Origin of the sequence: Ectopseudomonas composti, from assembly GCF_001567565.1 — a bacterium.
Lineage (GTDB): Bacteria > Pseudomonadota > Gammaproteobacteria > Pseudomonadales > Pseudomonadaceae > Aquipseudomonas > Aquipseudomonas composti_A.
On the sequence record NZ_LSSW01000028.1, the window covers coordinates 226,736 to 340,239 of the forward strand.

The window sequence follows — 113,504 nt, forward strand, 5'->3', positions numbered from 1 at the left end:
AATCCGGTGCAGGGCGGCACCATGCTCAACAAGGTGGTGAGCACCTTGCAGCGTACCGCACGTGACAGTGGCTACCACACCTTGCGTTTCAATTATCGCGGCGTTGGAGCCAGTGCCGGCAGCCATGACATGGGCACCGGCGAAGTCGACGATGCCGAGGCCGTCGCTGCCTGGCTCAAGCAACAGTATCCGAGCCTGCCGGTCACGCTGCTGGGTTTTTCCTTCGGCGGCTTCGTCGCCGCGGCGCTGGGTGCGCGCCTGGAAGCGCAGGGGCAGGTGCCGAGCAAGCTGTTCATGGTCGCTCCGGCGGTGCATCGCCTGACGGCCGATACCCCGCCTGCCAGCGAGTGCCCGCTGGTGGTGATCCAGCCCGATGCCGACGAAGTGGTCGAGCCGCAGGCGGTGTACGACTGGTCGGCCAACCTTGGGCGTGCCCACGAGCTGCTGAAAGTGGCAGAATGCGGTCACTTTTTTCACGGCAAGCTGACGGATCTCAAGGATCTGCTGTTGCCTCGCCTGTAAGTTTTTCAGCCATTTCTAAGCGAACGTCATGACCACCCGTATCCTTACCGGTATCACCACCACCGGCACGCCGCACCTGGGCAACTATGCCGGCGCCATCCGTCCGGCCATCGCGGCCAGCCGCGACCCGCAGATGGACTCCTTCTATTTCCTCGCCGACTATCACGCGCTGATCAAGTGCGACGATCCGGCGCGCATCCAGCGTTCGCGCCTGGAAATCGCCGCTACCTGGCTGGCGCTGGGTCTGGATACCGACAAGGCGACCTTCTACCGTCAGTCCGATATCCCCGAGATTCCCGAGCTGTGCTGGCTGCTGACTTGCGTCGCTGGCAAGGGCCTGCTCAACCGCGCCCACGCCTACAAGGCCTCGGTAGACAAGAACGTCGAGGCCGGTGAGGACCCGGATGCCGGCGTGAGCATGGGCCTGTTCAGCTACCCGGTGCTGATGGCTGCGGACATCCTCATGTTCAACGCGCAGAAGGTGCCGGTCGGCCGTGACCAGATCCAGCACGTGGAAATGGCCCGCGACATCGGCCAGCGCTTCAACCACCTGTTCGGCAAGGGCAAGGACCTGTTCCTTCTGCCTGAGGTGGTGATCGAGGAAGAAGTGGCGACGCTGCCCGGCCTCGACGGGCGCAAGATGAGCAAGAGCTACGACAACACCATCCCGCTGTTCGGCACGGCCAAGCAGCTCAAGGACGCCGTGGCGCGCATCGTCACCGACTCCAGGTTGCCGGGTGAAGCCAAGGATGTCGAAGGTTCACACCTGTTCACCCTGTACCAGGCCTTTGCCAGCCACGCGCAGCAGGCCGAGTTCCGTGCTGAGCTCGAAGGCGGCCTGGCCTGGGGCGAGGCGAAGAATCGTCTTTACCAACTGCTCGAAGAGACCCTGGGCGAGGCGCGTGAGCGCTACAACGCGCTGATCGCCAAGCCGGCCGATCTGGAGGACATCCTCCTTGCCGGTGCCACCAAGGCGCGCAAGATCGCTACGCCGTTCCTCGGTGAGCTGCGTGAGGCCGTGGGCCTGCGCTCGTTCCGCGAGCAGGTGCAGGTCGCCGCTGGCGAGAAGAAAAAAGCTGCCAAGAGCGCGCGTTTCGTCAGCTTCCGCGATGACGACGGCAGCTTCCGCTTCCGCCTGCTGGATGCCGACGGCGAGCAACTGCTGCTGTCGAAGTCCTTCGCCGATGGCAAGTCGGCCGGCATGATCAACAAGCGCCTGCAGTCTGGCGAACCGCTGGATGTGCGCGCCGAAGGTCTGGCATTCGCGGTCTGGATCGACGGTGAAAACGTGGCGAGCAGCCCCGAGTTCGCTGACGGCCAGGCGCTGGAAGCGGCCATTGCCCGTCTGCGTGAGGCCCTGGCGCCGCAGGAGTGAAGTAGCCCGGATGCAATCCGGGACGAGCATCGCCAGCATTCCCCGATTACATCCGGGCTACGGGCAGATTGCCAATCAACGGGGGCGTCGCTAAAGTGACGCCCCCGTTTTTACTTGCCCGGCTAACGAATCATGACCCCCTTAGAGCGTTATCAGGCCGACCTCAAGCGGCCCGACTTCTTCCATGATGCGGCCCAGGAAAATGCCGTCCGCCATTTGCAGCGTCTATATGACGATCTGATCGCGCGCGATCAGGGCAAATCCGGGCTGATGGGCAAGCTGTTCGGCAAGAAGCCGCAGGCGCCGGTCAAGGGGCTGTATTTCTGGGGCGGCGTCGGGCGCGGCAAGACCTATCTGGTCGACACCTTCTTCGATGCGCTGCCGTTCGAGCAGAAAGTGCGTACTCACTTTCACCGCTTCATGAAGCGCGTGCACGAGGAGATGAAGACCCTCAAGGGTGAGAAGAACCCGCTGACCATCATAGGCAAGCGTTTCGCCGACGAGGCTCGGGTGATCTGCTTCGATGAATTCTTCGTCAGCGACATCACCGACGCGATGATTCTCGCCACCCTGCTCGAAGAGCTGTTCAAGAACGGCGTGTCGCTGGTGGCCACCTCCAACATCGTGCCGGACGGTCTGTACAAGGACGGCCTGCAGCGTGCGCGCTTCCTGCCAGCCATCGCCCTGCTCAAGCAGCACACCGATATCGTCAACGTCGACAGCGGCGTCGACTATCGTCTGCGTGCGCTGGAGCAGGCCGAACTGTTCCACTTCCCGCTCGGCCCGGCTGCGGAAGACAGCCTGCGCAAGAGTTTCCAGAGCCTGCTGCCGGACTGCACCCACATGGTGGAGAACGAGGCGCTGATGATCGAAAATCGTGCCATCAACGCCGTGCGGGTGTGCGAGGACGTGGCCTGGTTCGAGTTTCGCGAACTGTGCGACGGCCCGCGCAGTCAGAACGACTACATCGAGCTGGGCAAGGTCTTCCACGCGGTGATTCTGGCCAACGTCGAGCAGATGAGCGTGGCCAAGGACGATATGGCGCGGCGCTTCATCAACCTGGTGGACGAGTTCTATGATCGCAACGTCAAGCTGATCATCTCCGCCGAGGTGGAGCTCAAGGATCTCTACACCGGCGGCCGTCTGAGCTTCGAGTTCCAGCGTACTTTGAGTCGTCTGCTGGAAATGCAATCGCACGAATTCCTCTCGCGCCCACACCGGCCCTGACGGAAAGCGATATGAAAAAGGCGACCCACAAGGTCGCCTTTTTCATTGGTGCGCGGGCATGCGCTCGGCCTTCAGTGCTGCGCCAGCTTCTGCTGATACTGGCTCAGCAGTTTTCGCGCATGGGCCACTTCCAGTGCCTCCATGGCGCTGATGGGTGTGATCGCAGCGGCGCGCTCGAGGTGGTCGATCACCTTGTTTTCTTCGTCGTCACCGTATACGTAGGTCAGCGCGTTGGCGTATTCGTAATGGCCGATGGGCAGGTCGTCGCGGGCCCGGAAGCTGCGCTGAAAGTAGGTCTCCATCTTGTCGGCGCTGACGCCGTAGGTCATCCGGCCCACCAGTTTGCCGACCTTGCGAATCACCCCCGCTTCGTAGCCGCCGTAGAGCGCCAGAGCGAACGGCTGCTTCGGCTGTTTGGCCAGTAGTTCGTCCAGCTCCTGGGGGATTTGCGAGGTGTAGCCACGCTTGAGCACCACCGGCACCGACAGTTCCTCGCCGAGGCGCGCCTTGGCATAGACGCGGCCGAACTGCGCAACGGTGTCCGCTTGCACCAGTTCACCGGCCTCGTCGGTGTAGGCAATCACTTCCTCGAGCAGGCGATGTTTTTCTGATTGGTCCGGCACCAGAAACATGGCGTAGATCACCTGGGCGAACATCGCCGGGATCTGTCCGCCGACGCCTAGCGCGAGCCCCTGTTCCTTGGCCTGGGCGAAGTCGCCCCGGAACATCAGGCGCCAGACGTCCTGCAGCTTCTGTGCGTAAAGTTCGGCTTCTTCCGGTTTGCCGGTAAAGCCGGTGCCGGCGGCGACGGTCTTCTCCAGGGCCTGTGGATGGCTGCTGGCCATGCTCACCACCCAGTCGGCATCGGGGAAGGGGTAGTCGCCGAAGCCGCGCGTCAGTTGCGGCCAGGCCTGGCGCAGCTTGTCGCCGCTGTAGTCATAGGCGCTCTGGTCGAGGGGGAAAGGTTTCCAGTTATCGGCGGCGGCAGCACCGAGGCTGCAGGTGGCAAGCAGGACAAGCAAGAGACGGCGCATGGCGGTGAACCTGTTGTTGTTATCTTCGTTCACCGATCATAGGGCGCTGCCGTTAGGCGCCAACCTAACCAAGGGTGGGCTGGCCATTTGCCTGAGGTTCGCCGCGACCCGCCCTGGTCGCCCGGCGTGCCCGTTCAGGCGTGCGCGTCTTTCTGCTGGAACTGGCGGCGGTACTGGTTCGGCGACAGCTCGGTGTGCTGGCGAAACAGTCGGGCGAAGAAGCTGGCGTCGTCGTAGCCCACTTCGTAGCTGATGGTCTTGATGCTCTTGCGGGTGGAGGAGAGCAGGCTCTTGGCGGTCTCGATGCGCAAGCGTTGCAGGTAGTGCAGGGGCTTGTCGCCGGTAGCGCCCTGAAAGCGGCGCATGAAGTTGCGGATGCTCATGCCGTGCTCACGCGCCACGTCCTCGAAGCGAAACTTGTCGGCGTAGTGCTCCTCGAGCCAGTGCTGGATCTGCAGCACGGTGACGTCCTGATGCAGCTTCTGCCCGCCGAAGCCGATGCGGCCCGGTGTGTAGCTGCGCTGCACCTCGTAGAGGATGTCACGTGCTACGCCCTGGGCCACGCCGGCGCCGCAGTAGCGCTCGATCAGATAGATGTAGAGGTCGCAGGCCGAGGTGGTGCCGCCTGCGCAGTAAAGGTTGTCGGCATCGGACAGGTGCTTGTCCTGGTTCAGTTGCACCTTGGGGAAGCGCTCGGCGAATTCGCGGAAGAAGCGCCAGTAGGTGGTTGCCTCCTTGCCGTCGAGCAGGCCGGCTTCCGCCATCCAGAACACGCCGCTGGCCTCGCCGCAGATCGCCGCGCCGTTGGCATGCTGGCGTTTGAGCCAGTCCAGAACCTGTGGATAGCGGCGACTGAGCGCATCAAAGTCGTCCCAGAAGGCCGGCAGGATGATCACGTCGCAAGCGTCCAGGCCGCTGTCTACTGGCACCCTGACCTTGCTGAAGCTGTTCACCGGCAGCCCGTCTGGGCTGACCAGGTGGATTTCGAACGGCGGTTCGAGACCAAGCCCCTGTTGCTTGGCATAGCGAATGCCGGCCATGTGGAAGAAGTCCTTGGCCTGCAGCAGGGTAGAGGCGAAGACGCCATCGGTGGCGAGGATGCTGACACGGCGCAAGGCTGCGCGCGGCTCTGGGATAACCATGGGTATTTATTCTTGTTCAAGGCTAAGTGGTCATACAGCGGCTGGATCGTCTTATTTTTTGGCGGTTGTGTCCAGTGTAACCAAGCGTTTGCTTGGCTAAAGTCGAGGCCACGCTTTTTCCCGTCTCGGATACAGGTAACGCCATGATCCCTAGAACGATATTCAGCTCCGACCATGAATTGTTCCGCGACAGCGTGCGCAAGTTTCTCGAGCAGGAGGCGGTGCCTTTCCATCATCAGTGGGAGAAGGATGGGCATATCGACCGGGCCCTGTGGAACAAGGCGGGCGAGGCGGGGATGCTGTGTTCGCATCTCCCTGAAGAATACGGCGGCATGGCGGCCGACTTCCTCTACAGCACCGTGGTGATCGAGGAAATTGGGCGTCTGGGGCTGACCGGCATTGGTTTCTCCCTGCACTCCGATATCGTCGCGCCTTATATCCTGCATTACGGCAGCGAAGCGCAGAAGCAGCATTACCTGCCCAAGCTGGTCAGCGGCGAGATGGTCACTGCCATCGCCATGACCGAGCCGGGCGCTGGCTCTGACCTGCAAGGCGTGAAGACCACCGCGGTGCTCGATGGCGACGAGTACGTGATCAACGGCTCGAAGACCTTCATCACTAACGGTTGGCTGGCCGATCTGGTCGTCGTGGTGGCCAAGACCGATCCAAAGGCCGGCGCCAAGGGCACCAGTCTGTTGCTGGTCGAGGCCAATACGCCCGGTTTCTCCAAGGGCAAGCGCCTGGAGAAGGTCGGCATGAAGGCGCAGGACACCTCCGAGCTGTTCTTCCAGGACGTGCGTGTGCCCAAGCAGAACCTGCTGGGGCAGCCGGGTATGGGCTTCGCCTACCTCATGCAGGAGCTGCCGCAGGAGCGCCTGACGGTGGGCGTCGGCGCCCTGGCTTCGGCCGAGGCGGCGCTGCAGTGGACGCTGGACTACACCCGTGAACGCAAGGCCTTTGGCAAGGCAGTCGCCGACTTCCAGAACACCCGCTTCAAGCTCGCCGAGATGGCGACGGAGATTCAGGTCGGCCGGGTATTCATCGACCGCTGCCTGGAGTTGCACCTCGAGGGCAAGCTGGATGTGCCAACCGCGGCGATGCTCAAGTACTGGGGCACCGACCTGCAGTGCAAGGTGCTCGACGAGTGTGTGCAGTTGCACGGCGGCTACGGTTACATGTGGGAATACCCGGTGGCCCGGGCGTGGGCCGATGCACGGGTGCAGCGCATCTACGCCGGCACCAACGAGATCATGAAGGAGATCATCGCTCGCTCGTTGACCTGACAGCCGCGCGGCCAGAAAAAAGCCCGGCATTGCCGGGCTTTTGCGTTTTGCGCCGGATCAGGGCGCCGGGTTGGGTTGCGCCTTGTGGATTGCCTCGATGCCCGCAAGCACTTCTTCGGAGAGCTTCAGCTCGGCGCTGGCCAGGTTGCTGTCCAGCTGCTCCAGGTTGGTGGCGCCGATGATGTTGCTGGTCACGAAAGGCTGCGCCGTAACGAAGGCCAGGGCCATCTGCGCGGGATCCAGGCCGTGTTCGCGGGCCAGGGCAACGTAGCGCGAGCAGGCTGCTTCCGACTGCGGGTTGCTGTAGCGGGCGAAGCGGCTGAACAGGCTGATGCGCGCGCCTGCTGGGCGTGCGCCGCCTTCGTACTTGCCGCTGAGCATGCCGAACGCCAGGGGCGAGTAAGCCAGCAGACCGCACTGTTCGCGAATCGCCACTTCCGCCAGGCCCACTTCGAAGCTGCGGTTGAGCAGGTTGTAGGGGTTCTGGATCGATACGGCACGCGGCCAGCCACGGCTTTCCGCTAACTGCAGGAACTTCATGGTGCCCCACGGGGTTTCGTTAGACAGGCCGATATGGCGGATCTTGCCAGCCTTGACCTGCTCGTCGAGCACTTCGAGGGTTTCTTCCAGTGGTGTGAACTCATTGTCCTTGTGCTTGTAATCGAGTTGGCCGAAGAAGTTGGTCGGCCGCTCCGGCCAGTGCAGTTGATACAGGTCGATCCAGTCGGTTTGCAGGCGCGTCAGGCTGGCATCCAGGGCTGCGACGATATGCTGGCGGTTGAATTTCAGCTGGCCGTCACGGATATGGCTGATGCCGTTGCCAGGGCCGGCGATCTTGCTGGCCAGGATCCAGTCGGCGCGATCGCCGTGCTGCTTGAAGTAGCTGCCGATGATCTGCTCGGTCTTGCTGTAGGTTTCGGCGCGCGGCGGTACCGGGTACATCTCCGCGGTATCGATGAAATTGATGCCGCTGGCCTTGGCCCGCTCGATCTGGGCATGGCCTTCGCTCTCGCTGTTCTGCTCGCCCCAGGTCATGGTGCCCAGGCACAGAGCGCTGACGTCGAGATCGGTTCGGCCTAGCTTGCGGTATTCCATGAGGTACTCCTTCGGCAAAAGAGTCATACAAGCAGGTTGAAATTTTTTTCGCAATCAGGATAATTCGGCACCTCTTTCTGCGGTGGAAGTGATGCGCCGCCTGCCGAAGAATCTTGCCGTATTGTGGACGCGCTGACCCGAGCCCCCGATAGCGTCCGTATGCGGCTGCCTTTGACTTGTCAAAGTACGCACTATCCAGTAAGATCCGCCGTCTATTTTTGCTGGGCGGCCCCTGAGGCTATAAAGAATGAAAACTTTTACTGCTAAACCAGAAACAGTAAAACGCGACTGGTTCGTCGTTGATGCTGCTGGTCAGACCCTGGGTCGTCTGGCCACCGAAATCGCGAGCCGTCTGCGTGGCAAGCACAAGCCTGAGTACACCCCGCACGTTGACACCGGCGACTACATCGTCGTTATCAACGCTGAGCAGGTGCGTGTAACTGGTGCCAAAGCCAGCGACAAGAAGTACTACTCCCACTCCGGTTTCCCGGGCGGCATCAAAGAGATCAACTTCGAGAAGCTGATCGCTCGTGCTCCTGAGCGCGTGATCGAGACCGCGGTCAAAGGCATGCTGCCGAAGAACCCGCTGGGTCGCGACATGTACCGTAAGCTGAAGGTGTACAAGGGTGCCGCTCACCCGCACACCGCTCAGCAGCCCCAAGAACTGAAGATTTAACGGAATAGTTCATTATGTCGGCGACTCAAAATTACGGCACTGGCCGTCGCAAGACCGCAACCGCGCGCGTTTTCCTGCGTCCGGGTACTGGTAACATCTCGATCAACAATCGCACCCTGGACACCTTCTTCGGTCGCGAAACCGCTCGCATGGTCGTGCGTCAGCCGCTGGAGCTGACCGAGACCGTCGAGAAGTTCGACATCTTCGTCACCGTTGCCGGTGGTGGTGTCAGTGGTCAGGCTGGTGCCATCCGTCACGGTATCACCCGCGCTCTGATCGAGTATGACGAGACCCTGCGCAGCCCGCTGCGTAAAGCTGGTTACGTTACTCGCGACGCCCGTGAAGTCGAGCGTAAGAAAGTCGGTCTGCGCAAAGCGCGTAAGCGTCCGCAGTACTCGAAGCGCTAATCGCGACTACGCTTCCAAAAGCGCCCAGTTTCCTTACGGAGCTGGGCGTTTTTTATGGGCATGGCAAAATGCTGCGACAACGTGCCGCATACCCGTAAGCCGCAGCCGCCAAGGCTTTCGCCCTTCTCTTCGGGGGTAATTACCTTGTCAGAAAAGGGGCTTTTCTTTACCATTTGGCGAATTTTTTGCGCGGCCCGATTTTTACTTAGTAGAGGCCTGAACAACAGGCCACAAAGCTGATGGGAGACGACTGAATGAGCAATGACGGCGTGAATGCAGGCCGGCGTCGCTTCCTGGTTGCAGCCACCTCCGTGGTGGGTGCTGCAGGGGCGGTAGGTGCTGCGACTCCGTTCGTGGGGTCATGGTTCCCCAGTGCAAGGGCCAAGGCGGCCGGTGCACCGGTGAAGGTGAACGTCAGCAAGATCGAGGCGGGTCAGCAGATGGTTGCTGAGTGGCGCGGCCAGCCGGTGTTCATCGTGCACCGCACTGAGGAGATCCTGGCCAACCTGACCAAGATCGCGGATCGCATGGCCGATCCCGACTCCGCTGCCTCCGTGCAGCCGGAGTACGTGAACAAGGAGAACCGCTCGATCAAGCCCGAGTTGCTGGTGCTGGTTGGTCTGTGCACCCACCTGGGTTGTTCGCCGACCTTCCGTCCGGAAGTGGCGCCGGCCGATCTGGGGCCTGACTGGGTGGGCGGCTACTTCTGCCCTTGCCACGGTTCCCGCTATGACCTCGCTGGGCGTGTCTACAAGGCGCAGCCGGCGCCGTTGAACCTGCCGGTGCCGCCGTACAGCTACGAGACGGATGAGATCATCGTCATCGGTGTGGACCAGGAGAAGGCCTGATGAGTAAATTCATGGAATGGGTGGATGCGCGCTTCCCCGCCACCAAGATGTGGGAAGATCATCTCTCCAAGTACTACGCACCGAAGAACTTCAACTTCTTCTACTTCTTTGGCTCTCTGGCGCTGCTGGTGCTGGTCAATCAGATCGTGACCGGTATCTGGCTGACCATGAGCTTCGAACCTTCGGCCGAGGGCGCTTTCGCCTCCGTCGAATACATAATGCGTGACGTCGAGTACGGCTGGATTCTGCGCTACCTGCACTCCACCGGCGCTTCCGCGTTCTTCGTGGTGGTCTACCTGCACATGTTCCGCGGTCTGCTCTACGGCTCCTATCAGAAGCCGCGCGAGCTGGTGTGGATCTTCGGCATGCTGATCTACCTGTGCCTGATGGCAGAGGCCTTCATGGGCTACCTGCTGCCGTGGGGCCAGATGTCCTACTGGGGCGCCCAGGTGATCATCTCGCTGTTCGGTGCCATCCCGGTAATCGGCGATGACCTGACTCAGTGGATTCGCGGTGACTACCTGATTTCCGGTATCACCCTGAACCGCTTCTTCGCTCTGCACGTGATCGCGCTGCCGATCGTGCTGCTCGGCCTGGTCGTGCTGCACATCCTGGCGCTGCACGAAGTCGGTTCGAACAACCCGGACGGCGTGGACATCAAGAAGAAGAAGGACGAGAACGGTGTGCCGCTCGACGGTATCGCGTTCCACCCTTACTACACCGTGAAAGACATCGTCGGCGTAGTGGTCTTCCTGTTCGTGTTCTGCTTCGTGGTGTTCTTCTTCCCGGAAATGGGCGGTTACTTCCTCGAGAAGCCGAACTTCGAAGCGGCCAACCCGTTCAAGACGCCTGATCACATCGCTCCGGTTTGGTACTTCACCCCGTTCTACGCAATTCTGCGTGCGGTACCGGACAAGCTGATGGGCGTAATCGCCATGGGCGCTGCCATCGCTGTGCTGTTCGTCCTGCCGTGGCTGGACCGTAGCCCGGTCAAGTCGATGCGCTACAAGGGTTGGTTGAGCAAGATCTGGCTGGTGATCTTCTGCATCTCCTTCGTCATCCTGGGTGTGCTGGGTGTGCTGGCGCCGACTCCGGGTCGTACCCTGCTGTCGCAGGTGTGCACCATCCTGTACTTCGCGTACTTCATCCTGATGCCGTTCTACACCAGGATGGAGAAGACCAAACCGGTTCCGGAAAGGGTGACTGGCTGATGAAAAAGCTCTTTGCTGCATTTGTTTTCGCTGCGCTACCGGCCCTCAGCTTTGCCGCCGGTGGTCATGATGTGCAACTGGACAAGGTCGACATCGACCTGACCGACAAGGCCGCCATGCAGGACGGCGCGCGTACCTTCGCCAACTACTGCATGGGCTGCCACTCGGCCCAGTACCAGCGTTACGAGCGTGTTGCCGATGACCTCGGTATCCCGCACGAAATCATGCTGGAGAACCTGGTGTTCAACGATGCCAAGATCGGCGACCACATGAAGATCGGCATGAAGCCGGAGGATGCCAAGGCCTGGTTCGGTGCTGCACCGCCTGATCTGACCCTGGTTGCTCGTGTGCGTGGCAACGACTGGCTGTACACCTACCTGCGTACCTTCTACGCCGACCCGACCCGTCCGCTGGGCGCCAACAACAAGGTGTTCCCGAACGTCGGCATGCCGAACGTGCTGGTCGGCCTGCAGGGTAACCAGGTCATCGGTTGCAAGCAGGTTCAGGTGGTCACCGATGGCAAGAAGCAATTCGACCCGCTGACCGGTGCGCCTATCACTCACGAAGCCTGCGACCAGCTCACCATCGAGCCGAACACCGGCAAGCTGAGCGAGGCCGAGTTCGACGAGAAGATCAAGAACCTGGTGACCTTCCTGGCCTATTCGGCCAACCCGGTCAAGCTGAAGTCCCAGCGTATCGGCACCTACGTGCTGCTCTACCTGGCGTTCTTCTTCGTGTTCGCCTACCTGCTCAAGCGTGAGTACTGGAAGGACGTGCATTAAGTCGTTGTCGTTCTCTGCATGCACCTGCGCGCCCTTATGGGCGCGCAGGTTTTTGTGCCCTGCCATTTCAGGTGGCCACCTAGTGGTGCCGTCGCCTGCACATTCAAGAATTGCTCCTGGCAATTTTTCGTGTTTCTGGAAAATCAAAACAAGCGAGGAGGATCGCCATGGCGGTAACCAATAGGTTGACCTGCTACTCCGACCCCGCCGACCACTATTCCCATCGCGTGCGTCTGGTGCTCGCCGAGAAAGGTGTCAGCGTCGAGATCATCGATGTCGAGCAGGGCCGGTGTCCGGCCAGGCTTGCCGAGGTCAATCCCTATGGCAGTGTGCCGACGCTGGTCGATCGCGATCTGGCGTTGTATGAAGCGTCCGTGGTGATGGAGTATCTGGACGAGCGCTACCCGCATCCGCCGTTGTTGCCGGTGTATCCGGTGGCTCGGGCCAATAGTCGTCTGCTGATGCATCGTATTCAGCGTGACTGGTGCGTGCTGGTCGATCGTATTCTCGACAAACGCAGCAAGGAGGCCGAGCGTCAATTGGCGCGCAAGGAGTTGCGCGAAAGCCTGACCGGCGTATCACCGCTGTTCGCTGACAAGGCATTCTTTCTCAGTGAGGAGCTGAGTCTGGTGGATTGCTGTTTGCTGCCCATTCTCTGGCGTTTGCCGGTTCTGGGTATCGAGTTGCCACGTCCGGCCAAGCCGCTGCTCGACTACATGGAGCGCCAGTTCGCTCGTGAGGCCTTTCAGGCCAGTCTTTCCGCTGCCGAACGCATGATGCGTTAAGAAGGAGGAAATCATGAATTCCAGTCGTCCCTATCTGGTTCGCGCCCTCTATGAGTGGATCGTCGACAACGATTGCACGCCGCATCTGCTGGTCAATGCCGAGTTCCCTGGCGTGCAGGTGCCGCCAGGCTTCGCCAGTGACGGTCAGATCGTGCTCAACGCCTCGCCCAGTGCGGTGCGTCATCTGCACATGGACAACCAGGCCGTGAGCTTCGAAGGGCGCTTCGGCGGCGTTGCGCACAGTCTGCACATTCCGGCGGCAGCGATCCTGGCGATCTATGCGCGGGAAAACGGCCAGGGCATGGTCTTCGACATGGAGCCGCCGGTTGCAGGCAGCCCTGAAGAGCCGGGGCCGGACGATGATGGTCCGTCTGATGACGAACCGCCGCGTCCGAGCGGCCGACCAAGTCTGAAAGTGGTCAAGTAAGCAATGAAAAGGGCGCCCATGGGCGCCCTTGTCGTTTCTGCGTTCGCAATCAGTTGGTGTATTCGAACAGGCGCACGACCCGCTGTACGCCCGATACGCTCTGTACCACGCGAGTGGCGGCGTTGGCTTCTTCGCGAGTGACCAGGCCAAGCATGTAGACGATGCCGTTCTCGGTGACGACCTTGACGCGTGCGCTGGGGACGCTGCTATCAGCCAGCATCTGCGCCTTGATCTTGGTGGTCAGCAACGAGTCGTTGCTGCGCGCCAGCAGGGATGCAGGCTGTTGCACCTGCAGTTCGTTGTAGACCTTCTTCACGCCCTGCACGCCACGGGCGGTCTGGGCGGCGCGATCCTTGAGCTCGCTGCGCGGGGTCTGGCCGGCCAGCAGAATCACGCCGTTATAGCTGGTGACCACGATGCGCGAGGTCGGGCTGGACAGGTCGGCGTGCGCATTGCTGATGCGCGAGGCGACTTCCGGGCCGAGGAACTGGTCATCGATCTTGTTGCCGATGCTGCGACTGCCGCAGCCTGCCAGGGTCAGGGTAACGGCCAGGGCGGCCAGAATCAGGGCGGAACGCTTCATTCTTCACTCCCAAACAATTGACTATCGATCAGGTCGCACAGGCAGTGGATCGTCAGCAGGTGGACTTCCTGAATGCGTGCGGTGACTTTGGCTGGAACGCGGATCTCGACGTCTTCCGGCAGCAGCAGCGAGGCCATGCCGCCGCCATCGCGACCGGTGAGGGCGACTACGGTCATCTCGCGATCATGTGCAGCCTGAATGGCCTGGATGACATTCGCTGAGTTGCCGCTGGTGGAAATTGCCAGCAGCACGTCGCCAGGCTGGCCGAGTGCGCGGATCTGCTTGGAGAATATTTCGTTGTAGCTGTAGTCGTTGGCGATCGAGGTGATGGTCGAGCTGTCGGTGGTCAGGGCGATGGCCGGCAGGCTCGGACGTTCACGTTCGAAGCGATTGAGCAGCTCGGAGGAGAAATGCTGGGCGTCGCCGGCGGAGCCGCCGTTGCCGCAGGTGAGAATCTTGCCCTCGTTGAGCAGGGACTGGACCATCACCAGGCTGGCGTGCTCGATGTAGGGTGTCAGGACGTCCATGGCCTGCTGCTTGGTGTCGATGCTGGCTTGGAAGAGCTGGCGGATTCGGGATTGCATGTCCATCGGTTAAACCTTGAATGTACGGCCGTCAGGCATCGAAGGCGTTTTTGATCCAGTCGAGGCGAGTGGTGCCGCCAGTACTGATGGCGACCACGTCGAAGCGGCAGGGGTAGCGGGTCCAGCGTGAGTGTTGCTGGAGGAAGAGTTCGGCGGCGATGACCAGCTTGCCACGCTTGCGCGCATCGATGCTCTCCAGGGCGCCGCCCCAGGCGCTGTGGCGGCGGGCGCGGACTTCGACGAATACTACTGTATCGCCGTCGAGCATGACCAGATCAAGCTCGCCACGCCGACAGCTCCAGTTCTGTTCGATCAGCTGCAGGCCGTTACGTTCCAGATGCTGCCGAGCTGCCTGTTCGGCAGCCCGACCCAGATCGTTGTGTGCGCTCAATTGATGCTGTCAGGGAGGCGTTGAACCTGGCCGTCACGGAACTCGGCCCAGGGCAGCTGACGCTCGATGCGCTGGCTGGCGTTCAGGCTGAGGCTGCCCGACAGGCCGTCGATGCGCGACTCCGGCAGTGCCTTGAGCTGACCTAGGCGTGGTGCCAGGCGGTAGGCGTCGACGCCCATGGCGTACAGGCGGCCGAGACTGCCACCGGCCTGCGGCCACTGATTGGCGACTTCCTGGCGCAGTGGTGCGTGAGCATCGAGCAGCCAGGGCGTTTCGCAGAAACGGATGCCTTCGAGATCCTGATACTGGGCCTGGCTGTGGGCGCCGGTGAACAGGTGCGAGGTGGCGTAGACCGGCACGTCGCCGGCGTACTGGAAGGCCAGGGTCGGTTTGATCTGCTGGGCCTGTTGCGGTGTGGCCGCGAGGAAGATGAAGTCGATGTCCTGACGGCGCGCCGGCTGCGCATCCAGATTGGTGCCCAGCGTGTTCTGCAGGCGGCGGGCGCGGGTTTCGCTCTCGCGCAGCTGGAACAGGTCGGCGATCTGACGAGCCAGCTCTACCGGCTGGTCGACATGCTCGGCGGCGATCAAGGTGCCGCCCTGGGCTTGCCAGCTCTGGCGGAAGGCGTCCAGTACACGGTCGCCCCAGTCCCCGCGCGGCACCAGTGCCACGGCGCGGCGCATGCCGTCGTTCCAGGCGCGGCGCGCCACTTCACGAGCTTCGTCCTCGGCGGCCAGGCCAAACTGGAACATCTGAGCCGGGCCTTCTTGGCCTGCATCGCTGTAATTCAGGGCGAGGGTGGTGATGGGCAGTTGCTCGCGATCACTCAGTTGCTTGACCAGTGGTTTTTCCAGGGGGCCGACTACCAGTTGTACGCCGTCGGCCTGGGCTTGCTGGTAGAAGGCGTCCAGCGAGCCGATGCGCGAGCTGTCGTAGAGTTTGATGTCCGGCGGGTTCTGCCCGGCTTGCTGTGCTTCGTAATGTGCGGCGAGGAAGCCATCGCGCAATGCGCGGGCGACATTGGCCAGTTGGCCTTCCTGCGGCAGCAGCAGTGCGACGCGAGTCAGTGGCTGGCTGGCCAGCTCACGCAGCTTTTCCAGCGCTTCGGGCAGCTGTGCGGCGGCCGGGTGCTGCGGGTTCTGGGCGACCCACTGGTCGATGGCGGCCTGCTGCTGCTCCAGCGTGGCGCTGCTTTTGGTCACCTGCGCCAGCGCCAGCCAGCCGGCTAGATCGCTGTCGGCGCCGGCGGAGGTTTGCGCCGGCAGGGTGGAAACCAGTGCCCAGATGTTCTCGTGGTTGTCGTGGGCGGCCTGGCCGCTTAGCAGCGGCGCGATGAACACGCGCTCCCGGGCTGCAGCCAGGGTTTGGCCGTCGGCCTCCAGGGCGCGGGCGCGAACCAGCTGGGTGCGGATCTGTTGCTCGACCGGCAGTTCGCCCAGGCGTTCGAGGCTCGGGTGCTGCAGGGCTTTCAGGGCGCTCTTGGGCTGCTTGCGGGCCATCGCCAGCTCAGCCTTGAGGGTGCTGGCGAAAATCTGCTGGGCGGGCTTCAGGCTGGCGATGTCGACCTGCTCGAGAATTCGGGTGGCGCGGGCCACGTCGTTCTGCTGGTAGCTCTGGTCGGCTGCCGACAGGCGCAGCAGGGCGGCCTGCTCCGGTTTGCTCTCGGTAGCTTGCTGCAGCATCTGCTCGATGCTGGCTTGTGGTGTGCGCGGCAACTGGCCCAGGTTGTTGGAGGGCGAGCTGGCGCAGGCGGCAAGCAGGCCGGCCAGGAAAAGAGCGGAAAGAGGGCGCAGGCTAGCGATCATCGGGTCATCCTGATACTTGAGCAAATCAAGCGGCGATTGTACCCAAGCCCCGAGATCGGTGCGATGCCGCTGGGGCGGAACCGGCTAGAATGAGCGCTCATTCATTTAATGAGGTGTTTCCAGTGAGTCAGCCCGCCGTCGCAAGCGTCCAGCCAGGCACCCTTTATGTGGTCGCCACGCCCATTGGCAATCTGGACGACATCAGTGCGCGGGCGCTGCGGATTTTGCGCGAGGTGGCGCTGATCGCTGCAGAAGACACCCGTCATTCGGCGCGGCTGCTGCAGCACTTCGGCATCCAGACGCCGCTGGCGGCTTGCCATGAGCACAACGAGCGCGATCAGGGCGGGCGTTTTCTCGCCAGGTTGCAGGCGGGTGAGGATGTCGCGCTGATTTCCGATGCGGGCACGCCGTTGATCTCCGATCCCGGTTATCACCTGGTGCGCCAGGCGCGGGCCGCAGGTTTTGCAGTGGTGCCGGTGCCTGGCGCCTGCGCTTTGATCGCCGCGCTGTCGGCGGCCGGGCTGCCGTCGGATCGCTTTATCTTCGAGGGCTTTCTGCCGGCCAAGGCGGCGGGCCGCTGCGCGCGTCTGGAGCAGGTGCGCGAAGAGCCGCGCACGCTGATCTTCTATGAAGCGCCGCACCGTATCCTCGAATGCCTGCAGGACATGCGCGAAGTGTTTGGTGCTGATCGCCCCGCATTGCTGGCGCGTGAGCTGACCAAGACCTTCGAGACTCTGCAGGGGCTGCCGCTGGCCGAGCTGTGTGAGTGGGTGGCCGCAGACAATAATCAGCAGCGCGGCGAATGTGTGGTGCTGGTGGCGGGCTGGCAGGCGCCGGAAGGTGAGGAGGCTGTCAGTGCCGAAGCCTTGCGCGTGCTCGATCTGTTGTTGGCGGAGATGCCGCTCAAGCGGGCGGCGGCGCTGGCGGCGGAGATCACCGGGGTGCGCAAGAACCTGCTGTACCAGGTCGCGTTGGAGCGCAAGGGCTAACCGGCTGTGGCGATGTGCCTGCGCTGGCATGCTTCTTTCTATGCGTGCACTCGTTCGATGCCGGTGCTGCGGAGAGGCTGTTTTGGCTGGGCCTCCAGAGGTCTGCTGGTCGCCGTGATAGCGCTCTAGCTTGCAGCTTGCCATCACGCCCGGTACCCTTGCAGGCGGAGAGTCGATCGGACAGTCGCTGCCTTCGCAAGAAGGGGGAGGAAAGTCCGGGCTCCATAGGGCGGAGTGCCAGGTAATGCCTGGGAGGCGTGAGCCTACGGAAAGTGCCACAGAAAATAACCGCCTAAGCGTTTCGGCGCCGGTAAGGGTGAAAAGGTGCGGTAAGAGCGCACCGCGCGGCTGGCAACAGTCCGTGGCTAGGTAAACCCCACTCGGAGCAAGACCAAATAGGGTTCCATTGGCGTGGCCCGCGCTGGAACCGGGTAGGTTGCTAAAGGCGTGCAGTGATGTACGCCGTAGAGGAATGACTGTCCTCGACAGAACCCGGCTTACAGATCGACTCTCCTCCCTCCTTTCTCGTTTTTACGCTTCTATTCCCCGCTCGTCTGATACCGAAAAAATCTTACTCTTAACAAATTACTTTAAGTTCGAATTTCAGTTGCCTGGAATGGCTGAAATTTCTCCTCCAAAAGCCGGCTCCGGCATCCCTTTTCCCCTCGCTTTTGTGCGCTAAATCTCCGTCCTGTAAGGATTTTTCCTTTCTGGCGCGCCTTGACGGTGGGGCGTACGCGTTCCTATAGTGTGCGCGAGTGGTGAAAAGTGGCATGAAGTGGGTTTTTATGGGCATGGAAAGCTAATTACAGGGGAAGCGCAGCCGTGTTTCGCGGAGCTAACGCCATCAGTCTCGACGCCAAAGGGCGCCTCGCGATGCCGAGTCGGTATCGTGACGAGCTCGTTGCGCGTTGCAGTGGCCAGCTCATCGTGACCATCGACGCCGTCGACCCCTGTCTTTGCGTTTATCCCCTGGCCGAGTGGGAGCTGATCGAAAACAAGTTGCGCGAGCTGGCTTCCTTTCGTGAAGAGAACCGCCGCCTGCAGCGCCTGTTGATCGGTAATGCCGTCGATCTCGAGCTGGATGCCAGTGGCCGCTTCCTGGTGCCGCCGCGCTTGCGCGAATACGCCAAGCTGGACAAGCGAGCGATGCTCGTCGGTCAGCTGAACAAGTTTCAACTCTGGGATGAAGATTCCTGGAATGCCGTAGCCGAAGCCGACCTCGCTGCCATCAAGCAGCCTGGAGCCCTTTCCGATGACCTGCGTGACCTGATCCTGTGACCATGACCGATAGCACCTTCCGCCATATCACCGTGCTGCTCGACGAGGCTGTCGAGGGGCTGGCTGTGCGCGGCGATGGTCGCTACATGGATGGCACCTTCGGACGCGGTGGGCATAGTCGACTCATCTTGCAGCAGCTCGGGCCAGACGGGCGGCTGCTGGGGTTCGACAAAGATCCCCTGGCGATAGCCACCGGGGAAGCATTGGCGGCCGAAGACGGCCGCTTTGTCGTTGTGCAGCGCAGTTTTGCGGAACTTGGCGAGGAAGCTGTTGTCCGCGGCATTTCTGGCCAGGTTTCCGGCATCCTGCTGGACCTTGGCGTGTCCTCGCCGCAGCTGGACGACCCGCAGCGCGGCTTCAGTTTCCTCAATGATGGCCCGCTGGACATGCGCATGAATCCGGATGTCGGCGTCAGTGCTGCTGACTGGATCGCCACGGCGGACGAGGATGAAATCGCGCGCGTGCTCAAGGATTACGGCGAGGAACGTTTCGCCAAGCGCATGGCGCGAGCCGTGGTGCAGCGCCGCGCGGAACAGCCGTTCACGCGCACTGCCGACCTGGCGAAAGTGCTGACCGATGCCAATCCAGCCTGGGAAAAGGGCAAGAACCCGGCGACCCGTGCCTTCCAGGGCATCCGTATTTACGTCAACAACGAGCTCGGCGATCTCGAGTGCGGCCTCGAAGCGGCGCTGGAGACCCTCGAGGTTGGCGGTCGTCTGGTGGTGATCAGCTTCCACTCGCTGGAAGACCGGATCGTCAAACAGTTCATGAAGCGTCAGGCCAAGGGCGAGGCGGACAAGCTGCCGCGGGACCTGCCGATCATTCCAAAGGCCTTCGAGCCGCGTCTCAAGCTGATCGGCAAGCCGGTCTATGCTGGCGATGCCGAGCTCAAGGTCAACCCGCGCTCGCGCAGCGCGGTGATGCGCATCGCGGAGAAGTTGCGATGAGCCGCCGGCTGATCAAATCCATGCCCGGCGGCAGCTTCCTGATGCTGCTGCTGTTTGTCGCCATTCTGGTCTCGGCCGTGGCGGTGTCCTACAGCGCGCATTGGAATCGTCAGTTGCTCAACGAGCTGTATGGCGAACTGAGCGTGCGTGACAAGGCGCAGGCCGAGTGGGGCCGACTGATTCTCGAGCAGAGTACCTGGACTGCGCACAATCGCATCGAAGCGCTAGCCAGCGAACAGCTGAAAATGCATATCCCCGACCCTGCCGCCGTGCGCATGGTGCGTCCATGATCGGTCTCGAAGGTGCACTCTACCCCTGGCGTTTCCGCCTGGTGCTGGCGCTGCTGGCACTGATGGTCGGCGCCATCGCCTGGCGCATGCTCGACCTGCAGGTGCTCGACCATGATTTCCTCAAGGCGCATGGCGACGCCCGTAGCGTGCGGCATATCCCGATCCCGGCGCACCGTGGCCTGATCACTGATCGTAACGGCGAGCCACTGGCGGTCAGTACGCCGGTGACCACCTTGTGGGCCAACGGCAAGGAACTGCAGGCCGGTCGCGAGCAGTGGCCGGCACTGGCGGCGGCTCTGGGGCAGGAGCCGAAGAGCTTCGCCGAGCGCCTGGAGCAGAACAAGGAACGCGAGTTCATGTATCTGGTGCGCGGCCTGACCCCGGAGAACGGTCAGCGTGTGCTGGATCTGAAAGTGCCGGGCGTCTACGCCATCGAAGAATTCCGTCGTTTCTACCCGGCGGGCGAAGTGGCTGCTCATGTCGTTGGCTTCACCGATATCGACGACCGTGGTCGCGAGGGCATGGAGCTGGCCTACGAAGACTGGCTGGCCGGTGTGCCGGGCAAGCGTCAGGTACTCAAGGATCGCCGCGGCAAGCTGATCAAGGATGTGCAGGTTGCGCAGAACGCCAAGGCCGGCAAGTCCTTGGCGTTGTCGATTGACCTGCGCCTGCAGTACCTGGCTCATCGTGAACTGCGCAATGCGCTGCTGGAAAACGATGCCAAGGCCGGTAGCCTGGTGATGGTCGACGTGAAAACCGGCGAAGTGCTGGCGATGGTCAACCATCCCACCTACAACCCCAACAACCGCCGCAACCTGACGCCGGCGGCCATGCGTAACCGCGCCATGATCGATGTGTTCGAGCCCGGCTCGACCATCAAGCCGCTGTCGATGGCTGCTGCCCTGGAAACCGGTCGCTGGAAGCCCAGCGATGTGGTGCAGGTCGGTAATGGCACGCTGCAGATCGGTCGCTATACCATTCGTGACGTGTCCCATACGCAGGGGTCAGCGCTGGATCTGACCGGTATTCTGATCAACTCCAGTAACGTCGGCATGAGCAAGGTCGCCTTCGATGTCGGCGGCGAGCAGTTGCATCAGGTATTCAGCAGTCTGGGCTTTGGCCGTGATACCGGGCTGGGCTTCCCGGGCGAGCGGGTCGGCAACCTGCCCAATCATCGCAAGTGGCGCGAGGCCGAAACGGCCACGCTGTCCTACGGCTACGGTCTCTCGGTAACCGCCGTGCAGCTGGCGCACGCCTATGCGGCGCTGGCCAATGGCGGCAGCATGACGCCGCTGTCGATGATTCGCGTGGATGAGAAGCCTGGTGCGATGCAGGTGGTTCCAGCCAACGTGGCCAAGACCGTGCAAGGCATGCTGCAGCAGGTTATCGAGGCGCCGCGTGGCGTGTTCCGCGCCCAGGTGCCGGGTTACCACGTCGCGGGCAAGAGCGGCACTGCGCGCAAGATCAATGCCGGGGCCAAAGGCTACCGGACCAACGCCTATCGTTCCCTGTTCGCTGGCTTCGCTCCGGCCCAGGACCCGCGCATTGCGCTGGTGGTGGTCATCGACGAGCCAGGCAAGGGCGCCTATTACGGCGGCCTGATTTCCGCGCCGGTGTTCAGCCGTGTGATGGCCGGCTCGTTGCGCTTGATGAATATCGCGCCAGACAATCTGCCGCCGCCCGAGCAGAAGATGGCTGCCGTCAGTCAGGGAGGGCGTAACTGATGCCCATGTCGCTCAATCAATTGCTGCCCGCTGCCGAAGGCGGTGTGCTGATTCGTGAGTTGACCCTCGACAGCCGCAAGGTGCGTCCGGGGGATCTGTTCCTGGCCGTGCCTGGCACTCTGCAGGACGGCCGCGTGCATATCGCCGACGCCATCGCCCGCGGTGCGGCGGCGGTCGCCTTCGAGGCCCAGGACGCTCCGCCCATGCACGCAGAGAGTGCCGTGCTGGTTCCGGTAAAAGGTCTGGCCAAGCAGCTTTCCGCCATTGCCGGGCGTTTCTATGGTGAGCCGAGCCGCGCTCTGCATCTGGTCGGGATCACTGGCACCAATGGCAAGACCAGCGTCAGCCAGCTACTGGCGCAGGCGCTGGATCTGCTCGGCCAGCCTTGCGGCATCGTTGGCACGCTGGGCAACGGTTTCCACGGCGCGCTGGAACAGGGCAAGCACACCACGCCCGATCCGGTTGGCGTGCAGGCGACCCTGGCCTCGCTCAAGCAGGCCGGTGCCCGTGCGGTGGCCATGGAGGTTTCTTCCCATGGTCTGGACCAGGGCCGTGTCGCGGCGCTGGAATTCGATATTGCGGTGTTCACCAACCTGTCGCGTGATCACCTCGACTACCACGGCAGCATGGAAGCCTATGGTGCGGCCAAGGCCAAGCTGTTCGCCTGGCCGAATCTGCGCGGCCGGGTGATCAACCTCGATGACGCCTTCGGTCGTGAGCTGGCCGCGCAGAGGCATGAGTCGCGCCTGATCGGTTACAGCCTGAACGACGCCAGCGCCTTCCTTTATTGCAGCGAAGCGCACTTCGACGATCACGGCGTGCGTGCACGCCTGGTCACGCCGCGTGGCGAAGGCATGCTGCGCAGCAATCTGCTCGGCCGCTTCAACCTCAGCAACCTGCTGGCGGTGGTCGGTGCGCTGCTGGGGCTGGACTACGGCCTCGACGAGATTCTCAAGGTGCTGCCACAACTGCAGGGGCCGGCTGGCCGCATGCAGCGCCTCGGTGGCGGCGACAAGCCGCTGTTGGTGGTCGATTACGCACACACCCCAGATGCGCTGGAGAAGGTTCTCGAGGCCATGCGCCCGCACGTCGAAGGACGCCTGCTTTGCCTGTTCGGTTGCGGCGGCGACCGTGATCGCGGCAAGCGCCCGCTGATGGCGGCGGTAGCCGAGCGCCTGGCCGATGCGGTGTGGGTCACCGATGACAACCCTCGCAGCGAGGCGCCGGAGCAGATCGTTGCCGATATCCGCGCTGGCTTCGTAGCGCCGGAGCAGGTGCAGTTCATTCATGGCCGTGGCGATGCCATCGCGCGGCTGGTCGCCCAGGCCGAGGCCGCCGACGTGCTGGTGCTGGCTGGCAAGGGGCATGAGGATTACCAGGAAATCATGGGTGTGCGTCAGCCGTTCTCCGACCTGATCGAAGCGAACAAGGCCCTGGCGGCCTGGGAGGCGGCTCATGCTTAAGCCCTGGTTGCTCAGCGACGTAGCCGCTGACCTGAACGCCCGCGTGATTGGCGCCGATGTGGCGTTCTCCGCCGTGGGCAGCGACAGCCGCACTATCGCCGCGGGCCAGTTGTTCGTGGCGCTGACCGGGCCGCGTTTCGACGGTCATGACTACCTGGCCGAGGTCGCCGCCAAGGGCGCCGTAGCGGCGCTGGTCGAGCGCGAAGTGGCGAATGCGCCGCTGCCGCAGTTGCTGGTGGCCGACACCCGCATGGCGCTTGGTCAGCTGGGCGCACTGAATCGCCAGGCCTTCAGCGGCCCGCTGGCTGCCGTGACCGGCTCCAGTGGCAAGACCAGCGTCAAGGAAATGCTTGCCGCGATCCTGCGCGCTGGTTTGAACGGCGCGGTACTGGCCACCCGTGGCAACCTCAACAACGATCTCGGTGCGCCACTGACCCTGCTGGAACTGGCGCCGGAGCATCGCGCCGGGGTGATCGAGCTGGGGGCCAACCATGTTGGCGAGATCGCCTACACCGTCAGCCTGACCCGGCCGCAGGTGGCGATCATCACCAATGCCGGTAACGCCCACGTCGGTGAATTCGGTGGTCCGGAAAAGATTGTCGAGGCCAAGGGCGAGATTCTCGAGGGGCTGCCGCATGAGGGTGTGGCCGTGCTCAACCTGGATGACAAGGCCTTCGTCACCTGGCAGCGCCGTGTTGATGGGCGCAAGGTGAGCAGCTTCGCCCTGCGCGATACCCGCGCTGACTTCCATGGCAGCGATCTGGCTCGCGACGAGCGCGGCTGTCAGGGCTTCACCCTGCGCAGCCCGATGGGTAGCGCGCGCATTCAGCTCAATCTGCTGGGCGAGCACAACGTGGCCAATGCACTGGCTGCCTGCGCGGCGGCTCATGCCCTGGGCATGCCGTTGGTCGCCATGGTGCAGGGGCTGGAAAACCTGCAGCCGGTCAAGGGCCGCGCCGTAGCGCAGCTGACGGGCAATGGCGTGCGGGTCATCGATGACAGTTACAACGCCAACCCCGTGTCCATGTGTGCGGCGGTGGATATACTCGCCGGCTTCTCCGGTCGCACCGTTCTGGTGCTGGGGGACATGGGCGAGCTGGGCGAATGGGCCGAACAGGGCCACCGTGATGTCGGCCGCCACGCGGCAGGCAAGGTGGACGCGCTGTATGCCGTTGGCCCGCTTATGCAGCATGCGGTCGAGGAGTTCGGCTCAAAAGGCCGTCACTTTGCCGACCAGGCCGAGCTGATCGAAGCGCTTCGCGCCGAGCAGGCCGGCAGCACACTACTAATCAAGGGTTCACGCAGCGCTGCCATGGACAAGGTCGTGGCGGCGCTGTGCGGCGTATCTGGGGAGAAACACTAAAATGCTGCTGCTGCTGGCGGAGTACCTGCAACAGTTCCACAAGGGCTTCGCGGTCTTTCAGTACCTGACCCTGCGCGGCATCCTCGGCGTGCTCACCGCCCTGGCGCTGTCGCTGTGGCTCGGGCCGTGGATGATCCGCACCCTGCAGATACGTCAGATCGGCCAGTCCGTGCGCAACGATGGTCCGCAGTCGCACCTGTCGAAGAAAGGCACGCCGACCATGGGCGGTGCGCTGATTCTCACCGCCATCGCCGTCAGCACCCTGCTCTGGGCCGACCTGTCCAATCGTTACGTCTGGGTGGTGCTGGCCGTGACCCTGGCATTCGGCGCCATCGGCTGGGTCGATGACTACCGCAAGGTGATCGAGAAGAACTCGCGTGGTCTGCCGAGCCGCTGGAAGTACTTCTGGCAGTCGGTATTCGGTCTGGGCGCCGCCTTCTTCCTTTATATGACTGCGCAAAGCCCGGTGGAGACCACCCTGATCCTGCCGTTGCTCAAGGACGTGAGCATCCCGCTGGGCATCGGCTTCGTGGTGCTGACCTACTTCGTCATCGTCGGCTCGAGCAACGCGGTCAACCTCACCGACGGCCTCGACGGTCTGGCCATTCTGCCGACCGTGATGGTCGGGGGCGCGCTGGGCATCTTCTGCTACCTGTCGGGCAACGTGAATTTCGCCGAGTACCTGCTGATCCCCTACGTGCCGGGCGCCGGTGAGCTGATCGTGTTCTGCGCCGCGCTGGTCGGTGCCGGTCTGGGCTTTCTCTGGTTCAACACCTATCCGGCGCAGGTATTCATGGGGGATGTCGGCGCGCTGGCGCTGGGCGCCGCGCTGGGCACCATCGCCGTGATCGTCCGTCAGGAAATCGTGCTGTTCATCATGGGTGGCGTGTTCGTCATGGAAACCCTGTCGGTGATCATCCAGGTCGCCAGCTTCAAGCTGACCGGCAAGCGCGTGTTCCGCATGGCGCCGATCCACCACCACTTCGAACTCAAGGGCTGGCCCGAGCCGCGCGTGATCGTCCGTTTCTGGATCATCACCGTGATTCTCGTGTTGATCGGCCTTGCCACCCTGAAACTGAGGTAATTGCGCGTGTCGTTGATCGCTTCCGACCAGTTCCGCATCGTTGTCGGCCTCGGCAAGAGCGGCATGTCCCTGGTGCGCTTTCTGGCGCGCCAGGGCGTGCGCTTTGCCGTGGCCGATACGCGCGCGAACCCGCCGGAGCTGGAAACGCTGGCGCGCGAGTACCCGCAGGTGGAAGTACGCTGCGGCGAGCTGGACGTGGATTTCCTCTGTCGCGCCTCGGAGCTGCACGTGAGCCCTGGCCTGGCCGTGGCCACGCCGGCGCTGGCTGAAGCCGCTGCGCGCGGGGTGAAGCTGTCCGGTGATATCGACCTGTTCGCGCGCCATGCCAAGGCGCCGATCATTGCCATTACCGGCTCCAACGCCAAGAGCACCGTCACCACCCTGGTGGGCGAGATGGCTGCTGCGGCCGGCAAGCGCGTCGCCGTCGGTGGCAACCTCGGTACCCCGGCGCTGGATCTGTTGGCCGACGATGTCGAGCTGTACGTGTTGGAACTGTCCAGCTTCCAGCTGGAAACCACTGACCAGCTCAACGCTGAAGTGGCCACCTGCCTGAACATCAGCGAAGACCACATGGACCGCTACAGCGGCCTGCCGGCCTATCATCTGGCCAAGCACCGGATCTTCCGCGGTGCCCGTCAGGTGGTGATCAACCGTGATGACGCACTGTCGCGTCCGCTGATCGCCGACCAGGTGACCAGCTGGGAGTTCGGCCTGGGCAAACCTGATTTCAAGCGCTTCGGCCTGCTCGACGAGAACGCTGAGAAGTCCCTGGCGTTTCGCTTCGAGGCATTGCTGCCGGTGAGCGAGCTGAAGATTCGCGGTGCGCACAATCAGTCCAACGCTCTGGCGGCGCTGGCGCTCGGTCACGCCGTCGGCCTGCCGATGGAGGCCATGCTCGCCACCCTGCGTCAGTTCACCGGTTTGCCGCATCGCTGCCAGTGGGTCGGCGAGCGCGCCGGCGTGAACTATTACGATGATTCCAAGGCCACCAACGTCGGTGCCGCGCTGGCCGCCATCGAAGGCCTCGGCGCGGATATCGCCGGCAAGCTGGTGCTGATCGCCGGCGGCGATGGCAAGGGTGCCGACTTCTCTGCACTTAAGGCTCCGGTCGCACGATTCTGCCGCGCCGTGGTGCTGCTCGGTCGAGATGCCGAGCGCCTGGCCGAGGCTCTGGGCGATGCCACGCCGCTGGTGCGGGTGGCAACGCTCGATGAAGCCGTGCAGCGTTGCAGCGAACTGGCCGAGAGCGGTGATGCCGTCCTGTTGTCGCCAGCGTGCGCCAGTCTCGACATGTTCAAGAACTTCGAAGAACGCGGGCGCCTGTTCGCCCAGGCTGTGGGAGGGCTGAACTGATGCTGGCCTTCTTGCGCGTTCGCCCCTCGCCGTTGTTCGGTCGCGGCCTGGATCTCGACTTCCCGATGCTCGCTGGCTGCCTGGGCCTGCTCGGTCTGGGGCTGGTGATGATCACCTCGGCGTCGTCGGAAGTGGCTGCGGCGCTGTCCGGCAATCCGCTGTATCACATGATCCGCCATCTGATTTACCTAGTCATCGGTCTGGGCGCAGCCGGCGTGGTGCTGATGATTCCGATGAGCTTCTGGCAGCGCTACGGCTGGATCCTGTTGCTGGCGGCCATCGGTTTGCTGGTGCTGGTGCTGATTCCCGGTATTGGCCGCGAGGTCAACGGTGCGCGGCGCTGGATCGGCTTCGGCGCCTTCAACGTACAGCCATCGGAGATCGCCAAGGTCTTCGTGGTGGTTTATCTGGCTGGCTACCTGGTGCGTCGCCAGGAAGAAGTGCGCGAGAGCTGGATGGGATTCTTCAAGCCGTTCGTGGTGTTGCTGCCAATGGCCGGCCTGCTGCTGCTGGAGCCGGACTTCGGTGCCACCGTGGTGATGATGGGCTCGGCCATGGCCATGCTGTTCCTCGGTGGCGTTGGCATGCTGCGTTTCGGCCTGATGGTGGCGCTGGCAGTCGGTGCGGTGTTCGTGCTGGTGCAGACCCAGGAGTATCGCCTGCAGCGTCTGATCACCTTCACCGACCCCTGGGCCGACCAGTACGGTTCCGGCTACCAGTTGACCCAGGCGTTGATCGCCTTCGGCCGTGGCGAATGGTTCGGTGTTGGCCTGGGCAACAGCATCCAGAAGCAGTTCTACCTGCCCGAGGCGCACACCGACTTCGTCTTCTCGGTATTGGCCGAGGAGCTGGGGCTGGTCGGCTCGCTGGCGACCCTGGCGCTGTTCGTGTTCGTCTGCGTGCGCGGCCTGTACATCGGTTTGTGGGCCGAGAAGGCCAAGCAGTACTTCTCCGCCTACGTGGCGTACGGGCTGTCGTTCCTGTGGATTGGCCAGTTCTTGATCAATATCGGCGTGAACACCGGCCTGCTGCCGACCAAGGGCCTGACCTTGCCGTTCCTCAGCTATGGCGGTTCGTCGCTGGTGATCTGCTGCGTCAGTCTGGCAGTGCTGCTGCGTATCGAGTGGGAGCAGCGCAACGTCTTGGGCAACGAGGACATCGAGTTCAGCGAAGACGACTTCGTCGAGCCGAGCCAGGAGGTCGCCCATGCGCGGTAACGTCCTGATCATGGCGGGCGGCACTGGCGGGCACGTGTTCCCGGCGCTGGCCTGCGCGCGCGAATTCCAGGCGCGCGGTTACAGCGTGCACTGGCTGGGGACGCCGCGTGGTATCGAGAACGAGCTGGTGCCGCAAGCCGGCTTGCCTCTGCACCTGATCAACGTCAGCGGTCTGCGCGGCAAGAGCAAGCTGTCGCTGCTCAAGGCGCCGTTCCAGCTGCTGCGTTCGCTGCTGCAGGCACGGCGCATCGTGCGTGAGCTGCAGCCGGTCTGTGTGCTCGGCATGGGCGGTTACGTCACTGGTCCGGGCGGGCTGGCTGCTCACCTGGCGGGTGTGCCGCTGGTGATCCATGAGCAGAACGCCGTCGCCGGCACCGCCAATCGCCTGTTGTCGCGTATCGCCGCGCGCATCTGCGAGGCCTTCCCGAACACCTTCGCCGCGTCCGACAAGCGGCGCACTACCGGTAACCCGGTGCGTGAGGAGTTGTTCCTGGAAACGCCGCGCGAACCGCTGGTTGGCCGCAAGCCGAAATTGCTGGTGCTGGGCGGCAGCCTGGGAGCCGAGCCGCTGAACAAATTGCTTCCGGCCGCGCTGGGGAAAATTCCCGCTGACATACGTCCGCAAGTGTTTCATCAGGCCGGTAAGCAGCATGCCGAAATCACTGCGGAGCGTTATCGCGATGTCGCGGTCGAAGCCGAGGTCGCGCCCTTCATCAAGGACATGGCGCGTGCTTATGGCTGGGCCGATCTGGTGGTTTGCCGCGCTGGCGCGCTGACTGTCAGCGAACTGGCCGCAGCGGGGCTGCCATCGTTTCTCGTGCCGTTGCCGCACGCGATCGACGACCACCAGAGCCGCAATGCCGAATATCTGGCGAAGGAGGGCGCAGCTGTCCTTCTTGCGCAACATGCCACTGACGCGGACACGCTTGCCGCGCAGCTCACCGAGGTTCTGATGCACCTGGAAAAACTCAATGTCATGGGCGCCACCGCGCGTCGCCTGGCCAAGCCCGATGCAACCCGCACGGTGGTCGACATCTGCCAGGAGGTGGTGCGTGGCTAAGTCTCCTGCTGCAGTCAAGGCTGAAGTGCGGCGCATGCGCCGTATCCGCCGCATCCACTTCGTCGGTATCGGCGGTGTGGGCATGTGCGGTATCGCCGAGGTACTGCTGAACCTGGGTTACGAAGTCTCCGGCTCCGACCTCAAGGCCTCGGCCGTGACCGAGCGCCTGAAGAGCTTCGGCGCGCAGATCTTCATCGGCCACGCGGCCGAGAATGCCGAGAATGCCGACGTGCTGGTGGTCTCCAGTGCGGTCAACACCAGCAACCCGGAAGTCGCCACCGCACTGGAACGCCGTATTCCGGTGGTGCCGCGCGCCGAGATGCTCGCCGAGCTGATGCGCTACCGCCACGGCATCGCCGTGGCCGGCACTCACGGCAAGACCACCACCACCAGCCTGCTGGCCTCGGTATTCGCCGCTGGCGGTCTCGATCCGACCTTCGTCATCGGCGGTCGCCTGAATGCCGCCGGCACCAATGCCCAGCTTGGCTCCAGCCGCTTCCTGATTGCCGAAGCCGACGAGAGTGACGCCAGCTTCCTGCATCTGCAGCCGATGGTTTCGGTGGTCACCAATATCGACGCCGACCATATGAGCACCTACGGCGGCGACTTCAACAAGCTGAAGAAGACCTTCGTCGAATTCCTGCACAACCTGCCTTTCTACGGCCTGGCCGTGCTCTGCGTGGACGACCCGGTGGTGCGCGAGCTGCTGCCGCAGGTGGGCCGGCCGACCATGACCTACGGTTTTGCCGAAGACGCCGACGTGCGTGCGATCAACGTTCGTCAGGAAGGCATGCGTACCCATTTCACCGTGCTGCGCCCTGACTGCGAGCCGCTGGATGTGTCGGTGAACATGCCGGGCAATCACAACGTACTCAACGCGCTGGCGACCATCGCCATCGCCACCGACGAAGGCATCGATGACACTGCCATCGTCGCCGGCCTGTCGGGCTTCCAGGGCGTTGGCCGGCGCTTCCAGGTGTATGGCGAGCTGCCGGTGGACGGTGGCAGCGTGATGCTGGTCGACGACTACGGTCATCACCCGCGCGAAGTCGCCGCTGTGGTCAAGGCCGTGCGCGGTGGCTGGCCGGAGCGTCGTCTGGTGATGGTCTACCAGCCGCACCGCTACAGCCGCACCCGTGATCTGTACGACGACTTCGTGCAGGTGCTCGGTGAGGCCAATGTGCTGCTGCTGGTGGAGGTCTATCCGGCCGGTGAAGAACCGATTCCGGGTGCCGACAGCCGTCAGCTGTGCCACAGCATCCGTCAACGCGGCCAGCTCGATCCGATCTATGTCGAACGGGGTGTCGACCTGGCGCCGCTGCTGCGACCGCTGCTGCGTGCCGGCGACATTCTGCTGTGCCAGGGCGCGGGCGATATCGGCTCGGTGGCGCCGCAACTGATCAAGCACCCGCTGTTCGTGGGGGAGTCGAAATGAGTTTGCACAGTACCCTCGATCCCAAGACCTTCGGTCGCGTCGCCGTGCTGTTCGGCGGCAAGAGTGCCGAGCGCGAAGTGTCGCTGAAGTCCGGCAACGCCGTGCTCGGCGCCCTGCAGGCTGCGGGTGTTGACGCCTTCGGCATCGACGTCGGCGACGATTTCCTGGCCCGTTTGAACAGCGAGAAGATCGACCGCGCCTTTATCGTGCTGCACGGCCGCGGTGGCGAGGATGGCTCCATGCAGGGCCTGCTCGAATGCGCCGGCATTCCCTACACCGGCAGCGGCATCCTCGCCTCTGCACTGGCCATGGACAAGCTGCGCACCAAGCAGGTCTGGCACAGCCTCGGCCTGCCGACGCCGCGTCACGCCGTGCTGACTTCGCAGGCCGACTGCGAGACTGCAGCCACCGAGCTGGGCTTCCCGCTGATCGTCAAACCGGCCCATGAAGGCTCCAGCATCGGCATGGCCAAGGTGGAAAACGTCGAGGCGCTGATCGCTGCCTGGCAGGACGCCGCACGCTACGACAGCCAGGTGCTGGTCGAGCAGTGGATCGCCGGCCCCGAATACACCATCGCCGTGCTGCGTGGTGAAGTGCTGCCGCCCATTGGGCTCGGCACCCCGCACACCTTTTACGACTACGACGCCAAGTACCTGGCCGATGACACCCAGTACCGCATTCCCTGCGGCCTGTCTGCTGACAAGGAAGCCGAGCTGAAGACCCTGACTGCACGCGCCTGCGAAGCCGTGGGCACCCAGGGTTGGGCGCGCGCCGATGTAATGCAGGATGCCAGCGGCCAGTTCTGGTTGCTGGAAGTGAACACCGTACCGGGCATGACCGATCACAGCCTGGTACCGATGGCCGCGCGTGCTGCCGGTCTGGATTTCCAGCAACTGGTGCTGGCGATCCTGGCTGACAGCGTCGAGGCGAGGGGTTAAGCGATGAGCATCGCGCTTCGTCATCAGGACTCGCTGAGGGCTCCGCAACGCGGCAAGCCCGCGCCGCGTGGCGCCAGCCGTCTGGTGGCCAAGGAGCCGATGCGCCTGCGCCTGCCCAAGGCGGATTTCTCCTGGGTCGGTCGCTTGCTCTGGCCGCTGCTGCTGGTCGGTCTGGGCTTTGCCGCCTACGAAGGCGCGCAGCGTCTGTTGCCTTACGCCGATCGCCCGATTGCGCGCATCAGCGTGCAGGGGGATCTGGCTTACGTCAGTCAGCAGGCGGTGCAGCGGCGGATCGCCCCATTCATCGAGGCGAGCTTCTTCAGCGTCGATCTGCGCGGCATGCGCGAAGAGCTGGAGCGCATGCCCTGGATCGCTCACGCCGAAGTGCGTCGCGTCTGGCCGGACCAGATCGACGTGAGCCTGGAAGAACAACTGCCCATCGCCCGTTGGGGTGACGAGGCTCTGCTCAACAACCAGGGTCAGGCCTTTGCACCGCAGGAAGTCGACAACTACCAGCATCTGCCGCAGCTGTCCGGTCCCAAGCGTGCGCAGCCCAAGGTAATGCAGCAATACCAGATGCTCAGCCAGTTGCTGCGGCCGATGGGGTTTACCGTGGTCGGCCTGGAGTTGCGTGAGCGCGGCAGCTGGTTCCTCTCGGCGACCGAGAATGCCAGCGGCCAGCGCATCGACATCCTGCTGGGACGTGATCACGTGGTGGAAAAAATGCGTCGCTTCGCCGCGATCTACGAGCGGGAACTGAAAGAACAGAGCGCGAATATCGCGCGCATCGACCTGCGTTATGCCAACGGCCTGGCCGTGGGCTGGCGTGAGCCGGTGGAGCCGGCTGCGGCCGAGCAGAAAGTGAATTGAGAAGAGGCAGGATGAAATGAGTAGCGCGCAGAGCGGCAAGATGATCGTTGGCCTGGACATCGGCACCTCCAAGGTGGTGGCGCTGGTGGGCGAGGTGACGGCCGACGGCCAGCTGGAAATCGTCGGCATCGGCACCCATCCGTCGCGCGGGCTGAAGAAGGGCGTGGTGGTCAATATCGAGTCGACCGTGGCGTCGATTCAGCGCGCCGTGGAAGAGGCGCAGCTGATGGCCGGTTGCCGTATCCACTCGGCGTTTGTCGGCGTGGCCGGCAATCACATCCGCAGCCTGAACAGCCATGGCATCGTCGCCATCCGTGACCGCGAAGTGAGCCCGGCCGATATCGAGCGCGTGCTTGATGCCGCGCAGGCCGTGGCCATTCCGGCGGATCAACGGGTGCTGCACACCCTGGCGCAGGATTACGTGATCGACAACCAGGAAGGTGTGCGCGAGCCGCTGGGCATGTCTGGCGTGCGCCTGGAGGCCAAGGTGCACGTGGTCACCTGCGCGGTGAACGCCGCGCAGAACATCGAAAAATGCGTGCGCCGCTGCGGTCTGGAAGTCGACGACATCATCCTCGAGCAGCTTGCATCCGCGTACTCGGTGCTGACCGAAGACGAGAAGGAATTGGGTGTGTGTCTGGTGGACATCGGCGGTGGCACCACCGATATCGCCATCTTCACCGAGGGTGCGATTCGTCACACCGCGGTGATCCCGATTGCCGGTGACCAGGTTACCAACGACATCGCCATGGCCCTGCGCACGCCGACTCAGTACGCCGAGGAAATCAAGATCCGCTACGCCTGTGCCCTGGCCAAGCTGGCCGGTGCCGGCGAAACCATCAAGGTACCGAGCGTCGGTGATCGCCCGCCGCGCGACCTGTCGCGCCAGTCGCTGGCCGAAGTGGTCGAGCCGCGTTACGACGAGTTGTTCACTCTGGTGCAGGCCGAACTGCGCCGCAGTGGCTACGAAGACCTGATTCCTGCCGGCATCGTCATGACCGGCGGTACGGCGAAGATGGAAGGTGCGGTCGAGCTGGCCGAGGAAATCTTCCATATGCCGGTACGTCTCGGCGTGCCGCATAGCGTCAAGGGCATGGCTGACGTCGTGCGCAACCCGATTTATTCCACCGGTGTGGGCTTGCTGTTGTACGGGCTGCAGAAGCAGAACGACGGCATTTCCATGTCGGTGGGCAGTCCTTACCAGGACGAGAGCAAAACCCCGGTACTCGAACGCATCAAGCGTTGGGTGCAAGGCAATTTCTAAATTTGCAGTAGGCGTTACAACTAGAAAGGAAGGAGAGGGATCATGTTCGAACTAGTAGATAACATTCCGCAAAGCGCGGTCATCAAGGTAATCGGTGTCGGTGGTGGCGGCGGCAACGCAGTCAATCACATGGCGGTCAGCAACATCGAGGGCGTCGAGTTCATCTGCGCCAACACCGATGCGCAGGCGCTGAAGAACATCGGCGCACGTACCGTGCTGCAGCTCGGCCCAGGCGTGACCAAGGGCCTGGGCGCTGGCGCCAATCCGGAAGTCGGTCGTCAGGCCGCGCTGGAAGATCGCGAGCGCATCGCTGAAGTGCTGGCTGGCACCGACATGGTGTTCATCACCACCGGCATGGGCGGTGGTACCGGTACCGGTGCCGCACCGGTCATCGCCGAAGTGGCCAAGGAGCTGGGCATTCTGACCGTGGCCGTGGTCACTCGCCCGTTCCCGTTCGAAGGCAAGAAGCGCATGGTCATCGCCGATGAGGGCATCCGCGCGCTGTCCGAGAGCGTCGACTCGCTGATCACCATTCCCAACGAAAAACTGCTGACCATCCTCGGCAAGGATGCCAGCCTGCTGTCCGCCTTCGCCAAGGCTGACGACGTGCTGGCCGGTGCCGTGCGCGGTATCTCCGACATCATCAAGCGTCCGGGCATGATCAACGTCGACTTCGCCGACGTGAAAACCGTGATGAGCGAAATGGGCATGGCGATGATGGGCACTGGCTGCGCCAGCGGTCCGAACCGTGCGCGTGAAGCCACCGAGGCGGCCATCCGCAACCCGCTGCTCGAAGACGTCAACCTGCAGGGCGCCCGTGGCATCCTGGTGAACATCACTGCCGGTCCTGACCTGTCCCTGGGTGAGTACTCCGACGTGGGTAACATCATCGAGCAGTTCGCCTCCGAGCACGCCACCGTCAAGGTCGGCACCGTGATCGACGCCGACATGCGCGACGAACTGCACGTGACTGTCGTCGCCACCGGTCTCGGCGCGCGCATGGAGAAACCGGTCAAGGTGGTCGACAACACCGTTCAGGTCGCCGTCAGCCAGCCAGTTGCCCAGCAGCCTGCCGCGCAGCCGCGCAGCGAGCAGTCGGTCAACTACAAGGACTACGAGCGTCCGACCGTACAGCGTCAGAGCCACAGCGGCGCGGCCACTGCAGCCAAGCTCAATACCCAGGACGATCTCGATTACCTGGATATTCCGGCTTTCCTGCGTCGCCAGGCCGATTGATGGAATGTATCAGGAGTATATGGGTGATTGGTGTTCAGCAAAGGTCGGTTCTGCTATCATTCCCGACCATTGTTGAAAACAATTCGCAACTAGCGATATAGCGGCCAAGCCATGATCAGACAACGCACCCTGAAGAACATCATCCGTGCCACCGGCGTTGGCCTGCATTCGGGGGAAAAGGTTTACCTGACCCTGAAGCCGGCTCCGGTGGACACTGGTATCGTGTTTCGTCGTACCGATCTCGACCCTGTCGTGGAAATCCGCGCCTCGGCCGGGAATGTCGGTGAAACCACCATGTCGACTACGTTGATCAATGGTGATGTCAAGGTGGACACGGTAGAGCATCTGCTTTCGGCCATGGCAGGCCTGGGCATCGATAACGCCTACGTCGAGCTCTCCGCGTCCGAAGTGCCGATCATGGATGGCAGTGCCGGTCCCTTCGTATTCCTGATTCAATCCGCTGGCCTGCAGGAGCAGGACGCGCCGAAGAAGTTCATCCGCATCCTGCGTGAGGTGACCGTGGAGGAGGGCGACAAGCGCGCCACCTTCGTGCCTTTCGACGGTTTCAAGGTGAGCTTCGAGATCGACTTCGATCACCCCGTGTTCCGCAATCGCACGCAGAGCGCCAGTGTGGATTTCTCCAGCACGTCTTTCGTCAAGGAAGTCAGCCGGGCCCGCACCTTCGGCTTCATGCGTGACATCGAGTTCCTGCGTTCGCAGAACCTGGCGCTTGGTGGCAGTGTGGAAAACGCCATCGTGGTCGACGAATATCGCGTGCTTAATGAAGACGGCCTGCGTTACGAGGACGAATTCGTCAAACACAAGATTCTCGATGCCATCGGCGACCTGTACCTGCTGGGTAACAGCCTGATCGGCGAGTTCAAGGGCTTCAAGTCGGGTCACGCACTGAACAATCGTTTGCTGCGTACGCTGATCGAGCAGACCGATGCCTGGGAAATGGTGACCTTCGAGGACGCCACACTCGCGCCGATCTCTTACATGCGCCCGGTTGCGGCGGTGTAAGCGAACTCTCTTTCCAGCTTCAATTGAGGCCACCTTCGGGTGGCCTTTTTTATGGCGTGCCGTTCAACTGCCGGCAAGCATTTGGAAGATTTCTGACGCCATTTGTCTGACGAGTGCGAAAAAATGACGTTTGCCGACGAACGGAGCGAGGGCTTACTCGTCCTTCTGCGTATGACTGGCCAAACGCTCCAGAGCCGCGCGTAGCCTGGGGTCGCTGATGCCTTCGGCCGTCGCCTGGATGCTTTGAGCGGCGCTATTGGACAAGTGCAGGGTGCGACCGGTTCCGCGATTCTGGCCGGCTTGAGGTTGCACCTTGAACAGGATTTTCGTTAAGGTCGCGAATTCTTCGAGTGCCTGCAGTTGGCGTTGCAGTCTTCTTTGCTGATAACGCAGGCGTGTTGCCCAGTGGCCATCGGTCACGATCAATAGCAGACAACCTTCACGCCAGGACGCTACATGACAGTGTTCTCGGGCGGCAGGTTGTAGCTGGCTTTCTACAAGACGCTGCAGGTGGGTAAGGCGTTGCGCCTGACCGAACAGCGCTTTCAGGGGCTTTGCTTCGCGTAACAGCTTAGCGGGTGCCTGGGCCGGCAAGGGACGAAACGTCATGGCAGGAAGCCTTAAGTTGCAGAGCCGTCATGGTAGCAGAGCGTGCTGCCGGCCTGTGTTCTGCGAAAAGGGGAAGCCATGCATATCATCTTGCTCAATAGTCGTCACGGTTCGGCGCGAACGATCCACTTGGACCTGCGTTGGCTGCTGCTGTCGGCGGCCCTGCTGCTGGTTCTGAGTCTCGGCGCCGGCGCCGCGCTGGGCGCCAAGTGGCTGACCACCGAACCTGTGCTCGACACCTCGCTGGTCAAGGCGCTGGACCAGCAGCGCGAGCAGGTCGGTGTGGTACGCCAGGACGCTCAGCGTCAGCTCGACGCCTTCGCCGTGCACGTCGCGGAGTTGCAGGCGCGTCTGACCCGGCTCGATGCCCTGGGTGAGCGTCTCACCGAACTGGCGGAGCTGGATGCGGGCGAATTCGATTTTTCCCTCGGGGTCGGCCAGGGCGGTGCGGAAGACGCGCTGGGTGCTTCGGCCTATGCGCCGCCACCTTTCATGAGTGCGCTTGACGATCTGGCGCTGCGAGTGGACAGCCGCGAGCAGCAGTTGGAAGTGCTGGAGCAGTTGCTTGGCGAGCGTCGCCTGAGCGAGGCTGAGACACTTTCCGGTCGTCCGGTTTTGCAGGGCTATGTGTCGTCGCCTTTCGGCCGTCGGGTACACCCGCTGACCGGTCGCGTCAGCGTCCACAAGGGCATCGATTTTGCCTCCAAGCCCGGTAGCGATGTGGTGTCGGTGGCCGCCGGTGTGGTCACGTTTTCTGGCAAGAAGAATGGCTATGGCAACGTGGTGGAAATCAGCCATGCCGACGGTTACGTCACCCTCTACGCCCACAACCAGAGCAACATCGTGCAGATCGGTGATCTGGTGCAGCGTGGCCAGACCATCGCCAAGGTCGGTCGCAGTGGTCGCTCCACCGGTTATCACGTGCATTTCGAAGTCAGCAAGGATGGCCGTCAGGTCAATCCAGCGCTGTACATCGCGCGTGCCAACGGCGTCGAGTAAGCATGCCGCTTTCGTGCTGCCCTTGAATTGCCAGCATGCGACCCTCATATAACGTTTCACGCCGCGCTCCTGATTTGCCGGGGATGCGTGGCCTGCGCCATCACGCGGCAGCAATGGGCTGACAACGTCACTTTCCTCCTCGGTTTTTCCGAGTAGAATGCCCCCTTCGCCCGCAGCCATGCTGGCTGCCAGGTCGCGATTTGCGCCGACCTCCATCCATTCGCCGGAAGATCCTGTCGATATGTTTGCGCCTCTGTTTAAAAAACTTTTCGGAAGCAAGAATGAGCGTGAAGTCAAACGCATGCTCAAGGCGGTGCAGTCCGTCAACGTCCTCGAAGAGCAGATGATCGCCCTCTCGGACGAGCAACTGCGTGGCAAGACCGAAGAGTTCAAGGGCCGTCTGGCCAAGGGCGAAACGCTCGACAAGCTGCTTCCCGAAGCCTTTGCCGTGGCCCGTGAGGCCGGCAAGCGGGTGATGGGCATGCGCCACTTCGATGTGCAGCTGATCGGTGGCATGACCCTGCACGAAGGCAAGATTGCCGAGATGCGTACCGGTGAGGGCAAGACGCTGGTCGGTACCCTGGCGGTCTACCTCAATGCACTGTCCGGCAAGGGCGTACACGTGGTCACGGTCAACGAATACCTGGCCCGCCGCGATGCCAACTGGATGCGTCCGCTGTATGAGTTCCTCGGTCTGTCCGTTGGCATCGTCACGCCCTTCCAGCCGCCGGAAGAAAAGCGCGCGGCCTACGCTGCCGACATCACCTATGGCACCAACAACGAATTCGGGTTCGACTACCTGCGCGACAACATGGCCTTCAGCCTGGAAGACAAGTTCCAGCGCGAGCTGAATTTTGCCGTGATCGACGAAGTCGACTCCATCCTCATCGACGAAGCGCGTACCCCGCTGATCATTTCCGGTCAGGCCGAAGACAGCTCCAAGCTGTACATCGAGATCAACAAGCTGATCCCGCGCCTCAAGCAGCACATCGAGGAAGAGGAAGGCGTGGTGACTCAGGAAGGTCACTACAAGGTCGACGAGAAAACCCGTCAGGTCGAGCTCAACGAGGCTGGCCACCAGTACGTCGAAGAGATGCTCACTGCTGTCGGCCTGCTGGCCGAAGGTGAAAGCCTCTACTCCGCACACAACCTCGGTCTGCTGACGCATGTGTACGCCGGTCTGCGCGCGCACAAGCTGTTCCATCGCAATGTCGAGTACATCGTGCAGAACGGCCAGGTGATCCTGATCGACGAGCACACCGGGCGCACCATGCCGGGTCGCCGCCTCTCCGAGGGTTTGCATCAGGCCATCGAGGCCAAGGAAGGGGTGAACATCCAGGCCGAGAGCCAGACGCTGGCCTCGACCACCTTCCAGAACTATTTCCGTCTCTACAACAAGCTGTCCGGCATGACCGGTACCGCTGATACCGAGGCCTTCGAATTCCGTCAGATCTATGGTCTGGACGTCATGGTCATCCCGACCAACAAGCCGGTTGCGCGCAAGGACTTCAACGACCTGGTCTACCTGACCCAGGAAGAGAAGTACCAGGCGATCATCGCCGACATCAAGGATTGCCAGGCTCAGGGCCGACCGATCCTGGTGGGTACCGCGACCATCGAAACGTCCGAGTACGTCAGCCAGTTGTTGGACAAGGAAGGCATCGAGCACAAGGTGCTCAACGCCAAGTTCCACGACAAGGAAGCCGAGATCATTGCCCAGGCCGGTCGTCCGGGTGCGCTGACCATCGCCACCAACATGGCCGGTCGTGGTACCGACATCCTGCTGGGCGGTAACTGGGAAGTTGAAGTCGCGGCGCTGGAAAACCCCACCGATGAGCAGATCGCGCAGATCAAGACCGAGTGGCAGAAGCGTCACCAGCAGGTGATCGAAGCAGGCGGCCTGCACGTGATTGCCTCCGAGCGCCACGAATCGCGTCGTATCGACAACCAGCTGCGTGGTCGTTCCGGCCGTCAGGGCGACCCGGGTTCCAGCCGTTTCTACCTGTCGCTGGAAGATAACCTTATGCGCATCTTCGCCTCCGACCGGGTGAAGAACTTCATGAAGGCGCTCGGCATGCAATCCGGCGAGGCCATCGAGCACCGCATGGTCACCAACGCCATCGAGAAGGCCCAGCGCAAGGTCGAGGGCCGCAACTTCGACATGCGTAAGCAACTGCTCGAGTTCGACGACGTGGCCAACGAGCAGCGCAAGGTGATCTACCACATGCGCAACAGCCTGCTGGCTTCGGAGAACGTCGGCGACACCATCGCCGAGTTCCGCGAAGAGGTGCTGACCGCCGCCATCAACAGCCATATTCCGCCGCAATCGATGCCGGAACAGTGGGATGTGTCGGGTCTGGAGTCCGCTCTGCAGACTGATTTCGGCATCAAGTTGCCGGTCCAGCAATGGCTGGACGAAGACGACAAGCTGTATGAGGAAACCCTGCGCGAGCGCATCCTCGCCGAGCTGCTGGCGGCGTACAACGAGAAGGAAACCCAGGCCAGCGCCGAGGCCCTGCGTACCTTCGAGAAGCAGATTCTGCTGCGCGTGCTGGACGACCTGTGGAAAGACCACCTGTCGACCATGGATCACCTGCGTCACGGCATTCACCTGCGCGGCTATGCGCAGAAGAACCCGAAGCAGGAGTACAAGCGCGAGTCCTTCGCCCTGTTCCAGGAGCTACTGGAGTCGATCAAGCGCGACACCATCCGCGTGCTCGGTCATGTGCAGGTTCGCCGCGAAGACCCGGCCGAAGAGGAAGCTCGCCTGCGCCGCGAAGCCGAGGCCTTGGCCGAGCGCATGGAGTTCCAGCACGCTGACGCTTCGGCCTTGGCCGCTGAAGAGGGCAAGGCCGAGGAGGGCGACGTCGCTGTTGCCGCTGCGCCGGTGCGTGCCGAGCAGAAGGTCGGACGTAACGAGCCGTGCCCTTGTGGCTCGGGCAAGAAGTACAAGCACTGCCACGGTCAGATCGGCTGATAGCAGGCGGCGTCCGGCACGGGCGCTTGCAGTAAGGAGGGCTTCGGCTATTCTGTTGCCGCCCTCGATGACGCCGCGACGGCTTTGCCGCTCGCGGCGTTTTACCATCTCATTTCGGTCGCCCGAGGCGATCACCGCATACTTCAAGGAGCGCATCTCATGGCTGTTGGTCTTGGCCCGCTGTCTACCCTGCACCCGGTTCCCGGTTTCGAGCTGGGCATCGCCTCGGCCGGCATCAAGCGCCCGGGGCGCAAGGATGTGGTAGTGATGCGTTGCGCCGAAGGTTCGCGCATCGCCGGTGTGACCACCACCAACGCCTTCTGCGCGGCTCCTGTGCTGATCACTCGCGAGCGCCTGGGCGGCGAAGTACGCTACCTGCTGACCAATACCGGCAATGCCAACGCCGGCACCGGTGCCGATGGCCTGGCGCGTGCGCGTCGTGCCTGTGCGCGTCTGGCCGAGCTGACCGGCGTAACCGAGGGCGCCGTGCTGCCGTTTTCCACTGGTGTGATCGGCGAGCCGCTGCCGGTGGAGAAGATCGAGTCCGCGCTGCAGGCTGCGCTGGATGATCTGAAGGAAGACAACTGGGTCACCGCCGCCACCGGCATCATGACCACCGACACTCTGCCCAAGGGCGCCAGCCGTCAGTTCCAGCACGACGGCGTGACCATCACCGTCACCGGTATCTCCAAGGGGGCCGGCATGATCCGGCCGAACATGGCCACCATGCTCGGCTACATCGCCACCGACGCCACGGTCGCTCAGGGTGTGCTGCAGGATCTGGTGCGTGATGCGGCGAACAAGTCGTTCAACCGCATCACCATCGACGGCGACACCTCCACCAACGACTGCTGCATGCTGATTGCCACCGGCCAGGCCGCGCTGGCGGAAATCACCGAGGCCTCCGGTGAGCTGTTCGCCAAGCTCAAGCAGGCGGTGTTCGAGGTGTTCATGGAAGTGGCTCAGGCCATCGTCCGTGACGGCGAAGGCGCGACCAAGTTCGTCACCGTGCAGGTCAACGGTGGTGGCACCCATCAGGAGTGCCTGGACGTGGCTTACGCCGTGGCCCATTCGCCGCTGATCAAGACCGCGCTGTTCGCTTCCGATCCCAACTGGGGGCGAATCCTTGCCGCCGTGGGCTACGCCGGCGTGGCGCAGCTGGACGTGAGCAAGATCGACGTGTTCCTCGGTGAGGTGTGCATCGCCAGCAAGGGTTGCCGCGCGACCAGCTACACCGAAGAGCAGGGGGCCGCGGTGATGGCTCGTGAGGAAATCACCATCCGCATCGAGCTGGGTCGCGGTACCTGCAGCGAGACCATCTGGACCACCGACCTGTCCCACGAGTACGTCAAGATCAACGCTGAATACCGCACCTGATCAGGGCTGTTGCCGTTTCAGCGCAAGCCGCATTGCCACGCGCAACGCAAACAGCCCCTGGTTCTGCTGGTCCCTATTCCCGCGCCTCATGGCCCCATGACGCGCGGGAATTTGCTATTCGCGGGGCGGCCTTTTAACGTCGAGCAACTTCATCCCCGAGGACGCGCGAGATGGCTCTGAAACTGGTGATTGGCGACAAGAACTATTCCTCCTGGTCGTTGCGTGCCGCGCTGGCTGTCGAGCTGGCGGGTGTGGAATATGACGAGGTGCTGGTGCGTCTGTATCAGCCGGACAGCCGGGCGCAGTTGCTGCGTCACTCACCCACCGGCAAGGTGCCGGTGCTGCTTGCCGAGCACGGGCCGGTGTGGGACTCGCTGGCGATTGCCGAGTATCTCGCCGAGTGCCACCCCGAGGCGCAGCTGTGGCCGCAGCAACGTCAGGCGCGAGCGCTGGCGCGTAGTGTCTGCGCGGAAATGCACAGTGGCTTCAGCGCCCTGCGCAGCCATCTGCCAATGGATCTGGCGCGCGACCAGGCGCTGAGCGAGTTACCCGATGCGGCGCAGGCCGATATCGATCGGATCTGCGCGATCTGGGCCGACTGCCGCGAGCGCTTCGGCAGTACCGGCAACTACCTGTTCGGCCGGCCCTGCATTGCCGATGCCTTCTTCGCACCGGTTGCTGCGCGCCTGCGCAGTTATCATGTTGCGCTGCCGACGGTGGCAGCAGCCTATGTCGAAACCATCTATCGTTGGCCGGCATTCCAACGCTGGTATCAGGCAGCATTGCAGGAGGTAAAGAGGTGAAGCGCGTTCATGTCGCAGCAGCGGTGATTCGGGGTGTGGATGGACGCATCCTGATCGCCAGGCGCCCGCAGGACAAACATCAGGGCGGTCTGTGGGAGTTTCCCGGCGGCAAGGTGGAAGACGGCGAAGCGGTGCGCGTTGCGCTCGACCGTGAGTTGCAGGAAGAGCTTGGCATCGAGCCGCAGGCTGCGCGTGCGCTGATCCAGATTCGCCACGACTACCCGGACAAGCAGGTCCTGCTGGATGTCTGGGAGGTCTCGGCTTTCAGCGGCGAGCCCCATGGCGCAGAAGGCCAGCCACTGGCCTGGGTCAGAGAGCGGCAGCTGCTGGACTATGAATTTCCCGCCGCCAACAAACCCATAGTCGCCGCCGCGCGCCTGCCTGATCGTTACCTGATCACTCCAGATGGCCTCGAACCGAGTGAGCTGCTTGCCGGCATCCGTAGCGCCCTGGCGCAGGGCGTGCGGCTGATCCAGTTGCGTGCACCGAACATGTTCGACCCGCAGTACCGTGATCTGGCTATCGATGTACAGGGTTTGTGCGCCGGCAAGGCGCAGCTGATGCTCAAGGGGCCTTTGGAGTGGCTGGGCGATTTTCCCGCGGCCGGCTGGCACCTGACGGCTGAGCAGTTGCGCAAGTACGCTGCGGGCGGCCGCCCGTTCCCTGATGATCGCTGGTTGGCCGCGTCCTGCCACAGCACTGAAGAACTGGCGCTGGCAACGCAGATGGGCGTGGACTTCGTCACCCTGTCGCCCGTGCAGGCGACCGCAACGCACCCCGAGGCGCAGCCGCTGGGCTGGGAGGCAGCGAGCGAGATGCTAGCGGGCTTCAACCTGCCGGCTTATCTGCTGGGCGGCGTCGGCCCGGCCGATATCCAGCGCGCCTGGCAGGTTGGCGCCCAGGGCGTAGCGGGCATCCGCGCGTTCTGGCCAGACGCCGCCCTGTAGTCGCGGCTCAGGGCTTTTCGGCAGCCTTCCACAGCACTTCGTCGATGCCCTGGCGCTTGGCGATCACGCGGGCAGCGACGAACAGCAGGTCGGACAGGCGGTTGACATAGGCCAGGCCCTCGGCACGTAGCGGTTCCACTGCATTGAGGTGCTGACAGCGGCGTTCGCTGCTGCGCGCCAGGCTGCGGCAAATGTGAGCCTGGGCGATCAGCCTCGAGCCGCCGGGCAGGATGAAGTTTTCCAGCGGCCCGACCTCTTCGTTCCAGCTGTCGATGGCGGCCTCCAGGCGTTGCACTTCCACCTGCTGCAGAGCCTGATACTCGGGCATCGCCAGTTCGCCACCAAGGTCGAACAGTCGATGCTGGCAGGGGTTCAGCACTTCGCTGACCTCCTTGAGGCCTGGCCAGGTCGCGGCTGCCTCGTCCAGTTCGGCGAGCAACAGACCGAGCTGGCTGTTGAGGGTGTCCAGTTCGCCGATGGCCTCGATACGAGGATGATCCTTGCCGACACGGCGGCCGTCGGCCAGCCCGGTTTCGCCCTTGTCGCCAGTGCGGGTGTAGATCTTCGAGAGGCGAAAGCCCATGTCTTAGAGTCCTGTTTGGTCGGGCAGGGAGGCCAGCGGCAGGCGTAGGGTGAAGCAGGTGCCGTGGCCGGGGGTGGAGTGCACCTCCATCTGCCCCTTGTGGTTATTGGTGATGATGAAATAGGAGACCGCCAGGCCCAGCCCGGTGCCCTGGCCAACCTCCTTGGTCGTGAAGAACGGTTCGAAGATGCGCTTGCGCACCGCCTCGCTCATGCCGATGCCGTTGTCTTCCACCTGAACTTCGGCCCAGCTGCCAGTTTGCCGCGTGCGCAGGATGATGCGGCCGGGCTCGCTGTCCTCGTCGCGTTGGTGAATGGCCTGGGCTGCGTTCTTCAGCAGGTTCAGCAGGACCTGCTCCAGCTCGTTGGCAGTGCCGGCCACCGGGCCCAACTGCGGGTCGAACTGGCGCACGATCTCCAGGGTCTTGAAGTCGAAGCTGTCGGCCAGGTCGAAGTCGTTCCCGGCGATCTCCAGCGCCTGGTCGATCAGCGCCGGCAGATCGCAGGGCGATAGCTGGCGGTCGCTGCGCCGACTGAAACTGAGCATGTGGCTGACGATCTTGGCTGCGCGTTGGCCGGCATGCTGGATACCGTCGAGCAGGCGCGGCACTTCGCGGGCCTCCATGTAATGCTCGATGGCGTCCAGGCTGATGCCGGCCTGCTCGGCCTGCTCCAGGTTCCTTTCCAGCTCTGGAGACAGGCGCCGGCGGATGTTCTGCACGTTGTGCAGGATGGCGCCGAGCGGGTTGTTGATCTCGTGCGCCATGCCGGCGGCCAGGCCGCCGACGGAGAGCATCTTCTCCGACTGCACCATCATTTCCTCAAGGGCCAGACGCTGGGTGATGTCGTCGATACGAATCACCACGCCGCGGCCCGCGCCACCCATCAGTGGGTAGAAGGTCAGTGCGTAGTGGTGGGGTTCCTCGTCCTTGTGCCAGGTCACACGCTCGATCTTTTCCACCCGGTGTTGCTCGGCGGTGCGCTTGAGCTTTGCGAGAAAGGGTTTCAGTGGCGGGAAGGCGAGGAACACCGGCTGGTTCAGCGCTTCTTCCAGGCGTGTGCCGGAGAGCGCGCTGGCCTCCTGATTCCACTGCGTGACGTAGAGCTGTTCGTCGAGCGCGATCAGTGCCGAGGGCATGGAGTCGATGATGCTGTTGAGGTAGTTCTGAAAACCGGTGAGCTTCTTCTCGATCTTGCTGCGCACCTGTACTTCCAGCTCCAGCTTGCGGTTGGAGTGGCGGGTTTCCTCGGCCAGGCTCTGCGCCTGGTCGAAGGCTTGCTGGGCGTCGTCGCGGGCGCGCTTGAGCTGCTGCTCGCGCGCCTCCATGCGCATCAGCATGGTGTTGAAGGCATCGGCCAGGCTGCCGATCTCGTCCTGATTGCCTCGGTTGGCGCGCAGCGCATAGTTTTCTTCCCGGGTGACCTGACGCGAGAGCTCCTCCAGACGGCGGATCGGCTTGGTCACCAGGCGCTTGATCTGCCTGGCGACCAGCATCCACAGCAGCACGCTGAACGCCAGAATGACCAGGCTGGCGGTCAGCGTGCCGGTGTAGAAGGCGCCAGGGAGCTCGCTGGAGGCCACCAGCAGCAGGGCGCCGGGGCGACCGCTGGGATGTGGCAGGTCGACCAGCAGGTTGGTGCGAAAGGCCGTTTCGCGCCAGTTGGGCAACTGGCTGAGCTTCTGCGGCAGCTGTAGTTTTTCCCCGCGTTGCAATTGCGCCAGGCTATCGCCGTTGCTGTCGTAGATCACTGCGGCACGCAGCGGCGCGTATTCATCCAGGCGTGTGAGCAGGGTTTGCGCCGAGGCTGGCGAGTGCAGCGCCTCCTTGCTGAGTGTCGGGCTGGCGATGAGGCGGCCCAGGGTGTGCAGGGCTTGTGGCGCCATGCTCTCCTGAGTGATCCAGTAGGCCGCGCTGATGAACGCCAGATTGGCCACCAGCATCACTGCGGCGAGCAACACCAGCAGCGCGGCAAGCAGCTTGCGGCCAACCGGCAGGTTTTCGAGGCGCTGACGCAGTCTCATGAGCGTATCGCTGTGGCGAGTGGAAGCGGCAGGTTAGCGCGCCAGGAGGGTCATTGCCACGGCATGGCGCGTTAGTCCACGGGTAGGCCGTGTTCTTGCAGGTGCCGGACCAGGCGCTGTTGCAGGTGTTGCAGGTGGGGCAGGTGCACGCCATGGCGCTGCGCGGCGGCGCTGGCGTAGCCAAGCAGATAGGCGATCTCGGTACGGCGCCCCTGGGCGACGTCCTGGTGCATGGATGAGTAGTTCGCCGCGGTGGCGGCTATGACCCGCTGCACGTCCTCATGCAGGTTTTCCGCAGCGGCCGGTTGACCGCAGCGCTGCAGCAGTTCGCCGAGTTCGGCGCACAGGGTCGCGACTTCAGCCGGGTGCTGGGCCAGTTCACCGTTGCGGCAGTCATGCAGGACGGTGAGCGGGTTGATCGCGCAGTTCAGCGCCAGCTTGCGCCACAGGCGCGCAAGGATGTCAGGGCTCCACAGGTGCGTGATGCCGGCGCGCTGCAGGTCTTCCAGCCAGGCGGGTGGTCGCGGATCGCTAGGGTCACCTAGCCAGTTTTGCCCATTGCCGGCGAAGACCACCTGAAAGTCCGCAGGGCGAAAGGCGCCCTCGGTGCTGGAGACGAACAGACAGCGTTGCCTGGGCAGTCGCTGGGCGACTTGTTCCTGGCTGCCCAGTCCATTTTGCAACAGCAGCAGCTCGGCGCCGGGTGCCAGGCGTTCGGCGACGCTCGCGGCGGCGCTGGACGCGTCATAGGCCTTGCAGGCCAGCAGTAGGCGATGGATGGGCGTGTCCGCCTGCGGCAATTCGGCCGGGATGGCGTATTGCTGGGGCTGGCCTGCTTCGATCAGCGTCAGCCCACCAGCCTCGCGGTAGGCTTCGAGGCGCTGCCGGTTGCGCAGGATCAGCCTGACGGGTAGACCGGCTCGGGCCAGGCGCGTGGCCCACAGACTGCCGAGGCTGCCGGCGCCGAGGACATGCCAGGTCACGGCAGAGGCAGACGCATGGCTGCGACCCGGCCGCTGGCGTAGGACTCGGCCAGCAGTTTCTCCGCATGCTTGATCAGCTGCTCGGGATCGGTGGGCAACGCCTTGGCGTCCAGTCCGACCAGGCTGATACCCGCCTTGAGGGTGATGAAGCCTTCGCTGGTCTTGAAGGCCTTGAGATTGAGGCCTTCGTGCAGGCGTTTGAAGCTGCTCGGCGAGCATTCGTGCAGGTCATCGAGCAGGGTGATCAGGCCGAAGTGGTTGTCGTCCAGGCGGGTCAGTACGTCCAGCGGCCTGACCAGCTGCTGCAGGCGGCGTGCTGCGCCATGCAGCAGTTCGTTGAAGAAACGGTCGCCATATTGGCTGCGCAGCTTGCCGGCTTCCTGCAAACCGATCAGCAGATAGCACACGGCACCGCCGCGCGACTCGATCTGACGCAGGCTGTCGGCCAGCTTCTGGCGCAGGTAGCGTGGGTTGCCCAGGCCGGTGAGCGGGTCGACCAGGTTGCGCCGTTCCAGACTGGCGATGTTCTGCGTCAGCATGCGGTTCTCGTGCAACAGGCGCTGTAGCGTGTTGCACAGCCGGTCGGCGGCGTAGACGCGTGGCACCAGTTGCTCGTTCATCGCCGCCTTGCTGATGAAGTCGTCGACACCGCGGTCGAAGGCTTCGCCCAGGACGTTTTCGCCTTCCTTGCCGGTCAGCAGGATGACGTAGGTGTAGTGATCGGCGGTCTCGTCCAGCTGGCGTACCCGCGCAGTGAGTTCCAGACCATCGATCTCGGGCATCAGCCAGTCGGCCAGCAGTACGCTGGCGGGGCGCTGCTCGAGCAGCTGCAGCGCCTCACTGGCGCTGCTGGCGAAACGTACGTCCTGGTAGCCGGCCTGGGTCAGTGCGCGACCGATCATGGCGCTGGAGAACTTGGCGTCGTCCACCACCAGGATGCTGAGATGGGGGTTGGGCATGGTGCTGGCTCGCAGGCAAAGAGGAAGGACGCCAAACGGCGTGTATCAGTCTGGTTATAATGGGCCCGCCAAAGTTATCGTCAAGTCAGGCGCGCTCACTCCGTGAAGAGTATCGCGCCGTCCATCAGGAGCCCACTCATGCCTTCGTTCGACGTCGTGTCCGAACTGGACAAACACGAACTGACCAATGCGGTCGATAACGCCATCAAGGAGCTCGACCGCCGTTTCGATCTGCGCGGCAAGTGCAGCATCGAAAGCAAGGACAAGGCGCTGACCTTGACCGCCGAAGCCGAGTTCATGCTCGAGCAGATGCTCGACATCGTGCGCGGCAGCCTGGTCAAGCGCAAGATCGACTGTCAGTGCATGGAAACCAAGGAGCCCTACGCATCGGGCAAGGTGATGAAGCAGGAGGTCACTTTCCGCGAGGGGATCGACAAGGAGCTGGCGAAGAAGATCGTCGCTCACATCAAGGACGCCAAGCTGAAAGTGCAGGCGGCCATTCAGGGTGAGCAGGTGCGTGTCACCGGCAAGAAACGCGATGACCTGCAGGAGGCGATCGCCGTGCTGCGCGGTCACGAGTTCGGCATGCCGCTGCAGTACAACAATTTCCGCGATTGAACCTTTGCGGCGCCAAGGCGTCGCACCCTAGGTTGATAGCATTTTGACCGCCATGGCATGCCATGGCGGTTTTGTTTCATGTACGGGAAAACAGGAGCCCCCCATGGATATGAACGTCGACGAACTGGTCAAGCTGTCCGAGGCCTGGCTGCCGGTGGTTCTGGAGTACAGCGGCAAGCTGGCTCTGGCCGTGGTCACGCTGCTGATCGGCTGGTGGCTGATCAGCCGTCTCACCTCCACCATCGGTGGCTTGCTCGAAGCGCGCAAGGTCGACCGCGCGCTGAGCAGTTTCATCGGCAGCCTGGTCAGCATCGTGCTGCGCATTCTGCTGTTGATCAGCGTGGCCTCGATGATCGGTGTGGAGACGACTTCCTTCATCGCCATGATCGGTGCGGCGGGGCTGGCCATCGGTCTGGCGTTGCAGGGCAGCCTGGCCAACTTCGCCGGTGGCGTACTGATCATGTTGTTCCGCCCATTTCGCGCCGGCGACTGGATCGAGGCTCAGGGGGTTTCCGGGAGCGTCGACCACATCCAGATCTTCCACACCACGCTGAAGACGGCGGACAACAAGGTGGTGATCGTGCCCAATGGCAGCCTGTCCAATGGTCATATCACCAACTATTCGCGCGAGCCGCGTCGTCGTGCCGATATCAACATCGGTATCGACTACTCCAGCGATATCAAGCGGGCACGGGAGGTGTTGCTGGAAATCGCCCAGGATCCGCGAGTGCAGGCCGATCCGGCGCCGGTGGTGTTCGTGACCGGGCTGGGTGACAGCGCGGTGAATCTCTCGTTGCGTGTTTGGGTGGCGACCGGCGACTTCTGGCCGGTGACTTTCGCCTTTACCGAGCTGGCCAAGGAGCGTCTGACCGAAGCCGGGATCGGCATTCCGTTCCCACAGCGCGTGGTGCACCTGGCCAAGGCCGAGTGAGACGCGATGCAACGAAAAAGCCCCGGTCGATCCGGGGCTTTTTTCTGTCTGTCGATCAGGCCTTTTCGGCCGCAGGTGGTGTCGGCTCGAGCAGCGCCTGGCGTTTGTCGCGGCGCCACTGGATGACGATGAGCAGCAGCGTGGGGATGCCCATCAATGCGGTGGCGAGGAAGAAGTGTGCATAACCGAGGTTTTCCACCATCACGCCGGAGTAGCCGCCAATCAGGCGCGGTAGCAGCAGCATGATGGAGCTGAGCAGGGCGTATTGGGTGGCGGAGAACTTCAGGTTGGTCAGGCTCGACAGGTAGGCGACGAACGCCGAGGTGGCCAGGCCTGCGCTGAAGTTGTCGCAGCTGATGGTGACGACCAGCATGTTCAGATGCGCGCCCATGCCCACCAGGGCCATGAACAGCAGGTTGGTCGCCGCCGAGGCTGCGGCGCCGATCAGCAGAATCGGCATGATGCCGAAACGCACGATCAGCAGCCCCCCGGCGCCGGCGCCGAGCAGGGTCATCACCAGGCCGAAGACCTTGCTGACGCTGGCGATCTGCTCCTTGGTGAAGCCCTGATCGATGTAGAAGACGTTGGCCATCACCCCCATCACGGTATCGGACAGGCGATAGGTGGCGATCAGGCTGAGCAACAGCAGCGCCTGCCAGCGATAACGCACGATGAAGTCGTTGATCGGTGTGAGCACCGGCGCCATGCCGCCCCAGAACAGGCTGGATATCGACAGGCTGGTGAGCAAGGTATAGAGCAATGCGCGCAGGAAGGCGCGGTCGTAGTACAGCAGATCCTGCAGGCTCAGCTGGCCCTGGAAGAACAGGTTGAGGTCGCTTTCGTAGAACTGGGTGACCATCGCTGGAATGGCGATCAGCAGGATGATCAGCAGCAGTACGGACAACAGCTGATGGAAGAAGCCGTACTTCGCCGCCGCGGTTTTCAGCACCGGTGCCAGGCCGCCCCAGAACAAGCCGGACGCGCAGACGCAGGCCAGGGTGCTGTAGAGCATGGCGCGCAGGAAGGCGCGATCGTTGTAGAGCAGCTCCTGCATGCTGACGTCGCCGACCACCATCGCTACCAGATCGCTCTGGTAGAACTGGATGAACATGGTCGGCACGGAGATGACCAGTACGATCACTGCACTGATCGCCAGCAACTGATGGAAGAATCCGTGCTTGGGTGGGGCGGCCTGAATGTGCGGTGGTGCCGGTGGCTCGCGCATCCAGATCGAGGTGAGCAGGCCCGGCAGCATCAGCAGCGCGAACACCAGGTAGGTGCCGGCCCAGGCGCTGAACTGGTAGTCCTTGGCGGTCGAACCGAAACCCTCGGCAAAGTACAGCGCACCGGCGGTGGCCAGCAGTGCGGCGACGCGGTAGCCGGTCATGTAGGCAGCAGCCAGCGCGGCCTGGTGTTCGTCGCCGAGAATCTCCAGGCGATAGGCGTCGACGGCGATGTCCTGGGTGGCCGAGGCGAACGCCACCAGTACGGCCAGGGCGACCAGCGCGGACAGGTGCGTCTGCGGATCGTAGTTGGCCATGCCGATCAGGCCGATGGCGACCAGCCCCTGTGACAACACCAGCCACGAGCGGCGCCGGCCGAGCTTGCCCAGCAGCGGCAGGCGCCACTGGTCGAGCATCGGCGCCCACACCCATTTGAAGGCGTAGGCCAGGCCGATGAGGCTGGCGAAACCGATGGTTTCGCGCGCCACACCGGCTTCGCGCAGCCATACCGAGAGCGTCGAGAACACCAGCATGTAGGGCAGGCCGGCGGCGAACCCCAGAAGCAGAAGAGCCAGTGTGGCGGGATTGGCATAGGTGGCGAGGGCTTCTCGCCAGGATTTGCGTGGCATCAGGCTCGAATCTGGGGTGGAAAATGAATAGCGCGCACTCTAACTGCTGTGCTCCATCGGGCGCCAGCCGTGACGACGCATATCCACACGTTCGTTCAGGATGCTGATGCCCTCTGCGCGCAGGCGCGCCCGTTGTTCGGCGCCGGAAGGGCTACCTGCGGCCAGGCTCAGGCGGCCGCCAGCGGCGATTACCCGATGCCAGGGCAGCGTGGTGCCATCCGGCAACTGGCTGAGCGTGCGCCCGACCCAGCGCGCGGCGCGGCCCAGGCCAGCCAGCTGCGCCAGCTCACCGTAGCTGACGACCTTGCCTGGCGGCACTTGCGCCAGCACCAGATACAGCGCTTCACGGCGTGCCTCGACGCTTGCCGGTGGCGGTGCCGGCCGTGCAGACTCTGGCGGTTTCGTCTTGCTCATAGGATGCATCCTTAACATGCGCGTACTGGTCGCCTTGTTCCTCATTGCCCTGGCTGTCCCGGTCTGGGCCGATACCGTCTGGCTGGACAACGGTGATCGTCTCAGCGGTGACATCATTCTGCTCGACGGCGGCAAGCTGGCGCTCAAGACCAAATACGCCGGCCAGGTGCTGATCGACTGGAAGGATATCGATACCCTCAGTTCGGACAAGCCCCTGCTGGTGCGCCGCAGCGGTTTCGACAACGAACGCAGCGAAAGGTTGGCCGCCGCCGGCAGCGGCATGGTCCGGGTTCAGGGTGAGCGCGAGTACACCTTGCCGCTGGCGCAGATCAAGCGGCTGGTGCCGCCACGGCCGTTGCTCGAGGACCGCCTCTGGGAAGGCAACCTCGACGCCAAGCTGGACATGAAGCGCAACCAGAACGACGTTGACGAGTGGAAGCTCAAGGGCAACACGCGGGTCGAACATGGGCGTTGGCGGCATGTGCTCAGTGGCGAGCTGGAGCGTGAAACCAAGAACGACAGGAAGGTCGAGGACAACTGGGAGCTGGAGTACGACCTTGATCGCTTTTTCACCGAGCACTGGTTCTGGCGGGTGGGGGCGCAGCAGGCCGAGGATGAGTTCGAAACCGTCGACCGCCAGCGCATCGTCGGCACCGGGCCCGGGTATCGCTTCTGGGACGATGAACTGGGGCGCTTCGATCTGATCGGCCAGTTCAATCGTGTGCGCCTGGAGTCGGACGTCGCCGACCTGGCCTTCAACACCACCTCGCTGGAGCTGGACTACAAACGCCTGCTGTGGGGCACGCGGCTGGAGTTCTATGCCAACGCCGAATTGCAGGTCCCGCACATCGACGAGATCGATTATGTGCTCGATAGCGAGTTCGGCCTGCGCTATCGACTCAACCAGTGGGCCCGCCTGTCGCTGCTCTATGAGCTGGATCAGCTGCGCGCGCAGGGGCAGACCGTGTCGGACCGGCATTACTTGATCGGTGTGGGCGTCGGCTGGTGAGCCCCCTCGGCGCAGCAGCATTCGACGGGGCGCCGCCCGACGGATCGCCGCCCGACGGAAAAAGCTGAACTCTGCGTATCCTGGTCGGTCAGCTGTTGCTCTCGCGCCGGGGTTGCGGATAATGCCCGGCTTTCGCCCACCAACGCCCTTGCCCAACTTATGTCGCGCTCTACATCGCTGTCCCTGCTAGGCCTGAGCATCGCTCTGTGCAGTTCCGCCGCTTTCGCCGATACCGTCTGGTTGAAGAACGGTGACCGTCTCTCCGGCACCATCCGCTTCTTCGATGGCAGCAGACTGCTGCTGGAAACCGACTACGGCGGCTCCATTCCGCTGGACTGGAAGAAAATCGCCACCCTGGAGAGTGACCACGAGTTGCTGGTCAAGCTCGGGCCGGTGGAGGGTGAGCGTGCCAAATCGCTGCTGGCCGCCGAGCCTGGCAAGGTCACGCTGGCCAATGGCGAGGCGCCGAAGACCATCGAGTTGACGCAGATCGAGCAGATCATGAAGCCCAAGCCGCTGGTGGAGGATTTCACCTGGAAGGGCAACATCGACCTGGGGCTGGACTACAAGCGCGGTGAGCGCGACTCCGATGACTATGACGTCGACATCAAGACCCAGGCCCGTCACGGCCGCTGGCGGCACAACGCGCTCGCCGAGTACAACCGCGAGCTGAAAGATGACGTGGTCAGCACCGACAACTGGAATGCCGAGTACGCACTCGACCGCTTCCTCACGGAAAAGTGGTTCTGGCAGGGGCGGTTCGAGTACAAGCGCGATCGCATCGAGGAGGTGGAGCGTCAGCGCACCCTCGGTACCGGTCCCGGTTATCAGTTCTGGGATGATGAGCTGGGTGCGTTTTCCATCGCCACCCTGGCCAACCGCAGCGATTACCGCTACAGCAATGGCGAGCAGGATCGCTTCTACGCCATGAGCGTGAAGTGGGACTACAACCGCTACCTGGTCGGCAAGACTGTCCAGCTGTTCAGCGTCGGCGAGGTTGGCCGGCCGCTCAGTGGCGCGGCTGACTACAGCCTGGATGCCGAGATCGGCCTGCGCTACAAGGTGACCGACTGGGCCTCGCTGAACGTGAAGGCCGAGAAGGACATGGTCAGTGGCGCCGAGGGTGATCTGGATGAAACCCGCTACACCCTGGGTTTCGGCGTTGGCTGGTAAGTTCTGACGTCGTTGCATACGAAAAAGCCCTCGATCATCGCGGGCTTTTTCTTGGGCGGCGAAATCACGCCTCTTCCGTGTCCCGTTTGCGCCAGCCGTCGCCGCCTGGCAGTACTAGGTTGAGCAGCAGGGCGCTGATGGCGCACAGGGAAATGCCCGACAGGGCGAATTCCTTGCCGCCGATGACCATGCCGCCGATGCCGAACACCAGAGTCACCGATACGATGATCAGGTTGCGGGCTTCCGACAGGTCGACCTGATGGCGGATCAGGGTGTTGAGGCCAACCACAGCGATGGAGCCGAACAGCAGGCAGAGAATGCCGCCCATCACTGGTACCGGAATGCTTTGCAGGGCGACACCGAATTTGCCGATGAAGGCCAGGGCGATGGCGAACACCGCTGCCCAGGTCATGATCTTCGGGTTGTAGCTCTTGGTCAGCATCACTGCGCCGGTGACTTCGGCGTAGGTGGTGTTGGGTGGGCCGCCGAACAAACCGGCTGCCGAGGTGGCCAGACCGTCGCCGAGCAGGGTGCGATGCAGGCCGGGCTGCTTGACGAAGTTCTTGCCGGTGACGTTACCGATCGCCACTACGCCGCCGATGTGCTCGATGGCCGGTGCCAGGGCTACCGGCACCATATAGAGGATGGCGCCCCAGTGCAGTTCTGGTGCGATGAACTTCGGCACGGCCAGCCAGGACGCCTGGTGCACGGCGCTGGTGTCGATCACCCCGAGCAGGGCAGCGATGGCGCAACCGACCGCGATACCGGCGAGGATCGGCACCAGGCGGAAGATGCCGCGCCCCAGCACCGCGACCAGCAGGGTGGTGATCAGTGCCGGCATCGAAATCATCATCGCGGTGCTGTAAGGCACCAGTTCGACGCTGCCGTCCCCGGCCTTGCCCATGGCCATGTTGACCGCCACGGGCGACAGCGCCAGACCGATGGAGATGATCACGGGGGCGATCACCACTGGCGGCAGCAGGCGGTCGATGAAGCTCGGGCCGCGTAGTTTGACCACCATCGACAGCAGGATGTAGACCAGGCCTGCCGCGATGATCCCGCCCATTACGGCCGGTAGGCCGAACTCGCCCTTGGCCGCCAGAATCGGCGCGATGAAGGCGAAGCTGGAGGCCAGGAACACCGGCACCTGACGCTTGGTCACCAGTTGGAACAGGAGGGTGCCGATACCGGCGGTGAACAGGGCGACGTTAGGGTCCATGCCGGTGATCAGCGGCATCAGCACCAGGGCGCCGAAGGCCACGAACAGCATCTGTGCCCCGGAAATGCCCTGGCGCCAAAGCGGATCCTTGAATTCCGTCTGCGACATGTCAGGCGTCCTTCTGCTTGGTGCCGAAGATCTTGTCGCCGGCATCGCCCAGGCCCGGAATGATGTAGCCGTGCTCGTTCAGGCACTGATCGATGGAGGCGGTGAAGATGGTCACGTCCGGGTGAGCCTGCTCGACGGCCTTGATGCCTTCCGGAGCGGCAACCAAGACCATGGCGCGGATGTCCTTGCAGCCGGCTTTTTTCAGCAGATCGATGGTGGCGACCATCGAGCCGCCGGTGGCCAGCATCGGGTCGATGATCAGCGCCAGGCGCGAGTCGATTTCCGGCGCGAGCTTTTCCAGGTAGGTGTGCGCTTCGAGGGTTTCCTCGTTGCGCGCGACACCCACGGCGCTGACCTTGGCGCCGGGGATCAGGCTGAGCACGCCGTCGAGCATGCCGATGCCGGCGCGCAGGATGGGCACCACGGTGATTTTCTTGCCGGCGATCTTCTCGACCTGCACGGTGCCTGCCCAGCCTTCGATGTCGTAGGCTTCCAATGGCAGGTCGTTGGTGGCTTCATAAGTCAGCAGGGCGCCCACTTCCTGGGCCAGCTCACGGAAATTCTTGGTGCTGATATCGGCGCGGCGCATCAGGCCGATCTTGTGACGGATCAGCGGGTGGCGGATCTCGCGAGTGGGCATGGGCTGGGATCTCCAACGGGGCTCTGGGAAAAATCGCGTTAGATTAAAGCATTGCTCATGCCAAGTGGTGGGTGACTGATGAGTCACAGCGTCCTGCGCTGCGCATCGGCTACGCTGGTCAGGCGATACTTGGCAAGTGCTGCACGGGTCTGTACCTTTGCCCGCTTTTATTTGACGACTCGATCAGCTTTCAGGCTGTTCGCCGCCATTCATCAGTCCGATCAAGAGAGAGCTCATCATGTCCGCCGATCTCGCGCACATTCGCCAAATCATGGCGGAAGCCGACTGCCTGTTCACCGAAGCCGAGGTGGAAGCGGCCATCGACAAGGTCGCCAGCCAGATCAACGCCGAGCTGGCCGAGTGCAATCCGGTGGTGTTCTGCGTAATGAACGGCGGCCTGATCTTCGCCGGCAAGCTGCTGACCAAGCTGAACTTCCCGCTGGAAGCGTCCTACCTGCACGCCACGCGCTACCGCAATGAAACCAGCGGTGGCGAGCTGTTCTGGAAGGCCAAGCCGGAAGTCTCCTTCATCGACCGCGACGTGCTGATCATCGACGACATCCTCGACGAAGGGCACACCCTGGGCGCGATCATCGATTTCTGCCGGCACGCTGGCGCACGTGCCGTGCACACCGCGGTGCTGATCGACAAGGAACATGACCGCAAGGCACGGCCTGATCTGAAGGCCGATTACATGGGCCTGCAGTGCATCGACCGTTACATCTTCGGTTACGGCATGGACTACAAGGGCTACTGGCGCAACGCCGCTGGCATCTTCGCGGTCAAGGGGCTGTAAGCCTCTTTATCCTGATCCTTGGGCGCGGCTAATGCGCCCTCTTGTTCGCTGTCCGGCGTACCCTAGTCGGATGGCGTCTCTTGCGCTGCGTCATCCAGCCAGCGCAAGGCTTTCTCCCGCGCCTGCGGCAGATCACGCACATAAGCCAGCTGCCCAGCACGTCGGTGAATGCCGGCGCGGCGCAGCTGCAGCCGGACCTGCGCAGTTGGGCCGCTGAGAATCAGGGCGATGCCCTGTTGGCGATAGTCGCGTAGCACGTTGTCCAGTGCCGCCAGGGCGGTCATGTCCAGCAGTGGCACGGCGCTGATGTCGACGATGACGACCCTTACCCCCGGGGTGAAACGCCGCAGCACGCTCAGCGCCTTTTCTGCCGCGCCGAAGAACAGCGGGCCGCGAATGGCGTAGGCCAGCACATGTGCGGGCAGGTCACGCAGGGCTTCTCGCTGTTGGCGGCTCAGTGCTGCGGTATCGGTCAGTTCGCTCATGCGCTTGATGAACAGCCCGGCCGCCAGCAGCAGGCCGACGCCGACGGCCAGCACCATGTCGAACAGCACCGTCAGCACCAGGCAGGTCAGCAGTACCAGCACGTCGCTGCGTGGAGCGATGCGCAGGGTATGGACCACATGCTGGGGCTCGCTCATGTTCCACGCCACCATCAGCAGCAGCGCGGCCAGGGCCGCCATGGGCAGATAGCTGAACAATGGGGCGAGCAGCAGAATCGCCGCCAGCACCACGCCTGCATGCACCAGTGCCGCCACGGGAGAAAAGGCGCCTGCCCGCACGTTGGCTGCCGTGCGGGCTATGGCGGCGGTGGCGGTAATGCCGCCAAAGAAAGGAGCGGCCAGGTTGCCCAGGCCCTGGCCGATCAGTTCGGCATTGGGATCATGTTTGCTGCCGGTCATGCCGTCGGCGACGACGGCGCACAGCAGTGACTCGATGGCGCCGAGCATGGCGATAGCGAAGGCCGGCGCCAGCAGCTGGCGGATCAGCTCGAATGACAGCACCAGTGGTTGGCCGTCGGCGCCCGGCAGATTCCAGGGCAGCGCCAGGTCCGGCAGGAAAGGCGGGATGCCGGGATACTCGATGCCATCGAGCTGATAGCTGAAGCGCTCGCCCAGCGTCGCCACATGCAGGCCCAGCTGTTCCAGGGCAAGCGCGAGCAGGGCGCCGATCGCCAGGGCGACCAGGTGCGCGGGAATCTTCGGCACCAGGCGCGGCCAGATCAGCAGTGTTGCCAGGCATGCGACGCCGACCAGGCTGTCGCCAAGCTGCAGGCTGGGCAGGGCGTGAATCAACAGGTTCACCTGCTCCAGCAGGTGCTGGGGAGTGCCGGCCAGGTGCAGGCCGAACAGGTCCTTGATCTGCAGGACGGCGATGACGATGCCGATACCGGCGGTAAAGCCCAGCGTCACCGGATAAGGCACGAACTCGATCAGGCGTCCGGCGCGCAGCAGACCCATGGCGATCAGGATCACGCCGGCCATCAGCGTGCACAGCAGCAATCCGCCGAGGCCGTATTGCTGAGTGATCGGCAGCAGGATCACCACGAAGGCGGCGGTGGGGCCGGATATGTTGAAGCGCGAGCCGCCGCATAGCGCGATCAGGGGCGCGGCGATCAGCACGGTGTAGAGGCCGTGCTGCGGCGCCACGCCCACGGCGATGGCCAGCGCCATGGCCAGCGGAATGGCGATGATGCCGACCGTCAGGCCGGCGCTGAGGTCGCCGCGCAGGGCCTTCCAGGAGTAGCCCGCGCGCAGGGTTTGGCGCCAGGCGGCGAACAGCGGTAACGATGGTCGTGACATGCTGGCTTCCTAATGGCTTGGCGCATTATAGGGGCCAGTTTGCACGGCGCGGCATGACCTAGGTCGGCTGTCGTGTCGATTTTTCGCGTGTTAGCCTGCCGGGCTGTGCGTTGAGCCGCGCGCAGCTCGGCGGTACACTGCCGGCCCTCTGTAATGTTGGCGGGAGCGGGCGATGCGTAAAGACAAGAAGCAGGTGATTGGCGAAGAAATCAGCGATGACTCGGTCAAGCTGTTCCTTGCGGTGGAACCGGCGGATGCCACGCCGCCTTCGCTGCATAAGCTGGTCAAGGCTTATCGCGGTCTGCGTGTCGATGACTTCGAGCGTTTTGTGGGTTTCTTCAAAGCCGCAGGCTACGACCTCGCGGCTACTGATGCGCAGGGCCATGACTTTATCGCGTTGATTCAGGATCAGCGCAATGCCGAGCCTTATATCGAAGTGATCAAGGCCGCTCGTGGCTGACCTTCGCCGTATCGAAAATGCCTGCTTCCTTGCGGAGGCGGGCATTTTTTATGGTTCTTCGCGTTCTCGTGGGGACGATACGCTTGACACCGGACTGGCAATTACGTGTTAGCTGTCGATGACCTGGCACTCTCCATTAGCGCACGGCCTGGTCTGATGGGTTTCGCCCCTTACGGGCGACTTACTTTCTTTGCTTGTGCAAAGAAAGTAAGCAAAGAAACACACCCCTGCATACGGCCCCGGCTGCGCCGGGGTTCCCTCCTTCCATAACCGTTCCAGGGGCACGCTGCGAAGGGCCATCCCTGGCTCATCGCAGCTCTCGCGACATCCATGTCGCTCAACCCCTTCCACGGTGATTCCACTCGGCCTCCTGAAGGGGGACTTGGGCGTCGTCTGTGAGATCGCACTTCAAGAGCAAAAGCTAAACGCTGCCGACTTTGGTCTTCCGGAGATGTCGCAAGCTCGCGACCTGGTCCCCTTCAGCAGGCCGAGTGGAGGTGTTGCGTAGGGGGCGAGCCGCATGGATGCGGCGAGAGGCTTAAAGGGCAGGGACGGCCCTTGTAAGCCGGCCCCCGGAGCAGCACTGGAACGAGGGAAGTTTCGCGTAGCGAAACCCGGATGCCGGGGTGCCCTTCTTTGGCACACCTTTCTTGGGCAAGCAAGAAAGGTGTGGCGCCCGTAAGGGGCGCAACCCAAACGCTCAGTAAACACGGTGACGGATAGTGCTAAGTCAGTAAGCGATCCGCACACAAACTTGCCAGTCCGGTGTCAGCCCGCACTTTCCCCAAAATATGCGAAGAACCTTTTTTATGGCCTGTCATCCGTGGCGGCCACCTTTGCGCATACGGAATGCAGGGCAATAAAAAACCGGCCTCTAGGGCCGGTTTTTCAAGAACCTGTCGCGATTAGGCGGCAGCAGCTTCGCCCAGCGCCTTGATGTGCGCGTTCAGGCGGCTCTTGTGACGAGCGGCTTTGTTCTTGTGGATGATGCCTTTGTCAGCCATGCGGTCGATGACCGGAACAGCTGCGGTGTAAGCGGTTTTGGCAAGATCGAGATCTTTGGCAGCAATAGCCTTGACCACGTTCTTGATGTAGGTACGAACCATCGAGCGCAGGCTGGCGTTATGGCTACGGCGCTTCTCAGCCTGTTTGGCGCGTTTTTTGGCAGAAGGTGAGTTGGCCACCGTCAAGCTCCTCGAAAACTGGGGGGTTTACACAAATTAAGGCCGCGAATCATGCCGACATGACTATCAGCTGTCAAGTCCGCGGGTGCTTTTAGCTGCTGGCCTGACCAGCGGTGGCTCGCTACACTCGACGCCCTCGTTGGCGGCGGATTGTCCGCTAATGCACCTCTTTATGGAAGCTGAAATACCCCATGAATCTGCTCAAGTCCCTGGCTGCCGTCAGCTCCCTGACCATGGTGTCTCGCGTGCTGGGGTTCGTGCGCGACACGATCATCGCCCGCACCTTCGGGGCTGGCGTGGCGTCGGATGCCTTCGTGGTGGCGTTCAAGTTGCCCAATCTGCTTCGCCGCATCTTCGCCGAAGGCGCCTTCTCCCAGGCCTTCGTGCCCATTCTGGCCGAATACAAGATGCAGCAGGGCGAGGAGGCGACGCGCACCTTCATCGCCTACGTTTGCGGTTTGCTGACCCTGGTGCTGGCGTTGGTCACGGCGCTTGGCGTGCTGGCCGCTCCCTGGATCGTCTGGGCCACGGCGCCAGGTTTTGCCGATGAGGCGCAGCGCTTCGAGCTGACGGTCGACCTGCTGCGGGTGACCTTTCCTTATATATTGCTGATCTCCCTGTCATCGCTGGCTGGCGCCATCCTCAATACCTGGAACCGCTTCTCGGTGCCGGCATTCGTACCGACCCTGCTCAACGTCAGCATGATCGTCTTCGCGCTGTTCCTGACGCCTTATTTCGACCCACCCATCATGGCCCTGGGGTGGGCGGTGCTGGTCGGCGGTCTGGCTCAACTGCTCTGGCAGCTGCCACACCTGAAGAAGATCGGCATGCTGGTGCTGCCGAGGCTGAATTTCGGTGACATGGGCGTCTGGCGTGTGCTCAAGCAGATGGGGCCGGCGATCTTCGGGGTGTCGGTGAGCCAGATTTCGCTGATCATCAACACCATCTTCGCCTCCTTCCTGGTGGCGGGCTCGGTGTCCTGGATGTATTACGCCGATCGCCTGATGGAGCTGCCATCGGGCGTGCTGGGCGTGGCGCTGGGCACCATCCTGTTGCCGGCTCTTTCCAAGACCTATGCCAGTCGTGATCGCGAGGAATATCGCCGTCTGCTCGATTGGGGCCTGCGCCTGTGCTTCTTGCTGGTACTGCCCAGTGCGCTGGCGCTGGCGGTGCTGGCCGAGGCGCTGACCGTGTCGCTGTTCCAGTACGGCAAGTTCACTGCCACTGATGCCGTGATGACCCAGCAGGCGCTGATCGCCTACTCCATCGGCCTGCTCGGCATCATTCTGGTGAAGATTCTCGCGCCCGGTTTCTATGCTCAGCAGAACATCAAGACACCGGTGAAGATCGCTGTCGTGACCCTGGTGTTCACCCAACTGATGAACCTGGTGCTGATCGGTCCGCTGGCTCATGCTGGTCTGGCGCTGGCGATCAGCCTGGCGGCCTGTCTCAACGCCGGCCTGCTCTACTGGCAGCTGCGCCGTGCCGATATCTTCCAGCCGCTGCCGGGCTGGGGCGTGTTCCTGTTCAAGCTGGCGGTGGCGGTGGTGGTGATGGTCGCCGTGCTGCTGGGCCTGCTGCAGATCATGCCGGCCTGGGCGGAAGGGGAGATGTTCGTGCGTCTGCTGCGCCTCGGCGCGCTGGTGGCGGCTGGCCTGGTCGCCTACTTCGGCATGCTGCTGCTGCTGGGCTTCCGTCCTCGCGACTTTGCCCGTCGGGCTTTGTAGGGTTCCTGGCGTCGCGATGCCTGTTGTGCATGGCGCGCTGTGCGTATAATCGGCCACTTTGTGAACAAGAAGCGTGCTATGCAGCTGGTTCGAGGTCTTCATAACCTGCAGCCCCAGGCGCGGGGCTGTGTGGTCACCATCGGTAATTTCGACGGCGTTCATCGTGGGCACCAGGCCATTCTGGCGCGCCTGCGTGAGCGCGCCGCGGAATTGGCCGTGCCCAGTTGCGTGGTGATCTTCGAGCCTCAGCCACGTGAGTTCTTCGGCCCGGACACCGCTCCGGCGCGCCTGACTCGTCTGCGCGACAAGCTTGCTCTGCTGGCTGCCGAAGGCGTCGACATGGTGCTGTGCCTGGCGTTCAACCGCCGGCTGCGGGAGTTGTCTGCGGCCGAGTTCGTGCAGCGCGTGCTGGTCGATGGGCTCAAGGTCAAGGACCTGGAGATCGGCGACGATTTCCGCTTCGGTTGCGACCGGGCCGGTGACTTCGAATTTCTCAAGGCGGCTGGAATGCGTCATGGCTTCAGTGTCGATGCCTCGACCACGGTTGAGGTTCGCGGTGGCCGGGTCAGCAGCACCCGTGTGCGCCAGGCGCTGGCTGATGGCGATTTCGACTTGGCTGAAGCCTTGCTCGGTCGGCCGTTTCGCATCGCCGGGCGCGTATTGCACGGGCAGAAGCTCGGCCGCCAGCTCGATGCTCCGACTGCCAATATCCAGCTCAAGCGGCGCAAGGTGCCGCTGACCGGCGTCTACCTGGTGAGCTGTGAGATCGATGGCGTGATTCAACCGGGCGTCGCCAATATCGGCGTGCGACCCAGCGTTGCCGGTGACGGCAGTGCCCATCTGGAAGTGCACCTTCTGGATTTTGCCGGCGACCTGTATGGCCGGCGCCTCTCGGTGGCTTTCCACCACAAGCTGCGTGATGAGCAGCGTTTCGCCTCGCTGGAGGCTTTGAAGGCGGCGATTGCCGCCGATATTGCAACTGCCCGTGAATATTGGCAGAGCCACTCGCTGATGAAGAGTCCGACATGACCGATTACAAAGCCACGCTGAACCTGCCCGATACCCCCTTCCCGATGAAGGCTGGCCTGCCGCAACGCGAGCCGCAGACCCTGCAGCGCTGGATTGATATTGGCCTGTACGAGAAGCTGCGCAAGGCGGGCGAGGGGCGTCCGAAGTTCATCCTGCACGATGGCCCGCCCTACGCCAACGGCAGCATTCACATCGGCCACGCGCTGAACAAGATCCTCAAGGACATCATCACCCGTTCCAAGACCATGGCCGGCTTCGACGCGCCGTACGTGCCGGGTTGGGACTGCCATGGCCTGCCGATCGAGCACAAGGTCGAAACCACCTTCGGCAAGAACCAGCCGGCGGATCTGACCCGCGAGCGCTGCCGCACCTACGCGGCCGAGCAGGTGGAAGAGCAGAAGGCCAACTTCATCCGTCTCGGTGTGTTGGGCGACTGGAACAACCCGTACCTGACCATGAACTTCGCCAACGAGGCCGGCGAAATCCGCGCCCTGGCGGAAATGGTCAAGAATGGTTTCGTGTTCAAGGGCCTCAAGCCGGTCAACTTCTGCTTCGATTGCGGCTCGGCACTGGCCGAGGCCGAAGTCGAGTATATGGACAAGAAGTCCGAAGCCATCGACGTCGCCTTCCCGGTCGCCGATGCCGACAAGCTGGCCGCTGCCTTCGGTCTGGCCAGCCTGAGCAAGCCGGCCTCCATCGTCATCTGGACCACCACGCCCTGGACCATCCCGGCCAACCAGGCGCTGAACGTACACCCGGAATTCACCTACGCCCTGGTCGACGTTGGTGATCGCCTGCTGCTGCTGGCCGAAGAGATGGTCGAAAGCTGCCTGCAGCGCTACGACCTGCTGGGCGAGGTGATTGCCACCGCGCCGGGCGCGTCGCTGGACCTGATCAACTTCCGTCACCCGCTGTATGAGCGGCTGTCGCCGATCTACCTGGCCGACTACGTCGAGCTGGGTGCTGGTACCGGTATCGTTCACTCCGCGCCGGCCTACGGCGAGGACGACTTCCGTACCTGCAAGGCGTACGGCATGAGCAACGACGACATTCTCAATCCGGTGCAGAGCAACGGCGTGTACGCCGAGTCGCTGCCGTTCTTCGGCGGCCAGTTCATCTGGAAGGCCAACCCGGCCATCGTCGCCAAGCTCGAAGAAGTCGGAGCGCTGCTCAAGCACGCCACCATCAGCCACAGCTACATGCACTGCTGGCGCCACAAGACGCCGTTGATCTACCGCGCCACCGCGCAGTGGTTCGTCGGCATGGACAGCCAGCCGAAGGAGGGCGGCACCCTGCGTGAGCGCTCCCTGGCAGCCATCGAGGAAACCAAGTTCGTCCCGGCCTGGGGCCAGGCGCGCCTGCACAGCATGATCGCCGGTCGTCCGGACTGGTGCATCTCGCGTCAGCGTAACTGGGGCGTGCCGATCCCGTTCTTCACTCACAAGGAGAGCGGCGAGCTGCACCCGCGTACCGTCGAGCTGATGGAGGAAGTCGCCAAGCGCGTCGAGCAAGAAGGCATCGAAGCCTGGTTCAAGCTGGACGCCGCCGAGCTGCTGGGCGCCGAGGCTGACCAGTACGACAAGAGCCGCGACACCCTGGACGTGTGGTTCGATTCCGGTACCACTCACTGGCACGTGCTGCGCGGCTCACACGCTGACCTGGCGCATAGCAGCGGTCCGGTGGCTGACCTCTATCTGGAAGGCTCCGACCAGCACCGTGGCTGGTTCCACTCGTCCCTGCTGACCGGCTGCGCCATCGACGGCCACGCGCCGTACAAGGAACTGCTGACCCACGGCTTCACCGTCGACGAGCAGGGCCGCAAGCAGTCCAAGTCCCTCGGCAACGTGGTTGCGCCGCAGAAGGTCATCGACAGCATGGGCGCCGACATCCTGCGCCTGTGGGTGGCCTCGACCGACTACTCCGGCGAAATGGCCGTCTCCGACCAGATCCTGCAGCGCAGTGCCGACGCCTACCGCCGCATTCGTAACACCGCGCGCTTCATGTTGGCCAACCTCAATGGTTTCAACCCGGCTACCGACCTGCTGCCGGCCGAGCAGATGCTCGATCTGGACCGCTGGGCCGTCGACGCCACCGCGCGTCTGCAGGACGAGCTGACCGAGGCCTACGGCGAGTACCGCTTCTGGAACGTGTATTCCAAGGTGCACAACTTCTGCGTGCAGGAGCTGGGCGGCTTCTATCTGGACATCATCAAGGACCGCCAGTACACCACCGCGCCGGACAGCATCGCCCGCCGTTCCTGCCAGAGTGCGCTGTTCCACATCTGCGAGGCGCTGGTGCGCTGGGTGGCGCCGATCCTGGCGTTCACCGCCGAGGAAATCTGGCAGTTCCTGCCGGGTGAGCGCGCCGAGTCGGTGATGCTGGCCACCTGGTACGAAAACCTGGCGCGTCTGCCGCAAGGCTTCGAGCTGGACAACGCCTATTGGGAGCGCGTCATGGCGGTCAAGGGCGCGGTCAACAAGGAGCTGGAGGCCATGCGTGCGAGCAAGGCCATCGGTGCCAGCCTGCAGGCGGAAGTCACCCTGTTCAGTGACGACGCCCTGAGCGGCGATCTGGCCAAGCTCGGTGACGAGCTGCGCTTCGCGCTGATCACCTCGGCTGCTGCCACCGCGCCCCTGGCGGATGCGCCGGCCGATGCCGTCGCCACCGAGGTGCCGGGTTTGAAGCTGAAGATCGTCAAGTCCGCGCATGCCAAGTGCGGTCGTTGCTGGCACCTGCGCGCCGACGTCGGCAGCCACGCCGCGCATCCGGAGCTGTGCAGCCGCTGCGTGAGCAACATCGAGGGTGACGGTGAGGTGCGCAAGCATGCCTGATACCTCGCGCTTCGGGCACTTGCCCTGGCTGTTGCTGAGTGTGCTGATTCTGGTCGTCGACCGCGTCAGCAAGGACTTCTTCGAAGGCAGTTTGAGCATGTACCAGCGTATTCAGGTCATCCCTGATTACTTCGACTGGACCCTGGCCTACAACACCGGCGCGGCATTCAGCTTCCTGGCCGATGCCGATGGTTGGCAGCGTTGGTTCTTCGCCGCCATCGCGGTGGTGGTCAGCGTGGTGCTGGTGGTCTGGCTCAAACGCCTCAAGCGCCACGAGACCCTGTTGGCCGTGGCGTTGGCCATGGTCCTGGGCGGTGCGTTGGGTAATCTGTACGACCGCGTGGTGCTCGGTCACGTGGTCGATTTCATCCTGGTGCACTGGCAGAACCGTTGGTATTTCCCGGCGTTCAATCTCGCCGATAGCTTCATCACCATCGGCGCCATCCTGCTGGCGCTGGATATGTTCAAGAGCGACAAGTCCGCGAAGGAGGCTGCGCAATGACAGACGTACGCATCGGTCCGGACAGGGAAGTGACCCTGCATTTCGCCCTCAAGCTGGAGAACGGCGATGTGGTCGACAGTACGTTCGACAAGCAGCCGGCGACCTTCAAGGTTGGCGATGGCAATCTGCTGCCTGGTTTCGAACAGGCGCTGTATGGCTTCAAGGCCGGCGACAAGCGCAGCGTGCAGGTTCAGCCGGAGCAGGGCTTCGGCCAGCCCAACCCACAGAACGTGCAGATCATGCCGCGCAGCCAGTTCGAGGGCATGGAGCTTTCCGAAGGGTTGCTGGTGATCTTCAACGATGCCGCCAATACCGAGCTACCCGGTGTGGTCAAGGCGTTCGATGACAAGCAGGTCACCATCGACTTCAACCATCCGCTGGCCGGCAAGGTGCTGCAGTTCGATGTAGAAATCATCGAGGTCAAAGCGCTCTGACCTGCACCGCCGCTCCGTAGGAGCGGCTTCAGCCGCGAAGCTCTTCTTGCAGCCTGCACTGATCCCGCGCAGGCTGTATCTTCCGGGATCGACTCCGCATGTCTTTGCGATCCCCGATCAATACCGAGACAGCCAGCATGCATATCAAACTCGCCAATCCCCGCGGTTTCTGCGCCGGCGTTGACCGCGCCATCGAAATCGTCAACCGCGCCCTGGAAGTATTCGGCCCGCCCATCTACGTGCGTCATGAAGTGGTGCACAACAAGTTCGTGGTCGAGGACCTGCGCGCCCGCGGCGCGGTGTTCGTCGAAGAGCTGGACCAGGTACCGGACGACGTCATCGTCATCTTCAGTGCCCACGGCGTCTCCAAGGCCGTGCGCGACGAGGCCGAGCGCCGTGGCCTTAAGGTCTTCGACGCCACCTGTCCGCTAGTCACCAAGGTGCATATGGAAGTGGTGCGCTACAGCCGCGAGGGGCGTGAGTGCATCCTCATCGGTCACGAAGGCCACCCGGAAGTCGAAGGCACCATGGGCCAGTACGACGCCAGCAATGGCGGCGCTATCTATCTGGTGGAAGACGAGGCGGACGTCGCCGAGCTGCAGGTGCGCAACCCTGAGAACCTGGCGTTCGTCACCCAGACCACTCTGTCCATGGATGACACCAGCAAGGTGATCGACGCCCTGCGCGCCAAGTTTCCCGCCATCGGCGGCCCGCGCAAGGACGATATCTGCTACGCCACGCAGAACCGCCAGGACGCGGTCAAACAGCTCGCCAGCGAATGCGACGTGCTGCTGGTGGTCGGCAGCCCCAACAGCTCCAACTCCAACCGCCTGCGTGAGCTGGCCGAGCGTATGGGCACGCCGGCCTATCTGATCGACGGCGCCGAAGACATGCGTGCCGAGTGGTTCGAAGGTATGAAGGGTATTGGCATTACCGCTGGCGCCTCAGCCCCGGAGGTTTTGGTACGCGGCGTGGTGGAACAGCTGCGTGCGTGGGGGGCGGCGGGGGAGACGGAACTGGATGGGCGGCCGGAGAACATTACGTTCTCGATGCCGAAGGAGTTGAGGGTTAAGCACGTTTAGATATTGGTATAGAAACAGCAAAAAACCGGCTAGAAGCCGGTTTTTTATTTTGCTTGTCTACCAGCAGTTTTCAACTGTACCAGTGCCTGTTTCGGTCTTTATACCTTGACTGTTAAGCCCAAGGTTACCGCATTGCGCGTCGGCTGCTTGGGGGCCCACTGCAGTGGCAACAAGCCTCACGCAGCGGGCTAGTGGCGTGCCTGCCGCGCATGCTTCGGCAGCAATACTATACCTCCCTTCATCGCTAACTACTGGAGCGTTAGCTGCAATGCCCGGGAAGGCTAGCCCACCAACGCCTAGGTTGGTGGTATAGCTTTGATTCTGAGAATAGAAGCGCTCCTGAGCCTGCATGATCTGTGTCAGCTTTGCGTGACCGTCTGAGCGGCCTGCCTTGAGCAGGTACTGCTGATAGTTGGGGTAGGCGATGGCGGCTAGTACGCCGATTATCGCCACCACAATCATAAGTTCAATCAGTGTGAAGCCGCGCTGTTGTCGCATCAGTTTTCTCTCCAGTAGGTCGTGGATACTGGTGCGGGATTTTCGCAGAACTCTGTACCCTCCACGCAGCCGTCTGGCCCCGGTTTGTCGCCACCGCCAGCCCCCAAGCCGCCAATTTCCGAGCCGTTAACAATGTTCGGGGTGCCGTCATCGGAGAACACGATTGCTGGAGAGGGTGGAATCCCCGAGCGCACCAAGGCATAACTACGAATTGGCACCTCATTCTTGGTAAAGATCGCGCCGGCGTCGATCAGGCTAAGGGCGTAGGCTCGGCCGCGACCGACGTCTGGACCGCAGGTGGTGACGGTCTCACCTCGTGGACTGAATGTGTTGAACAGTACCGCGCCACGGAAGGACAAGGACGCAGAGAGTATTTTCTCGCCCTTTGGTAGGCGAAGGAACCAGCCCTTGCTATTGGCCAGCAACGATCGGTTAGGTACGTAACTGTTTCCAGGGGTCAGTTGAGCATAGAGAGTATTTATCTGATCGCGCAGTGCCGGCAGGCCATTGGTTTCATCGAGTGTTGCCAGTTGCGCCTGATCAACCAGGAACTGATAGGCTTCGAACTCCGTCAGGTCGTCGCCGTAGATCTCCTTGGCTGCGGCCAACTGTTCCGGCGTGAGCAACCCTGAGCCTTGGTCATAGGCGGCGCTGGAGATCAGGTTGGCGTTCACCTGCGCTGCGTCAGACTGGGCGCGAAGGTCGTTGCGGGTGTTCTCCAGCTGTGCAATCAGCGCCACATTGCTGGTCAGGTTGGCCGCGTTATTCGCGAGCGCGGTGTTCTTGCTCGCCTCGTCGCGGGCCAGTAGGTCGGCCTCGTTTGGTGCCGGGGAGGCCGATCCGGTCAGGGCCTGCAATTCGGACAGTGCTTGGCTTATCGCGGTGTTGTCCCCTGCACTGATTGCGCTATTGAGCTGCGCTAGAGCGTCTTGCAGGGCAGTGCTGGTTTGGCCGTCATTGAGATCGTTGCGTTGATCCGCCTCGGGGCTAGCGGCATAGCTCTGGTTCAGGCCGTCCAGGTCGGCTTGTAGGTTGGTGATGGTCTCATCACTAGCAGAGGCCGCCTTGGCGTCGAGAAGCGCCTGCTCTTTATCGATAATGGCTTGGTAGAGGGTGCTCAGCCCACTTTGCAGACTGATTAGAGCACCGTAGCTTTCGGCTAGCGACTGGCTATAGGTGGACAGCGCTTGCTGTTTCGCTTCTGACTGATCGCGTGCACTTGAGGCGGCGTCGTAGGCAGTTTGAGCGTCACTAAGCGCCTGCAAGTTCTGTGGAGAGCTATCTGCGTCATAGGCTGCCTGAGCGGCATTACGATTGGCGAGCGCTGTATCGTAGGCGACTTGCTTGCTGGCCAGGTCGGCTTCGGCATCGGTACGCGCCTGCTGCATGGCTTTTAGGGTTTGCTGGCTTTCCAGTAGGCCTTGCTGCAACTTGTTCTGCTCAACGCTTTCGACCGCATGGGGTTGCAGGTAGGGGTCGGCGGCCATGATGGCGTCGATCTGGGCTTGAGTGTCATTGGCGCTACTATTCGCCTGCAGCATCGCGTTGTATGCCGCAGTGAAGCCGGACGAATCCTTGTAGGCGTTGAACACATCTCGAGCTGAGCCTACGGAAGCATTCAAGGCATTGATCTTGGCCTCGAGCTCCGCAATGTCCTCAAGTATCTTCGCAGCCTGGGCGTCTGTCAGGTCGACGCTGGATACGTCCACCAAGTCGCTCTCGGTCATGGTGGTGTAGGTGCTCGGTTTGTTGAAAACATTGGCATCTCGCAGCACGTAGAAACGATCGATGGTGTCCTCGTTGAGTGGGTGAGCGCGGTAGCCCGAACCGAGGGAGATTGTGAAGTAGGTCTTGCCGCCGCGTTCACGGATTAATGCCACGTCCGGCGTGCTGAAAAACCTACGATTACTCAGGGCTGTGTCACCGCCAAGGCTGGCGATACGGCCACCGGTTGCCAGGTTGGCTGCACCGGTGTTGGCATTGTTGATGTCGAAGCGGAAAACCTGCGCCCTGCTATCGGCTGCATACAGAATATCGGCTAGGCCATCTCCGTTGATATCGATGATCACCGGGTCAGCGGGCATGCTATGGGTCATGTTGGGCAGTTGCAGATTGGCTCCAGTTTCTGTTGTGTGGCCGGCTCGCCAGATCAACTTGCCGGTTTCAGCGTTGACGATATACAGGCTGTTGCCATAGCTGTCGTTCGCCAGCGGTGTATTGGGGCTGTCGTTGTCCTGCTGGGGATCGTAGCCGCCGCTGAAGATGAGCACCTTGGTCTTTGTACCGTTGACGTTGATGTCGGCCAGTTTGGGGGTGGACCAGGTCTGACCCAATTTTTCGAAGCCGGGAGTAGTGCCACCTTTGATCACCCATTTCATTGCAGGAGCGCTTATTGTGCCGACATCCAGCGCATAGTAATTGCGGCCCCCGCGGCGCATGCCGGCGTAAAGAATGCTCTTGGCGATATCACGAGTTTTGGTCGCAGTGTTGAGTGCGCCGTATTCAACCCAGAGGTTGAACTGACCGTCCATACCATAGCGCTTGTTCTCGGAGCCCTTGGGGTCGCGGTAATAGGCATCGAGGTTGGGCAGCAGCTCTTTCGGAATGAACGCGAACTGTTCTTCGCCAGTCTTGGGGTCGACGGCATGGATGAAGCCCTCATTGGTGCCGAAGAACATATAGAGCTGTTCGGGGGATGTCGTTTCACCCTTCTTGGCTTTTTCGACGCGCAGGAGGTCCTCATCGGTCTTGTAGGCTACCAGGCGAGGTTCGTTGTGCAGCACATCAGCCAGTTGCTGGCGCGCTTGGTCTCCATCGTCAGGATCCAGACCGCGCCCCCACTTGATGGCGCGCTCTCTTGCGGTGGCGCTAGTGACGCCCATGAGGGCATTGGTAATGGCGTTATTGCCCGTGGTCAGAGCATACGCGCTAGTGCTCAGTAGCACGCTGCCGGTAACCCCCGCGCTGGCCGTCGGGGAGCGGTCGGCAGCTGTCCAGGTGTAGATGTTGCGACTGCTAGGGCTGCTCAGCATACCGGCTACACCGCCCTTGGCCACATCTCTGCCGTCAAGCGATGACCAATAACTGGACGCACTTTCTTTGAAGAAGCCCGTTGCTTCGTCGACTGCCGGTTGACCGTTCTTGTCGACGATCTGTGCTGCAACGGTGTTGCCTTGTGCATCGGTGTTCTCGGGCTTGAGTGTGTAGCGTTTGACGTTGCCGACCCAGCGCGCACCCTCGGCCGGGCGAAACAGCGCGTAATAGAGGTCATTGCGGAAGCCCAGGTTGTTATATGCACTCACCGCGACACTGGGGGTGGCGAAGGTGGTGTTCTCGGCCAGGATTTCCACCAAGATCGACTTGAGCGCCGATACCAGACCGGAGGTGTTGTCTGTGGTGAAATAGCGACCGTTGCCAGCAGTGGCAGTATTCTGCAGTAGCGTCTGGTTGGTGGTGAAACCGATGGTGTAGGTACTGATGGTCTGTTTGCCCGGCTGGCTGCTGCTAACGTCTTGGTTGGCCAGGTGCTCTGCAAGATGAGGCATGCATTGGCCATTACCGCTACCACAGCTGCTCGCGAGATATTGAGAATTCGCTGCGCCAGGAGTGTTGACCAGTGCTCGGATATCCGCGTTGGCAGAGTTATCAGATGTCGGCGCTCCGTCAGTCAGCAGGATGATATTGCTTTTCTGGCAGGAGTATTCAATGGGGGATTTATAATTGTTTCCATTCTTTGATGCAGCTACGCTCGGGTAGCTAGTTCTGTATCCGCCGCTGCCGTTGTCATTCTCAAATGCTGCCCATGTGTTATTTCCAAATTTTGGTCGTAGGCCCTTCATGTATAGGGCTGCTTCATAGTAACTTTCAGAAAGAGGTGTGTTTGAGTATGCGTACAGTCTGTTTAGTTCTGTTTTGAATGCTTGCGCGTTACTGCTGACACGTGCTAGCGGAATAGCAACCATCCCGCCTTCATATGAGTTAGAGGAGTCGAAGTGCATTAGTCCGATGTTTACATCGTCACTTAAGCGCAGTTCTTCTATGAGCTGATTGGTTACATCTTTTACGACCTGAAGGCGTGTCTGCTCGTAAGTTCTATTCCTACCACTGCCTTTGGTAACGCAACGGTTTCGAATGTCTCGATCCGCGATGGCACAAGTCGTGCCAGGAACTGCAGAGTCCATGGATCCAGAGTTATCGATGACAAACATCAGGTTGGGGCGAACCTGCTGGTCTTCTGGCAGTTTTCGACTAACGTAGATTTCAGTGTCGTCTGCCAATGCAGTCTGAGCAGTTAGGCCAACATACATGAAGCTGCCGAGGACGAGTGAGAATGAGCGAATGTTCATATTCTATAGTGTCCTGTTACTTGGCGACGATTTCATGGATGGAGTCAATAGGTTTGTTCTGCAGAAAGACGGTCCCTTTCAGGGTTTGGCCATTCTGCAAGCTATCGGCCGTCATTCTTTGACCGTTGATATAAACAAAAGCGCCCGGTGCGAAGGGTAATAGACGAAGGGGGCATTCCGGGCAGGGGCGTAGTTCGCCGTAGGGGTGGCCGCCTGTCATACGAATGGTGGCTTCAATCATCTCTAGTGGGGTATAGCTGTTGATATCTTCCTCAGCATATACGCCAGCGTTCAAGGTCATGCCAATAGGTAGCATAAGAGCGGCTAAAAATTTGTACATGTTGAGTCTCCCTAGCCCTTGGTATTCATGAAGACCAGGCCTTGCGACTGATCCGAATAGGCGCCGTTGTTCAGCTGCGAGCGGGTTTGCAATTCATAATCAGTGCATTCGAAGCGTTCGAGGCTTGCACCCGTGCAGAGACTTGGGCGGGTAAACCGCACCACGGTAAAACCGGGGGCGGGGATGGGAGTTTGCGTGTCTACCCCTCTGCCTGCAGTGCTGGCAGGAAGACCGAGCACCTGCAGCTGGGCGGCGGTAAGCGTTTTCGGATATCCGCCATCACCGTCGGAGTAACGGCCCGCGTTCAGCGCTTCCAGCAAAGGCATGCGACCAGAAAGGCTGCTATTGAATACCAGAAGTTCGGAGCGAATCTCGTTCTGGGCCAGCTGGAAAGTTTCGTTACGGAATTGCGAGTTACTGGCCATTCGCTCTTCCAAGGTAGAAAACTGCATGGCGGTAATGCCGGCGATTGTGAGCACGACCAGAAATACCAGTGCAACGATCAGGGTGGCACCGGTCTGACGGGATGGGGCTGTAATATTCATGGCGCCTGACCTCAAAGAGTGTTGCGTAACTTGATAGTGGTGGTGAATATCTGACGGGCTCTGCCGTCATCAAAAACTGCCGTCGGAGCAGCATCCAGCAATACATAGCGGCGCGCCGGGGCGGGCGGGTCTACGCGGTCGATCGAGTTGGCCAGGACGGCGATACGAACCGCTACGACGTCGTTCCAAGCGTTCAATGCGGTAACGCGGTCGGCAGACACATATTGGTTGACGTTATTGCGATCACCGCTGGTGCTGATTCCATACTGGATTTGCAGCGCATCCACCCCATCAATCAGCGGTGAAACACCGGGGCCTGCGACCCATTCGCCGGCGCCTTTGGTGAAGTTCCAAGACCTACAGCCAAGCGCGGAGGGAGCACCGTTGGCTCCAGGGATAATTTCAAAATGGTTGATTATCAGATCCGTATTGGCGGTGGAGCCGGTGAGGGTATTGCCCAGGCAATCTCGACGGGCGCCCTCGAGCATTCGTGGCTGCAATGCAAAACCAATGGTATCTGACGCGTTACCTGCCCCCTGAGAGCTGCAGACGCGTGGAGTATTACAGTTAGCGGCGCCAGGTGTCGCGATAGGGTTAGGTGGCGCGGTTGTTGAGTTGGCTGCTTCTACATAGCCGGCATGGCGTGCACTTTGAGCGATAAACTCCAGTGCAAAACGTCCGTTTTCTTGTAGGCGCGACGCTGCTTCGTTGCTGGCGTAAGTTTGCTTCGAGGAGAAAAATACCTGAATGACGCCAGTCAGCAGCAACATGCTGATGACCACAGCCACCAAGAGTTCGACAATGGAGAAGCCGCACTGCTTGGGGAGCTGAATGGACTCGCGATAGTTCATCGTTCAATCCTCAACTCAGTTGTGGCACCGTCGCTCGTAGCAGCATTGGGGTGGCTTCGGTTGAGCCAGTTCAGGCTCAGGTCGAGGCTGTTTCCGGCAGCAGTAGCGTCAACCAGATTGCCGACTGCTGGAGGAGTTATGAAGTCTCGGCTATTGAAGCGTGCGTCGATGGTGTTGAAGTTAGCAATTGCGGCATAGCTGCACTGTGCCTCCCAGGCATCGAAGGCCGCCATCTGAGAGGCATTACACTCGCTGGCGTTGACTTTAGCCCCGGTGCTTGGGTTGTAGTAGTCTGCACACATACGAGCGGGCAACACTGCACAGTTTTGCGCGGTGGCATATTCGGCTGCGGTACCATCCGGGTTGGCGCGCATGCGCTCGATGAAGTCTTGCATCAGCCAGACCGACTGTGAGCGTTGACCGCTGTCGGCAGTGCTTTGCAGCGAGCTAAGCTGCATGGCAGCGAGCCCCAGAAGGCCGACGGTGAATATCAGTAGAGCGACCAGTACCTCGATTAGCGAAGCGCCGCGCTGCGTGTATGAAGATGAGTTCATATGCATTCCTTGACTGTCAGCAGGCCGCGTCGCGCGTCGTTTTTTCAATTTCCGCTCGGCCGAGTGGGGTCAGCGTAATGCACCGAGCATTGTCGCCAGTAGACTTTAGATTTGGCGATGTCACTTTAAGAAATGCATTAACGTTGTTTGATGCGGCGCCGTTGCGGCGGAGAATCAGAACTGGTGGGTTGCCGATGCCCGAGCTGGTAATGCTCACGCCGTTGGTTGCGGCGAAGACCCGAATAACGTCCGCATGATTACAGTCATTGCCAATGGTGGCGGGGCCTATACACCAGCCATCGCTCCAGCCATTGGCGGTGCCTGTGCGTGGAATGACGCGAACATCTTGATTGAGCTTGAGTGCCTCGCTTCTGGCAAATGCAAGAGAAAGCATCATTTCATTCGCTTTAGAGCTTACGCGTTGTTTGATAGCGAAATCGGTGATAGCCGGCATAGCTATAGCCAGAATGATCCCCAGTATCACCAAGGTGATCATCAACTCGATAAGGGTGAATCCGTGTTGTCGCTTCATCTGGCTGAGTCCTTGCAATGTGCTTCACATCATTGCTGCTCATACCAAGCGCTTCAAGGGCAGTCGGGACGTCTGGTGGCTTTGTGGTGCCGAATGGTCGAGCGGTATGCTCATGGTGGGCAGCGTGCGCCTTCTTCCGATGTTTTTATCCGGCCTTGGCGACTGATTACTAATGCTCCTGCTTTCGCGCCGACTTTGGTCGGGCATAGGCTCATCGTGCCGTTACTGACGAACGTGACTCCCTGGCTGCTGAAATGGATTGAGTTATTCGGCAGCATTCCTCGCCAGTGCAGATTGATGCTGCTGGGCAGGTAGAGTGTGCTGATAATTTCTTCTCCCGGATCCAGGCGACGATTACCATTGCTATCGATAAAAGCGCTGATGCTTCCGCTCCAGCTTTGCCGGCAGATGCCTTGGTCTGATAGAGGGCAGAGAGTGGCCCGGCTCTGGTTGGTCATTGCCGTATAGCGGGCCTTACTGGTCATATGGAATAGTCCAGTTTTCAGGCTGTGCATCTGCTGGCGCTCTCGCCAGGCTGAGGAAGAGGGGACTGCCATGCCCATTAGCAAGCCGAGCACAGCCAGTGTTAGAAGTAGTTCGAGCAGGCTATAGCCCGCAATCTGGTTGGTTCTCATCCTGAGTCCCTTCTATTGCTGTCCCTGACATTTTTTAGATTAGAACAAACCCTAAGTTTTCCCAGTCGATCTGGAGTAATTGAATTTGTTGGATGTAATCGTGCTGGGTGGTGGCGCGCTGGGGCTGTTGTCGGCCCATATGCTGGCTTTGCGCGGTAAACAGGTGCTCCTTCTGGATCGTCAGGGTGTCGGCCGCGAATCCTCCTGGGCCGGTGGCGGTATCGTGTCGCCGCTCTACCCCTGGCGCTACAGCGCAGCGGTGACGGCGCTGGCGCATTGGTCGCAGGATTTCTATCCGGGCTTCGGTCGGCGGTTGCTGGATGAGACCGGGATTGATCCCGAGGTGCATGTCACCGGGTTGTACTGGCTGGATCTGGACGATGAGGCCGAAGCGCTGGCTTGGGCTGAGCGTGAAGGTCGGCCGCTGTTTTCGGTGGATGTGGCTGAGGCGTATCAGCGCGTGCCCGTTCTGGGGGATGGTTTTGCGCGTGCCATTCATATGCCGGGTGTGGCCAATGTGCGTAATCCCAGGTTGGTGAAGGCGCTGCGTGCGGCTTTGGCGGCGATGCCGAATGTGGAGTTGCGTGAGCACTGTCCTGTCACTGGCTTTATTCAGGAGGACGGACAGATCTGTGGTGTAACCACCGCAGAGGGTGAGGTTCGTGCCGAGCGTGTGGTTTTGGCTGCCGGGGCCTGGAGTGGTGAGTTGCTGGGGACGCTTGGTCTGGAATTACCCGTCGAGCCGGTCAAAGGACAGATGATTCTCTACAAGTGCGCCGAGGACTTTCTGCCCAGCATGGTGCTCGCCAAAGGTCGTTACGCGATCCCGCGGCGTGACGGGCATATCCTGATTGGCAGCACGCTGGAGTATGCAGGGTTCGACAAGACGCCGACCGATAATGCGCTGGATAGCTTGAAGGCCTCTGCCGAGGAGCTTTTGCCTGCACTCAAGGATGCCGAAGTGGTGGGGCATTGGGCCGGTTTGCGCCCTGGTTCGCCGGAGGGCATTCCCTTTATCGGGGAGTTGCCTGCGCATCCCGGCCTATGGCTGAACTGCGGGCATTTCCGTAATGGACTGGTGCTGGCGCCGGCATCCTGTCAATTGCTGGCCGACCTGATGCTGGGGCGTGAGCCGATCATTGATCCTGCGCCGTACGCGCCGGCCGGGCGGCTGGCGCAATAACTCAGCGGCTGGGCGTCAATCGATGCCCAGCTTCTTCAGTCGGTAGCGCATCGAACGGAAGGTCAGGCCGAGGCGCTGGGCGGCGGCCGTGCGGTTCCAGCGCGTCTCCTCCAGTGCCTGCATGATCAGCTTGCGTTCGATGTCTTCGAGGTAATCCTCCAGATTGTCGATCTGCGCCAGGCTGGCTTCGCCGGCTTCGCTGTTCGGGCCGCTGGCGTCGGCCAGGCGCAGGTCGCTGGGGGTGATCTGGTCGTCTTCGCACAGGGTGTAGGCGCGTTCGAGCATATTCTCCAGTTCGCGCACATTGCCCGGAAAACGATAGTTTTTCAGTTTCTCCAGCGCGTCGGGGTGCAGCTTGGCGGCGCAAAGGCCAGTGCCTTCGGCCAGGCGCGCGAGCATCACGCTGGCCAGTTGCGCGATGTCTTCGCGCCGCTCGCGCAGCGGCGGAACGCGCAGTTCGATGACGTTGAGGCGGTAGTAGAGGTCCTGGCGGAAACGGCCGGCAGCGACTTCGGCGGCGAGGTCCTTGTGGGTGGCGCAGAGAATGCGCACATCGACCACCACCTCCTGCTGGCCGCCGACGGCCCGCACGGCTTTTTCCTGAATCGCGCGCAGCAGTTTCACCTGCATCGGCAACGGCAGGTCGGCGACTTCGTCGAGGAACAGCGTGCCGCCATTGGCCGCCTGGAACAGGCCCTGCTTGTCTTCGATGGCGCCGGTGAAGCTGCCTTTCTTGTGGCCGAAGAACTCGCTTTCCATCAGCTCCGAAGGGATCGCGCCGCAGTTGACCGGTACGAATGGCTGTTCCACGCGTGGGCCCTGTTCGTGAATCAGACGGGCGACCAGTTCCTTGCCGCTGCCTGACTCACCGCTGATGTAGACCGGTGCCTGGCTGCGCGAGAGCTTCTGAATCTGTTTGCGCAGCGACTTCATGGGAGGCGAGTCACCCAGCAGACGACTGTCTACCGGGGCTTCTTCCCCTTCGGGTGAGCGAATGCGCAGGGCGGTGGCGACCAGTTCGCGCAGGCGGCCCAGGTCCACCGGTTTGGTAAGGAAGTCGAAGGCGCCGGCCTTGAGCGAGTGGATCGCGGTATCCAGGCTGCCGTAGGCAGTGATCATCGCCACGGGAACCTGTGGGTGCCGCTGCTGGATGTGCTGCACCAGGTCCAGGCCAGTGCCGTCGGGCAGGCGCATGTCGGTCAGGCACAGGTCGAAGGGTTCACGCGCCAGCCATTCGCGCGCTTCCTTGACGTTGCGGGCGCTGCGGGTGTCCAGCTTCATGCGTCCGAGGGTGATTTCCAGCAGTTCGCGGATATCGGGTTCGTCGTCGACGATCAGGGCTCTCTGACGGTTCATGTTCAGCTCAGTTTGCGCGGATGGGCGAAGGTGATGCGGAAGCAGCTGCCGCCTCCTTCACGAGGTTTATAGTCGAGGCGGGCCTGGTTGCTCTGGCACAGTTCGCGAGAGATATACAGGCCGAGGCCGGTGCCCTTGTTCTCGGTGGTGTAGAAGGGCTCGAAGATGTGCTGCTCCTGCTCGGGTGGCACGCCGGGGCCGTCATCGAGAATCTCCAGCACCGGCAGGTCGCTGGCTTCGTCGCGGAACAGTCGCAGCCAAACCTGGCCGACTCGGTGCTTTTGTGCACTGTAGCGTAGGCCGTTCTGCACCAGGTTGGTCAGTACCTGGGTCAGTTGGTGTGGGTCCATGCGCGTTTGCAGGCTGCCGCCCTGAGTTTCCAGGTGGATCTGCCGGTCAGACGGTGCCGAGCTGCGGAACTCGCTGGCGAAGCGGTGCAGCCAGTACTTCAGGTCTAGCAGTTGCGGCTCGGCCTGGCGCCGACGCGAGAGTTGCAGCACGTTCTCGATCACCAGGTTCATGCGCTTGGAGTGGTCCTGAATGATCTGCGCCAGGCGTTGATCAGGGCCTTGCAGGTCTTCCGACTCCTGCAGTAACTGGGCGGCGTGGCTGATCGCGCCCAGCGGGTTGCGGATTTCATGGGCGATGCCGGCAGTCAGGCGGCCGAGCGAGGCCAGTTTGAGCTGCTGCGCCTGCTGGGCGATCTGCGAGATGTCGTCGAGAAACACCAGGGTGTGCTGCTGGTCGCCGCGCTGCAGGGAAATGAAGCTGGGCTGCAGCATCGGGCCGTCGACCTGCGCTTGCAGGCTGTCCGGGCGCAGGGTCGGGTTGTGCAGCCACTGTTGCAGGCGTTTGACCAGTTCGGGGCAGTGCGGGTCGATGATCTTGCCGCTGAGTTCGCCGCGCCCGAGCAGTTGCGTCGCCCCCTGGTTGGCCAGTAGCACGCGATGCTGGGTGTCGAGCACCAGAATGCCGGTGCGCATGCGTTGCAGGATCTGATCGTTGAGTTCTTCCAGGTTGGCGACATCGGCCGCGCGTTGTTCGGCCAGGCTTTCGCTGACCTGCAGGCGGCGGGTGATGCCCTGGATGAACAGGGCCCCGGCGAAGCACAGGGCACCGAGTGCGCCAGCCTGCACGTACTGCGCGGCCGCGGCGGGACGGCTCAGGCTGAGATAGAAGGTCAGGTAGATCAGTGCCATCGCGGCGATGGCGGCGATCAGCAGGCCAACGCGCCCACGCAGCAGGATGTTGGCGATGGCCACCGCCACCACCAGCAGGTTGCCGATGCCGCTGGGCGTGCCGCCAGCGGCGTAGAACAGCGCGGAGAGGAAGATCACGTCGACCAGCGCCAGGCTGAACAGCTGCATCAGGTGCTTGGGCCTGTGCACCAGTACGGCGATGAAGATATTGAGGATCAGGTAGACCCAGCTGCCGGTACGAAACAGCTCGATGTGCACGACATCCAGCAACTGCGAATCGAGATTGCTGGAAATCAACAGAATCAGCGCCAGGCCGATGCTCAGGCGATAGAAGTGATAGAGCCTGAGGATGCGCCGTCCCTGAGTACCCGCTTGCAAGCTGAGGTCAGCGGTCACCGGTGTGCGGGCCTTGTTCGAGATGCGCCTGGCTGCAATACCACTGCTGACCCTGGTTCAGCGCCTGCGGCTTGGGCACGTGCACCCCGCAATGTGCGCAACGCACCATGGGGGCCGCGGCATCCTCGGTGGGGCGAGTGCTTTTGGGTTTGCTGATGAAGCGGCGCCAGATCCAGATCGCAGCGAAGATGATCGCGATCCAGAACAGCAGGCGAAAAAGACCCATGTTGTGCTCTTCTGTTCGTTTAAAGCCGGCAGTTTAGCCAAGCCGAGTGCATCGGCACAGTATCCACATGACAGCCTGTGCGCTGTTTCCTGGCTGCGCGCCTGTACTCGTTGCGATATTCACTCGAAAACGGGCAATAAAAAGGGAGGCCTTGGCCTCCCTTGTTTACTGTCACCGCGATCAGTCGAACAGACCGAAGGTCAGGTAGCTCCAGAACGAACGCTTCTTGGCGGTTTCGCCGGTCTTGGCGTCCTGCTGCAGTTCGGCAGGAATCTGCTGCTCGGCGTCTTCGTACTGGCGGATCACGTCCTGGCTGGCGCGGGTTTCGCCCGGTGGCAGCGGCGTGTCGGTTTCGATCAGGCCGAGGGTGGCCTTGGCCAGCCAGGAGCGGTTGTCGGATTCTTCCTCGAGCGGGACGAACTCGCCGCTTTCCAGGCTCGGATGATCAGGGTAGTTGAGCTTGAGGGTTTCCAGGCTGGTGGCAGCCAGATCGTCCAGCGACAGGCGCTGATAGGCTTCGGTCATGATCGCCAGGCCGTCACCGACCGACGGAGTTTCCTGGAAGTTTTCCACCACGTAGCGGCCGCGGTTGGCGGCGGCGACATAGGCCTGGCGGGTCAGGTAATAGTGACCAACGTGTATTTCGTAGGCGGCCAGCAGGTTGCGCAGGTAGATCATGCGCTGCTTGGCATCGGGCGCGTAGCGGCTGGTCGGGTAGCGGCTGGTGAGTTGTGCGAACTCGTTGTAGGAGTCGCGCGCGGCGCCGGGGTCACGCTTGGTCATGTCCAGTGGCAGGAAGCGCGCCAATAGGCCACGGTCCTGGTCGAAGGACGCCAGGCCCTTGAGGTAGTAGGCGTAGTCGACGTTGGCATGCTGTGGATGCAGGCGAATGAAGCGCTCGGCGGACGACTTGGTGGCCTCCGGCTCTGCATTCTTGTAGTAGGCGTAGATCAGCTCCAGCTGCGCCTGCTCGGCGTAGCGACCGAACGGATAGCGCGACTCCAGCGCCTTCAGTTTGGCAATGGCCTGGGTGTAGCTGCGGTTGTCCAGGTCGGCCTGGGCCTGCTGGTACAGCTCCACCTCGCTGAGGTTTTCATCGACCTCCGGCTGCTTGGAAGAGCAGGCGGCGGTAAGGGCGAGGATGGCGATCAGCAGCAGGTGTTTCACTTGCATGGCGGCTTGCGTCCCTGTGACGGCCGCGCGGCCGTCCTGTTATGATGAGCGCCCCCGGAAAACCCTGGGGCAAAGACGCCGTATTTAACCACAAGCCTGTCGCCGAAACCAAAGGCCAGGCTCCCGCCGTTGCCGAAGATGACTTCTATAGATAAACAGCTGATCCAACTCCAGGCCATCGTTCCCTTTGAACAGGGCGGTCAACGCCTCGACCAGGTGGCTGCGCAGCTGTTTGGCGAGTACTCGCGTTCGCGGCTTTCCACCTGGATCAAGGACGGTCGCCTGACCGTCGATGGTGCCGTGGCACGCCCGCGCGATACCGTGCATGCCGGCTCGACCCTGGTGCTCGATGCCGAGCAGGAAGCGCAGGGCGAGTGGATCGCGCAGGACATCGAGCTGAACATCGTCTACGAAGACGAACACCTGCTGGTGATCGACAAGCCTGCTGGGCTGGTCGTGCACCCGGCTGCCGGACACGCCGACGGCACCTTGCTCAATGCGCTGCTGCATCACGTGCCGGACATCATCAATGTGCCGCGTGCCGGCATCGTCCATCGTCTGGACAAGGACACCACCGGGCTGATGGTGGTGGCCAAGACCCTGCAGGCGCAGACCAATCTGGTCGAGCAACTGCAGAAGCGCAGCGTCAGCCGCATTTATGAATGCATCTGCATCGGTGTGATCACCGCCGGTGGCACCATCGACGCGCCCATTGGTCGCAGCTCCAGCCAGCGTCAGCGCATGGCGGTGACCGACGGCGGCAAGCCGGCGATCAGTCATTACCGCGTACTCGAACGCTATCGCTCGCACACCCATGTGCGGGTCAAGCTGGAAACCGGGCGTACCCACCAGATCCGCGTGCACATGAGCCATGTTGGCTATCCGCTGGTGGGCGATCCGGTTTACGCCGGGCGTTTTCGTATTCCGCCAGCGGCCAGCCAGAGCCTGGTGCAAAGCCTCAAGGAGTTTCCGCGTCAGGCCCTGCATGCGCGCTTTCTCGAGCTGGATCACCCGGCTACCGGTAAGCGCATGAAGTGGGAGTCGGCGCTGCCGGATGATCTGGTTTGGCTGCTGACCCTGCTGCGTCAGGATCGCGAGGCCTTCGTCGGGTGAGTGCCCACGACTGGCTGACACCCGACTGGCCTGCGCCAGCCAATGTGCGTGCCTGCGTCACCACGCGCAGCGGCGGCGTCAGCGCGACGCCGTACGACAGCTTCAACCTGGGCGACCATGTCGAAGACGACCCCGTTGCCGTGGCAAGCAACCGTCAACAGCTGATCGATGTCCTGGGTTGCCAGCCGGCCTGGCTGCGTCAGGTGCATGGCATCGTCGTGGCGTCAGCGGACCCGGCGCTGGTCATCGAAGCCGATGGCAACTGGACGGCCACGCCCGGTATCGCCTGCACGGCGATGACTGCCGACTGTCTGCCGGCCTTGTTCTGCGACCGCGCCGGGACGCGCGTGGCGGCGGCCCATGCCGGCTGGCGCGGGCTAGCCGGTGGCGTACTGGAGGCGACCGTGCAGGCGCTGAACGTGGCGCCGCAGGAGCTGCTGGTCTGGCTTGGCCCGGCCATCGGCCCGGCCGCGTTCGAGGTGGGCGGCGAAGTGCGTGAAGCCTTTGTGCAACAGCATGCCGAGGCTGCCAGCGCATTCGTGCCCAGCGTCAATGCCGGCAAGTTCATGGCCGATATCTACCAGCTGGCGCGCCTTCGCCTGGCTGCGATCGGCGTTACCGCCGTCAGTGGTGGTGGCCTGTGCACCTACAACGACCCGCGTTTCTATTCCTATCGGCGCAGCGCCCGCACTGGGCGTTTCGCCTCGCTGATCTGGCTGCAACCCTGAGCGTAGGGTGGATCACGCTTTGTCGATCCAGCAGAACAGCATCCCTCCAGTCCTTGTGTTCGTCCGGAAAATAGCTGGCAGAGCGGCCTGGGCGAGCTGTAGGACCGGCTTCAGCCGCGATGCATTTCGCGGCTAAAGCCGCTCCTACAGGTTTGTGGTTGCTTCATGTTCTGCGACTGGTTTTTTACCTGGTCGATCACGCCCCATGGCTCCCCACCTGGTATCCGCCTCGAAAGATCCGTCCATTCAGGTGTTCCGTTCTAACCCTCAATCACCAATATCAATAGTGCTGTGCCGAGCGAGACGACCGGTCATATGCTCGGCGCCATGAACAGCATTCGACTCGACAAGCGCGACCTGATCCTGAGCAAAGGCTCGGCGGTGATGACCCGGCGCGGCTATCACGGCACCGGCGTGCTGGAGATCGTCCAGGCGGCCGGGATTCCCAAGGGCAGCTTCTATCACTACTTTGCCAGCAAGGAAGACTTCGCCCTGCAGGCGCTGGCTTTCATCTATCGCCCGCGTCTGGCGCGATACGCCCAGGCGCTGAATGATCCGGCGTCGAGCCCGCGGGCGCGCATCCTTGGCTATTACCGTGAGCTGCTGGCGCATTTCGCCCGCCAGGAGACGCCGCAGTACCACTGCTTCATCGGCAGCCTGAGTTTCGAGATGAGCGAGATGCTGCCGGCGATCGGCGCTGAAGTCGCGGCCATCCAGCAGGCATCGGTGGACATCCTGCGCGGCTGCCTGGAGCAGGCGCAGGCAGCCGGTGAACTGCCGGCCGACGAGGACTGCGGCAACCTCGCCACCTTCATCAGCGATGCCTGGCAGGGCGTGTTGGCCCGCCTCAAGGTCGGCCGCAACCAGCAGCCGCTGCAAGCTTTCGTCACCCGCCTGGAGCGTTTGCTGCAGGCCTGATTACCCTTCAACCCCAGAGGAAAGATGATGAGCGCTCCCGTTCAAGCCCTGTTCGCCCCGTTCCGCCTCGGTAACCTGGAGCTGCCGACCCGTGTGGTCATGGCGCCGATGACCCGTTCGTTCTCTCCCGGTGGCGTACCCAATGCCCAGGTCATCGAGTACTACCGTCGCCGCGCGGCTGCGGGCGTGGGCCTGATCGTCACCGAAGGCACCACGGTCGGGCACAAGGCCGCCAATGGGTATCCGAACGTGCCGCGTTTCTACGGCGAAGATGCCCTGGCCGGCTGGAAGCTGGTGGTCGACGCCGTACATGCCGAAGGCGGCAAGATCGTCCCGCAGCTCTGGCATGTCGGCAACGTAAGGCGCCTGGGCACCGAGCCGGATGCCAGCGTGCCCGGCTATGGGCCGATGGAAAAGCTCAAGGACGGCGAAGTGGTGGTGCATGGCATGACCCAGGCCGATATCGATGAGGTGATCGCCGCCTTCGCCCAGGCTGCACGCGATGCCAAGGCCATTGGCATGGACGGCGTGGAGATCCACGGCGCCCACGGTTACCTGATCGACCAGTTCTTCTGGGAAGGCAGCAACCAGCGCACCGATGGCTACGGTGGCGACCTGGCGGCGCGTTCGCGTTTCGCCATCGAGCTGATCCAGGCGGTGCGCGCGGCGGTCGGCCCGGACTTCCCGATCATCCTGCGTTACTCGCAGTGGAAGCAGCAGGACTACACCGCGCGTCTGGTGCAGACCCCGGAGCAGCTGGAAGCCTTCCTCAAGCCGCTGTCCGATGCTGGCGTGGACATTTTCCATTGCTCGACCCGCCGTTTCTGGGAGCCGGAGTTCGAAGGCAGCGACCTCAACCTGGCCGGCTGGACACGTAAGCTCACCGGCAAGCCGACCATCACCGTCGGCAGCGTCGGCCTGGATGGCGAGTTCCTGCAGTTCATGGTCAAGACCGACAAGGTGGCCGAGCCTGCCAGCCTCGAGAATCTGCTCGAGCGCCTGAACAAGCAGGAATTCGACCTGGTAGCGGTGGGGCGCGCGTTGCTGGTCGACCCGGACTGGGCGCTGAAGGTGCGCGAAGGTCGCGAGCAGGACATCCTGCCGTTCAGTCGCGAGGCGTTGACCACGCTGGTCTGAACCTGGCTTTCCAGGGCGCCGCGAGCCGGCGCCTGGTTTTCCCAGCCCCGGCACATCGGGGCTTTTTTATGGCTGCTGGTTGAGGGGGCGCCGTGCTCGGTATCGTGGCTGGTCCCGGTGCGCACGGCGCACCCTATGGGGAATGTATCAGTGCTCCGACGTTTTGCTCGGGATCGCCACCGGGGTGTCGACGTTTACCGGCTGGGTCCGCTCGGGCACCGGCTGCATGGCATTGCGCAGGTGTTGCTCGAACAGCGTGACGATGCCGTCCCAGCTCAGGTGGCTGGCGTGCCGACGGGCGTTGAGGCGGATATGCCGCAATACCTCCGTGTCACCCAGCAGGTCACAGGCCGCTTCGCAGAAGCCGGCCTCATCTCCGGGGCGGGCGAGCATGCCGTTGTGGCCGTGATGGATATGCTGGGCGGCCGCTGCCTGGTCGTATGCCACCACGCCCAGGCTCGATGCTAGGGCCTCCAGCACCACATTGCCGAAGGTTTCCGAGAGGCTGGGGAACAGGAACAGGTCGCCCGAGGCATAGTGTGTGGCCAGCGCTTCCCCTCGTTGCAGGCCGCAGAAGTGCGCCTCCGGTAGCTGCGCCTGCAGGCTTGCACGCAGCGGCCCATCACCCACCAGGATCAGGCGCATGCGGCGCTGCGGGTGAGTTGCCTGCAGGGCGTGGAAGGCCTTGACCAGCAGACCGAGGTTCTTCTCTGCGGCCAGACGCCCGACATGCAGCACGGCCAGGTCATCGGGCCCCAGACCCCAGCTTTCGCGCAGGGCATCGCTGCGCCGGCGTGGATGGAACAGCTGGCTGTCGACCCCACGGGCGAGCAGGGCCAGGCGTTCGAAGTCACGACGTTCGAGATCGACCTTCTGGCCGATGCTCGGTACCAGGGTCAGTTGCGTGCGGTTGTGGAACCAGCGCAGGTAGTTGGTCATCGCCCGCGTCAGCAGGCCGATACCGTAGTGCCCGGTGTACTGCTGAAAATTGGTGTGAAAGCCGCTGACCACCGGGATCGTCAGGCGTCTGGCGGCCCGCAGCGCGGACAGCCCCAGCGGACCCTCGGTGGCGATGTAGAGCACGTCCGGGCGTTGCTGTTGCCAGCGTCTGAGCAGCTTGTGCAGCGACGACTGGCCCCATTGCAGGCCGGGGTAGCCGGGGAGCGGCCAGCCACGAGTGAGCAGCAGGTCGTCGTTGCCGTCCTGCTCCTGATCGAGCTCCTGGCGTGGCCGTATCAATTGCACGCGATGGCCGTTGCCTCGCAGGCCATCGACCAGGCGGCCGAGGGTGTTGGCCACGCCGTTGATTTCCGGCGGGAAGGTTTCGCTGATCAGCGCGACATGCAGAGAGGATGCGTTCATGTACGCAGTCTCTGCCTGTGCGATGTAAGGTTTGTGACGTTCGCGTTGCGTCTTTGTGACGGGGCGGCTAGCCGCGCTCGCGTACCCAGAACAGCGTGGCCCCGGCCACCGCCGCCGGCATCATCAGGATGTTCAGGCCCGGCACCAGCAGCGCGGCGTAAGTGATGCCGCCGAAGCTCAGGCTCTGCCAGCGTTTTTCGCGCAGCCAGGCGAGCATGTCCTGCCAGCTCATCTTGTTGTTGTCCGCCGGGTAGTCGATGTACTGCACGGCCATCATCCATACGCCGAACAGCAGCCACAGTGGTGCGGCAATCAGATTCACCACCGGGATGAAACTGAGGATCAGCAGGGCGATGGCGCGCGGCAGGAAGTAGGCCAGCTTGCGCATTTCCCGGCCGAGGGTGCGTGGCACCATGGCGGTCAGCTCGGCGATGCTGAAGGGCGGGAAGTGGTCTTCGCCGCGCACTACCACCTCGACCTTCTCGGCGAGGAAACCGTTGAACGGCGCAGCGATGATGTTGGCCAGCAGGGTGAAGGTGAAGAACACCATCAGCAATACCAGCACCACGAACAAGGGCCAGAGGATGTACTGCAGGAAGCTCAGCCAGTTCGGCAGGCTGGGCATGAAGGTGTCGACCCAGCCACTGAACTCGTTGACGGCGAAGCCGATCAGGGCGGCGAACAGGATCAGATTGACCGTCAGTGGCAGGAGTACGAACAGACGCAGGCCGGGGCTGAGCACCAGCTTCAGACCTTCTCGCAGGTATTGCGGGCCAGACAGAACGGGAGCGGCGGGCATGGCGGCCTCCTGAGTGGTTGATGCGCGCGACCATACCGACTTCGTCGCTGCGGCGAAAGTTCAGGCCTGTGGTCAGGTTCAACTTTGCAGCCATAGTCGGACTCTATGCGTGGAATTGGTAATGGGTATTTCCTCTGTCTTTGCGTGCTCGATAGCCTTGCCCGCAGTTTCCCTTTTGCGGGGCTCTCATCCTTCCAAGCCTTCCCCTAGTGCTTCGAGAGTCCCTTTTTATTTCGCCAGCCGGCCCTGTAGGCCCGCGAGGAGTTAGCGATGTCCGCTGTTCGTCATGCCCGCGTCATCATTCTGGGCTCCGGCCCCGCCGGGTACAGCGCGGCCGTGTATGCCGCGCGCGCCAACCTGAAGCCGCTGCTGATCACCGGCATCCAGGCTGGCGGCCAGCTGACGACGACCACCGAGGTGGACAACTGGCCGGGCGACCCGCATGGCCTGACCGGCCCTGCACTGATGCAGCGCATGCAGGAGCATGCCGAGCGCTTCGAGACCGAGATCGTGTTCGATCACATCAACGCCGTGGATCTCGCCGGCAAGCCGTTGACCCTGGTCGGTGACAGTGCCACTTACAGCTGCGATGCACTGATCATCGCCACCGGCGCCAGTGCGCGCTACCTGGGGCTGCCCAGCGAGGAAGCATTCATGGGCCGTGGCGTTTCCGCGTGCGCGACCTGCGACGGCTTCTTCTATCGGGGCCGTGAGGTGGCGGTGGTCGGCGGCGGCAATACGGCGGTCGAAGAGGCGCTGTACCTGGCCAATATCGCCAGCAAGGTGACGCTGGTGCATCGGCGCAACGCCTTTCGTGCCGAGAAGATCCTGCAGAACAAGCTGCAGGCGCGGGTGGCCGAGGGCAAGATCGAGCTACAGCTCAATGCCGAGGTCGATGAGGTGCTGGGCGACGCCAGCGGCGTCACCGGCGTGCGCCTCAAGCAGTACGGCGGCGCTTATCGTGAGCTGAACGTGGATGGCCTGTTCGTCGCCATCGGCCACACGCCCAATACCAGCCTGTTCGAAGGCCAGCTGGAGCTGAAGGACGGTTACCTGGTGGTCAATGGCGGGCGTGAAGGCAATGCCACCGCGACCAGCATCCCCGGCGTGTTCGCCGCCGGGGACGTGGCCGACTCGGTGTACCGGCAGGCGATTACCTCGGCCGGTGCCGGCTGCATGGCGGCGCTGGATGTGGAGCGCTATCTCGACGGCCATTGAGCCCGAGTGCGCCTGCAGGAGCGGCTTCAGCCGCGAAAGCGCTGACCAGTGGCCCCGGATTTGACCCGGACGCAATTGTGCGACGGACAGGGCGCGCTGTGCATTCTGCAGAACCGCAGTCATGCGTCGATGGCGGGTGGTATTGGCAGCCGCTGTGCGCGGCCTGGGTGGCCTGGCGACACCCTACGGGGCTGCGAACGACTCAATCCGGCCAGTGCCAGGGCGGCTCGTCCAGCATGCCCTGGCCGCGAATGCAGGTCTGACCGAGCTGCTTGTCCAGCTCCAGGATGTTGCACTCGGGGCTTTCCCTGAGCGTGGCGATCAGGCGGCTGGCGTGGGACACCACCCACACCTGGGTCTGCCGCGAGGCGGCGATGATCAGGCGCCCGAGTGCCGGCAGCAGATCCGGGTGCAGGCTGGTTTCCGGCTCGTTGAGCACCATCAGTGACGGCGGTCGCGGCGTAAGCAGGGCGGCGACCAGCAGCAGGTAGCGCAGTGTGCCATCGGACAGTTCAGCGGCTCCCAGTGGACGTAGCAATCCTTCCTGATGCAGCTCGACGACGAAGCGCCCACCGGCCTGGAAATCGATGCGCAGGCGGCTGCCGGGGAAGGCGTCTTCGATGGCGGCATCCAGTGCGGCAGGGTCACCGATCTCGCGGATGGTCTGCAGTGCGGCGGCCAGATCACGGCCATCGTGATGCAGCACCGGCGTACGGGTGCCCAGCTGCGGTTGCCGCGCCGGGGCGTCGGCATCGCTGCGAAAATGATCGTAGAAGCGCCAGCGGCGGATGGTTTCCCGCAGTTGGAAGACTTCCGGGCAGTTGGGGTCATTGCCGATCTGATCGAACAGGCTGTCGTAGTTCGGCACATGCTGGGCCAGTACCTCCCAGCTGCGACCTTCACGCATGCGCACCATGGCTCCGGCGCGATCTACCAGCAGCGACGCCGGCCGGTAGCTGGCGCCGGCCCAGATGCACTCGCGCTTGATCTCCGGGTCGAGGGCGAATGCACTTGGCGTGGTGCGATCCTCACCCGAGTTCGATTCGGGCAGGCCCAGGGCGATGCTGTAGCCGAAATCGTCTCCGGCGAAGCCCAGGCGCAGGCGCATCGCGCCTTGCCGCGGACCTCCCTGCACCGCTACCTCGCCATTGCGCATGCGCCGCGAAACCTTCTCCGGCCCGGCCCAGAAACTCGACTCCAGGCCGCCCTCGCGGGCCAGTGCATTGACTACCCCACCTTGCGCGGTTTCCGCCAGCAGGCGCAGGGCACGATAGAGATTGGATTTGCCACTGCCGTTGGCGCCGGTGATCAGGTTGAGCCGACCCAGCGGCAGGATCAGGCGGTTGATCGAGCGGTAGTTGGCGACGGCGAGGGTATGCAGCATGAGTGTCGTCCTGACGAGAGATCAGCGGCCCCAGCGCGGCGAAAAGGCCCACCAGGCCAGCAGCGGGTAGCACAGGTAGTGCAGGCTGAACAGAAACAGGCCCATGGGGCTGGGTGTGTCCTGCATGTACATCATGCCCAGCAGGCCCAGGTAGAGCAGCGCGAGCACGCCGCCATAGAGCAGGGTGAAACGCCAGCGCTCGGCACGGCTCGGTGCACGCCCCTGACGCCAGTGAAAGACCAGCGCTAGCCCGGCAGCGATGGCGGCGGCGATCAGCAAGGTGGTGAACACGCCGCCCAGGCGCACGAAGGTGCGCAGCAGCAGGTTCAGCACGATGGCCGCGGCGATCCCGGCAGTCGCGTAGTAGCGCAATTGCAGGCCCTGGCTCACAGGCTGCGTACCAGGCCGAAGCGTTTGCGCAGAATGCGTTCGAGCAGCGCCTTGGGCAGCAGCGCGGCGAGCAGTGGCAAGGCGCGGCTGCCGTTGCCCAGGCGCAGCAGGCGCGGGCGTTTGTCGCGTTGCACGGCGGCGAGCAGCTGTGCGGCGAAATCGCTGGCTGGGGTCGGGTTGTCCTGCGAGGCGTTGGCGCGCGCCCGGATGCCTTCACGCAGCGGCCACCAGGGCGAATCCTCACGGATCAGCGCCTCGGCCTGCTGGCTGGCGTTGCTGGCGAAACTGGAGGCGATGGCGCCGGGCTGCACTTCCATGACCTCGATGGCGAACGGCGCCAGCTCCATGCGCAGTGCATCGCTCAAGGCATGCACGGCGGCCTTGGACGCGCAGTAGGCGCCGGCGAATGGCGTAACCAGTACGCCGGAGACGCTGCCGATATTGACCACCAGACCGCGGCTGCGGCGCAGCAGCGGGAACAATGCGCGGGTCACCCCGACGATGGAGAAGACATTGGTTTCGAACTGCTTGCGCATGGCCTCCACGCCGCCGTCGAGCAACGGGCCCATGGCGCCATAGCCGGCGTTGTTGATCAGCACATCGAGGCCGCCGATCTCTTCGCTCAGGCGTGTTGCCAGCTGCTGCAGCGCCTCGCCGTCGTTGACGTCGAGCTGCACGGCCTGCAGCCCGGCCTGTTCGAGCGCCGCGAGGTCACTGTCTTTGCGCGCCGTGGCCCAGACCGCGTAGCCGCCCGCCTTGAAGGCGTCGGCCAGGGCGCGGCCGATGCCGCTGGAGCAGCCTGTGATCAGAACGCTGGGTTGGGGCATGGCGGGGTTCCCTGGGCGGCGAATGGGGCTGCAGCTTAGCAGGCTGGGGATGCTGGGGTAGCGATTGAGGTGGTGGCGAGCTGTCCGCTGGCGCTGCAAGCGGCTGGCGTCCCGGTACACATCGCGCGCTTTCGTAGCCCGGATGAAATCCGGGAACCGTCACAAGCAGCATCCCCGGATTGCATCCGGGCTACGAGGCTGGCGTTGCTGAGTTCGCCCAGCGGGTTAACGGATGAACTTGCCCTGCAGGCGCTCGGCGCGAAACTCCAGGGTGGCGGGGCGATAGCCGCTGCGCAGGTCGGGTAGGGGCATGCAGTCGCTCCAGCTGCCGCCGGGCAGCAGCTCGCCCGGGCCTCTGTAGCGTGGCGATTCGTACAGGCGTTGGGCGAGGTTGGTGGTGTTGCCAGGGCGGTAGGCCGCGACTTCCCAGCGCAGTTCTTGCAGGGCGGCATCGCTGCCGTTCTTCAGGTCGATGGCCAGCGGTTGATCGGCGGGGCAGCGCTGCGGATCGTAGCTCAGGCGCAGTTCGAGATGGGCCAGGTAGCGTTCGTCCTGGCTTTCTTGCCAGATCACCCAGGTGGCCACCAGGCCGATACCGACCAGCGCGGCCATGGACACCGGCAGGGCCTTGGTCGGGTAGCGGATCAGCAGGATCAGCCAGGTGATGACGAGTACGACACCGAACAGCATGAGGACAGCCTTTTGCGAAGTCTGCGCTCATCCTACACAAGCTGTCTGGTCAGGGTAACCGCGAGGCCTGTCGCAGAGTGTGACAGGCCCACAGGTCGGGATGGCAGGTGAGAAGGGCGTAGCCCGCATGCAATCCGGGGGCGAGAGCGACCCCGAGTGCATGCGGGCTACGAACGACTCAATGGGTGGCGACGGCTGCCACCGCATCGCTGCGGCCGTACACGTCTTCCAGACGCTCGATGTCGTCTTCACCCAGGTAGGTGCCGGACTGCACCTCGATGATCTCCAGCGGAATCTTGCCCGGGTTGGCCAGGCGATGCACGGAGGTCATCGGGATGTAGCAGGACTGGTTCTCGGTGAGCAGGAACTCGCGGTCGTCGCAGGTCACCCTGGCCGTGCCGGATACCACGATCCAGTGCTCGGCACGGTGGTGGTGCATCTGCAGCGACAGCTGCGCGCCCGGCTTGACGGTGATGTGCTTGACCTGGAAGCGGCCGCCCATGTCCACCGAGTCGTACGAGCCCCAGGGGCGGTAAACCGCGCAGTGGTTCTGGGTTTCGCTGCGGCCCTGCTCGTCGAGCCTGTTGACCAGTTTCTTGACGTCTTGCACGCGGTCCTTGTGGGCGATCATCGTGGCGTCCTTGGTTTCCACCACCACGATGTCGTCCAGACCGAGCACCGACACCAGCTTGCCGTTGCCGTGCACCAGGCAGTTGCGGCTGTCCTCGAGCAGCACGTCACCGCTGATGACGTTGCCGGCGTCGTCCTTGTCGTGCACGTCCCAGATCGACGACCAGCTGCCGACGTCGTTCCAGCCAGCGCTCAGCGGCACCACGCAGGCGTGGCTGGTCTTCTCCATCACCGCGTAGTCGATGGAGTTGTCCGGGCAGCAGGCGAAGGTGGCCGGATCGATGGCGATTTCGCCTTCCTTGCGCTGGCTGCGCTCCAGCGCCAGCAGGCAGGTGTCGTAGATGTCCACGTCGTGCTGCTTGAGTTCTTCCAGGAAGCGACTGGCGCGGAACAGGAACATGCCGCTGTTCCAGTAGTAGTCGCCACTCTTCACATACTCGGTGGCGCGCAGGGCATCGGGCTTCTCGACGAAGTTGGCGACGCGCGCGACACCCTCGGGCAGGGCACCGTCGGCCTTGCCACGGATGTAGCCGTAGCCGGTTTCCGGGCGGTCGGCCGGCACACCGAACAGCACCATCTCGCCTTTCTCGGCCGCCACGGTGGCCAGCGCCAGGGCCTGGCGGAAGGCTTGCTGGTCGTCCAGCACGTGGTCGGCTGGCAGCACCAGCATCAGTTCGTCACGGCCCTCGGCCATCAGCTGCAGGGCAGCCATGGCCACGGCTGGCGCGGTGTTGCGGCCGAAGGGTTCGAGCAGCAGCAGTTGGGCCTGCTGGCTGATCTGTTCCAGCTGCTCATGGACGATGAAACGGTGCTCCTGGTTGGCCACCAGCACCGGCGGTTGCATGCCTTCGATGGAGAGGCGCTGCAGGGTCTGCTGGAACAGCGTTTGTTCGCCGGTCAGGGCGAGGAATTGCTTGGGGTACAGCTTGCGCGAAAGAGGCCAGAGTCGGGAGCCGCTGCCACCGGAAAGGATGATGGGGGTCATGATGTGTCTCTCCTTAACGTTCATTACGAGATGGATGCCCGTGTCGTGTCGGTGCGGCGTGTACCCGCCGTTTTCCTTGTTCTAGAAAATCCGTTCATCGTCTCAGCCGTCGATGGGGCGCTTGACCCACACGGGCGACAGCTTGCCCTGGCCGCCGGTGACGAACAGGCTGACCACTTCGCCGCGCTCCAGGGTCACCGGTTTCAGGTCGGCGACCTTGCGCTCACCGTCGAACAGCGCCAGGCCGACCTTGACCGGGTTGATCTCGCGGTCGCCACGGCCATCGGGCTTGACGTCAGCGACCACGGCGGTCTTGCCGTCGGCGGTCTTCAGGGTGAGGGTGCTGTCGCTCAGGTTCTGCACGCGCAGCAGGGCTTTCTGTCGGCTGGTGAAGGGCGGCTCCTCGACCAGGCGCGGTTTGGCGCCGGTCTGGCTGACCAGGGTGTAGTAGTGCTCGGGCTCCAGATCCACCGGCATCTGCGTGTTGCCGACCTGGGCCTGATAGCTGCCGGCGGGTAGGAATTTGAAGTCGCTCGAACCCAGCGGCGAGATCTGCTTGAGCTGGGTTTGGCCGACGGCGACATCGAGCTCGGCACTGCTGGCGTTGTAGGCGCGCACGAAGGCCGAGCCTTTCGGTGCCTTGGGCCCGTAGAGGGCGCCGTCATCGGCGTGCGCCTGGATCATGCCGAGGCCCAGGGCCAGGGCGCAGGCGCCCAGAGTGAAGCGGCGTAGAGTGGTTTGAGTGTTCATCGGATAGTCCTCCTTGGGGGATGAATCAGTGACTGGCGGCAGCCAGCCCCTGGCGCTCGCCGCCGTTTTTCAGCGCGGCGAGCCATTGCGGGTCGAAATCGGTGAAGTCGCTGGTCATCGGCAGGTAGCGCTCGGGGAATTCCCAGATCACCAGCTGCGGTGGGTCGTTCTTCAGTTCCTCGCTTTGCAGGTACTTGAGCATCGGCACCAGCGGGCCGCCGCCTTCCTCGGCGTAGTTGGCTAGATCGCGTTGCAAGTGCTCACGCAGCGCGCCGGCGAAGTTCCACGATGGGTTGGCGCTGTAGCTGGTGCCGACCAGCGCCACCGGCAGATCGCTGTCGCCGAACAGGTCGTCACCGCTCGCTTCGGCGGCGTGGGTTTCGCGTTGCTGCAGGCGGTCGGCCTGCGGCATCAGGCTTTCGAACAGCGGTGCCAGTGGCAGGAAACGGGTCAGGTCGCCCTGGTGCGAGCGGGTCTGCACGGTCTCGGTGACGAACTGCTGCGGCTCGCCACGCAGTTGCATGGCGCTGTGCACCACGTCGCTCAGGGCGCGGGCGGTCACGTCGGCACCTTGCGGCGTCCAGTGAGTGTCGGTGCGCAGGAACATCGGCGCCTCGCTCTTGGCCGCCTGCAGTGGACCGAGCAGGTCCGGCGCGGCGATGCCGGCATTGCGCACCGCGCGATGGAAGCGCGGGTACAGGCTGCGCTGCAGCGCGCTGGGCTGATGGGCGCCGGTGTGTTCCGGATACAGACGGGTCTTGGCCGGAACGATGGCCAGCAACAGCTGGATATCGCGTTCTTCCAGCTGGCGCTGCACGCCACGGATCAGCGCCAGGTTGTCGCGCAACTGGCGCTGACCATCGGCTACCGGATCGAACTCCTCGTCCGAGTACAGCCAGCCGTCCTCGCCGACTACCAGGCCGCTGCGGCCTTCGCCGAACGCCAGGTACTCCAGGGCGGCCCAGAGGTTGATACCGGCCTGCTTGAGCGGGAAGTTCTCGTCATAGTGGTGCTCGATGCTCTTGGCCAGGCTGCCATTCAGCACGCTGGGCTTGGCCGGCATGTGGTAGTCGGCGAGCCTGGTCAGGGCCAGCAGGCTGACGGGCAGCAGCAACAGGATGAACAGTACGACGTACAGGGTCTTGATGGGACGACTCATATGCTCGGCCTCCGCTCAGAACTGGAAGTAGAGGAAGGGGGAGTAGCTCTGCGCCGAGAGCTTGAGCAGCGAGGCGCAGAACAGCAGCAGCAGGGCGCCGCGCACGGCCACCAGGCGCAGGTCGATGGCCTGCAGGGCGACACCGGCGCTGGCCAGGGTCAGCGCCGGCTCACGGTTGCGGCTGGCGAGGAACTGGCGGGCGCCGTTGACGGCGATCACCACCCAGGCCAGCACCAGCGTGACCATCTGCAGGCCGGTGATGCTGGCCAGGGTCAGCCCGCTCAGGTGCCAGTCGCTGAAGCTGAACAGGGCGGCGTACATGCGTCCGGCCACGTCCAGGTTCTCGGCGCGGAAGATCACCCAGCCGAGCATCACCAGCAGCAGGGTGAAGGCCCATTTCAGCGGGTTGAACAGCGTCGGTGCGGCCTTTACGCCGAGGGCGCGCTCGATGGCCAGCCAGGTGCCGTGCCAGGCGCCCCAGATCAGGAAGGTCCAGTTGGCGCCGTGCCAGAAACCGCCGAGCAGCATGGTCAGGAACAGGTTGCGGTAGGTGTTGAAGGTGCCGTGACGGTTGCCACCCAGCGGTACGTAGAGATAGTCACGCAGCCAGGTCGACAGGCTGATGTGCCAGCGCCGCCAGAACTCGGTGATCGACTGGCTGATATAGGGCTGGTTGAAGTTCTCCATGAAGCGAAAGCCCATCATCAGGCCCAGACCGATGGCCATGTCGCTGTAGCCGGAGAAGTCGAAGTACAGCTGCGCGGTGTAGGCGATCATGCCCAGCCAGGCGTCGCCGGTGCTGGGGTTCTGCAGGGCGAAGCAGTGATCGACCAGCGGTGCCAGGCTGTCGGCGATGAACACCTTCTTGACGAAGCCTTGCATGAAGCGCGTGGCGCCTTCGCTGAACTTGTCCAGGCTGTGCGTGCGGTCGGTGAACTGGTCGGCCAGGTCCTTGTAGCGCAGCACCGGGCCGGCGATCAGCTGGGGGAACAGGGCGATGAACGCGGCGAAGTTGATCAGGTTGCGCGTCGGCTCGGTGTCCTTGCGGTACACGTCGATCAGGTAGCTGATCGACTGGAAGATGTAGAAGGAGATACCGATCGGCAGGATCACCGAGGTCAGCACGAAGGGCTCGAGGCCGAAGGATTCGAGCACGGCATTGATGTTGGCCACGCCGAAGTTGGCGTACTTGAAGTAGCCCAGCGTGGCCAGGTTGCCGATCACCCCGGCCACCACCCAGCGGCGTGCGGTCTCGGTGCCGGCATGCGCATGGATACGCAGGCCGAAGATGTAGTTCCACATCGTCACGGCCGCGAACAGCAGGAGGAAATCCACCCGCCACCAGGCATAGAAGGTGTAGCTGCCGATCAGGATCAGCAGGTTGCGCCCGCGATTCGGGCACAGGTAATACAAGCCGAGGAAGATCGGCAGGAACAGGAACAAAAAGACGTTGGATGAAAAGACCATCCGTGCTTCTCCGAAAACAGCCGGGGCAGCGCCCCCCTTTCCCCCCGCGAGCGGAGGGTTTGTTTTGTTACGTCCTGTAGGAGCGGCTGGGCGGCATTCCGCTTCAGCCGCGAAAAAAATCGCGGCTGAAGCCGCTCCTACAAGAGCAGTGCATCAACGCCCGCCGTCGAACACCTGGGTCACCTCGCCACCCAGACGGAAGCTGTTGAACGGCCCCATCTCCTGGTTCAGTTCACGGGTCTGCTCGCTGCAGGCGTAGAGGCTGCAGTAGGGCGCCAGCCAGGCGTACTTGAAGTGCTTGCGCAGCTCGCTCATGTCCTGCTTGGCGCCGGTACGCTGGGCGAACGCTGCCGGGTTGCGCGCGCCCTGCAGCACCCGTTCGGCCAGGCGCTGCAGGGCGCCGTGATTCTCGCCACGCAGGTCGACCTGGTTGGCCTCGGCGAACGCGGCGATCATCGCCAGCGGTGGCAGGGCGTAGTTGTGGTAGGCCAGGGCACGTTGGCTGCGGCGCATTTCGTTGGCCAGGTAGCCCTCGTTGTCGACCTGATTGGCGGCGATGCGGAACTGGCTGACGGACCAGTCGAACAGGTCGCGACGATCGTCGATCACCGCCACCGCCATGACCGACCAGGCGGCCCAGTAACTGTGGTTGTTGATCTTGCGCAGCGGCAGGTCGCTCCACTCACGTACCGTGTGCTCGGCCAGGCGAGTGAACCAGGCTTCGATGCGGGCGCTCTGCTGCGGGTAAGCGGCCAGTGGCTGCGACTCGGAAAACTTCAGGCGCAGCCAGGCGCCGGCCAGGCTGCCGAGTGCCCATTTGCGCATCGACTTGCCGGTGTGGTTGAACTGATCGGACTCCAGCGCATCGGCGCTGGCCCACTGGTCGAGCCATTCGATGGCGCATTCCAGCCGCTCCGGCTGACCGGTGCGCATGTAGCCGGTGATCATCCGCCCGGCTTCCTTCTCCAGGCGGGTGATGTGCGAGGTCTGCTCGCGGAAGTTCTTCTCCGCCTTGCGGTTGAGGGTGGCGCGTGCCTTGCCGGAACCCTCGTACTTGCTGGTGAACTGCAACTCACCGGTGTACGGCTGCGGCACCGCCGGGCAGGCAGGGGCCTTGCCCTCGCGCTGGCCCACGGCGGCGTAGTAGCCCGTCGGCGGTTGCAGCGCGGCGAAGGCCGGGGCGCTGAGTAGCAGCGCCACAAGGGTGAAGGGTGCGAGTCGTGCAGGCATGGTGGCCTCCTCAGTCGTTCGCGTGATGCTGCGCGACCTGCTGGCCAGGCCCGCTCGGGCGCTGGCACAGGCTGGCCTGGACTTTCAGGTCGTCGGCGCTGTCTTCGGGCTTCTGGATTTCCAGGGCGAAGAAGTTCTCGTCGCCCCAGCCCGGCTCGTCGCGCAGCTCCACGGCGAAGCGTCCGTCGGTGTCGACGGTGTTGGGTTTTTCCAGCTTGAGCTGCTCGCGGCGGCCGTTGAGGTACCAGATGGTGGCGTCGACGCGCTTGACCGATGGATCGCTGAAGCGCAGATCGAGCTGGTGGCGGTTGCCGCGCAGGGTCAGCAGCTTGTTCTCGCCGTTGACCAGCACTTCGTTGCTGCCCGGATGCAGGCGTTTTTTGCTGCTCAGCAGCTCGGTCTGGCCGCTGCAGCCGTTGTTCAGGGTGGCCATCAGCTGGCGGTGGATCTTGTCCGAGGCCAGGTCGTAGAGCGGCGAGAATTCCCAGATCAGGACCTTCGGCGGATCGTTCTGGAACGAATCGCTGGCCAGGTATTCGAGCATCGCACCTTCCAGGCCGCCGCCGGGGAAGGCGGCGTTGAGCACGTCGGTGCCCAGGTATTGTTCGAGGAAGCCGCCGAAGTTGTAGTTCTTGCCACTGTGGCTGGTACCGATCAAGGCAATCTGCGGGCTGCTCTCATCGCCGAACAGGGCGTCGCCATCGCTGGCATTCTTCGGTTCGGTGATGAACTGATCGACGTACTGCACCGCATAACCGGTGCCACACAGTTGGCTGGCGACGTTCTGCATGGTGCCGGTCTTGCCCATCAGGCCGACGCGTTCGGTGACGAATTCCTTGTGCGGAATATCTTCGAAGCCGGGGATGCGTTTGACCGTTTCGGCCACCAGGCGCGCGGTGCGCTCGGCGCCGTAAGGTGTCCAGTGCTGGTCGCGGCGGAAGTAGAACTCCTTGGCATCCTTCTCGTCGGTAAGCCCGCTCAGATCCGGCACCCAGATGCCCAGCTGCTCGAAGCGGCTCAGCGCCTGACGATAGTTGCGCAGGGCCTTGTCGTAGTCGAAACGTTCATAGTCGGCCGGGCGCAGCTTGCTGCGATTGACCAGGCCACGGGTCGGTTGGTAGACCACCACCAGCTCCACGCCACGCTGCTTGAGGCCGTCGCGCAACTCCTTGAGGCGTTGGTAGCCGACCTCGCTGGTGCCGAACTCGGTGCGCAGGTCCTCGACGCTGCGGAATAGCCAGCCCTCGTCGGCATCCATCAGGGTGACGAAGTTCTTCATGTAGTTGGTGGTGTAGCGGCTGGCATCGTGCGCGGCCGGGCACAGCGAGCAGCAGTCTTCGACCTGGTAGTGCGGTGCCTGGCGCTCTTCGGCCTGCAGGTTGCTGCCGAAGGCGGCGCAGGTCACTGCCAGGGCCAGGGTTTTCAGTTTGTATGCGGTCATGGGAGGCCTCGTCAGTTGGTCATCGGCTCGGGCTCGATCGGGTCGATGAGCACGGGCAGGCGCTGGCGCACCATGAGGTCAAGGATTTCGTCCTGCTTCTCGCCGAGGATGCCGGCGAGCTGGATACCGGCGCTCTTGCGCGGCGCGAGCATCTTCACGCGGTACAGCTCGACCGACAGCGGCGAGTCGATATTGATCGGGCTGGAGCCGTTACCGGCCAGGGTGCCGCCGACGATGATCATCGAGATCTTGGTGTCGAACGGGTCGAGCTTGAGGTCGCGGTCGGTGTCGGACAGATCCTTGATGTGGCCGTACACGCCGGTGAGCTGGTTCATCGCCGAGAGGTTGTCGTAGAGGCGGATGTTCTCGCTGTTGCGGATGCGGATGCCGTGGCGCTGGTTGCGCATTACCTGGTTGCCCCACAGCAGGTTGTCGCCGCTCTCGTACAGGGTGATGCCGTCGGAGTGGTTGCCGTGCACGCGGTTGTAGGCGATCAGATTGCGTTCGCTGTTACGGTCGATGACCACACCGGAGAGCTTGTTGTCGTAGCTCTCGTTGTTGATGATCCAGCTGTCGTTGACCTCGCGGGAGATGATGATGCCGTGCTTCTTCTTGGTGCCGTACACGGTGTTCTCGGCGATGATCAGGCCGTGCGAGCGGTCGTGCGGGTCGATGCCGTAGACGATGTTGTCGCGGTAGGTGTTGCCCTTGATCACCACGTTCTGCGCTTCGTAGCAGTAGAAGCCGTACCAGTGGTCGACGAACTCCGAGTCGATCAGCCAGCCGGTCGGCTCCGGGCGTTGCAGGCGCTCGTGCATGTTCGGCGTGTACTGGGTGATCGATACGCCATAGGACTTGGAGTTGTCGTAGCCCAGGCTGGTCAGCACGCTACCGGCGATGTACAGCTCGCTGCCGCCCCAGGACACCAGGAACGGGCGGAATTCCTTGCCGTTGTCACGCATGGTCGCCGGGCCGTTGTCGGCCTCGCGCCAGGCGGTGACGCGGGTGTCGGTGAGGAACATCAGGCCATCGTTGACCAGGAACGAGCCGCGCTCCTGCGACAGGCGCAGCTCACGGGTTTCCTTGCCCACGTGCAGCGTCGCGCCTTCGGCCACGACGATGGGCAGGCGGGCGATGTATACGCCCGGCTGCTGCTCGGCGAACTGGCTGTCGGGCAGGGCCTTGGCCAGGTCCTGAGGGGTGACCAGACCACCTTCGATGAAGATCGCCTGGGGCATGCCCTGCTGGCGCTTGATCCATTCACGGAGGCGCTCGTTGCCGCCGGTGAAGTCTTTCAGCGCGTCCTGGCGCAGCATGCGCCGAACGACCACCTGGCCTTTCTCGCCTTGTGGAATCTTCGCCAGCACGGCCTCCTTGGTGTAGCCGGACAGGTCCGGCAGCTTCGGAGCTTCCAAGTGCAGCTCGTCTGCCGGTGCGCTGCGCACGCGGTAGTCGAACTGGTGCTGTATCGGGTTGGCCTGGGCCAGCGGCGCCGTGAGGCACAGCGCGCTGAGCAGCAGGGGTAGGGCTAAACCGTTGGGTTGCATGATCCGATCCCTCAGAAGCGCCAGATGAAGTCGACGAAGGCGCGGTGCATCACCGAGTCGGTGCCGCTGCCGTAGGCGTCGCCCGGCAGGAACACGCCGGCGCGCAGGCGTACCAGGGCCGAACGCTCGTCCAGTTGTTCGGCGACGGCCGCCGGCAGCAGGCCCTGCTTGAAGTAGCGGGTCAGCACCAGGTCGACTTCCTGACCGATGTCTTTTTCGCCAGCCACCAGCGGTGCGGTGATGCCGCTGTCGCCGACATCCTGGTCGCCATCGACGCGCCAGAAACGGTGGTAGACCAGGCTGGCGTCGTAGTCCTCGTTCAGCTCCCAGGAGCTGAAGGCGCTGGCCACCTGCAGGTTGGAAAGTTCGCCGCGGAAGGCCTCGCCGTAACGGTGCAGGCGCGACTGGACGCCGGTGAAGTTGGCGCGGTTGCTTTCCAGACCGGTCTGCATGAACTGGTGCGATTCGCTTTCATCGCCACCGCCGCTACCACGGGAGTAGGCGGCACCGACCTTCCAGTGCTCGTCGAGTTCGTAGCGCAGGCCCAGATCCACGGCCCAGGCGTCGACGTCCTGGCTGCGCGAGCCGGTGGCCAGACGTTCGTCGCCCACCACCTGCTGCTGCAGCTGGTCGGTGTCGCCCTTGAGCCAGGTGAACTGCGCCCAGTAGGCGAGACGGTTGCGCGAATCGCGCTCGAAGAAGCCGCCATCGGCATGCAGGCCGAACCAGGTCAGGTCACCGGTGTAGCGTTTGCTCAGCTCGTCGATGCGCTCGCCGGGGTTGGCCAGGTGGCCGTCGTCGCGGCTGTGGTGCAGGTTGGCGCCGATGCGGTGGCCGGGCGTCCACTGGTAGTCGAGGCCGGCGAAGTAGTGACGGCGATCCTCGTCCTCGGGGGCCAGGTCATCGAGGTCGGTGCGGTAGTCGGAGAAGCGCTCGGCGACCCCGGCAGTGGCTTGCAGCAAGGTGGTATCGAACTGCCATTGCACGGCTTCGATATTGCTGTCCCACCAGGCGCCGTCGGTGCTGCGCAGGCGCTGGCGACCCACACGCAGGTGCTCGCCCGGGTAGGCGGTGAGGCCGGCGTAGTCGACCCAGAACTCGCGCATGGCCAGGTAGCTCTTGTCCGGCTGGCGCGCATCGCTGCGCTGCGTGCTGTCTTCGCCGTCGTCCTGCAGCGGGTCGGTTTCGATGGTGTCGGTGGCGGTGACCGCCTGGCCCATGGCGAAGGCGCTCCAGTCACCGCGCTGGCCATAGACCCAGGGGCGCAGATCGAGGCCGATGCCGTTTACGTCGCCACCGTCACGGGTGCCGAGGTCGCGGTCGTCTTCCGATTGCGCGGTGATCTTCACATCCAGGCCGAAGTTCTTCGGCGCATCCGCCGCCCAGGCCGCGCTGGCTGCCAGCAGGCTGGCGCTCAGGCCCAGCTGGCTGACGATCTTGTTCAACTGCATGCGTGAATCCTTGTTCATGGCTGGCTCGCCTGCAGGGCGGCCTGCTGCTGCAGGACGATGCCGCGTGCATCGCGCTCTTCACGCAGCAGGCGTTGGCCTTCGGCCAGTTGTGCCGGGGTCAGGTTCGCGGTCACCGCGTGGGCCAGCTCGATGGTCGGCGGCGTGTTGCGCGGCAGGGCCAGTTGGCTGAATACGTAGGCGTTGACCGGGTTGGGCTTGACCCCACGGCCCTGGCTGAACATCTGCGCCAGGGCGAAGTCGGCGCTGAGCTGACCGGCGCGCGCGGCACTGAGCAGGTGATCGAGAGCTTTTTGCGCGTAGACCTCGCCGAGGTAGCCGCGCAGGTAGATCTGCCCCAGGTAGTAATTGGCGCTGGGCTCACTCGGCGCCGCCTTGCGCAGGTGCTCTTCGGCTTTCTTCGGCTGCTGCGGCAGCAGCTTGCCTTCGTAGTACAGGCGTCCGAGCAGCAGTTCGGCGCGTGGCAGGGCAGCGTCGCGGCCCTTGTCCAGGTAACCGAGCAGGGTGTCGGTATCGCCCTGTCCCGGATAGTCGTAGAGCAGGCGCGCGAGGCTGACCCAGGCGGCCGGGTAGTTCGGCGCGATGGCTTCGAGCAGGTCCTGCGCCAGCTGCGGTTGCGGCTGGCCCAGCTCAGGATCGCTGAGGACCTGGGCCACGGACTCGACCTGATTGGGCGAAACGTTACCGACGCGATAACCCGCCAGCAGTTGCTCGATCAGTACCTGGCGGTCGTCTTCGCGGTTCTGCTTCTGGTACACCGTGGCCAGTTCGGCGTAGCAGGCGTCGTTGCTGGCCAGGCGAGCCTGGCAGATGCGCTCGATCTCACCCAGGTGCTGGTCGTAGGTGCCATCGGTGCGATACAGAAGAATCTGCGCCAGTTCTGCCTGCGGCAGACCCTGCTGGCGCCAGTCTTGGATACGTTGCGCGAGGTTCATGGCGGGAAAGTCCTGTGGGTAGAACAGGTAGAGTTCGGTCAGCGGCAGCAGCGCGCTCGGCTCGCGAGCCTGCGCTGCACTCTCCAGCAGCTCGGCGGCTTCCTTGCGCTCGGCCAGGGTGCTGCCGGGCTTGCGCACCAGCAGCTTGCCGAGGCGCGCCTTGGCACGCGGCGAGCCGTCCAGGGCCTGGCGGTAGATGCGCTCGGCCTCATCCAGATCCTGGGTCTGGCCGCCTGCTGCGTAGATGTCGGCCAGGCCGATCTGCGCGCCGCTGTAACCCATCTCGGCAAGCTGGCGAAAATGCCACTCGGCCGTCTGCTGGTCGCCACTTTGCAGGGCTTCGCGGGCCAGGCGCTCATCCGGCAGGCCGGCGCAACCGGCCAGCGTGGCGCTGACGGCAAGGCCGAGCAGGGCAGGGCGAAGTAGGGGCATGCTCACGGCGATCTCCTTATCGACCTGCCGCGACGGCGCGATCGACCAGCCAGTCCAGCGACGGGCCACGGTCGATGACCACGTCCACCGGTTGCCCGGCGAGGCTGGCTGGCAGGGTTTCCTCGGGCTGGATCACCACGCGGATGTCCGAGCTCAGGCCACCGTCATGCAGCGCGCTGCTGACGATCTCACCACGCCGCGACTGGTCTTCGCCCGCCACCTTGAAGGTCACCGGGGTGCCAGGGCGTGCCTGTTCCAGGTGGCGGTAGGGGAAGCTGGCGCTGACGGTGGCGATGCCGTCCTGTGGCACCAGTTCGAAGATCACGTCGCCCTTGCTGGCGAACTGGCCGTCGGCCACCAGCTGGCGGGAGATCTTGCAGTTGCACGGGCTGGTCAGGGTGCCTTGCATCTCGCGGGCGAACAGCGCTTCGATCTGGCTCGGCTCGAGCTGGTCGTCGCCCAGATGGCCTTTGAGCATTTCCAGCATGCTGGTGGTGAAGGTGGCAATCGGCGCGCCTTTCTCGACGATGCCGTCGGGTTGCGCCAGGCTCTGCACGCTGCCTTCACGCGGCATGGTCACCTGCAGCGCCGGCAGGCTGATCTGCGCCGACTGCGCGTGGGTGACGAAGTACAGGCCGTAGATCGATTTGCCGATGTAGCCGAAGGCGGCCAGGCCGATGAGGAAGATGGCGCCGCTGAAGGTCACGGCGCGCAGGCGGCCGAACATACCCATACCACCGCTGCCGCCGTTCTTGCGCGCCTTGGTGAAGTTGTCGCGCTGCAGGATGTGCAGCACTTCGCCGACGTTGACCAGCTCGCCGGCCAGGTGGCTGCTGATCAGGTGGCGCAGGGCTGCGGTCTCGCGGGCGCCGACGCCATGGAACTGGCAGCCGACGCGGTTGTGCTCGGGCTGCACCGAGTTGACCTGAAATTCCACGTCCAGGCCCAGCACCATGCTGTCGAGCTGGAACTGCAACTGGCCGCGATGGAAGTCGCCGACCTTGTGCGTGGTCTTTTCGTTGGTGAAGCTGAAGCCGCCGGCAGAGACATCCTGCAGGCGCGCATCGATGCGCTCGCCCTTGGCATTGGTGAAGCGCAGACGCCCCGGCAGTTTGACGCGGGCGTGCTGGCGCTGGGCCTCGGACTCATGGACGACGTTGTGATTGGCGACGGAGTTCATGGTGGCTATTTCCTATTCGAGTACGGTCAAACCAGCGCCAGCAGCGCGGCGATGAAGACACAGGAGGCAGAGAAGGTCATGGCACGCGATGACCAGCTGTTGAACCAATTGGCGAAGCTGGACAGGCCGCGATTGAGCTTGGTGTTCTGGCGCGTCCAGGACTGCTGGTCGAGGCGGAAGAACACGTAGATCTTCACCAGCGCACCGACGATCTGGTTGTAATAGAGCAGCGCCGGGTAGGCCGGGCCGATACGGTGCCCGGAGAGCATCAGCAGCAGGGTCAGGATCAGCCGCGTGCAACCGATCCACAGCAGGTAGATCAGCAGGTACATCAGGCTGTACTTGATGCTGGCGATGATCGCCACGCACAGGCCGAGGATGCAGGTCCACATCGACACACGCTGGTCGAACAGCACCAGGCTGGTGAAGGCGCCGAGGCGACCCATGCCCAGACGCAGGGCGCGCGAGTTCTGCCGCAGGTTGTTGCCGTACCAGCGGAACATCAGCTTGCGGCTGGCCTTGATGAAGCTCTTCTCCGGCGGGTGCTCGACCGTGTTGATCGCTGCATCCGGCACGTAGAAGGTGTCGAAGCCCAGGCGCATCAGGCTGTACCAGCTGGACTTGTCGTCACCGGTGAGGAACTGGAAGCGGCCGAGGCGCCAGTGCTCCAGGTGATCGCTTTCCACGTCGGTGATGAACTCGGGGTTGGTCACCACGCTGGCGCGGAACACCGACATGCGCCCGGTCATGGTCAGTACGCGCTTGGAGAGCGCCATCGAGCACATGTTGAGGTGGCGCTGAGCGAAGCGCAGCTTGTGCCACTCGCTCATGATGTAGCTGCCGCGTACCTCGCAGAACTCGTTGGTGGTCAGGCCGCCGACGTTGGGGAAGAGCTTGAACCAGGGCACGCACTTGCGTACCACCTGCGGCTCGAGCACGGTGTCGCCGTCGATCACCGCCACCACCGCATCGCGGTCCGGCATCTGCCGGGAAATGGCGCGGAAACCGTGGGCCAGGCCGTCACGCTTGCCGGTGCCGGGAATGCGCACGATGTCCAGGCTGACATGCGCCGGCGGCTCGGCCTGGGCCCAGAGGTTCTTGATCAGCAACTCGTCGGACAGCTCGACGATCGAGCACACCACGGTAGTCGGGTAGCCGCAGTCGATCGCTTCGCGGATCACCGAGCGGTAGACCATTGCTGTGGTCAGCGCCTCGATGCGGAAGCTGGTGACCATCAGAAAGACATGAGAGGGGTCGGCGTCCTTGCCGAGTTTTTTAACCTTGCGGCGATACCAGGGATAGACCAGGTAAAGGAACAGGCAGCCGCGCACGAAGTGCATGGCCCCCATGGAGTAGCGCCAGATGCCGACGATACCGATGAGCAGGAGGAAGTCCCGCGACTCGGGGTCGAACACCGTGCGTGGCAGGGCCAGTGCCAGAAGCATCAGCAGGCTGAGATAGAGCATCCAGCCGCTGGCTTGGTTGAGGCCGTTCTTGAGCTTATCCATATGCGCCTCCGGGTACCTGCACGCGCGGGGCGTGCAGGTACGCTCGGGTCCTTACCAGCAGATGCCTTCGGTCACGCCATTGCTGGCGTGAGGCATGAAACCGACCAGGTCGATCACCCGTTTGCCGCTCGGCGCCTGCTCGGCCAGCTTGGCGAAGCGCTCGTCGCTGTTGCCCAGGACGATGATGTCGGCCTTGGCCACCACGTCGTCCAGGTCGCTGTTGAGCAGCGAGGAAACGTGCGGGATCTTCGACTCGATGTAGTCCTTGTTGGCGCCGTGAACACGGGCGTACTCGACGTTGCGGTCGTAGATGCTCAGGTCGAAACCCTTGCCGATGAGCATTTCCGCCAGTTCCACCTGCGGGCTTTCACGCAGGTCATCGGTGCCGGCCTTGAAGCTCAGGCCGAGCAGGGCGACCTTGCGCGAGTGATGGCTGGCGATGATGTCGAAGGCCTTCTGCACCTGGGCGGCGTTGCTGCGCATCAGCGAGCCGATCAGCGGAGCTTCCACGTCCAGGCTGCCGGCGCGGTAGTTCAGGGCGCGCACGTCCTTGGGCAGGCAGGAGCCGCCGAAGGCGAAGCCGGGCTTCATGTAGTACTTGGAGAGGTTGAGCTTGTGATCCTGGCAGACCACATCCATCACTTCGCGGCCATCGACGCCGACGGCCTTGGCGATGTTGCCGATCTCGTTGGCGAAGGTGACCTTGGCTGCGTGCCAGACGTTGCAGGTGTACTTGATCATCTCGGCGACTTCGATGTCCTTGCGGATGATCGGGGCGTCGAGCTCTTCGTAGATGCTGGCCAGCAGGTCGCCGGAGGCGGTGTCCAGCTCACCGATGACGGTCATCGGCGGGAAGTCGTAGTCCTTGATCGCGGTGCTTTCACGGAGGAACTCGGGGTTCACCGCCAGGCCGAAATCGACGCCGGCCTTCTTGCCCGAGCAGTCTTCGAGAATTGGCAGTACCACGTTCTTGGCAGTACCCGGCAGCACGGTGCTGCGTACCACCACGGTGTGGCGCTCGCTCTTGTCGCGCATGGCCATGCCGATTTCACGGCAAACGCCTTCGATGTAGTTCAGTTCCAGGTCGCCGTTCTTCTTGCTCGGCGTGCCGACGCAGATAAACGATACATCGCTTTCCAGAACCGCAGCGGCGACGTCGGTGGTGCCACGCAGGCGACCCTGACGCAGACCCTGTTGCAGCAGTTCTTCCAGGCCCGGTTCGACGATGGGCGATTTGCCGTTATTGATCAGGTCGATCTTGTTCGCGGAGATATCCACGCCAATCACATCGTGACCACGTGCCGACAAACAGCCGGCACAGACGGCACCTACATAACCCAAACCGAAGATACTGATTCGCATGGTATTCACCTCGTCCGTTCGATGCAGTTTCAAATACTGGCCATTTGGCCAAAACTAATCCGTGAACTTGCTTTTTTAAGATGAGCAAGTTCATTCAGGCATAAGTAGGTTAGGGCGCCGGAAGTGGCACCAAATGCGGGCCTTTATATAAACAGGTGGCCCTTTGATATGTTTGCTTTGGCCTTGCTTGAGGCCTCTATCTCGGTACTCTGGCGGGTTGCTAAATCTCCCTGTGAAACACGCTAACTTTCGTCGGGGCGAAGCTGTCCGGCGAAAGTTAATTCGCTATTTGGCAGGTTCAGTGGTTGAGAAAGTTATGTATTGAAATGTGTTACGGGCTGTATGAGTGGCGGCCCTTTCGGATAGTTCCTACCGTTCGTCCTGTAGCTGAACCGGAGCTGAACGGCTAAATTGATTGCAATATAATGGCAAGTTGCAAAATGCATGATGGCAATATGTGCATTAATGCGCTTGCAACTATCCGATAACTAAGTAGCGCAATAAGTTCGCAAGGAAATGAAGTTGCGCTGAAACTGTGATGCCAAACAGGTTTTGAGAAGCAAACGCAGCGGCGAGGGAATTTTTGTCAGGCGCAGCGCTCAGGGCGCAACGAAGCGGCAGGGCCGGTAAGGAGGGGATCGGCAAGCGCAGTGGCCGAACCCATGCAGCAGCCGATGAGCGGTGCATGGGCTCGGCGGGATGAGGGGTCAGTCTTGCGCCTGGTCGCGCAGGAAAACCAGGCTGTCGGCCTTGGAGTGCTCGGCCGAGTAGCGGTAGCCCTGGTAGTTGAAGTCCTTCAGGCCTTCGGGGTTGCTCAGGCGCTCCTTGATCACGTAGCGCGCCATCAGGCCACGGGCCTTCTTGGCGTAGAAGCTGATGATCTTGTACTGGCCGTTCTTCAGGTCCTTGAACTCGGTGTCGATGATGCGTGCGTTCAAGGCCTTGCGCTTGACCGCGCCGAAGTACTCGTTGGACGCCAGGTTGAGCAGCACGTCATCGCCCTGCGCGGCCAGTGCGTCGTTCAGCCAGCCGCTGATGCGCTCGCCCCAGAATGCGTAGAGATCCTTGCCGCGGCCGTTGGCCAGTTTGGTGCCCATCTCCAGGCGATAGGCCTGCATCAGATCGAGCGGACGCAGCACGCCGTACAAGCCGGAGAGCATGCGCAGGTGGGCCTGGGCGAAATCGAAGTCGTCTTCGGAGAAATCCTCGGCATTGAGGCCGGTGTACACGTCGCCCTTGAACGCCAGCAGCGCCTGCTTGGCATTGGATGGGTTGAACGGCCGCTCCCAGCTGCCGAAGCGCGCGGCATTGAGGCCGGCGAGTTTGTCCGACAGGCCCATCAGCTTGGCGATCTGTGCCGGGCTGAAGTCGCGTAGTTGGGCGATCAGTTCCTGGGCATGGTCGAGGTGTTCGGGTTGGGTGAAGCGCGGGGTGGCGGGTGGCGTCTCGTAGTCGAGAGTCTTGGCCGGTGAAATCACCATCAGCATGTGCGGAGTCTCCAGAAAGCGTGACGGCGATTCTAGAGGCCAGGGATCGGCAAGACCACCTATCGGGGCGATTGAGCGCAGCCACTGCACCTGATTGGCGCGCGGTGCTGCAAGTAGGGGCGGGGGTAGGTGCGAATTGCAGCAGGTAGGACTTCGGACTGTAACGGGGTGCTGGCAGCACGCCAAGCACTATCTGTCGCCTTCGCAAATAAACCTGTTTGTCGGAAAAAAAACGTTTTTCTGTCATGTGAATTGGAGTAATAAAAAAGCAAGACCGCCGAAACCTGCAGACAGGTGGCGGCCATTGGCCCTCACCTTGCTTGCCACCTTTCGGCCCCGACCTGAAAAAGTCGGCGGTCTCTGTCCGGCGCAGCACCGCTCAGGTATTGCGTCGCCTGGCTACTACAAGAAGGTGACCGAGTATGGATGACCACGGACGCTCCAAGCCCACCGCTCCAACCCTCTACGCCCTCGACACCAATGTTCTGATCCACGATCCCAACGCCTTGCTCAACTTCGAAGAACACCACGTCGCCATCCCGATGACGGTGTTGGAGGAACTCGACAAACTGAAGTCTGGCAAGCACGGCGTCGCCGCCGAGTGTCGTCAGGCCATCCGCCTGATCGATCAGATTCTCGCAGGTGCCGAACCCGAGGACGTCGAGTACGGGGTACCCATCCAGCGCGGCAAGAGCGGCCCTTGCGGTCGTCTTTCCATTCTCATGAGCAAAAGCGCGGCGCCGGTGACCTGGCTGCCGGAGAACCTCAACGACAACAAGATCATCAACCAGCTGGTGGAGCTGAAAACCCGCAACCCTGGGCTGTCCGTGGTGTTGGTGACCAAGGACATCAACATGCGCCTGAAGGCGCGCGCTTGTGGTATCGACGCCGAGGACTACCACACCGACCAACTGGTCGATGACGTCTCGCTGCTGTCGAAGGGGTATCACGACATGCCCGGCTCGTTCTGGGATCGCGTGAGCAAGGTCGACACCCGTCAGGACCACGGCCGCACCTGGCACCGCGTGCAACTGACCGACAACCTGCCGGCCGTTCACGTCAACGAGTTCATTCTCGACGAGCAAGGCTTCGTTGGCTGGATCAAGGCGATCAAGGGTGACGAGCTGGTGATCCTCGATATGCACCAGGAGCCGCTGCTGCATCAGGAAGCCTGGGGCCTGAAGCCGCGCGACATCCATCAGGCGCTGGCGCTGTTCGCGCTGCTCGACCCGGACATCCATCTGGTCAACCTGTCCGGCGCAGCCGGCTCCGGCAAGACCATTCTGGCGCTGGCCGCGGCCATCGAGCAGACCATGGTCAGCAAGCGCTACCGGCGCATCATCGCCACTCGCAGTGTGCAGGGGCTGGATCAGGAAATCGGTTTCCTGCCTGGCACCGAGGCGGAGAAGATGGAGCCCTGGCTCGGCGCGATTACCGACAACCTCGAAGCGCTGCATATGGAGGACGAGAGCACCCACGGCAGCGTCGACTACATCCTGCAGAAGGTGCCGCTGCAGTTCAAATCGCTCAACTACATCCGCGGGCGCAGCTTCCAGCAGAGCCTGATCCTCATCGACGAATGCCAGAACCTCACCCCGCACCAGATGAAGACCATCATCACCCGTGCCGGCAACGGCTCGAAGGTGGTGTGCCTGGGCAACTTGGCGCAGATCGACACTCCCTACCTGTCGGCGCCCAGCTCGGGCCTGACCTACCTGACCGAACGCTTCAAGGACTTCCCGCACGGCGTGCACATCACCCTGCAAGGCGTGCCGCGCTCGATCCTCGCGGAGTACGCGGAAACCCACATGTAACCCACCCATCAGGCGTATAAGCACTCGCGCCCCTGCTCGCAAGAGCAGGGGCGTTTCTGCATCTATATCCGGGTCAATTGTCGTACACCGTGCAGGCGCGGATTTATCCGCGATTATCCCGGCTGAAGCCGCTCCTACAGAAACAAGGTGGGTGTCGGCATGCGCCGCGGCATCTTTTTATGCCTGCCATACCCTGACTCGCGGGTTTACAATCAGCCGATTCCCGCCAGGAGCTTTCCCGTGCTGACCCACCTCGATTCCCAAGGCCGCGCGCACATGGTCGACGTCACTGACAAGGCGACCACCTTCCGCGAAGCCACTGCCGAAGCACGCGTGCGCATGCTGCCGGCCACCCTGCAGATGATCGTCGCCGACGAGCACCCCAAGGGCGACGTGTTCGCCGTGGCGCGTATCGCCGGCATCCAGGCCGCGAAGAAAACCAGCGATCTGATCCCGCTGTGCCATCCGCTGATGCTCACCGGAGTCAAGGTCGAGCTGCGCGCGGAAGGCGACGATGCCGTGCATATCACCGCGCGCTGCAAACTGTCCGGGCAAACCGGTGTCGAGATGGAAGCACTGACGGCCGCCAGCGTCGCCGCGCTGACCATCTATGACATGTGCAAGGCCGTGGATCGCGGCATGGTCATCGAGCAGGTGCGCCTGCTGGAGAAACTCGGCGGCAAGAGCGGTCATTACAAGCTGGAGGAGCAAGCATGATCCGCGTGCAGTATTTCGCCCGTTACCGTGAAACCCTGGGCCGTGACGACGAACAACTCAGCGGCGACTTCGCCACCCTCGACGACCTGCGCCTGCACCTGGTCGCCCGTGGCGGCGAATGGGAGGTGCTGGGCGAGCAGAACCTGATGTGCGCGCGCAACCAGGAGCTGTGCAGCCTCGACGAGCCGCTGGAAGAAGGCGATGAAGTGGCCTTCTTCCCCACCGTGACCGGTGGTTGATGATGCTGTCAGCCGCTGCTCCGCGTTCGTTGTCGCGGCTGCAGCCCCTCCCACAGATCAGTGACACCGTAGGGTGGGCCGGGCGGCGTTCCGTTTTAGCCCACCGCTCCAAAGCACTACCGAACGGACATATCGCATGACCATCCGCGTCCAGGCCCAACCCTTCGACCCCGGTACCGAACTCAACGCCCTGCATGCCGCCAATCTTGGTATCGGCGCGGTAGTCACCTTCGTCGGCTACGTGCGGGATTTCAATGACGGCCGCGAAGTCGGTGGCATGTTCCTCGAGCACTTCCCCGGCATGACCGAGAAAGCCCTGGCCAAGATCGCCGACGATGCGCGTGAGCGCTGGCCGCTGTTGGGCATCGAGATCATCCACCGTATCGGTCGCCTGGAGCCGGGCGAGCCCATCGTCTTCGTCGGCACCAGCAGCGCCCATCGGCAGGCATCGTTCGATGCCTGCAACTTCATCATGGATTATCTGAAGACCCGCGCGCCGTTCTGGAAGAAGGAAGACACCCGCGAAGGCCCGCGCTGGGTCGAGGGTCGCAGCAGTGACCAGAGCGCCGCCGAGCGCTGGCAGAAACCCTAGGGCTTAAGTCGCCCGGCGCATCCTGCGTCGGCACGAGCGCTGCCTACGCCAGCGCCAGGTGTACCCGCAGGGCTATCGGCACCAGCATCAGCAATACGCCCAGGCCCAGCACGCGGACGCCCCATTCGTGCTCGCGAAAGTTGAAGCCGACGCCCAGCAACAGAAAGCCGCCGATCAGCAGCATCAGCATCAGGTGATAGTGGTCCATGGCTCTTCTCCACTTCGCTGTCCTGATTACAGCCTAGTCCCTCCGTCTGGCTTGGGGGTGATCTGGAGCAATCAATGCCTGACTCGATTGGCGACAAACGGCGTCTCGATTGGTCGCTGTCGGGCGTCATGGCCTGCTCCATACTGTGCGCAGTCATCGTCAAGGACC

The 113,504-nt window shown here is 62.9% G+C and carries 104 protein-coding genes, 1 other RNA gene and 1 pseudogene (1 of these 106 cut by a window edge); 56 read left to right on the forward strand and 50 right to left on the reverse strand.

Annotated elements, in window-relative coordinates; translation table 11 throughout:
* From PCLY_RS15835 to zapE, 3 genes are all read left to right on the forward strand, one after another.
* Positions 1-522, forward strand: partial view of an alpha/beta hydrolase gene (locus tag PCLY_RS15835; protein WP_061240596.1) — the 3' portion only. Its footprint begins 108 nt before the window's first position; the window shows 522 of its 630 coding nt (coding positions 109-630); its start codon lies beyond the left edge, outside the window; its stop codon occupies positions 520-522.
* 28 nt (positions 523-550) lie between these two features.
* A complete protein-coding gene (locus PCLY_RS15840) occupies positions 551-1,897 on the forward strand; it encodes a tryptophan--tRNA ligase (protein WP_061240597.1) in 1,347 nt (448 codons plus the stop codon).
* A 132-nt stretch (positions 1,898-2,029) separates the two neighbouring features.
* The gene (gene zapE, locus PCLY_RS15845) at positions 2,030-3,124 is read left to right on the forward strand and encodes a cell division protein ZapE (RefSeq protein ID WP_061240598.1); all 1,095 of its coding nucleotides are present in this window, start codon (positions 2,030-2,032) and stop codon (positions 3,122-3,124) included.
* Between the two features lie 71 nt (positions 3,125-3,195).
* Here zapE and PCLY_RS15850 read toward each other — a convergent pair whose 3' ends face one another.
* Positions 3,196-4,158 (reverse strand): hypothetical protein, encoded by a 963-nt coding sequence (locus PCLY_RS15850; RefSeq protein WP_061240705.1) that lies wholly within the window; start codon positions 4,156-4,158, stop codon positions 3,196-3,198.
* Between the two features lie 134 nt (positions 4,159-4,292).
* The gene (locus PCLY_RS15855; protein ID WP_061240599.1) at positions 4,293-5,300 is read right to left on the reverse strand and encodes a GlxA family transcriptional regulator; all 1,008 of its coding nucleotides are present in this window, start codon (positions 5,298-5,300) and stop codon (positions 4,293-4,295) included.
* Between the two features lie 143 nt (positions 5,301-5,443).
* Here PCLY_RS15855 and PCLY_RS15860 point away from each other — a divergent pair, with 143 nt between their 5' ends.
* Positions 5,444-6,583 (forward strand): acyl-CoA dehydrogenase family protein, encoded by a 1,140-nt coding sequence (locus PCLY_RS15860; protein ID WP_061240600.1) that lies wholly within the window; start codon positions 5,444-5,446, stop codon positions 6,581-6,583.
* Between the two features lie 57 nt (positions 6,584-6,640).
* On the opposite strand, the gene PCLY_RS15865 is transcribed toward PCLY_RS15860, so the two are convergent.
* A complete protein-coding gene (locus tag PCLY_RS15865; protein ID WP_061240601.1) occupies positions 6,641-7,678 on the reverse strand; it encodes an NADP(H)-dependent aldo-keto reductase in 1,038 nt (345 codons plus the stop codon).
* A gap of 247 nt (positions 7,679-7,925) precedes the next feature.
* Between PCLY_RS15865 and rplM the strand changes: the two genes are divergently transcribed.
* The 7 genes from rplM (at position 7,926) to PCLY_RS15900 (ending at position 12,814) form a co-directional block, all read left to right on the forward strand.
* The gene (rplM, locus tag PCLY_RS15870; protein WP_003242947.1) at positions 7,926-8,354 is read left to right on the forward strand and encodes a 50S ribosomal protein L13; all 429 of its coding nucleotides are present in this window, start codon (positions 7,926-7,928) and stop codon (positions 8,352-8,354) included.
* Positions 8,355-8,368: 14 nt separating this feature from the next.
* On the forward strand, positions 8,369-8,761 hold the full coding sequence (gene rpsI / locus PCLY_RS15875; protein ID WP_003459292.1) for a 30S ribosomal protein S9: 393 nt from the start codon (positions 8,369-8,371) through the stop codon (positions 8,759-8,761).
* Between the two features lie 254 nt (positions 8,762-9,015).
* A complete protein-coding gene (petA, locus tag PCLY_RS15880; protein WP_061240602.1) occupies positions 9,016-9,609 on the forward strand; it encodes a ubiquinol-cytochrome c reductase iron-sulfur subunit in 594 nt (197 codons plus the stop codon).
* Positions 9,609-10,820, forward strand: a complete 1,212-nt coding sequence (locus PCLY_RS15885; RefSeq protein WP_061240603.1) for a cytochrome b — start codon at positions 9,609-9,611, stop codon at positions 10,818-10,820. Before petA ends, PCLY_RS15885 begins: the two co-directional genes overlap by 1 nt.
* A complete protein-coding gene (locus PCLY_RS15890; RefSeq protein WP_061240604.1) occupies positions 10,820-11,602 on the forward strand; it encodes a cytochrome c1 in 783 nt (260 codons plus the stop codon). The genes PCLY_RS15885 and PCLY_RS15890 overlap by 1 nt, the downstream gene beginning before the upstream one ends.
* Before the next feature lie 167 nt (positions 11,603-11,769).
* Positions 11,770-12,387 (forward strand): glutathione S-transferase N-terminal domain-containing protein, encoded by a 618-nt coding sequence (locus PCLY_RS15895; protein WP_061240605.1) that lies wholly within the window; start codon positions 11,770-11,772, stop codon positions 12,385-12,387.
* Positions 12,388-12,400: 13 nt separating this feature from the next.
* Complete coding sequence (locus tag PCLY_RS15900) at positions 12,401-12,814, forward strand: ClpXP protease specificity-enhancing factor (protein ID WP_061240606.1); 414 nt, start codon at positions 12,401-12,403, stop codon at positions 12,812-12,814.
* Between the two features lie 49 nt (positions 12,815-12,863).
* Here the strand turns inward: PCLY_RS15900 and PCLY_RS15905 are convergent, their stop codons facing one another.
* From PCLY_RS15905 to PCLY_RS15920, 4 genes are read right to left on the reverse strand one after another with little or no spacing between them, the layout of a single operon-like run.
* Positions 12,864-13,397: a BON domain-containing protein gene (locus tag PCLY_RS15905; RefSeq protein ID WP_061240607.1), complete on the reverse strand. Its 534-nt coding sequence runs from the start codon at positions 13,395-13,397 to the stop codon at positions 12,864-12,866.
* Positions 13,394-13,987, reverse strand: coding sequence for a phosphoheptose isomerase (locus tag PCLY_RS15910; protein ID WP_061240608.1), 594 nt, complete (start codon positions 13,985-13,987; stop codon positions 13,394-13,396). Before PCLY_RS15910 ends, PCLY_RS15905 begins: the two co-directional genes overlap by 4 nt.
* Positions 13,988-14,012: 25 nt before the next feature.
* The gene (locus PCLY_RS15915) at positions 14,013-14,372 is read right to left on the reverse strand and encodes a YraN family protein (protein WP_061240609.1); all 360 of its coding nucleotides are present in this window, start codon (positions 14,370-14,372) and stop codon (positions 14,013-14,015) included.
* Positions 14,369-16,177, reverse strand: coding sequence for a penicillin-binding protein activator (locus PCLY_RS15920; RefSeq protein ID WP_061240610.1), 1,809 nt, complete (start codon positions 16,175-16,177; stop codon positions 14,369-14,371). The genes PCLY_RS15915 and PCLY_RS15920 overlap by 4 nt, the downstream gene beginning before the upstream one ends.
* An 89-nt stretch (positions 16,178-16,266) precedes the next feature.
* Between PCLY_RS15920 and rsmI the strand changes: the two genes are divergently transcribed.
* The 18 genes from rsmI (at position 16,267) to lpxC (ending at position 35,714) form a co-directional block, all read left to right on the forward strand.
* The gene (gene rsmI / locus PCLY_RS15925) at positions 16,267-17,166 is read left to right on the forward strand and encodes a 16S rRNA (cytidine(1402)-2'-O)-methyltransferase (protein ID WP_061240611.1); all 900 of its coding nucleotides are present in this window, start codon (positions 16,267-16,269) and stop codon (positions 17,164-17,166) included.
* Positions 17,167-17,334: 168 nt separating this feature from the next.
* Positions 17,335-17,682, forward strand: an RNA gene (gene rnpB / locus PCLY_RS15930) — RNase P RNA component class A.
* Between the two features lie 309 nt (positions 17,683-17,991).
* Positions 17,992-18,447, forward strand: a complete 456-nt coding sequence (gene mraZ, locus PCLY_RS15935; protein ID WP_003459315.1) for a division/cell wall cluster transcriptional repressor MraZ — start codon at positions 17,992-17,994, stop codon at positions 18,445-18,447.
* A 2-nt stretch (positions 18,448-18,449) separates the two neighbouring features.
* A complete protein-coding gene (gene rsmH, locus PCLY_RS15940) occupies positions 18,450-19,394 on the forward strand; it encodes a 16S rRNA (cytosine(1402)-N(4))-methyltransferase RsmH (protein WP_061240706.1) in 945 nt (314 codons plus the stop codon).
* The gene (gene ftsL, locus PCLY_RS15945; RefSeq protein ID WP_061240612.1) at positions 19,391-19,684 is read left to right on the forward strand and encodes a cell division protein FtsL; all 294 of its coding nucleotides are present in this window, start codon (positions 19,391-19,393) and stop codon (positions 19,682-19,684) included. Before rsmH ends, ftsL begins: the two co-directional genes overlap by 4 nt.
* A complete protein-coding gene (locus PCLY_RS15950; protein WP_061240613.1) occupies positions 19,681-21,408 on the forward strand; it encodes a peptidoglycan D,D-transpeptidase FtsI family protein in 1,728 nt (575 codons plus the stop codon). The genes ftsL and PCLY_RS15950 overlap by 4 nt, the downstream gene beginning before the upstream one ends.
* On the forward strand, positions 21,408-22,871 hold the full coding sequence (locus PCLY_RS15955) for a UDP-N-acetylmuramoyl-L-alanyl-D-glutamate--2,6-diaminopimelate ligase (protein WP_061240614.1): 1,464 nt from the start codon (positions 21,408-21,410) through the stop codon (positions 22,869-22,871). Before PCLY_RS15950 ends, PCLY_RS15955 begins: the two co-directional genes overlap by 1 nt.
* Entirely contained in the window at positions 22,864-24,234 is a 1,371-nt protein-coding gene (locus PCLY_RS15960) for a UDP-N-acetylmuramoyl-tripeptide--D-alanyl-D-alanine ligase (RefSeq protein ID WP_061240615.1), read from the forward strand. Before PCLY_RS15955 ends, PCLY_RS15960 begins: the two co-directional genes overlap by 8 nt.
* A 1-nt stretch (position 24,235) precedes the next feature.
* Complete coding sequence (gene mraY / locus PCLY_RS15965; RefSeq protein ID WP_061240616.1) at positions 24,236-25,318, forward strand: phospho-N-acetylmuramoyl-pentapeptide-transferase; 1,083 nt, start codon at positions 24,236-24,238, stop codon at positions 25,316-25,318.
* On the forward strand, positions 25,319-26,671 hold the full coding sequence (gene murD / locus PCLY_RS15970; protein WP_061240617.1) for a UDP-N-acetylmuramoyl-L-alanine--D-glutamate ligase: 1,353 nt from the start codon (positions 25,319-25,321) through the stop codon (positions 26,669-26,671).
* On the forward strand, positions 26,671-27,888 hold the full coding sequence (gene ftsW, locus PCLY_RS15975; protein ID WP_061240618.1) for a putative lipid II flippase FtsW: 1,218 nt from the start codon (positions 26,671-26,673) through the stop codon (positions 27,886-27,888). The genes murD and ftsW overlap by 1 nt, the downstream gene beginning before the upstream one ends.
* Positions 27,878-28,948 carry an undecaprenyldiphospho-muramoylpentapeptide beta-N-acetylglucosaminyltransferase gene (gene murG / locus PCLY_RS15980; protein ID WP_061240619.1) on the forward strand — a complete coding sequence of 357 codons (1,071 nt, stop codon included), beginning with the start codon at positions 27,878-27,880 and terminating at the stop codon, positions 28,946-28,948. Before ftsW ends, murG begins: the two co-directional genes overlap by 11 nt.
* A complete protein-coding gene (gene murC, locus PCLY_RS15985) occupies positions 28,941-30,383 on the forward strand; it encodes a UDP-N-acetylmuramate--L-alanine ligase (RefSeq protein WP_061240620.1) in 1,443 nt (480 codons plus the stop codon). The genes murG and murC overlap by 8 nt, the downstream gene beginning before the upstream one ends.
* The gene (locus PCLY_RS15990) at positions 30,380-31,321 is read left to right on the forward strand and encodes a D-alanine--D-alanine ligase (RefSeq protein ID WP_061240621.1); all 942 of its coding nucleotides are present in this window, start codon (positions 30,380-30,382) and stop codon (positions 31,319-31,321) included. Before murC ends, PCLY_RS15990 begins: the two co-directional genes overlap by 4 nt.
* A gap of 3 nt (positions 31,322-31,324) precedes the next feature.
* A complete protein-coding gene (locus PCLY_RS15995) occupies positions 31,325-32,191 on the forward strand; it encodes a cell division protein FtsQ/DivIB (RefSeq protein ID WP_061240622.1) in 867 nt (288 codons plus the stop codon).
* Between the two features lie 16 nt (positions 32,192-32,207).
* Entirely contained in the window at positions 32,208-33,455 is a 1,248-nt protein-coding gene (gene ftsA, locus PCLY_RS16000; RefSeq protein ID WP_017361319.1) for a cell division protein FtsA, read from the forward strand.
* Between the two features lie 42 nt (positions 33,456-33,497).
* The gene (ftsZ, locus tag PCLY_RS16005) at positions 33,498-34,691 is read left to right on the forward strand and encodes a cell division protein FtsZ (RefSeq protein WP_061240623.1); all 1,194 of its coding nucleotides are present in this window, start codon (positions 33,498-33,500) and stop codon (positions 34,689-34,691) included.
* A 111-nt stretch (positions 34,692-34,802) separates the two neighbouring features.
* Positions 34,803-35,714: a UDP-3-O-acyl-N-acetylglucosamine deacetylase gene (gene lpxC, locus PCLY_RS16010; RefSeq protein ID WP_061240624.1), complete on the forward strand. Its 912-nt coding sequence runs from the start codon at positions 34,803-34,805 to the stop codon at positions 35,712-35,714.
* A 153-nt stretch (positions 35,715-35,867) separates the two neighbouring features.
* Here the strand turns inward: lpxC and PCLY_RS16015 are convergent, their stop codons facing one another.
* The gene (locus PCLY_RS16015; RefSeq protein WP_061240625.1) at positions 35,868-36,323 is read right to left on the reverse strand and encodes a DUF721 domain-containing protein; all 456 of its coding nucleotides are present in this window, start codon (positions 36,321-36,323) and stop codon (positions 35,868-35,870) included.
* Positions 36,324-36,401: 78 nt separating this feature from the next.
* Here PCLY_RS16015 and PCLY_RS16020 point away from each other — a divergent pair, with 78 nt between their 5' ends.
* The 5 genes from PCLY_RS16020 (at position 36,402) to PCLY_RS16040 (ending at position 43,426) form a co-directional block, all read left to right on the forward strand.
* Complete coding sequence (locus PCLY_RS16020) at positions 36,402-37,322, forward strand: M23 family metallopeptidase (RefSeq protein ID WP_061240626.1); 921 nt, start codon at positions 36,402-36,404, stop codon at positions 37,320-37,322.
* A gap of 241 nt (positions 37,323-37,563) precedes the next feature.
* Positions 37,564-40,299, forward strand: coding sequence for a preprotein translocase subunit SecA (gene secA, locus PCLY_RS16025; protein ID WP_061240627.1), 2,736 nt, complete (start codon positions 37,564-37,566; stop codon positions 40,297-40,299).
* Positions 40,300-40,458: 159 nt separating this feature from the next.
* A complete protein-coding gene (gene argJ / locus PCLY_RS16030) occupies positions 40,459-41,676 on the forward strand; it encodes a bifunctional glutamate N-acetyltransferase/amino-acid acetyltransferase ArgJ (protein WP_061240628.1) in 1,218 nt (405 codons plus the stop codon).
* A gap of 170 nt (positions 41,677-41,846) precedes the next feature.
* A complete protein-coding gene (locus PCLY_RS16035; RefSeq protein ID WP_061240629.1) occupies positions 41,847-42,479 on the forward strand; it encodes a glutathione S-transferase family protein in 633 nt (210 codons plus the stop codon).
* Positions 42,476-43,426, forward strand: coding sequence for a Nudix family hydrolase (locus PCLY_RS16040; RefSeq protein ID WP_061240630.1), 951 nt, complete (start codon positions 42,476-42,478; stop codon positions 43,424-43,426). Before PCLY_RS16035 ends, PCLY_RS16040 begins: the two co-directional genes overlap by 4 nt.
* Positions 43,427-43,433: 7 nt before the next feature.
* On the opposite strand, the gene PCLY_RS16045 is transcribed toward PCLY_RS16040, so the two are convergent.
* The 4 genes and pseudogenes from PCLY_RS16045 to PCLY_RS16060 form a co-directional block, all read right to left on the reverse strand.
* A complete protein-coding gene (locus PCLY_RS16045; RefSeq protein WP_061240631.1) occupies positions 43,434-44,009 on the reverse strand; it encodes a cob(I)yrinic acid a,c-diamide adenosyltransferase in 576 nt (191 codons plus the stop codon).
* Between the two features lie 3 nt (positions 44,010-44,012).
* Positions 44,013-46,031, reverse strand: a complete 2,019-nt coding sequence (locus PCLY_RS16050) for an ATP-binding protein (RefSeq protein WP_061240632.1) — start codon at positions 46,029-46,031, stop codon at positions 44,013-44,015.
* A gap of 71 nt (positions 46,032-46,102) precedes the next feature.
* Positions 46,103-47,014: a putative 2-dehydropantoate 2-reductase gene (locus PCLY_RS16055; protein ID WP_061240633.1), complete on the reverse strand. Its 912-nt coding sequence runs from the start codon at positions 47,012-47,014 to the stop codon at positions 46,103-46,105.
* Positions 47,011-47,976 (reverse strand): annotated as a pseudogene (locus PCLY_RS16060) (GGDEF domain-containing response regulator); the annotation flags it as partial. The gene PCLY_RS16055 and the pseudogene PCLY_RS16060, both read right to left, overlap by 4 nt.
* 135 nt (positions 47,977-48,111) lie before the next feature.
* Here PCLY_RS16060 and PCLY_RS16065 point away from each other — a divergent pair.
* Entirely contained in the window at positions 48,112-48,591 is a 480-nt protein-coding gene (locus PCLY_RS16065; RefSeq protein ID WP_061240635.1) for a YajQ family cyclic di-GMP-binding protein, read from the forward strand.
* 103 nt (positions 48,592-48,694) lie between these two features.
* A complete protein-coding gene (locus tag PCLY_RS16070) occupies positions 48,695-49,522 on the forward strand; it encodes a mechanosensitive ion channel family protein (RefSeq protein ID WP_061240636.1) in 828 nt (275 codons plus the stop codon).
* A 55-nt stretch (positions 49,523-49,577) separates the two neighbouring features.
* Here PCLY_RS16070 and PCLY_RS16075 read toward each other — a convergent pair whose 3' ends face one another.
* A complete protein-coding gene (locus tag PCLY_RS16075) occupies positions 49,578-51,374 on the reverse strand; it encodes an AmpG family muropeptide MFS transporter (RefSeq protein WP_061240637.1) in 1,797 nt (598 codons plus the stop codon).
* 39 nt (positions 51,375-51,413) lie between these two features.
* Positions 51,414-51,788 carry an MGMT family protein gene (locus PCLY_RS16080; protein ID WP_061240638.1) on the reverse strand — a complete coding sequence of 125 codons (375 nt, stop codon included), beginning with the start codon at positions 51,786-51,788 and terminating at the stop codon, positions 51,414-51,416.
* A 16-nt stretch (positions 51,789-51,804) separates the two neighbouring features.
* Between PCLY_RS16080 and PCLY_RS16085 the strand changes: the two genes are divergently transcribed.
* Both PCLY_RS16085 and PCLY_RS16090 read left to right on the forward strand, forming a co-directional pair.
* Entirely contained in the window at positions 51,805-52,797 is a 993-nt protein-coding gene (locus PCLY_RS16085) for a DUF481 domain-containing protein (RefSeq protein ID WP_061240639.1), read from the forward strand.
* A gap of 159 nt (positions 52,798-52,956) precedes the next feature.
* Positions 52,957-53,970 (forward strand): DUF481 domain-containing protein, encoded by a 1,014-nt coding sequence (locus PCLY_RS16090; RefSeq protein ID WP_061240640.1) that lies wholly within the window; start codon positions 52,957-52,959, stop codon positions 53,968-53,970.
* A gap of 64 nt (positions 53,971-54,034) precedes the next feature.
* On the opposite strand, the gene PCLY_RS16095 is transcribed toward PCLY_RS16090, so the two are convergent.
* Positions 54,035-55,297, reverse strand: a complete 1,263-nt coding sequence (locus PCLY_RS16095) for a uracil-xanthine permease family protein (RefSeq protein WP_061240641.1) — start codon at positions 55,295-55,297, stop codon at positions 54,035-54,037.
* 1 nt (position 55,298) lies between these two features.
* Positions 55,299-55,937, reverse strand: coding sequence for a uracil phosphoribosyltransferase (gene upp, locus PCLY_RS16100; RefSeq protein WP_041977009.1), 639 nt, complete (start codon positions 55,935-55,937; stop codon positions 55,299-55,301).
* Between the two features lie 238 nt (positions 55,938-56,175).
* On the opposite strand from upp, the gene PCLY_RS16105 reads away from it, so the two are divergent.
* Complete coding sequence (locus PCLY_RS16105; RefSeq protein ID WP_061240642.1) at positions 56,176-56,733, forward strand: hypoxanthine-guanine phosphoribosyltransferase; 558 nt, start codon at positions 56,176-56,178, stop codon at positions 56,731-56,733.
* Positions 56,734-56,795: 62 nt separating this feature from the next.
* Here the strand turns inward: PCLY_RS16105 and dauA are convergent, their stop codons facing one another.
* Positions 56,796-58,535 carry a C4-dicarboxylic acid transporter DauA gene (gene dauA / locus PCLY_RS16110; protein ID WP_061240643.1) on the reverse strand — a complete coding sequence of 580 codons (1,740 nt, stop codon included), beginning with the start codon at positions 58,533-58,535 and terminating at the stop codon, positions 56,796-56,798.
* 172 nt (positions 58,536-58,707) lie between these two features.
* Between dauA and PCLY_RS16115 the strand changes: the two genes are divergently transcribed.
* A complete protein-coding gene (locus PCLY_RS16115; RefSeq protein WP_061240644.1) occupies positions 58,708-58,995 on the forward strand; it encodes a PA4642 family protein in 288 nt (95 codons plus the stop codon).
* 905 nt (positions 58,996-59,900) lie between these two features.
* Here the strand turns inward: PCLY_RS16115 and rpsT are convergent.
* A complete protein-coding gene (gene rpsT, locus PCLY_RS16120; RefSeq protein ID WP_061240645.1) occupies positions 59,901-60,179 on the reverse strand; it encodes a 30S ribosomal protein S20 in 279 nt (92 codons plus the stop codon).
* Positions 60,180-60,370: 191 nt separating this feature from the next.
* Between rpsT and murJ the strand changes: the two genes are divergently transcribed.
* From murJ to ispH, 6 genes are all read left to right on the forward strand, one after another.
* Positions 60,371-61,906 (forward strand): murein biosynthesis integral membrane protein MurJ, encoded by a 1,536-nt coding sequence (gene murJ / locus PCLY_RS16125; protein WP_061240646.1) that lies wholly within the window; start codon positions 60,371-60,373, stop codon positions 61,904-61,906.
* Positions 61,907-61,984: 78 nt separating this feature from the next.
* Positions 61,985-62,935, forward strand: a complete 951-nt coding sequence (ribF, locus tag PCLY_RS16130; protein ID WP_061240647.1) for a bifunctional riboflavin kinase/FAD synthetase — start codon at positions 61,985-61,987, stop codon at positions 62,933-62,935.
* On the forward strand, positions 62,932-65,766 hold the full coding sequence (gene ileS, locus PCLY_RS16135; protein WP_061240648.1) for an isoleucine--tRNA ligase: 2,835 nt from the start codon (positions 62,932-62,934) through the stop codon (positions 65,764-65,766). The genes ribF and ileS overlap by 4 nt, the downstream gene beginning before the upstream one ends.
* A complete protein-coding gene (gene lspA / locus PCLY_RS16140; RefSeq protein ID WP_061240649.1) occupies positions 65,759-66,268 on the forward strand; it encodes a signal peptidase II in 510 nt (169 codons plus the stop codon). Before ileS ends, lspA begins: the two co-directional genes overlap by 8 nt.
* Complete coding sequence (locus PCLY_RS16145; protein WP_061240650.1) at positions 66,265-66,702, forward strand: FKBP-type peptidyl-prolyl cis-trans isomerase; 438 nt, start codon at positions 66,265-66,267, stop codon at positions 66,700-66,702. Before lspA ends, PCLY_RS16145 begins: the two co-directional genes overlap by 4 nt.
* 137 nt (positions 66,703-66,839) lie before the next feature.
* On the forward strand, positions 66,840-67,784 hold the full coding sequence (gene ispH / locus PCLY_RS16150; RefSeq protein ID WP_061240651.1) for a 4-hydroxy-3-methylbut-2-enyl diphosphate reductase: 945 nt from the start codon (positions 66,840-66,842) through the stop codon (positions 67,782-67,784).
* 57 nt (positions 67,785-67,841) lie between these two features.
* Here the strand turns inward: ispH and PCLY_RS16155 are convergent, their stop codons facing one another.
* The 8 genes from PCLY_RS16155 to PCLY_RS24550 form a co-directional block, all read right to left on the reverse strand.
* A complete protein-coding gene (locus PCLY_RS16155; RefSeq protein ID WP_061240652.1) occupies positions 67,842-68,282 on the reverse strand; it encodes a type IV pilin protein in 441 nt (146 codons plus the stop codon).
* Entirely contained in the window at positions 68,282-72,628 is a 4,347-nt protein-coding gene (locus PCLY_RS16160; protein WP_061240653.1) for a PilC/PilY family type IV pilus protein, read from the reverse strand. The genes PCLY_RS16155 and PCLY_RS16160 overlap by 1 nt, the downstream gene beginning before the upstream one ends.
* A gap of 16 nt (positions 72,629-72,644) precedes the next feature.
* A complete protein-coding gene (locus tag PCLY_RS16165) occupies positions 72,645-72,968 on the reverse strand; it encodes a hypothetical protein (RefSeq protein WP_061240654.1) in 324 nt (107 codons plus the stop codon).
* Between the two features lie 11 nt (positions 72,969-72,979).
* Positions 72,980-73,513, reverse strand: coding sequence for a pilus assembly PilX family protein (locus PCLY_RS16170; protein WP_061240655.1), 534 nt, complete (start codon positions 73,511-73,513; stop codon positions 72,980-72,982).
* An 11-nt stretch (positions 73,514-73,524) separates the two neighbouring features.
* Positions 73,525-74,364: a PilW family protein gene (locus tag PCLY_RS16175; protein WP_061240656.1), complete on the reverse strand. Its 840-nt coding sequence runs from the start codon at positions 74,362-74,364 to the stop codon at positions 73,525-73,527.
* Positions 74,361-74,918, reverse strand: coding sequence for a type IV pilus modification protein PilV (gene pilV / locus PCLY_RS16180; protein WP_061240657.1), 558 nt, complete (start codon positions 74,916-74,918; stop codon positions 74,361-74,363). Before pilV ends, PCLY_RS16175 begins: the two co-directional genes overlap by 4 nt.
* Positions 74,919-74,934: 16 nt before the next feature.
* On the reverse strand, positions 74,935-75,450 hold the full coding sequence (locus tag PCLY_RS25225) for a GspH/FimT family pseudopilin (RefSeq protein ID WP_061240658.1): 516 nt from the start codon (positions 75,448-75,450) through the stop codon (positions 74,935-74,937).
* Between the two features lie 110 nt (positions 75,451-75,560).
* A complete protein-coding gene (locus PCLY_RS24550; protein WP_082768088.1) occupies positions 75,561-76,085 on the reverse strand; it encodes a GspH/FimT family protein in 525 nt (174 codons plus the stop codon).
* Between the two features lie 103 nt (positions 76,086-76,188).
* On the opposite strand from PCLY_RS24550, the gene thiO reads away from it, so the two are divergent.
* Positions 76,189-77,268, forward strand: coding sequence for a glycine oxidase ThiO (thiO, locus tag PCLY_RS16190; protein ID WP_269451542.1), 1,080 nt, complete (start codon positions 76,189-76,191; stop codon positions 77,266-77,268).
* A gap of 15 nt (positions 77,269-77,283) precedes the next feature.
* Here the strand turns inward: thiO and PCLY_RS16195 are convergent, their stop codons facing one another.
* The 4 genes from PCLY_RS16195 to PCLY_RS16210 form a co-directional block, all read right to left on the reverse strand.
* On the reverse strand, positions 77,284-78,624 hold the full coding sequence (locus tag PCLY_RS16195; protein WP_061240659.1) for a sigma-54-dependent transcriptional regulator: 1,341 nt from the start codon (positions 78,622-78,624) through the stop codon (positions 77,284-77,286).
* Positions 78,625-78,626: 2 nt separating this feature from the next.
* Positions 78,627-80,219 carry a sensor histidine kinase gene (locus PCLY_RS16200; RefSeq protein ID WP_061240660.1) on the reverse strand — a complete coding sequence of 531 codons (1,593 nt, stop codon included), beginning with the start codon at positions 80,217-80,219 and terminating at the stop codon, positions 78,627-78,629.
* Positions 80,209-80,445 (reverse strand): PP0621 family protein, encoded by a 237-nt coding sequence (locus PCLY_RS16205; protein ID WP_061240661.1) that lies wholly within the window; start codon positions 80,443-80,445, stop codon positions 80,209-80,211. The genes PCLY_RS16200 and PCLY_RS16205 overlap by 11 nt, the downstream gene beginning before the upstream one ends.
* A 180-nt stretch (positions 80,446-80,625) precedes the next feature.
* Positions 80,626-81,618 (reverse strand): outer membrane protein assembly factor BamD, encoded by a 993-nt coding sequence (locus PCLY_RS16210; protein WP_061240662.1) that lies wholly within the window; start codon positions 81,616-81,618, stop codon positions 80,626-80,628.
* A gap of 138 nt (positions 81,619-81,756) precedes the next feature.
* Here PCLY_RS16210 and rluD point away from each other — a divergent pair, with 138 nt between their 5' ends.
* From rluD to PCLY_RS16230, 4 genes are all read left to right on the forward strand, one after another.
* Positions 81,757-82,731 (forward strand): 23S rRNA pseudouridine(1911/1915/1917) synthase RluD, encoded by a 975-nt coding sequence (gene rluD / locus PCLY_RS16215; RefSeq protein ID WP_061240708.1) that lies wholly within the window; start codon positions 81,757-81,759, stop codon positions 82,729-82,731.
* Complete coding sequence (pgeF, locus tag PCLY_RS16220; RefSeq protein WP_061240663.1) at positions 82,728-83,459, forward strand: peptidoglycan editing factor PgeF; 732 nt, start codon at positions 82,728-82,730, stop codon at positions 83,457-83,459. Before rluD ends, pgeF begins: the two co-directional genes overlap by 4 nt.
* Positions 83,460-83,786: 327 nt before the next feature.
* Positions 83,787-84,377 (forward strand): TetR/AcrR family transcriptional regulator, encoded by a 591-nt coding sequence (locus PCLY_RS16225; protein WP_231740170.1) that lies wholly within the window; start codon positions 83,787-83,789, stop codon positions 84,375-84,377.
* A gap of 27 nt (positions 84,378-84,404) precedes the next feature.
* Positions 84,405-85,514: an NADH:flavin oxidoreductase gene (locus tag PCLY_RS16230; RefSeq protein ID WP_061240665.1), complete on the forward strand. Its 1,110-nt coding sequence runs from the start codon at positions 84,405-84,407 to the stop codon at positions 85,512-85,514.
* A 147-nt stretch (positions 85,515-85,661) separates the two neighbouring features.
* Here the strand turns inward: PCLY_RS16230 and PCLY_RS16235 are convergent, their stop codons facing one another.
* Together PCLY_RS16235 and cysZ are read right to left on the reverse strand one after the other, a co-directional pair.
* On the reverse strand, positions 85,662-86,876 hold the full coding sequence (locus tag PCLY_RS16235; RefSeq protein ID WP_061240666.1) for a glycosyltransferase family 4 protein: 1,215 nt from the start codon (positions 86,874-86,876) through the stop codon (positions 85,662-85,664).
* Between the two features lie 67 nt (positions 86,877-86,943).
* Complete coding sequence (gene cysZ / locus PCLY_RS16240; RefSeq protein WP_061240667.1) at positions 86,944-87,675, reverse strand: sulfate transporter CysZ; 732 nt, start codon at positions 87,673-87,675, stop codon at positions 86,944-86,946.
* A gap of 270 nt (positions 87,676-87,945) precedes the next feature.
* Between cysZ and trxB the strand changes: the two genes are divergently transcribed.
* On the forward strand, positions 87,946-88,893 hold the full coding sequence (gene trxB, locus PCLY_RS16245; protein WP_061240668.1) for a thioredoxin-disulfide reductase: 948 nt from the start codon (positions 87,946-87,948) through the stop codon (positions 88,891-88,893).
* Positions 88,894-89,095: 202 nt separating this feature from the next.
* Here the strand turns inward: trxB and PCLY_RS16250 are convergent, their stop codons facing one another.
* From PCLY_RS16250 to yaaA, 17 genes are all read right to left on the reverse strand, one after another.
* A complete protein-coding gene (locus PCLY_RS16250; protein ID WP_061240669.1) occupies positions 89,096-90,277 on the reverse strand; it encodes an AAA family ATPase in 1,182 nt (393 codons plus the stop codon).
* 21 nt (positions 90,278-90,298) lie between these two features.
* Positions 90,299-90,667: a hypothetical protein gene (locus PCLY_RS16255; protein ID WP_061240670.1), complete on the reverse strand. Its 369-nt coding sequence runs from the start codon at positions 90,665-90,667 to the stop codon at positions 90,299-90,301.
* Positions 90,664-91,494, reverse strand: a complete 831-nt coding sequence (locus PCLY_RS16260) for an SDR family oxidoreductase (protein ID WP_061240671.1) — start codon at positions 91,492-91,494, stop codon at positions 90,664-90,666. The genes PCLY_RS16255 and PCLY_RS16260 overlap by 4 nt, the downstream gene beginning before the upstream one ends.
* Positions 91,495-91,719: 225 nt before the next feature.
* Positions 91,720-92,184 (reverse strand): hypothetical protein, encoded by a 465-nt coding sequence (locus PCLY_RS16265; RefSeq protein WP_061240672.1) that lies wholly within the window; start codon positions 92,182-92,184, stop codon positions 91,720-91,722.
* A 178-nt stretch (positions 92,185-92,362) separates the two neighbouring features.
* Positions 92,363-93,799 carry a mannose-1-phosphate guanylyltransferase/mannose-6-phosphate isomerase gene (locus PCLY_RS16270; protein ID WP_061240673.1) on the reverse strand — a complete coding sequence of 479 codons (1,437 nt, stop codon included), beginning with the start codon at positions 93,797-93,799 and terminating at the stop codon, positions 92,363-92,365.
* A 102-nt stretch (positions 93,800-93,901) separates the two neighbouring features.
* The gene (locus tag PCLY_RS16275) at positions 93,902-94,549 is read right to left on the reverse strand and encodes an alginate O-acetyltransferase AlgF (RefSeq protein ID WP_061240674.1); all 648 of its coding nucleotides are present in this window, start codon (positions 94,547-94,549) and stop codon (positions 93,902-93,904) included.
* Positions 94,550-94,574: 25 nt separating this feature from the next.
* The gene (locus PCLY_RS16280) at positions 94,575-95,708 is read right to left on the reverse strand and encodes an alginate O-acetyltransferase (protein WP_061240675.1); all 1,134 of its coding nucleotides are present in this window, start codon (positions 95,706-95,708) and stop codon (positions 94,575-94,577) included.
* A gap of 15 nt (positions 95,709-95,723) precedes the next feature.
* Positions 95,724-97,175 (reverse strand): MBOAT family O-acyltransferase, encoded by a 1,452-nt coding sequence (locus tag PCLY_RS16285; protein ID WP_061240676.1) that lies wholly within the window; start codon positions 97,173-97,175, stop codon positions 95,724-95,726.
* Positions 97,176-97,328: 153 nt separating this feature from the next.
* Entirely contained in the window at positions 97,329-98,405 is a 1,077-nt protein-coding gene (locus PCLY_RS16290; RefSeq protein WP_061240677.1) for a mannuronate-specific alginate lyase, read from the reverse strand.
* Positions 98,406-98,415: 10 nt separating this feature from the next.
* A complete protein-coding gene (locus tag PCLY_RS16295) occupies positions 98,416-99,846 on the reverse strand; it encodes an alginate O-acetyltransferase (protein WP_061240678.1) in 1,431 nt (476 codons plus the stop codon).
* Positions 99,847-99,857: 11 nt separating this feature from the next.
* The gene (gene algG, locus PCLY_RS16300; protein WP_061240679.1) at positions 99,858-101,393 is read right to left on the reverse strand and encodes a mannuronan 5-epimerase AlgG; all 1,536 of its coding nucleotides are present in this window, start codon (positions 101,391-101,393) and stop codon (positions 99,858-99,860) included.
* An 11-nt stretch (positions 101,394-101,404) separates the two neighbouring features.
* Positions 101,405-102,844, reverse strand: coding sequence for an alginate export family protein (locus PCLY_RS16305; protein WP_061240710.1), 1,440 nt, complete (start codon positions 102,842-102,844; stop codon positions 101,405-101,407).
* 14 nt (positions 102,845-102,858) lie between these two features.
* Positions 102,859-104,235, reverse strand: coding sequence for an alginate biosynthesis TPR repeat lipoprotein AlgK (algK, locus tag PCLY_RS16310; RefSeq protein WP_082768090.1), 1,377 nt, complete (start codon positions 104,233-104,235; stop codon positions 102,859-102,861).
* 10 nt (positions 104,236-104,245) lie between these two features.
* Positions 104,246-105,409: an alginate biosynthesis protein Alg44 gene (locus PCLY_RS16315; protein WP_061240680.1), complete on the reverse strand. Its 1,164-nt coding sequence runs from the start codon at positions 105,407-105,409 to the stop codon at positions 104,246-104,248.
* Between the two features lie 26 nt (positions 105,410-105,435).
* Positions 105,436-106,917 (reverse strand): mannuronan synthase, encoded by a 1,482-nt coding sequence (gene alg8 / locus PCLY_RS16320; protein WP_061240681.1) that lies wholly within the window; start codon positions 106,915-106,917, stop codon positions 105,436-105,438.
* A 51-nt stretch (positions 106,918-106,968) separates the two neighbouring features.
* Positions 106,969-108,279, reverse strand: coding sequence for a GDP-mannose 6-dehydrogenase (algD, locus tag PCLY_RS16325; RefSeq protein ID WP_061240682.1), 1,311 nt, complete (start codon positions 108,277-108,279; stop codon positions 106,969-106,971).
* Between the two features lie 707 nt (positions 108,280-108,986).
* Positions 108,987-109,766: a peroxide stress protein YaaA gene (yaaA, locus tag PCLY_RS16330; RefSeq protein WP_061240683.1), complete on the reverse strand. Its 780-nt coding sequence runs from the start codon at positions 109,764-109,766 to the stop codon at positions 108,987-108,989.
* A 422-nt stretch (positions 109,767-110,188) separates the two neighbouring features.
* On the opposite strand from yaaA, the gene PCLY_RS16335 reads away from it, so the two are divergent.
* From PCLY_RS16335 to moaE, 4 genes are all read left to right on the forward strand, one after another.
* Positions 110,189-111,580 carry a PhoH family protein gene (locus PCLY_RS16335; RefSeq protein ID WP_061240684.1) on the forward strand — a complete coding sequence of 464 codons (1,392 nt, stop codon included), beginning with the start codon at positions 110,189-110,191 and terminating at the stop codon, positions 111,578-111,580.
* 240 nt (positions 111,581-111,820) lie between these two features.
* The gene (gene moaC, locus PCLY_RS16340; protein WP_061240685.1) at positions 111,821-112,297 is read left to right on the forward strand and encodes a cyclic pyranopterin monophosphate synthase MoaC; all 477 of its coding nucleotides are present in this window, start codon (positions 111,821-111,823) and stop codon (positions 112,295-112,297) included.
* Entirely contained in the window at positions 112,294-112,536 is a 243-nt protein-coding gene (locus PCLY_RS16345) for a MoaD/ThiS family protein (protein WP_061240686.1), read from the forward strand. The genes moaC and PCLY_RS16345 overlap by 4 nt, the downstream gene beginning before the upstream one ends.
* Before the next feature lie 136 nt (positions 112,537-112,672).
* Positions 112,673-113,128, forward strand: coding sequence for a molybdopterin synthase catalytic subunit MoaE (gene moaE, locus PCLY_RS16350; protein ID WP_061240687.1), 456 nt, complete (start codon positions 112,673-112,675; stop codon positions 113,126-113,128).
* A gap of 43 nt (positions 113,129-113,171) precedes the next feature.
* Here the strand turns inward: moaE and PCLY_RS25050 are convergent, their stop codons facing one another.
* Positions 113,172-113,336, reverse strand: coding sequence for a hypothetical protein (locus tag PCLY_RS25050; RefSeq protein WP_003459472.1), 165 nt, complete (start codon positions 113,334-113,336; stop codon positions 113,172-113,174).
* Positions 113,337-113,504 lie beyond the last annotated feature (168 nt).

Excerpts from the sequence above, each read along its gene's own strand:
- PCLY_RS16065 (WP_061240635.1), top strand. The coding sequence starts at position 48,112 with ATGCCTTCGTTCGACGTCGTGTCCGAACTGGACAAACACGAACTGACC.
- PCLY_RS16270 (WP_061240673.1), bottom strand. The coding sequence starts at position 93,799 with ATGACCCCCATCATCCTTTCCGGTGGCAGCGGCTCCCGACTCTGGCCT.
- PCLY_RS15995 (WP_061240622.1), top strand. The coding sequence starts at position 31,325 with ATGAGCATCGCGCTTCGTCATCAGGACTCGCTGAGGGCTCCGCAACGC.
- PCLY_RS24550 (WP_082768088.1), bottom strand. The coding sequence starts at position 76,085 with ATGAGAACCAACCAGATTGCGGGCTATAGCCTGCTCGAACTACTTCTA.
- PCLY_RS15900 (WP_061240606.1), top strand. The coding sequence starts at position 12,401 with ATGAATTCCAGTCGTCCCTATCTGGTTCGCGCCCTCTATGAGTGGATC.
- PCLY_RS16085 (WP_061240639.1), top strand. The coding sequence starts at position 51,805 with ATGCGCGTACTGGTCGCCTTGTTCCTCATTGCCCTGGCTGTCCCGGTC.
- PCLY_RS16205 (WP_061240661.1), bottom strand. The coding sequence starts at position 80,445 with ATGGGTCTTTTTCGCCTGCTGTTCTGGATCGCGATCATCTTCGCTGCG.
- ftsW (WP_061240618.1), top strand. The coding sequence starts at position 26,671 with ATGCTGGCCTTCTTGCGCGTTCGCCCCTCGCCGTTGTTCGGTCGCGGC.
- alg8 (WP_061240681.1), bottom strand. The coding sequence starts at position 106,917 with ATGGATAAGCTCAAGAACGGCCTCAACCAAGCCAGCGGCTGGATGCTC.
- PCLY_RS15890 (WP_061240604.1), top strand. The coding sequence starts at position 10,820 with ATGAAAAAGCTCTTTGCTGCATTTGTTTTCGCTGCGCTACCGGCCCTC.
- petA (WP_061240602.1), top strand. The coding sequence starts at position 9,016 with ATGAGCAATGACGGCGTGAATGCAGGCCGGCGTCGCTTCCTGGTTGCA.
- PCLY_RS25050 (WP_003459472.1), bottom strand. The coding sequence starts at position 113,336 with ATGGACCACTATCACCTGATGCTGATGCTGCTGATCGGCGGCTTTCTG.
- PCLY_RS16105 (WP_061240642.1), top strand. The coding sequence starts at position 56,176 with ATGTCCGCCGATCTCGCGCACATTCGCCAAATCATGGCGGAAGCCGAC.
- PCLY_RS16335 (WP_061240684.1), top strand. The coding sequence starts at position 110,189 with ATGGATGACCACGGACGCTCCAAGCCCACCGCTCCAACCCTCTACGCC.
- algD (WP_061240682.1), bottom strand. The coding sequence starts at position 108,279 with ATGCGAATCAGTATCTTCGGTTTGGGTTATGTAGGTGCCGTCTGTGCC.
- ftsL (WP_061240612.1), top strand. The coding sequence starts at position 19,391 with ATGAGCCGCCGGCTGATCAAATCCATGCCCGGCGGCAGCTTCCTGATG.
- PCLY_RS16275 (WP_061240674.1), bottom strand. The coding sequence starts at position 94,549 with ATGAACACTCAAACCACTCTACGCCGCTTCACTCTGGGCGCCTGCGCC.
- ftsA (WP_017361319.1), top strand. The coding sequence starts at position 32,208 with ATGAGTAGCGCGCAGAGCGGCAAGATGATCGTTGGCCTGGACATCGGC.
- PCLY_RS15955 (WP_061240614.1), top strand. The coding sequence starts at position 21,408 with ATGCCCATGTCGCTCAATCAATTGCTGCCCGCTGCCGAAGGCGGTGTG.
- pilV (WP_061240657.1), bottom strand. The coding sequence starts at position 74,918 with ATGAACTCATCTTCATACACGCAGCGCGGCGCTTCGCTAATCGAGGTA.
- PCLY_RS15950 (WP_061240613.1), top strand. The coding sequence starts at position 19,681 with ATGATCGGTCTCGAAGGTGCACTCTACCCCTGGCGTTTCCGCCTGGTG.
- PCLY_RS16285 (WP_061240676.1), bottom strand. The coding sequence starts at position 97,175 with ATGGTCTTTTCATCCAACGTCTTTTTGTTCCTGTTCCTGCCGATCTTC.
- PCLY_RS16265 (WP_061240672.1), bottom strand. The coding sequence starts at position 92,184 with ATGCTGTTCGGTGTCGTACTCGTCATCACCTGGCTGATCCTGCTGATC.
- rluD (WP_061240708.1), top strand. The coding sequence starts at position 81,757 with ATGACTTCTATAGATAAACAGCTGATCCAACTCCAGGCCATCGTTCCC.
- PCLY_RS16315 (WP_061240680.1), bottom strand. The coding sequence starts at position 105,409 with ATGAACTCCGTCGCCAATCACAACGTCGTCCATGAGTCCGAGGCCCAG.
- PCLY_RS15960 (WP_061240615.1), top strand. The coding sequence starts at position 22,864 with ATGCTTAAGCCCTGGTTGCTCAGCGACGTAGCCGCTGACCTGAACGCC.
- PCLY_RS16295 (WP_061240678.1), bottom strand. The coding sequence starts at position 99,846 with ATGACCGCATACAAACTGAAAACCCTGGCCCTGGCAGTGACCTGCGCC.
- PCLY_RS15885 (WP_061240603.1), top strand. The coding sequence starts at position 9,609 with ATGAGTAAATTCATGGAATGGGTGGATGCGCGCTTCCCCGCCACCAAG.
- PCLY_RS16050 (WP_061240632.1), bottom strand. The coding sequence starts at position 46,031 with ATGAGACTGCGTCAGCGCCTCGAAAACCTGCCGGTTGGCCGCAAGCTG.
- cysZ (WP_061240667.1), bottom strand. The coding sequence starts at position 87,675 with ATGCCCGCCGCTCCCGTTCTGTCTGGCCCGCAATACCTGCGAGAAGGT.
- PCLY_RS16175 (WP_061240656.1), bottom strand. The coding sequence starts at position 74,364 with ATGAACTATCGCGAGTCCATTCAGCTCCCCAAGCAGTGCGGCTTCTCC.
- ftsZ (WP_061240623.1), top strand. The coding sequence starts at position 33,498 with ATGTTCGAACTAGTAGATAACATTCCGCAAAGCGCGGTCATCAAGGTA.
- PCLY_RS16165 (WP_061240654.1), bottom strand. The coding sequence starts at position 72,968 with ATGTACAAATTTTTAGCCGCTCTTATGCTACCTATTGGCATGACCTTG.
- PCLY_RS16045 (WP_061240631.1), bottom strand. The coding sequence starts at position 44,009 with ATGGGCTTTCGCCTCTCGAAGATCTACACCCGCACTGGCGACAAGGGC.
- PCLY_RS15990 (WP_061240621.1), top strand. The coding sequence starts at position 30,380 with ATGAGTTTGCACAGTACCCTCGATCCCAAGACCTTCGGTCGCGTCGCC.
- rpsI (WP_003459292.1), top strand. The coding sequence starts at position 8,369 with ATGTCGGCGACTCAAAATTACGGCACTGGCCGTCGCAAGACCGCAACC.
- PCLY_RS16230 (WP_061240665.1), top strand. The coding sequence starts at position 84,405 with ATGAGCGCTCCCGTTCAAGCCCTGTTCGCCCCGTTCCGCCTCGGTAAC.
- zapE (WP_061240598.1), top strand. The coding sequence starts at position 2,030 with ATGACCCCCTTAGAGCGTTATCAGGCCGACCTCAAGCGGCCCGACTTC.
- PCLY_RS16070 (WP_061240636.1), top strand. The coding sequence starts at position 48,695 with ATGGATATGAACGTCGACGAACTGGTCAAGCTGTCCGAGGCCTGGCTG.
- PCLY_RS16235 (WP_061240666.1), bottom strand. The coding sequence starts at position 86,876 with ATGAACGCATCCTCTCTGCATGTCGCGCTGATCAGCGAAACCTTCCCG.
- PCLY_RS16015 (WP_061240625.1), bottom strand. The coding sequence starts at position 36,323 with ATGACGTTTCGTCCCTTGCCGGCCCAGGCACCCGCTAAGCTGTTACGC.
- PCLY_RS16195 (WP_061240659.1), bottom strand. The coding sequence starts at position 78,624 with ATGAACCGTCAGAGAGCCCTGATCGTCGACGACGAACCCGATATCCGC.
- lpxC (WP_061240624.1), top strand. The coding sequence starts at position 34,803 with ATGATCAGACAACGCACCCTGAAGAACATCATCCGTGCCACCGGCGTT.
- mraY (WP_061240616.1), top strand. The coding sequence starts at position 24,236 with ATGCTGCTGCTGCTGGCGGAGTACCTGCAACAGTTCCACAAGGGCTTC.
- PCLY_RS15895 (WP_061240605.1), top strand. The coding sequence starts at position 11,770 with ATGGCGGTAACCAATAGGTTGACCTGCTACTCCGACCCCGCCGACCAC.
- rsmI (WP_061240611.1), top strand. The coding sequence starts at position 16,267 with ATGAGCGCTCATTCATTTAATGAGGTGTTTCCAGTGAGTCAGCCCGCC.
- PCLY_RS16095 (WP_061240641.1), bottom strand. The coding sequence starts at position 55,297 with ATGTCGCAGACGGAATTCAAGGATCCGCTTTGGCGCCAGGGCATTTCC.
- PCLY_RS16090 (WP_061240640.1), top strand. The coding sequence starts at position 52,957 with ATGTCGCGCTCTACATCGCTGTCCCTGCTAGGCCTGAGCATCGCTCTG.
- PCLY_RS16020 (WP_061240626.1), top strand. The coding sequence starts at position 36,402 with ATGCATATCATCTTGCTCAATAGTCGTCACGGTTCGGCGCGAACGATC.
- PCLY_RS16290 (WP_061240677.1), bottom strand. The coding sequence starts at position 98,405 with ATGCCTGCACGACTCGCACCCTTCACCCTTGTGGCGCTGCTACTCAGC.
- PCLY_RS15840 (WP_061240597.1), top strand. The coding sequence starts at position 551 with ATGACCACCCGTATCCTTACCGGTATCACCACCACCGGCACGCCGCAC.
- PCLY_RS16250 (WP_061240669.1), bottom strand. The coding sequence starts at position 90,277 with ATGCTGCATACCCTCGCCGTCGCCAACTACCGCTCGATCAACCGCCTG.
- PCLY_RS16305 (WP_061240710.1), bottom strand. The coding sequence starts at position 102,844 with ATGCAGTTGAACAAGATCGTCAGCCAGCTGGGCCTGAGCGCCAGCCTG.
- PCLY_RS16080 (WP_061240638.1), bottom strand. The coding sequence starts at position 51,788 with ATGAGCAAGACGAAACCGCCAGAGTCTGCACGGCCGGCACCGCCACCG.
- rsmH (WP_061240706.1), top strand. The coding sequence starts at position 18,450 with ATGACCGATAGCACCTTCCGCCATATCACCGTGCTGCTCGACGAGGCT.
- ribF (WP_061240647.1), top strand. The coding sequence starts at position 61,985 with ATGCAGCTGGTTCGAGGTCTTCATAACCTGCAGCCCCAGGCGCGGGGC.
- dauA (WP_061240643.1), bottom strand. The coding sequence starts at position 58,535 with ATGTCACGACCATCGTTACCGCTGTTCGCCGCCTGGCGCCAAACCCTG.
- algG (WP_061240679.1), bottom strand. The coding sequence starts at position 101,393 with ATGCAACCCAACGGTTTAGCCCTACCCCTGCTGCTCAGCGCGCTGTGC.
- secA (WP_061240627.1), top strand. The coding sequence starts at position 37,564 with ATGTTTGCGCCTCTGTTTAAAAAACTTTTCGGAAGCAAGAATGAGCGT.
- PCLY_RS16225 (WP_231740170.1), top strand. The coding sequence starts at position 83,787 with ATGAACAGCATTCGACTCGACAAGCGCGACCTGATCCTGAGCAAAGGC.
- ispH (WP_061240651.1), top strand. The coding sequence starts at position 66,840 with ATGCATATCAAACTCGCCAATCCCCGCGGTTTCTGCGCCGGCGTTGAC.
- rplM (WP_003242947.1), top strand. The coding sequence starts at position 7,926 with ATGAAAACTTTTACTGCTAAACCAGAAACAGTAAAACGCGACTGGTTC.
- moaE (WP_061240687.1), top strand. The coding sequence starts at position 112,673 with ATGACCATCCGCGTCCAGGCCCAACCCTTCGACCCCGGTACCGAACTC.
- PCLY_RS16210 (WP_061240662.1), bottom strand. The coding sequence starts at position 81,618 with ATGCAAGTGAAACACCTGCTGCTGATCGCCATCCTCGCCCTTACCGCC.
- lspA (WP_061240649.1), top strand. The coding sequence starts at position 65,759 with ATGCCTGATACCTCGCGCTTCGGGCACTTGCCCTGGCTGTTGCTGAGT.
- PCLY_RS16160 (WP_061240653.1), bottom strand. The coding sequence starts at position 72,628 with ATGAACATTCGCTCATTCTCACTCGTCCTCGGCAGCTTCATGTATGTT.
- PCLY_RS25225 (WP_061240658.1), bottom strand. The coding sequence starts at position 75,450 with ATGAAGCGACAACACGGATTCACCCTTATCGAGTTGATGATCACCTTG.
- PCLY_RS16280 (WP_061240675.1), bottom strand. The coding sequence starts at position 95,708 with ATGAGTCGTCCCATCAAGACCCTGTACGTCGTACTGTTCATCCTGTTG.
- upp (WP_041977009.1), bottom strand. The coding sequence starts at position 55,937 with ATGCCCACTCGCGAGATCCGCCACCCGCTGATCCGTCACAAGATCGGC.
- PCLY_RS15850 (WP_061240705.1), bottom strand. The coding sequence starts at position 4,158 with ATGCGCCGTCTCTTGCTTGTCCTGCTTGCCACCTGCAGCCTCGGTGCT.
- PCLY_RS15865 (WP_061240601.1), bottom strand. The coding sequence starts at position 7,678 with ATGGAATACCGCAAGCTAGGCCGAACCGATCTCGACGTCAGCGCTCTG.
- PCLY_RS16075 (WP_061240637.1), bottom strand. The coding sequence starts at position 51,374 with ATGCCACGCAAATCCTGGCGAGAAGCCCTCGCCACCTATGCCAATCCC.
- PCLY_RS16345 (WP_061240686.1), top strand. The coding sequence starts at position 112,294 with ATGATCCGCGTGCAGTATTTCGCCCGTTACCGTGAAACCCTGGGCCGT.
- murG (WP_061240619.1), top strand. The coding sequence starts at position 27,878 with ATGCGCGGTAACGTCCTGATCATGGCGGGCGGCACTGGCGGGCACGTG.
- PCLY_RS15920 (WP_061240610.1), bottom strand. The coding sequence starts at position 16,177 with ATGATCGCTAGCCTGCGCCCTCTTTCCGCTCTTTTCCTGGCCGGCCTG.
- PCLY_RS16170 (WP_061240655.1), bottom strand. The coding sequence starts at position 73,513 with ATGAATATTACAGCCCCATCCCGTCAGACCGGTGCCACCCTGATCGTT.
- ileS (WP_061240648.1), top strand. The coding sequence starts at position 62,932 with ATGACCGATTACAAAGCCACGCTGAACCTGCCCGATACCCCCTTCCCG.
- yaaA (WP_061240683.1), bottom strand. The coding sequence starts at position 109,766 with ATGCTGATGGTGATTTCACCGGCCAAGACTCTCGACTACGAGACGCCA.
- murJ (WP_061240646.1), top strand. The coding sequence starts at position 60,371 with ATGAATCTGCTCAAGTCCCTGGCTGCCGTCAGCTCCCTGACCATGGTG.
- PCLY_RS15860 (WP_061240600.1), top strand. The coding sequence starts at position 5,444 with ATGATCCCTAGAACGATATTCAGCTCCGACCATGAATTGTTCCGCGAC.
- PCLY_RS15855 (WP_061240599.1), bottom strand. The coding sequence starts at position 5,300 with ATGGTTATCCCAGAGCCGCGCGCAGCCTTGCGCCGTGTCAGCATCCTC.
- argJ (WP_061240628.1), top strand. The coding sequence starts at position 40,459 with ATGGCTGTTGGTCTTGGCCCGCTGTCTACCCTGCACCCGGTTCCCGGT.
- PCLY_RS16145 (WP_061240650.1), top strand. The coding sequence starts at position 66,265 with ATGACAGACGTACGCATCGGTCCGGACAGGGAAGTGACCCTGCATTTC.
- PCLY_RS16260 (WP_061240671.1), bottom strand. The coding sequence starts at position 91,494 with ATGCCCCAACCCAGCGTTCTGATCACAGGCTGCTCCAGCGGCATCGGC.
- PCLY_RS16155 (WP_061240652.1), bottom strand. The coding sequence starts at position 68,282 with ATGCGACAACAGCGCGGCTTCACACTGATTGAACTTATGATTGTGGTG.
- PCLY_RS16115 (WP_061240644.1), top strand. The coding sequence starts at position 58,708 with ATGCGTAAAGACAAGAAGCAGGTGATTGGCGAAGAAATCAGCGATGAC.
- PCLY_RS16035 (WP_061240629.1), top strand. The coding sequence starts at position 41,847 with ATGGCTCTGAAACTGGTGATTGGCGACAAGAACTATTCCTCCTGGTCG.
- PCLY_RS15910 (WP_061240608.1), bottom strand. The coding sequence starts at position 13,987 with ATGGACATGCAATCCCGAATCCGCCAGCTCTTCCAAGCCAGCATCGAC.
- trxB (WP_061240668.1), top strand. The coding sequence starts at position 87,946 with ATGTCCGCTGTTCGTCATGCCCGCGTCATCATTCTGGGCTCCGGCCCC.
- PCLY_RS15905 (WP_061240607.1), bottom strand. The coding sequence starts at position 13,397 with ATGAAGCGTTCCGCCCTGATTCTGGCCGCCCTGGCCGTTACCCTGACC.